Genomic DNA, 115343 nt, shown 5'->3' on the forward strand with positions numbered 1-115343 from the left:
CGTGCATGGCACCTGGACGCTGGCCCGGGCACTGGTGATGAGCGAGCTGTCACAGTTGCCTGCCTACAATCTTCAGGCAAGATTTCGTCGTCCGGTGGAGTTGCCTTCGGCGATCCGTATTCGCGCATTCGCAGACGGCGGGCACCAGCACCGGCTGCAGGTGTTGAGCGATGACGCAAGGCAGAGCTTTATCGAGGCACAGCTGAGCACTGCAGCGGCTGACTGAGCCAGTGCTACGGCCGCCGGTTGTGGCGCTCTGCCAACCGGCAGAAAAGTTACCAGTATTTCTCGAAAGCCATCTGCCCCGGCACTCCCCGGCGGCTGGTAGCGAAACCCAGCGCACTCAGGTAGCGACGCAGCTCGAAAGCCATATCCGGGTTGCCGCAGACCATCACCCGCGAATCGTGCATGCTCAGTGTGGTTCCTGCCTGCTGCTCAAGTTGACCGCTGGCCAGCAGTTGCGGGATACGCTCGGAGAAGTCGCCGGTTCCGGGCTCGCGGGTTACCGAGCTGAAATAGCAAAGCTTTGCCCTGGAAGCGGCAAACGGAGGTTGCTTGGCAATGGCCGCAATTTCTTCGCGATAGGCCAGGTCGGCAGCGTTGCGTACACCATGCACCACGATCAAACGCTCGAAGTGCTGCCACACCGCCGGATCGCGCAGGATCGAGACAAACGGGCCGATCCCGGTGCCGCTGGCCAGCAGCCACAGATCGCGCCCCGGCGCCAGCTGATCGACGGTGAGAAAGCCGAAGCAGGCCTTGTCGACCTTGATCTCGTCGCCGACGCTGAGCTGCTCCAGGAGTGTCGAGAAGGGGCCGCCGGGCACCAGCACGGCGATGAACTCCAGATAGTCATCGTCGGGCGCAGACACCATCGAGTAAGGCCGCCAGACCAGTTCCTCCTCCTTGCCCAGCGCCAGTCGCGCATAGTGGCCCGGGGTAAAACGATAGTCTTGCGCGCGTGACGTGCGGAAGGACAGCAGCTTTGGCGTCCAGTAGCGGATCGACAACACCTGCTCCCGCGTCCACTTTGCCGAGGGGTCGTTGCGCCGGGCGCCATCCTGCAGTTCAGCTATATCCACCATGCTTTTGCCTCCAGGTCTGTTTATCCCACACAACAAGAGTAAAGCATCAGCACTTGCTGGCGACTTGATCCGGATTGGTTCGTTGAAATATCGCAGCTGCAAGCGCGGTCAAGCTCCGGCCTGCGCAAACGATGATGGGCAAATGGCGGAATGATGCCGGGAACCGGCCGCTCCGGACGACGCAGCGAACAGCACCACGGCAGGCACGCAACAGGCCCTGGTTGCAAGCCGGCATGCCGGCTTCACAGATACCAGCGGTATTCGCGGGCACTGATTTCCTGCAGAAAGGCCAGATGATCCTGACGCTTGTTCTCGCAGTAGACCTTGACGAACTCCTCGCCCAAACCCGCACGCAACTGCGGTTGTTGCTGCATGGCGCGCACGGCTTGGAGCATCTCCAGAGGGAAGTCGACACCGCTGTTGCGCTCTTCATTCAGCGGCGCAATGGGTTCGCAAGCGGCAGCAAGGCCGTGCTCCAGGCTGACCAGAATGGCTGCCAGCACCAGATAGGGGTTGGCATCGGCACCTGCCAGGCGATGCTCCAGGCGCAGATTATGAGCATCGGACTCCGGCACCCGCAGACAGGCATCTCGATTCTCGAACCCCCAGCTGGCCCGGGAAGCTACGTTTACCGTACCGGCAAAACGGCGCAAGGCATTCTGGTTCGGGGCAAAAATCGGCATGCAATGGGGTAGCAAATCCAGACAGCCGGCCACCGCGTGGCGCAGTGCCTGCTGCTGGTTGGCCGCGAGCAGGTTGTTGCCTGCCGCGTCATACAGACTGACATGCACATGCATACCACTGCCCGGATGCTGCAGGTACGGCTTGGCCATAAAGCTCGCACGGTAGCCGTGTTTAAGCGCCACGCCACGGGTGCTGCGGCAAAACAGGGCGGCCCAGTCGGCGGCGCGCAGGCCGTCAGCGAGGTGGCCAAAATTGATTTCAAACTGTCCCGGGCCCAGCTCGGCGGTGATTACCGTGGCGTCGATGCCCTGCTCCCGCGCAGTCTCGACCATGTCATCGAGTACCGGAGCGAAGCGTGACAAACGCTCGATATGCATATTCGGCTGGTCATCGGCATCGCCGCTGAGGCGGTCGCGGGGGAACTGCGGCAAGCCATCACGCAACGCTTTATCCAGCAGATAAAACTCCAGTTCAAAGGCCACCACCGGGTGAATACCCTTGGCACGCAGGCGCTCCAGCACTTGCGCCAGCACCTGCCGAGGTTCAAACACAATCGGCGCTGTGGTGCCGTCCGAGGTGATCAGCATTTGCCCCAGTGGTTGTGCCTCCCAGCTCACCGGCTTGAGCGTGCCGGGGACCAGGCGGCGCAGGGCATCCGGGTCACCGTCGTTGAAGCAGTAGTCGCCAATCTCGAACAGCCCGCCCTGCACCCCCATCAATACACAGTTCTGCGGCAATTTGAGGGCACTACCAGCAGCCACCTTTTCGAGCATCTCGATCGGGTAACGCTTTCCATAAAAGTGTCCGGGAATATCCAGGCAAATCAGCTCGACGTAACGTACCTCCGGGTAGCGCTGGCGAAAGCTTTGTACCTCGGCCAGCAGTTCGGTGCAGGCAGCATTCATGGCTGTTTTCCTTTGAATCTTGTGGTTGTCGGTCAGGTGTAAACCCACAGCACGCGCGTCGGCTGTTGCGTACGGTTGCCGTAACGGCAACGGGTGTGGCTGTCCAGCTGGAAGCTGTCGCCAGCATTAAGGCTGACGGGCTCGTCATCGCCCAGCCACAGCGTCAGCTCGCCGTCGAGGACGTAACCGCCTTGTTCTGAGCTGTCGCTCAAATGGCGCTCGCCGCTGGTAGCACCGGGTTCCAGCAGGGTTTCGAGCATGGCAAAAGATGCCGTCATTTTCGGTGATAGCAGAATGTCGGTAATGCCGTTGGCGTAATACAGGGTACGTCGCTCATCGGGCCGGGTGACCCAGGGCAGCTGCCTGGGTTTTGGCTCGTTGTAAAAATAGGTGGTGGGCACCGCGAGGGCTTCACTGATCGCGGTCAGGTCCGCCACGGTCGGGCGCGACAGGCCGCGCTCAACCTGGGAGAGAAAACCCACCGAGCGGCCGATCTGGTCGGCCAACTGCTTGAGTGTGTAGTTCTTGTGTTTGCGCAGGTCCTGAATCAGGCTCGCCAGAGCGGCTGTCTCTTCTTGCTGGTTCATCTCGTTCACTCCAGGGGTGCACTTTCAGATGCTGTCGCGCAGTCGATACCACGCCTTGCCGATGGCCTCCAGGGGGGCCGCCAGGTGCTTGCCGCCGGGGAAATTGGCGTTGTGCAGGCCCTGGTATAACGCCAGTTCATCGGGTTGGCCAAGAATGTCCGCGGACACTGCACGGGCAGCAGCCAGGGTGGGCAATACGCCATGCCCGGAATAGCCCTGCATCCAGTACAGCTGGCCGGAGCGGCCAATATCCGGTGTGCGTTTGAGCGTCAGGTCGATATGCCCACCCCAGGCGAATTCGATCGGTACGTCCTTGAGTTGCGGGAAGACCCGCTGCAAGAACGGCCGGGTGGCGGCCGCAATATCCTTTGGCAGGCCGCCCAGATAGGTATTGCCACCGCCAAACAACAAGCGGTTATCCGGGGTGCGCCGGAAGTAATCGAGAATGAACTGGTTGTCGGTGATGCAGACATTGCCCGGTAGCAGCGCCGTCGCCTGCTCGGCGCTCAGCGGTGCGGTGGCCACCTGATAGCAACCGGCGGACAGCAGCCGGCGCGATAACCTGGGATGCAGATCATCGATATAGGCATTACAGGCCAGCACCACTACATCTGCACGAATACGGCCGTGCTCGGTGGTCACCAGGTACTGGTCGCCCGTTTCGCGATAGCTCAGTGCCTTGCTCTGCTCGTGGATGCAACCACCGGCGCGCTCGATTGCCGCCGCCAGGCCGAAGGCCAGTTTCAGCGGGTGCAAATGGCCTCCTTCCGGATCGTACAAGCCGGCTTGATAACGCTCGCTGGCGACCCACTGGGATAATTCGTCGCGTGGAATAAAGCGCAGGCCATCGTGGCCCCACTTGTGGCTGGCTTCGTGCTGCCACTCGCTCAGCTGGCTCACCCGCCGCGGCAATACCGAAGTCCACAGGTGCCCCGCGCGGTAATCGCAATCGAAACCATGCCGCCCCGGTAACTCGCGCAACTCCCCGGCGGCCCAGCGCATGCTGTCCCACAAACGCCGGGCGCGTTCATAGCCGAGCGCGGCCTCCAGTGGCGGCATATCGCACGACCAGCCGAGAATCGCCTGCCCGCCATTGCGCCCAGAGGCCGCCCAGGCGACGCGACTGGCTTCCAGCAAAGTGACACGCTTGCCAGCCAGAGCCAAACGCAACGCCGTGTGCAAGCCACTGAAGCCGGCACCGATGATCAACACCTCGGTAGTTTGCTCGCCTTCTAGTCGAGGGTACGCCGGTATCTGAGCAGCGCAACTGTGGGCGTAGTAGCTGGCGACATGCTGGCTGGAGTGATGAAACATGCGAGTTCCCTGAAAATATTTCCAGTTAATTTCATGAAAATATATCAAGTAAATTTCATGGCGGCAATGTTCATGCAGTGATGAAACTGAATGCCTGGGCGCAGAATGGACACAGCCTGAAAAACCGCTGAAGACGGTAGATGAGGGCAGTGATCATTGCTGATTGCAGGATATTGCCTCGATGAGGCAAAAGAGAATGACGAGAGCGGCCAAAACCAGGAGCTGGTTTGCAGGCGCGATTTAAAAAGGCTTTTAAATCAAGGAGTTTGGCGCACTCGGCGGGATTCTAACAAACGACTGCCTTCGGAGGGCAATTGCACGCATGGGGAAGGATCGGGTGGTTACTGCTTCATACGGGTTAAATCGTTGTATATCAATACGATGAGATAGATTTTGGCATGACGAGCTACCCCATATAAAACCATTTGTGCTCGAGTCTGTCTTAGAAAATGTCCAATTCTAGGCACATAGAAATGTACAAAAATGACATCTAGCCGCTAGTGGGCCGAGTGCGAATGGCCACGATTTTCAGATTCTTTCAGGCAGAACCTGTCAGATAGCCGGCTAACAGAGATCTCGTTGCGGTTAGGCTTTCAACGTAAAGTCACAACACCAAATTAGTGCTTCTTCCGCGCAACTCTGCATGTCTGGCGCACGAAAAAAGCCCGGAAGAGTCGGCAATAAAAGCTGTTTGGTAATTTACGATTATTAGCAATTATGCGGATTTGAATAATTAGTCAGAATGCAATATTTCCGCATAATCGTGTCGTTCTAAGCGGGCCGATTTCAAGGGAGCCAACAGTGGTAGGTTCGCCAGTACCCAGGCTAAATAGGAAGTTAGAGGGCATTCAGCTCAAACTATGCTCTATCAGCAAAAACCGATCATCTAATCGCGTTTGATTTCGGAGTCGGTGCGACAATCTTGTTTACGCTAGTAATTCGCTCATTCCAGACCATCTCGTAATGCGCTGTCTGGACAATCGAAATGACGGGCTTTGGCGTCATCAACGCCCAGCAACGATTTCCTAGCAAGCGCACCGAGTTGTAGCGGATGCCAGGACTGCCCGTCGCCTTGATTGCCCCGCCAAGCCGCCGCGCTTCGGCGTAATCGTCGGGATCATAAATCGGGTCATTCATCGCCACAGGTGTGGCGTCCACCATCCAGCCTTCGGAAAAGGCGCAAGACAGGCCACGGAAAACAAACCGCTCGTAGTTGAGACTCGGGACGTTTGACCAGTACAGGCTTTGGTGATGCTGAACCTCGGCCAGAGCAGTTTCCATGGTTGCCGCCAAGTACAAGACGCCATAGCTCCCATCACTGAATCGAGAGCCCTCTGGGCTGATGTGAGTGAACGGAGCGACGGCGTAAGAGCAGCCGACAATGCCAAAGGGAATCTCTGCACGCGGTATCAGCTCAATGCGGCCAGCCTCGTTGAGCAGCCTTGGGTTGGTCATGGCCTGTATCTGGTACAGAGCATCGAACTCGGCGGCGTCAGCAACGTCATCGAACAGCGCGATAGGCGGGAACTTGGAGTTGACCAGCCGATAGGCCTGTACCTGATTACCTGCCAGCACCGGCAGCTTGGGCTTCATCACCATTGCGCACCTCGCAGAGCGTCGATCCGGCGATAGACTTCATACAGAGAAATTATGTCGCCCTGAGCCATGATTTCGAGCGGGGAGCGCCCGTTGAAAAAAGCGTTGTTGTTCGCCATAGAAGGGAACCCATAGACGTTTTCTGGGTTGTCGAAGATTTGCCGAAGCACTGCATGGATGTTCAGCACGAAACTCACACGCTGCATCTGATCGGCATCCAGCGAGACAGTCCAGCCTGGGGCGCGCTGCTTTGCGCGGGTATGTGTGCTTCGCGAAATACGCAAGATGTTGCAGGCTTGATCGCTCGAAGCATGCCATTTATCGAGTATGCCCACGCCAGCGCATAGCCCCGCCACGCACTGATCCTTGGTGAATTCCTGATTTGGATAGGTTACCGACATGCCTTCCACCCCATGCTCTACAGACTGGAATAAATGTTATACGCGTCTGTAGATTATATCCAGTATTCATAATTGCTGGCTTTAATCGTTAACTCAGCTGCCGTGCCTGCTGAATCACCCCGGATTTCTTAGGCACTTTCCAAAGTCAGCACTACAGCACTTGCCAGGGAAGCGATTAATTCAGCGTCTCCATCAATGTCACCTGAGTAGCAATGATCTTCGCCCTTCCAGGGTGCCACTTTCCACAGGCAACCCGTTTCTGGACCAGCGCTTTGTAAGCATCAGGCTCAGGGGCTTTTTTTCGTTTGTGCCTGCGCTGATTGCAGGCCCGGCACGCAGCGACAATGTTGTCGCTGCCATCCTTACCGCCATCTTGACGCGCGAGCAGATGTTCAGCGGTGCACTGAAACTGTCGTGCCTGGCCGAGAGTCATGCCGTGAAGTTGGGCAAAGGGTTCGAGGGCGCCTCTCCACATCGGATAATTGCAATAAAAGCAGCGACCGCCTTGGCGGTTAAAGGCAGTAGATCGGGATTTGATGAGTTTTCTTAATTGCGTAGGCACGGCGGCCTCCTAATAAATTAAGGAAGTCCGCTGTGCTCTGAGAGCAACGCACGGTACCAGTCGACTGAATCGAACTGGCCAAACATCGGGCCCTGCGGGTCACGACACTCGAAATCTACCCCATCAATCGGTTACTCAGCAAGCCATCGGACTTAGGCCACTAATATCTGTCCACCTTGCCAACCCCAATCAAAGCCAAACAAGGTACATTTATCCGATCAAGCACCACTGCTAGTGCTGGAATGGAGCGACCATGCCGGCTTGAAAGGGATTTGGGGTTATGGATAAGAAGTCGCTTACCGAGCGGGACATCTGCACCAAGTTCATCACGCCAGCGATCCAGCAGGCTGGCTGGGATATCCAGAGGCAGGTGCTTGAAGAGTTCGGCTTCACAGCTGGGCGCATCGTGGTGCGTGGCAAGCTGCACAGCCGTGGCGAACGCAAGCGTGCTGACTACCTGCTCAGCTACCACAAGAACATGCCGCTGGCGGTGATTGAAGCCAAGGACAACAAGCACTCCCTTGGTGCCGGTATGCAGCAGGCACTCGGCTATGCCGACACCCTGGACGTGCCCTTCGTGTTCTCCAGTAATGGCGATGGCTTTCTCTTCCATGACCGCAGCGGCACCGGCAGCCAGATAGAAACTGAGCTTAACCTCGATCAGTTCCCCAGCCCTGAAGAACTCTGGCAGCGCTACTGCCAATGGAAAGGCTTGCACGGGCAGGCGCAGAAGAACATCGAAGCACCGTATTACGACGACGGCTCCGGCCGCACGCCGCGCTATTACCAGATCAACGCCATCAACCGCACCGTGGAAGCCGTGGCTCATGGGCAGGATCGCATCCTGCTGGTCATGGCCACCGGCACCGGCAAGACCTACACCGCCTTCCAGATCATCTGGCGGCTGTGGAAGTCCAAGCAGAAGAAACGCATCCTGTTTCTCGCTGACCGCAACATTCTGGTCGACCAGACCAAGAACAACGACTTCAAACCGTTCGGTCAGGCGATGACCAAGATCGCCAAACGCCAGATCGATACGTCCTATGAGATCTACCTGTCGCTCTATCAGGCCGTCACCGGCACTGAAGAAGAGATGAACATCTATAAGCAGTTCTCCCCCGACTTCTTTGATCTGATCGTGATCGACGAATGCCATCGTGGCAGCGCTGCCGAAGACTCCGCCTGGCGCGAGATTCTCGACTACTTTTCCAGCGCTACCCATGTCGGCCTCACCGCCACGCCGAAAGAAACCAAAGAGGTTTCCAGCATCACCTACTTTGGTGACCCGGTGTACAGCTACACCCTCAAGCAGGGCATCGAAGACGGCTTTCTCGCGCCCTACAAAGTGGTGCGCATCGACTTCGACAAAGATCTGCAAGGCTGGCGGCCACCCAAGGGAATGCTCGACAAGAATGGCGAGCTGATCGAAGACCGCATCTACAACCTCAAGGACATGGATCGCACTCTGGTCATCGAAGCGCGCACCCAGCTGGTGGCGCAGAAAGTTACCGAGTTTCTCAAGGCCAGCGACCCGTTCCAGAAAACCATTATCTTCTGCGACGACATCAACCATGCCGAGCGTATGCGTCAGGCCCTGGTCAACCTCAACCCGGAGCGCGTGGCCGAGAACCGCAAATACGTCATGCGTATCACCGGCGATGACCAGGAAGGCAAAGCCGAGCTGGATAACTTCATCAACCCCGAAGAGCGCTACCCGGTCATCGCCACCACCAGCAAGCTGATGACCACCGGCGTCGATGCGCAGACCTGCAAACTGATCGTGCTCGACCAGCACATCAAGTCGATGACCGAGTTCAAACAGATCATCGGGCGTGGCACCCGCATCAACGAGGACTTCGGTAAATACTGGTTCACCATCATGGACTTCAAGAAAGCCACCGAGCTGTTTGCCGATCCGGCTTTTGATGGCGAGCCAGTGGTGATCTACGCTCCCGAAGGCGGTGACTCCCCGGTTCCGCCAGATGACGCCATCGAGGGTGATGGTATTACCGCTGGCGTTGGGCCAGAAAACGATCCGCTTGACGATCAAGAGGGTGGCAGCAAGCGCATCAAGTACTTCATCGACAATCTGCCGATCTACGTCATTGCCGAGCGTGTGCAGTATTACGGCCCGGACGGACGACTGATTACCGAATCGCTGCACGACTACACCCGCGCCTGCGTGCACAAGCAGTTCGCCTCGCTGGATGACTTCCTGCGGCGCTGGAGCGATGCCGAGCAGAAGAAAGCCATCATCGACGAACTGGCAGCTCAAGGCGTGATGTGGGAAGCCCTGGCTGAAGAAGTGGAAAAGAAACAGGGCCAGCCGCTCGATCCGTTCGACCTGATCTGCCACGTGGCCTTCGACCAGCCGGCGCTGTCGCGCAAGGAGCGCGCCGAGCAGGTGAAAAAGCGCAACTACTTCGCCAGATATTCCGGTGCTGCCCGCCAGGTGCTGGAAGCACTGCTGGATAAATACGCCGACACCGGCATCGAGCACATTGAAGACATCAAGATTCTCCAGCTCGATCCCTTCAGCCAGATTGGAGCACCCATGGAGCTGGTCAAGGCGTTCGGTGGCAAGGCCGGCTACAACAAGGCCATCCATGAACTGGAAGACCAGCTCTACGCCAGCGAAATCAGCGCATGACGGCGGCAGCATTGACAGCAGCAATATCAGCCGGCCAAACTGTCCTTTGTCCACGGACAGTGGACGGAGAGCTCAAGCCATGATGAAAGGCCAAGACATACTGCTGCTACTCAAGCTGGTAAGCCTGGAACACCAGCAGCAACACGCTGCCGGCCAGGCCGCCGAGCACTTCTCCATGCGTGCGCTGGAGCAGTCCACGGGCATCAGCAAATCCGAAGTGAGCAAAGCACTCAACCGCTGTGTGACTGCCGGGCTGGCCAAGCTGGAACGCAACACGGCTATCCCCCGCGCCAACACCCACGCTCTCAACGAGTTTCTCGGCCACGGCTTGAAGTATGTTTTTCCGGTCAAGCCAGGCCCCATGGCACGCGGTCTGGCCACGGCACACGCCGCGCCGGTACTGGCCGGCAAGTTGTTGTCCGGTGGCGAACACATCCATGTCTGGGAAGATGCCCAGGGCAGCGATATGGGCCAGGCGATTGAGCCGCTGTTCAAAAGCGCTCCCGGCGCTGCCCGCAAAGATGCCGAGCTCTACGCCATGCTCGCCCTGATAGACGCCATTCGTCTGGGCAACGAACGGGAGGCGAGCCTGGCCAGAACACTGCTGACGCAATACCTGCGAGGCGCAGCGGATGGCAGCTGAGTGGCGCATACAGGAACAGATGCTGCAAACCGTGGCCGATGCCCTCGGCCCGGAGCTAGTGCGTCAGGTGGCCTTTGTCGGTGGTTGCACCACCGCGCTGCTGATTACCGATGCCTTCGCCCGCGAATCAGTACGCTTTACCGAAGATGTGGATGTCATCGTCCATGTGCTCGGTTACGGCAAATGGCAAGGCTTGCTCAGCGAGCTGCGTCAGCGCGGTTTTCGGGAGTCCCCCGAGGACGACATCATCTGCCGCATGCGCCTGCCCAACGCGCTGATCGGCCGCGATCTGCTGGTCGATTTCATGCCCGATGACGAGGCCATTCTCAACTTCACCAACCGCTGGTACCGCGATGCCCTGCGCAGCGCAACAGATCATGCACTGCCCTCCAGCACGCTGATCCGCGTGGTCACCCCCGGCTACTTTCTCGCCACCAAGCTGGAAGCCTATCGCGGCCGTGGACGCAACGACCCGCTGGCCAGCCGCGATATTGAAGACATCCTCGCCGTAGTGGACGGTCGCGACAGCCTGCAGAGCGAACTGCGCCAGGCCGAGCCTGCCTTGGGTCACTACATCGCCCAGGGCATCACCGATCTGCTCGCCCACCGCGATTTTCCCTACGCCGTGCAAGCCGCCGCCCGCCAGCAGCAGGCACGCGAAGAACTCATTTTTCAGCGTCTGGAAGCCATCACCACGCTTCCTGCCGCCCACTAACGGAAACCACCATGTCCATCAGCTCAACCATCAAATCCATCCAGGACATCATGCGCAAAGACGTCGGCGTCGATGGCGACGCCCAGCGTATCGGCCAGCTGGTCTGGCTGCTGTTCCTGAAGATATTCGATGACCGCGAGCTGGAATGGGAGCTGCTGGACGATAACTACAAGTCGCCCATCCCCGAGAGCTGCCGCTGGCGCACCTGGGCGGCCGATGCGGAAGGCATGACCGGCGACGAGCTGAAAGAATTTGTCGACGGCATGCTCTTCCCGACCCTGCAAAATCTCGGCGACTACAGCAATACGCCATCCGCCTTCGTGGTGCGCAGCGTGTTTGAAGACGCCTACAACTACATGAAGTCCGGCCAGCTGCTGCGACAGGTGATCAACAAGATTCAGGAAGGCGTGGACTTCAACAAGGCCCAGGAACGCCACGAGTTCGGCAACCTCTACGAGCAACTGCTGCGCGACCTGCAAAACGCCGGCAACGCTGGCGAGTTCTACACCCCGCGCCCGGTTACCGAGTTCATGGTGCGCATGGTCGACCCCAAGCTGGACGAAAAGGTCATGGACCCGGCCTGCGGTACGGGCGGCTTCCTCACCTGCGCCATCGAGCACAAGCGCAAGCACTACGTAAACACCGCCGAGGACGAACGCACCCTGCAGGCCAGCATCTTCGGCGTGGAGAAAAAGCCGCTGCCACACCTGCTGGCCACCACCAACATGATCCTGCATGGCATCGAAGTGCCGAACCAGATACGCCACGACAACACCCTGAGCCGCCCGCTGATCAGCTGGACGCCCAAGGAGCGGGTCGACTGCATCGTCGCCAACCCGCCGTTCGGCGGCATGGAAGAAGACGGCATCGAGACCAACTTCCCGGCCACCTTCCGTACCAGGGAAACCGCCGACCTGTTTCTGGTGCTGATCATGCACCTGCTCAAAGACGGTGGTCGCGCCGCCGTGGTGCTGCCCGACGGCTTCCTGTTTGGCGAAGGCATCAAAAGCCGCATCAAGGAAAAGCTGCTCACCGAGTGCAACCTGCACACCATCGTTCGCCTGCCCAACGGCGTGTTCAACCCCTACACCGGCATCAAGACCAACCTGCTGTTCTTCACCAAGGGCATACCCACCAAGCAGGTGTGGTTCTACGAACACCAGTACCCGGCGGGCGTGAAGAGTTACAACAAAACCAAGCCCATGCGCATCGAAGAGTTCGAGGTCGAGCAAGCCTGGTGGGGCAACGAAGACGATGGCTTTGCCGCAAGGGTGGAGAACGAGTTCGCCTGGAAGGTCAGCGTCGAAGAACTGCAGGCGCGCAACTGGAACCTCGACTGCAAAAACCCGCATATCGGCGAACAGATCAGCCATGACCCGGACGAGTTGCTGCGCGACTACAACCAGATGCAGGCCGATATCACCCAGCTGCGCGACCAGCTCAAGGCGGTGCTGGCCGAAGCCCTGGAGCGGCAGGCATGACTGCGGGCAATAAATCCCCTCTCCCTCCGGGAGAGGGTCAGGGAGAGGGCAGCATTCTCTCGGCCAGCACCTTACTCACCGACAACCTGCCACTGCTGGCCGGTGCGCCGAATGGCATCAAGAAGCTGCGTGAGCTGATTCTGGAACTGGCCGTGCGAGGCAAGTTGGTGGAGCAGGATGTCAGCGATGAGCCGGCCAGTGAGTTGTTGAAGCGGATTGCAGTGGAAAAGGCGCGGTTGGTGGCTGAGGGGAAGATCAAGAAGCAGAAGCCCCTAGCGGATTCTGTAGAGCGCGTTCCTCCCGCTGATTTGCCAGAGAGCTGGGCATGGAGTTCTTTAAATGAGGTGGCTCTGGTCAATCCGAGAAACTCAGCAGAGGACTCCTTACCTGTCTCCTTTGTACCGATGACACTCATTGGTGTTCGATTCGATAGCGCTCATTCGCAAGAGCAACGTTTGTGGTCTGAGGTTAAGCAAGGTTTTACACATTTCGCTGAAGGTGACATTGGCGTAGCCAAAATCACACCCTGTTTTGAAAACAGCAAAGCCTGTGTTTTTTCAAACCTCACCAATGGGCTAGGTGCCGGTACAACCGAGCTCCACATCGTTCGCCCAATAAACGGCACCATTGACCCTCGTTATGTCTTGGCCTACTTGAAATCGCCTCAGTTTTTGACGGTTGGTGAAACCAAGATGACTGGTACTGCTGGACAGAAACGTTTGCCTAAAGATTTTGTCGAGGCCAATCCATTTCCACTTCCACCACTCGCCGAACAACACCGCATCGTCGCCAAAGTCGATGAACTGATGGCCCTGTGCGACCGTCTGGAAGTCCAGCAAACAGACGCCGCCAGCGCCCACGCCCAACTGGTGCAAGCCCTGCTCGGCAGCCTGACCCAAGCCAGCGATGCCACCGAGTTCGCCGCCAACTGGCAACGCCTCGCCGAACACTTCCACACCCTGTTCAACACCGAACCCAGCATCGACGCCCTCAAACAAACCCTCCTGCAACTGGCCGTCATGGGAAAACTCGTCCCCCAAGACCCCAGCGATGAGCCAGCAAGCGAACTGCTCAAGCGCATCCAAACTGAAAAACAGCGGTTACTTGTAGAGGGCAAGTCTCGTAAGCAAAAAGAACTATTATCGGAAAATATTCCTCTTCCACCTTATGGTGTTCCGAGCGGCTGGGAGTGGGAAATCTTAGATTCAATTTTGTACATCACTGGCGGGGTAACCCTTGGGCGTAAGCTCGCTGGGCGCAAGATGGTTTCCAAGCCATATCTGCGTGTGGCCAACGTTCAACGCGGACACTTAGCGCTTGATGTGATGAAAGAGGTCGAGGTGCCAGAGGATGAGGTTTCCAAATACCTTCTTAAAAATAGCGACCTTCTAATAACCGAGGGCGGTGATTGGGACAAAGTGGGCCGCACCGCTGTTTGGCGTGATGAATTGCCTGAATGTCTGCATCAGAACCATGTGTTTCGAGCTCGGGCGCTGACTGACGAATTTGAATCACGCTGGGCAGAGATGTATCTGAACTCGACAACTGCTAGGGATTACTTTGCAGGGTCATCAAAGCAAACGACCAATCTTGCGTCGATCAACATGACTCAGCTCCGTGCGTGCGCATTCCCAGTTCCGCCCCTCGCAGAACAACACCGCATCGTCGCCAAAGCCGATGAGCTGATGGCCCTCTGCGACCAACTCAAAACCCAACTCAGCCAGGCACGCCAACTCAACGAACAGCTGGCCAGCACGCTGGTCGAGCAGGCCGTCGCCTGAAATATTTCCCCAACAAGGACGTACAAGGAGTCCCGATGCAATCCCCTGAACTGTCGCTGACCGGAAAACTGGATACCGGACTGGTACATGGCTTGTGTTTGCTACTGGCGGGCTTGAAAAACCTTGGCTTCTGGTTGTTGGGGCTCTTGGTGTTGGCAGAGTTGCCATTTGACTTTTTTGAATACGATGCAGGGTTATGGGACCTTTCATGGGATGAGGTGAGTGTGACAGCGCTGATGTCCCTGCTGCTTGCGCGCCACCTGCATTATTGTCGCCATTTTGGTGTGGGCTTCTGGGCCGGATTGGCGCGCTTGCTTCTGGCGCTTGGGCGCATGGCTTCTTTCATTCTGATACTTGCCGGTGGCGTGTTAATCGCAACGCTGCAGATGGGCGATGCGAGTGAATGGTTACCCATATCTGCTCACGACGATCTCGTCGGAACACTGTTTTATTACGGCATGGTTCTGTTTGCCATATACCTTGCCGCGCCTGCTTCTCCTGCAAGGCCGGTTTCAGTAAATGAGGCTACGGCAACACGAATTGAACCCACACTGAATACAGCAGTTAAGGACGTCAGCTTGTGAAGACACCATTGATATACACGATTGTGTTGAGCGCCACATTAGCGGCTCCATCAGCATTTTCCGATGAGAGTGCCGCTTATCTGTTCCAGAGCTGTCAGGAAGTAATCAGCATTTTTGCGCAATTCAATGAGCAAGATCCCTTGGCTCCCTTCACCACTTCGCGGGAGGAAGCAATGCGTGCCGGCTACTGCCAGGGTGTAGTCGATGAATACCGGCGCCATCATTACCGGTGCTCAACTAATAATTGGTTCGAGCAAGCGCAAAAAATTGCTGAGGTAACCCCGAATTCGCCCGAGGCTAATGACCTAGAGCTTTTGCTGGAGCTTTCTTGTGCCCGTTGATAAGGCGCACTGGCCAGAATTAGCCAAGGTCTACGAGAACTTATTGTGCAGCGGTATCGGTTTGGCCAAGCCGTTGAAGCAGCATGGCAAGCTGGTAGACAGCTTGAAAACACTGGTTAACGCTTTGAGCCCCTCCACCAAAAAAAAGGATGAGGTGTATCGGTACCCCGATAGAACTAAAACCATCATTATCCAGTTGGATTGGGCTCCTCTGGGCATTGGCCCAGAAAGTCGGAATCGCGTAAGAATCAACCCGGACCATATAACTCTTTTGTGGAATGCCATTCTTTTACAGGGTGTATTTGGTGAGCCCAAGCTCGTTGCTGAATTTCTGAAACCCACTGCCAATCGACAGCCTTTAGTCGACTGGGCCAGACAGTTATTTCTGGAGCGACAGACTGTCGCCGGACTTGGGTTTCTGCGACAGAGACTTCTGGAATTTTTAGATCGCCTGCCAGTAGCCAATCTAAACCAGGAGCGCCTGCCCAACCCTTTCGCCGACACACTTCCACAAATGGGGCTGGGGCATCTTCATGGCAACCTGTTGAGAGCCTTGGCTACGCAAACTGCTGCACTTTCCCTGGGTGACAGCATGATGGCGCACTATCTCAGTGGCGATTTGGAGCAGGCGTATGCGAAAGCTTGTGAACTGGAAACGCAGAACGAGTTGCTTCTGCAATACCGTGACCTGATCAGTAAGGAGTATCAGGAGCGCAAAGGGTTTCACGATTTTCTGCGTGGTCTTCGTAAAATGTAGGCAGCTTGTGGAATCCACAAATCAACACTGGCTTCGTCATCACAACGGAGTCAGTCATGAACACCATCCAGAACATCCTCGCCAACTGCCCCCACCAGGTCAGCCCCTGTCATAAAGCCAAAGTCTGGGAAATTGATCAGTCTTTGCGTGCCGGAACACCCTTTCCCATCTTGGGCGGCAAGCGCGTGCGCTGCCGTGAAGGTTTGCTGCGCTTCAAAATCGGCAGTGCCTGGCGCTTGCTGTATCAGACAACCGCTAACGGTTACGTACCTTGCGCACTGATCAGCCGTCAGTGCCTGGAGCGTGAGTTGAAGCGAAGGCGGGCCATCAAGGTCTACAACCTTCAATCTCAGGAGAAATAACGATGAATGCCATCGTATCGCTGAACCAGCCTCTACTGGCCGCCAATGGCCTTGAACGTAATGTCAGCCAACTGGACTTCGCACGTTTGAAGCACAAATACACCGAATCGTCCGAAGCAGAAATGACGGCCGAAGAATGGGACAAGGCGGAACTGGAGTACCGCCGCTTTCTGACGCTGAAGTGCTTTTATCCGGCCATCGCGCTGGTACCGAGCAAACAGGTCGATGCCTTATGGCATGCCCATATCCTCGATACCCGCGCCTACCGTGAGGACTGTTATCAGGTGTTTGGCCGCTTCATTGACCACTACCCGTACTTCGGCATTTACGGTCAGGACGACTATCAGGAACTGAAGAACAGCTTCGCGCAGACCGTGGCGTTGTACGAGAAACACTTCGGTGCCTATCCGGATGGTGGCAATGAGTCACAAGCCATGCGTTGTGGTGATGACCACGCCTGCCACGTCCCCGGCAGCTGTGGTTGCCGTGTTCCCGGTGCCTGCAAATAAATAACTTCTGGAGAGACTAAAATGAGCAAACAACCACAAAACCCAAGCCGCCCCAACCCTCAACCCGCTCCTCGCCCGGTAGTGCCTAACCTGCCAAGCACCACAGGCAACAAGTCAGGTGGTCGTCGCGGCAACCACCCGCCGAAGAAATCGTAACAGTGTGAATCTGTACGCCAGACTCAAGGGTTGGGGCTGGCGTACTTTCAGACATAAAAGGATTTATCAGGTTAGTGGAATAAGGGCGCACTGAATATTGTGTAAACGACCAGCTGGTAGTTATTGGGGCGAATAGATTGGAGGAAACTCGGGCAACCTGCATCCAAGAAAACAGAACCGATTTATTACCCTCGTTCAGACTTGAGCGAAAGTTCTATTTGGGGTCGAAAATTACCTGACGTGATAGACAACGTTCGATATCAGCCCTCAGGTACTGAGATAAACCCCGATGACGCGCACCTACAAACTGCGAACTAAAAGCCGATAATTTCGACAACTTCAGATTCAAAACCTGCCCACATATCTAGGTAGCGCGAGGTGAAGCCTCATATGACTTCGCCATAGAAACCTCAATGGTTTTCCTGCCACTTTAACCGTGCCCTGCGCATGAAATTTGCCGACACCCCCAAGCGCTTGGCAAGGTTGCTGTCAGAACTTATGCCAAACTCTGCGGCAAGCTCCGCTGTAATCTCGGGGTACGAATGTTGGTAGGGCGCGATTCCAAGTTCCCGACGCTTTTGCTTCACTGGAAAGCGACTGACGCCCAAGCGATCGGCCAGCGCTGGATCGGGCATCGTTCCAAGGAGTGCGAGTGCTTCGTCGGTCCAGATGCCTTCTTCCAGCGGTTTAAACCGAGGCCTCAATACTTTCGGCTCAGGAACCCCAACGTCGGTTCTTAAGATTTCAATATAGTTGATCGGAATTTTGAAATCCTGAGCAAGTTGGTAGTTGCTTCTTGTCCCTAGCTGATCACGCAGAGCTTTTGGGATATCAATGTTTCGGGGGTCGTAGGTAGGAATACCATGCAGTAGTCGGTAACGCCGCACGGTGCTTGCCCCAATGCCAAATCGCTTGGATACCTCACGATCACTTATTTTCCCGGCCTGCAGTGTCCAGTCATTAGGCATGCCTAACTCCATGATTGTTGAGTGTCTGTGCCGATCACTGATAATTCGCTTTTCAGGTGCAGGTAAGTCGTTGGTGGCTAGTACCTGAATCAATATCCCGGTGCGCATTTTGACTGGTGGTATTTCCTCGCTTTGGCGTCCGCGGTCCCGAGAGAAACTACCCTCATGTATTAGTCGCTGACTACGGGTTTTGTTTTTAGCGGCTGCTCCGCCCTGAGCAGAATGGCATACATACATAGAGCGTAATGCAGACCATAGGAGGACTCACGTTCGCCGCTTTTTCGTGGAATTTTGCTTAGTACTTTAAGATAGCCAACTCCCCAATCTGATGATTTTTTCACCAGAGTTTGGTCGCTGCTGAATTGGTTTTTCGACAAGCCCAAAGCAGTTGCCCAGTGCCTGAGTTGCTCTTTTGCGGCACTCGCGTTATCACTCTGCGAGGTCAGCATGATAGTTATTCGATCTTTGCTAACACCAATGACTTTAAGGAAGGCCACATATCGTTTGCCGTCCTCCGGGCTGTTCAGCAACAGGTGTGTATGGGAACTTGTCTTGTTGCGCAGGAAATATTCAATAGCCCAAGTGAGGAGCTCTTCGTTCTGCTGACGTAGCGCACTGAGTTGTTCTACAGCTTCAGTCGCGTCAAAAATGTCGGCTTTGTTCGTCGGACGAGTAGGAAGGAGGCGAGTGGGTGAATCATGTCCGGCTTCAAGCTTACGCGCGCGATGAATAACCCCAACTTTTGAGGTATTAGTATTCGTCAGGCTTTGAGCTGCTTGCATCCAGCGAGTAATAGCTTCTTCGGAACATCCATATAACGATGCAGCCTCGCGGAGATCGACTCCTGCTTCCATTACACTCTCCAGAACTGAATGTACTAGCCTGATTGGCTGCTCTTCCGGAAGCGACAAACGTATTTTCAAATCGGAGTCAGGCCAAGAGATGGGTGTTGTTACCTTGATATGGTTCCCTGTTATCGGGTCCTGAAATAGCTTGGCGTAACGTTTGCGTTGGTGCGCTCGTGCGGCCAGAAGAAAGGAATCCATTGCATCTCGCTTTTTTGCTTTGTAGAGAGCAGCTACGCTGATGCTGGTGAGCCTCGAGGTGAATTCCACACTGCTTTCGGGCAGGTTCTGTGACTGGCAATAATGCAGCATGAGATCGTGCCAATGGCAGTAATGCCCTATGGATACCTCTGGGGCATGGTGCCCCATTGTCAGAGCCAACTCATACAAATGGTTGTGCGCCAGCTGAGCCCGGTCCTTGTTGTTGAGATCGGCTATAAACCTCTGCTCAAAGAACTTTGACAACCCAGCTGTATTGGATCCTTGTAGGCGAATCAATTGACTGCTGGCCATGCTATGACGCAGGTGGTGAAAGCGGACATGAAGATCATTGGTCACTGCCCGCATCACATCATGCAACGGGTCAAACAGCAGCGATTCCTCAGTTAAATCGTCTTCTGAAAGGTCGCTGCAAAACAGGTAGGCATTTGAATGGCTGTCAGGCGCTTTTCCCTGCTCTCGTTTACGCACAACAACCCAATCCAAAAGAATCTTTAATTCATCTGGAGGCATGAGCTCCAGTAAAGACAATCGGCGGCGCGCGCTGGCCGACTTTAGGTTGCCCATAACGAAAAGTTCGGGGCGAACTTTCCCACACACATGAGAGATCTTAACCTTCCAGGCTTCGCTTCGTCTGAGCCCAAGCCGATACCCTAAAATCAGAAGCATCCGGCGCATTTTATAGAGTCTGGGGTGCTCAGGATCTTGCCGCTCTAACTCGTTATATATTTGTTGAAATTCTTGCTCGGTGATGAAGTTTGCATCTACATCAGAGCCAACTGCCGGGCCATCGTAAAGCTCTTTGATATTGATCCGCGGAAGATTTGTTCTCTGGCTGAGAAAACTATGGAACTCATCTAGCCGGCCTGAAAGATACGTTCGCGACTTTGCTGTCGGAGCGTTTTGTAGCAAGGTTTGATATAGATCCAGCAGTTCATCGATGTCATATCCCAGTAGGTTGTTGTTGCCAAGAAGGTCAGGCAGTCGCGCAAGATTACTGGTGTACTGTCTGACCGTTTTTACTTGTAGGTTCTTTTTGTAGCGGCTTCCGTTCTGCAGCAAAGACAACATCCAATGCGCCACCAACTGCACACCGATACTCAGTTTCCCTGCCTGATTCTGTAGAAAATCCTCAACTACCCGCTGAGCTTTTGCTGAGCCGAAATACTCCTTGTTTCGGTCGGGTTTCAAGGCATTGAGAAGCACCTGCAGGCTTCGTTGCTGATCGACAGCACGCACATTAACTGCCTGCAAATGTATCAAGGATGGATCCAGCCCAGTTTCCTGCAGTTCGAGGAGATCTGATGTGGCAATACTGGAGGCACGAACTCCTGTTCGTACTCGATGCCAGGTCTCTGCGGAAAGGGGGGTAGATTTCATTCGCCCGGAGGCATAAGCCCCGAGATAACCTGGCAGTATCAGGTTTGAATGTAGACTGAAGCGGTCGCATAACTTCACTAGTGTCTTGGGTTGGGCTTGAACTATTTTGAAGCCAGTGGCCCGCAAATAGGCATCTACCCAACGGAAGATTCCCGCAGACATTTTTTGGGAGCGTGTGTCAAAGGATGGCCACTGGTGGCCTGACTCATGCCATCGATAGATCAAGAGCTCACTGACTGGGTCAGGAAACCATCTCCGGCAAAGAACGGGCTCCTTTTCTGCGTTGATATCAAATATGTCGACCCAGGCAAACTCTTGCTCAGTGATAAGCGGCTGATCATAGTTCCAGTTCTTTATCAGCTGTCTCAGTATGCGCGAATCTGTAAGACCACCCAGAGCAATGAAACAGAGTACAAGCTCCCCGGCACGTACCTCGTTTCGGGCTGTTTCATTTGCCTGAAGATTAAGACCCTTTAGGTCGGACACATCCTCTCGTTCTAACGACGCCAGTAGATGTGCATGTATCGCTCGGGTATGGGGCAGCCATTCAACGTCAGTCGGCGGAAAAAATACCTTTTCATGCCTGAGCAGATGCATCGCCGGCGGTACCGGCAGATCCCAAATCTGTTCCTTGTTGCCTTTATCGATGCCGAGGATCACAAAGTTGTGTGCCCATCTAAGCTCCCGACCTTCAAAGCCCTCTAGAACTTTTTCCAAGACGGTATCCAAAGCCAGAGGTTCATCGATCTTGCCTTTGGCCAAGCCGGGCGCATATTGCGCTAGCCTCTGGCGAACCTTGGCGTGAACGCTATGTTTTGCTCGAAGGTTTGTTTCTTGTCGCTCTTTTTTTTTGCGATCTGCTGAAGACGTCTTGCCGTTGTCTTTCTTGTTGTCTGTTTTACCTTGTCGAACCTCCCATCCACTCCAGAGTCCCTCAGTCGTCACGACAAATTCCTCTTAGAACGCTCCAGCCATCCCCCTTGAAAATTTCCGTTATCGGCTCCTCGATGACTCGCTTGAATTCCAGTGGGGAAAGACTTGAATTCCTGCTGTAGGGCTCTTGGCCCATGTCCCAGTGCCCCATAAAAAGGCGGACAACTTCACCGTCTACGCCCATGTCACGCAGCCGATTACGCAGGTACGCGCGGTTGACATTTATTGGCACGGGAAAAAACGTCTCGAGACGCTTCTTCAATTCAGCTGGCCTTAAAGTCCCCTGCTGAAACTGCTCATCCAGTAAGAACAAAAAAGGGGTGCTCTCGGACGTTAAAATGCTATCAGCCAAATTCCGATTCAAAATCATGAGACGCTGGGACAGCAGTCGACAGTGCTCCGCATACATTAACAACTGATCGCATACTTGTTTCGGTAGCCAGGCAAGACGACTGTGATACCAATCGTCCGCATCCTTGTCGCTGATCACAACCAGGCCCGTCTTCAAATCGATATGACTAAACGAATAAAGTGGATCCTTGACGGCGCGATAACCAGTCGTGAAGTGCAGCATCAGCATCACGTAAAGCGTGAAGATATTGTGCAATTCAACCAGGTAGTTTTTTGTTCCAACCTGCCGTAGGCGTTCTCTGTAACGAGTCTTGAGGTTCTGCACCAGCTCTCTGACGGAGTCAGGTTTCAGCAGGGTTCTACAGCCAAATCTGAGCTTAGCTTGTACACATTGCTCCATCGGGAGTATTGGCACCGGTAACTCTGGCCAGCTGAGTTCCTCGGATATTGAATTCATTAGCTGATTGCATGTTTTTCCATACGCGTTATAGAGCTTCTCCATTTGAGGTGCTGCATAGTGGATAGCAACATCCGATTGGCCGTGCATTACTCCGGTAATCAGCGACACTTCCACCCAGTCGCGGCAGGTGTGATAGAGGTGATGGGAGAAGTCTGATTCGATACGTTTGAGCGTGAACCTTGCAAGGGTTTGACTGTTTAGTTTGATCAGCAACTGCTGAATCGCTTCCTGATAAATCTCTTCGGTTTGGCTGAATAGTTTTGTTTCTTCAGCAGCTTCACCCTTGTGCTTTGCATCCTTCCAGCGAGCAATCCGGCTAGAGATTTCTGAGTGGATTTGCAGCACCAAAACTGGGCCTGTGGCTACTAGGTGAGCCTTGGACTCATCAGTCAGGCTCGATATGTATTTTGGTTTCAGTGGAGCCAGCAACCATTGTTTGTGTAAAGTAGAAAAGTGACGCTTTCCGGCCCCGATTGTTTTTGGATAGCGAGTTTTTTTCGTGCTTAAACGAATGTCGATGACCGATTTTAATGGGTTAGCAGTCCAGTAAATGGACAGCATTAGAGCTGCAAGCTCAAGGTTGCTGACATCTGGGTGGAAATCATTTGCTGAGTTGCTTTCATTATCTGCAAGGGTGAACAGCTGATTATGGAGGCTTGCCGTTTCCCAGAGAGACAGGCCGCCCCAGCGCATACTCAGCGATTGATTGCGCATACTGATGGCCTTGGCAAGCCCTCGCGTACGCATTGCACCAGCCTGTGGAGTAAAAGCCCGGCGCTGCCGCTTTTCCTGCTCGTCGCGCTCTGTGAATATCAGATGCTCCGTTCCAGATAAAAGCTCGTCCGGACTCAGTCCGTCGTGAATCATTTCTGAAACGATTTTATTGCTTAGCATCGGAGAGCGCATACGCGTTATGTGAGTAATAGCGCCGCTGGAAGAGTCTAAAAACTCATCAATATCCTCTAGGTTAATAATTGTTTTTCTATCTGAAGCAGGCGCCTCGGTTGTTGCTCTGCGCAATCCTCCACTATTCGTAACAGCATGCCGCATTGCTCTAGCTAGAATTCGCCAGTGGTCAGAGTCAGAGCTGTCCGCGCGGGCCTGAACAATGTGGGCGAAATCTAGCTGTGAAACAGCTTCGCTGGGCAGCTCAGTCAAAATATTTTGCCGCTCATCAAAAGCCCTTTTCTGCTGAATGTCAGCCAAGAGTCGCACGAGTCGAGTCGTTTCCATCACGGAGTTGGCATAGTCACGATCCTCTGAAGCCTCCCGTGCACGATAGGCGTGGGCAACTAGCAGAAATTGGGCCGTCAGATGTACATGTTGAGCACGATTCTCGTCATTCGGATGCCTGTAATACAACGCACAATAAAGGGGCCAATCGCCTATTCGTCCATGCAGCGGTTGCGATTTTTCGTGGTCTATATTGTCTGGACCAAGCACCTCCGAAAGCTTCTGCTCGTTCTCCGCTGCCCAAGTTGAAATTTTGATCCAAACACTGAGCTGATCGACCTCTAGTTCGGCATCAGTAGAAAGCGCAACGACCTTTGCGAGAACAAGTAGAGCGTCTTTCAGGTTGCTCATGACCCTGGCGACGGCAAAAACATCGGGGGGAGCATTTATGAAAAGCAGTAACGATGATGGCTCCGTTTTTGAAATTTCTAGCTCGCTAGCTAGAAGCTCAACCAGCAGTTCACTATTAGTCTCAAGCATGAGAGCGTTTTTTAAGTAGTCTGCGATCAAACTGTAAAGCTCGAGCAAAATCCTGACTGGTTTTCAAAGAAGGAGTCATTTCTTTGTGGTTGATTTTGCCATCCAAGATCTGCAGCAGGGCGGCACGCTGCCGACCTGTATCGCCCCCCAGACCGAGAGCTAGAGACGTTAGATATAAGTCGTTGGTCGAGAGTTCTTCAATATATTCAGCTGAACAGCCAAGCAGAGAAATTACTTGGACCCTGCGGCATGGACACAAGGAATTCACAGCGATGCTGAGAGAGCGGAAACCCGCAACGCAGCGATATCTCTGCTGATATTGCGCTACCACGATTGGGTGAGATATCAGGATTTCCTCTACTGCGGACTCGCTAAAAAAGCTGGTGTCGTTCAGTAGATACTCCATATTCGCGGCAATATCTGCACTGCTCATAGCTGCGGGATGGATGTGGATAATTTGTGAAAGCGGGATGCCTATGAGCTCGCGCTTAACCCCGACCCAGAGAGTATCTGGATTGGTTTTTTGCTCATCAAAACTCATGCGTTTCCTCCAAGTTCGGCATCCTGCAATCAGGCCCAGCCGTTGTCAAAAATAGACCTGACCTTCGGGAAAGGCAACTATTTTATCAATAAAATCAATCTGTTACGGTATAATAATATGAAATGATAGGAGGTGCTTGGCCTGCTAGGCCCATCACGTTGGGCTTGGCTTCCAGTACACGCCCGCAAAGCCAGTGGCTTCTGGGTGTGAGGGTTTGTCAGCAAACGCCAATCGCCTGTTGCTTGCCGCGGCGCTCGCGATATCGGCCTGTTTGACTGCAGTTGTCAGTGGTAGCAGCGGCCTTTGGTCCCGCGGTTTCATCAGGCTGCCAAGGATATACCTGATGGCAATAGCGCCATCTGCCCATGCCTGATCAAGATTTATGAATGCGTCGGCAAGAATTTCTACGTTCAATATTTCGGGCGCTATAAGCTGCCCGATTGCTGTTTGGTGACAGTCTTGCGTTAGCGTTCTGACTTTTCCGACGTCATGGAGCAAGCCTGATACAGCGGCGAGCCAACGTTCGTGGTCTTCGAAGCACTGGGTTGCCGCATAAGATATCTCTGCAACTTCCAGGCTGTGCTGTGCAAGTCCGCCAGGCTCACGGTGATGATAGGAAGTGCTCGCGGGTACACTAAAAAATGCGCAACCTACGGTGGGGTCGCCGAGCACCTGGTATACAAAATTCTTGAGAGCAGCATAGGGGCATCTTTCAATCCATTGCTGCGTACGCGTAACCATTTCCGGGGCCGCTATTAAGCGGCTAGGCAGATGATCCAGCGACGTATACTGCTGTATTAGATGCATATCCTTCCCCGAATTGACCAACCTGCCGAACTCATTACTCAATGTCATGGTGACTGCCCTGTGCCCTTGTTTTATGTAGTTACCTGGGTGCTCAGAAGGGCTCAATAGAATGTCGTGACTACCAGTCATGTTCTCTAGTGTGAGGCTAATGGCTGAATGCTCTGAGGACACGGGATAAAGTTGGTGAGCCATGATGCAACCAGAAACATGGTGCTTTTCTGGCTCGCAATTGGTGGTGTCAAAGTGTGCAAGTGTTTTCATCATGCATTACCCCAGCAGGACAAAGTTTGCTCCAGACGATCAATCAGGTAGGGCAGTACAACTTTGCCGTATTCATCATCAAAAGCGGGTAACGTTTCCTTTATCCAGGTTTCCAGCGCATCGAGATTGCTCCGCTCGTTGCCTTTCCCGATTAGAAAGACCAGCGCATCGCCATCGGGAATGTGCATCGCTACCTGCATGGCTTGAGCTAGTCGGCGATGGGTTGTATTGGAGTAATTAAGCATGGTCGATCTCCTTCTCTGGTACTGAAGTTTCACTAAGCTGCTGCATCAAGAGGCGCTCCATAGCGGAGCCATCGCGTCTCGTTAAATTGGGTACGTACCGCGAATAAACCCGGAACAGCATTTCTGTTGTGGTGTGCCCCATCTGTCGGGCAATCCATTCGGGTGCCTCACCGGACGCCAGCCATAGCGTGGCTGCGGTATGCCTTGTTTGATAAGGTCTACGAGCGCGTAAGCCGAGGTGTCGCAACAGTGGGTGCCACACACGCTGAGTGACGTTGCGGTGAGAGAGTGGAGAGCCGTTACGAGAACTGAAAACGAAGTCGAACTTGCTGGTGAACTTGTTTTGTTCTCGTAATGCCTGGTAGACCGGTTCAGACATTTCGATGGTCCGAAAGGAGCCGTCATTCTTGGTATAAACCAGCTCATCCTTCACCAAGGATTGGCGTACCAGAATCTGTCGGCGCTCAAAGTCTACGAACTGCCATTGCAGGCCATCGATCTCGCCGGTCCGCATGCCGGTAAAGAAGCGGACGGTGTAGTACGGCTTGAAGTCTGGCCGCACGCTTTCGAGTATCAGTTTGACCTCCTCAAAAGTGAACGGCTCTACATCGGTCCTGGGCACCTTCAGTGACTTGATGCCTTGATATGGCGAGGTAAAATCAAATCGGTCGGCTGCCTCCGCAAGGATCATGCGCAAAGGCGTAATGATGTGGTTGATTCGCGTCGCTGACAGAGGTTTGTCGTTTCCGTTCCTGACTTTGGTGAGTGCGGAACGGAACGACATGATTTCTGCCTTGGTGATACAGCCGACCTCTTTTTCTCCGAAACTCGGTTTGAGGTAGGTTTTGAGCGTCGAAGCGATGGTGTCGCTGTATGAGCGCCGCCACTGTGACTGCATCTCGGCGAACCAGGTATCTGCAAAGTCTGAGAACAGAGGCGTGGAGTGATATACCGGCGCACTGCGAGTGATGAATTTCAGGGCATTGGAACTGCCTGGGAAATAACGCTCGTACTCGAAAGTGCCAAGCGTGATTTCTGCTTCGATTTTTTTCAGCACCCCTTCCAGTTTGCGACGGTTGGCCGGCGTGTCATCCAGCGCAGTCTGTTCGCGGCAGCGGTGATTCAGATAGCGAAAGTCCAGAAACAGCTTTCCAGTCTTGTCGCGTACTCGAATGCTAGCCATGTAGTACACCTCCATTGGCCATGGGGATGCTGAAGTTGGCTCCGCCTGAGGCCATCGCCATGTCACGCTCGATCGCATCCCAGATATAGAGAATTTTGCGTCCTCCAAAGGGGCGCAGGTAATGCACCCCTTCCAGCAGCACGGAGTCCTTTAGGCGTTCACGGATAGTGCGGGCGTCGTACTTGATGCGAGCGGCAAGTTCGTCGGTGGTAAGGTAGGCTGTACTCATTTTATGATGCTCCTCTACGTCTAATGATGCGTACACGCTACATAATATACATGCAAAAGATGCTGTCAATCGTCTTTTGTAGACTTTGATCGACATTTGATGCGAAGGGGCATGCTGCTTGGTATGATTCCCTCTCACAAAGAGGGGGCGTCATGATTCGATTTCGTTTAAAGGAGCTGATGGCCGACAAAGGCTTTAGAGAGAGTCGGCGTGTCACCCTGGACGAAGTATCCAAGGCAACCGGTATTCACCGCACGACGCTATCTAAAATTGCCAATCAGCGTGGCTACAACACAACGACAGAGATACTCGACAAGCTGTGCGAGTATTTTGAGGTGCCGCTGGAGCAGGTGGCTCAATATCTTGATCAGAGTAAATCTGAAGGCTGACGGGGACAGTAGATGCGGGGGGAAATGCTTCGTGAATACTGCAGTGTGCTGAGTTCTATAAATGAATCGAGCAAGGCCGTGGAATGGACAAACTAAAAACGACACCTCACGCCAGAGTGACTCGCAAAAGCCACCCCATGAAAGACGAGATCGCTTTACTGCCGGCGTTTCAGGGGTTGGTGCTTGAGGAAATCGAACTGCTGGAAACCGAGGTGCAGTATGCTCGAGCACTGGAAGCGATCAAGGGCGCGGGGCTGGTGGGATTCGATACCGAATCAAAGCCATCATTTCAGAGGGGAGACGTCAGTGACGGGCCACATGTTGTCCAGCTTGCGCTCCATGACCGTGCATACATTATCCAGATAGGTACTAACCCGCCTATTGGGTTTCTCCAGGATATTCTTGGGAGCGCCAGCATCACTAAGGTGGGCTTTGGTCTTAAATCAGATCGAGCTCATTTACATCGAAAGTTTGGAATTAAACTGGTGAACGTGATTGATCTCACAGGCCCCCTGAGAGTGCTTGGATACAAGCAGGCATTGGGGGTGAAGGCTGCAGTAGCCGTGCTGCTTGGCCAGAACCTGCCGAAGTCGAAATCTATGAGCACATCGAACTGGGCGCGGAATGATTTAGAACCCAGTCAGCTTTTATATGCGGCGAACGACGCCTTTGCGGCACTCAGGGTTTACCAAACTCTGCAGTTGCGCACGGAGCAGGGCGTGCAAGCCAAAGCCGAACATTGACTTAGGCCACATGCCTGCTCAAACCGATACTTGGTAAAGCAACATTATCAATCGAACTGACGAACACTTGCTTCCGACTTTACTAGTGGATATCAGAGATGCGACCGGCAGATATGTGCCAGAAGCAGACGTTCGCGATAGACCTTTGTGTACTGAACGGAGTACTGTCGAAAGCGAGTTCGCTCACGCATCTGATCGAGAAAATTTGGCTAACAGTCCATGGCGAATATTCCTTATACGCTACCGACCACAACACTCTGCCTTGAAATATCGCTCACCGAGTGGAGTTCATGCGCTTGGAAACAACATAAACTTAACGGGGAGTTGGTGTTCGGTTTTGTAGGGGCAAGTTCGCCCAGCTTAATACTCCGCCAGGCAACGTTCCTTCTGTTCCCGGTCTTTTATGCTGTAACAACGGCTCTGCTCACCACCTACTTGTGCCAAACAGGCATTCTTCATGTCGCTATCCTTGATTGAATAGCACAGCGCTTTCTGGTTCTGCGTGACTGCTAGGCACTGGTTCTTCTGATCTTGGTTTTTGATCGAGTAGCAGAGTGCAGGATTTCCTGCCTGACTCACGGAAGGCAGAAGTGCTGTAATAAGTAACGCGCAGAAAAATTTCTTCACTGAACAACCTCGATGTTGATACGGATAGCAGGTCACCCTTCGGCGGGCCCGTTATTATGACTACAGAGCCCTGTAGCTTAATAATCACTTCATGGCGTAAAAGGATAGCGGCAACAAAAATGGCAAATATCTAAATTAGCAAAAAGCTCAACTGTTTTCACTATCCTTATTTGACCTTCCAGTTTCAGAAATTTCTCCGAGAAGGCCTCGTCAAGAAGGCTGCCACGCTTACGCCATGGATTCCGGTCTGGCTTACCCTGGGCAGAGTATAGTGTTGGCTTGATGTTACTGTTTCCCGCAATTGGCGAAAGACTACCGCTCAATTTCTGCTTGTTCAAATGTGCAGGTGCTATATTGTTGTTCTCCACACGCTGTATTAACTATATCTTTATAATGTTTTATAATATTTAGCTAGTTAATTTTTTAAGGCACATTACTCTAACGCCCGTAGTTGTCTCGTCTTTACTGAAGTTTTCCATTCTGGATTTATGGCCAACCTCTGCATATATTTTAAAAATATCCTTTTGCTGTTGCGCAGCATCCTTCAATGACGCATCGATTAAGTTTTTCATTTGAGATAAATTTAGACCATTATCAGCTTGTTCCCAGCCAAATTTCGCAGCTACTGTCAATCCCTCACAGATTGAATTGATCTGCGCCATTTTATCATCTGCATAGGCGTTGTTGTATAGAGCGACAATAGTCATTATTGCCAAGCATCTTTTGATTAGAAGCATTTCATTTAAGCCTCAAAATTAAATAGATTCTATTGTGTTTCCTGGTTAATTTAAATTACAGATAAACATTCATTTAACCACTTTGTATAGCTGGCCTTGATTAGATCTTTTTGTTTTTCTTTATTTTCTAATACGGGAGCGGTATAGATTCGCTTTACAAGTTCTTCGAAAGCTTCTGGGCCGCCGGCAACTATTTCGTTCGCGGTTTCTATTGGCGCACCGGCTTGTCTTAAAGCCATAATACTTTCTCCAAGCTCTGCGTAGCTTTCGCAAGTTTCACGATCTAGCGCTGCAGCAGGTAAGGTTAAGAAAAGTAGAGTTACCCATAGGATTGATTTGATCATTATGTGCCTTCACTTTTAAATCACTTAAACGTTATCGTATTGCGAAAGCTATGCAAATGATTTATGTTCCTGAGGTGGTGTACTGAGTTAAAATTACAGCTTCTGGTTACTTGCCGTAGTAGAGTTTTTTAACTTAAGGTTCAGGCTTTTCCCCGGAGCATGCTGCTGAACTGGATACTTCCTCGGTAGCCTCCCTCAACATGCTTGAAATCTGTTCTGAGCTTTCAGCGGTGTATATGCGACCACCGGTGTTTTCAGAGATACATTTAGGGTTAGAATTTTTACTGATGTTAACTACGTTAACTCGAAGGCGAGGCTGTTCTCGGGAGATACGCTTGGAAACTTCGCAAACGTCTCTGTTGCAGCCTTCCTCCCCATCGATGAACATCACTATCACTGCATCACGATCTCGCCCATCGACTTGATTAGCGGCCTGTTCCAGGCTTGATGCTAGCGGTGTTCCGCCATATGCCTTAAGGCCATTGATACCACTCACTAGTGCAGGGCGTTGCGCAAGGTCGAAAATTCCGTGATCGACCTGGGCGTTGCAATCACCAAAGGTGATGAACCGAATATCTATTTTCGGATGAAGGTTTCTGATCATATTTGCGAATGACTGCTTTGCTATATCAATCCGTGCTAATCCGCTGAACAAGCGTTTGACCCGTGGATTATTTGCTGGAAGCTTCTGGCCAACCCTCATTAACCAGTCTTCGTCCTCTCTGGATATGTCCGCATTGAATCCCATGGATCCAGAGGTATCTAGCACCACGACAAATTCAGGAGGCAATGCTTTTGGATCTTTCTGGCAGGCGTAGGTGGCAATCTCCTGTCGTGGGGCCAGCCCCATCAGGTAGTCGCCCTTCGGAGACCAATCACATACAACTATGTCAGTCGTTTTTGATCTACAAAATATGCCTGTAATGTACATAAATGTATGAAATTAATGGGATTTAAATTTCAGGCGAATAATGCTCAAAGACCTTTAAAGGCATGCAGAGCAATCAAGATGCTGGCACAGCAAGCTGGTTTTGTCAGAATCTGCAATGTTGGTTTTCGACCACTTTTTAAATCTAGGCACATAAGTTTCCGAACCGAAGCTCCCTTCCATCAGACTGATGCAGAAATGTTTAGTAATTCGCTTATCAGGGGGTGCCAAGTCTACGACCAGCGACAAGAATGAATTCAAGTCGGCGACCCACGTCGAGTGGTAGGTCAGTGCAAGAAATTTGAGCGTCTGCTGTGGTTTCGGCCTTCGCCAGAATGGCATCAAGCGTTCCCATCAGGGAGGTCCGTTCGTAGCGCAAGTTCCATAGGACACATCTTAGGCTGACAGTCTATAGCGTCTGACACGATTTCATCGTGTCGCTCAGGGCGTGTGCTGCAGTAGCTTGATCTTCACGTTTGGCGGATCTATGAGGGTAATAAGTTGCGAGCTATTTAACGCCTTCAGGGTTGAGGTGGCGTAAAAAAGTTGCTGCCGGATACGATTCCGGCAGTAGTCAGAGAGTCACAGTGAGCTGGCTAAGTGATTTTGGACGCCAGTTAAGGTTTCACGATGCCATCCGCTTCATAGCCACTGACAAGTCATTTTCATTCGACTTAAGCCTGGAATGTGCGCTCGTGATCACCCGCTGTATGAAGTTGATGGGGCTTTCAGTTGACTCGCTCGAATGCGTAGCCGCGTGGGTTGGAGTCCAGCTGCCTCAGGGCGATCAATTCGATCTTACGTAGAGGGACTTTCTCACTATTAGTGCTTGAGCAGGAGCCTGCTGGAGGCTATGCAGGCTGCTGAGCAAGGTACCGCGAAGCTAGTAAAGCAGATTGGTCTTGGCCTCATACGGACTTACTTCCTATCACCATTCGCTCCAGACGAACTACAAGCCAGCCTGATGCGGTCAATTTCCAGCTAGGAGCTTGGGAGTCTGCAAGAGGGAAGGCCGTCTTGTGAAAATACATCGTGCCGTATCTATATGATTTATATAGAAAATTATAAATGAGCAAATAAATAGCATTGAGATTGGCTGTTTTTGGGCAGTGGGTCAGCACTATTAGGGTATTAGAGGCCAGTCTGGAGTCACAAAGGATGGACGCTGTGTTGAAAAAGATACCACTCGAAACGATTAATAGGATTCATCCCAAGGTGGCTGCCATTGAGCAAAAACTTAATATTTCTCCGCCGCACCTGCCAGGTGCTGCCCTAATTCCAGAAGAGGTGGTTGACTTAGTAAACCACCTGCATCCGATCGCAGTAGTCAGCGAAAAAGGGGAAATTTATTGTGTAGGACAAATCGGGCTATATCGATGGATGCGAGGGATCTTAGATGGGAAACATCAAGTACAAGTGATCGAAATCAAGAGAAAAATTACAGACGAATTAGCTGAACATTTGATGTTGATTGAGCGGTTTCTTGTGCCCGCTTTGGCTCCGGTAAATTCACTTCAGGCGCGTTTGATGTATGAGGCAATTGCACAGCCATCAACTCGCTGGCCTCACGCTTACAAGAGCATTGCGCACTTCTCAATGTTGGCCGGAGTAAAGCCACACAAGGATGATGGGGCAAGTCAATGAGTCAGATACCTCCTTTGCACCAGAAGTTACTGAAGTTTGTCACTGATCATGGACAAGATGTTGACTCAATAGCACAAATTCTAGAGGCATTGGATGCGCATTCTGATTTGATTGATTTCCCACGTGTGCTGCGTGGATTAACTCGAGTGCTAGATGCCATGCAGCAGCCTGCCGTGCTGGGTCAGGCTAATTGGGATTTGGAGCGCTGGCGTGATGTGAGTGATTGGATCATCAGCCTTAGAAACGATGAAAACTTACTGATAACGTTTGGCGCAAAATTCTATCTCGGAGATGAAAGAAAAAACAAAAATCCGATTATCGGTGCGGGAGTAAAGCGCTACGGATTTCCATACGCAGTGCTTTGGCATGAGCCTTACGATAAAGAGAACGAAGCCGAGTTCTATCGCCTTATTGCGCAATTTATGTTGGCTTTTCAGCTGCTTCCAGAGTCGCATGCATTGGAGGATCAACTCTATGCTGCCAACAGGGAGCTGCGACTCATATCAGGCCTCGATGTCATCATGACTCCGACGGAACTGAATGTCTGGTGTTCATCTGCTGATTTTCTTCGACGCTGCCAAAATTATGACGTGGCAGAGTCGGCAAGCGAGTATGCAGAGCTATTTGCGCCGATTGTGCGTGCAGTTCGATACTGTAATGGCGATACACCACCTGCGCGCTCTGGTGGAGGTAGTGGTACGCGAACGCGCAAACGAAATAAAGCTGGTCTTGGCGTGCAAATGAGTCAAGGAGAAGACAGCTTTTACCTTGACGACCCGGACGACCCCAATCTATTGCCTGGTAAGTATTCAATTTTAGTATCACCTACCGACTTGCCAGAGGACATTGAAGGAGATCAGCTTGCACCGGACGAGTTGACTGAGCCGTTTGATATTTGCCTGCTAGAGGAAGGTGATTCGGAAAGGGCGTACGCAGCTGATTTACTAAAGGCACAGAGCGTACAAAACCATATTATTCGTGCACGACAGTATTTGCCGTTTAGTTACAGCCAGTTCACGTTGACTGAAATTTCGAACTTATTGAGCGGATGCACTGAAGAATTTTTAGAATGCTTATCGTTACTGGCGCTTCATCCAGGTAGGCAGAAATCGTTGCGTGCTCGCATGGAGGCGATCGCTGGCTTGCACCTTATGCTATGGCTAGGGCAGCCACTACTTCGAGTTCGGCAACTGCGTGTTGTCGAGATGGGGGACGTGCGTAGGTCAACACTAGAAATGGTTCGTGGTGTGGATGGCTGTGTGTCGGAGTTTCGGTTTGTACCTCATATGCCGTCATATCTGTCCGAGGAGAATCTTGAAGAAGGAGCTACGAGGAAAAGAGCATCGTGTGTTTCTCTCCCAGATTTAGCAGAATCGGCCTATTTTATTGAAGCATTGCAGCATCACTTTCCTGATAAGGAAGATACGAGCTTCATTTTTAATCAAAAGCCAAAAGCACTCGAAAAAAACATCAGAAAGCTGCTGAAAAAAATCGGGCTAGGCGACTCTCGATATACGATCGAAAAATCACGGACTTTTCTGCACCGGCGAATTATTTCAGAAACTCATGATGTGGTGAGCGCATCGTTTTTGTCTGGTTACCCCTCGCTTTCTGCAAATACACCAGCGTATTACTCACAGCTAAACGTTGCGCGCTTAAGAAGAATTTATATAAATTCTTCAATTTTGCTATTGAAGCATATTTATGCTTGTGGAGGCGTTGTATATGAAGAGCCTATGATATCCGAATATGAGGAATCAGGGGGAATAGGGGCGCGTAACTGCCTCACAACTGAAACGGTCATTAAGAATATTAATGCAATGCTAGCAGTTCTTAGGTCAAAGCCGACAGGCGAGTTAAGTAACCTGGTCGCTTGGCATAACTGCATGACACTCTGGACCACTCAGCTATTTATGATGGTTACAGGCTGTAGGGCTATACGTAACCCTTTGATGAGCGTGCAGCAGTTTGATCCTCGTTTGCGAGTCGGCGCCCTAGGAGATAAGGATGCGGATGATAGGCATATGAGTCGGCTTGTATGTCTCTATAAGATTGTAAGGAATCAACTGGAGGCTTATCAAAAACATTGCAAAGAAATATCGAGGCAATTGAGTGGTTATCTTTCGAATGATATGGAGTTAAGTGAGAGTTATTTCCTTGAGATTAATTCTAAAGGCATTAGGAAGCTCGAAGTTCGGCCTAATACTATTCGTGGCGTTATGGGATCAATTAATGGCTACACTTCACATCCAGTTAATTCTTTTCGAAAATTTATTCGTACTGAGTTAATAGAACGAAATTGTTCTCCTGAGGTCGTTAATGCTTATATGGGGCACTGGCTGTTGGGTGAAGAGCCGCAAAATTCGCTCTCTTCATTTTGTCCCAATGATTATGTGGCAACGCTTGATAAAAATCTTCAGGCGTTGATGAGTGAGTTGCCTTGGGTTGTGATTCATAGCCGCTGGGTTGATAAGAGGCCCGCCAAATGAAGTTACAACAACATGAATTAGATAAAATTTGGGCTCCAAATGAATACGATCCGGCTTGGAAGTCAGATGCTTATGGCGAGTTAAAAGTTATATTAGAAAAGTCAAATAATCTTGTCGCACAATGGTTGACCGGCCTGAGTGAGATAACCCGGTACGATGTAAAAATGCTCAGAACGCTTGAAGGGGATCTAGGCCGGAACTGCGTGATGAGGAACGCTTTGCGATCCATAACTATGAGGGTGCAAAAGTTTGAGGCCCCTTTTCCTCTGGCCAGGATTGCCATTTATATATCCCGGGAGGCATGTAGTTTCAATCCTGACTCATTGACAGTCGACCAGATAAAAAGGAGCTTTGACCTCATTAGTGTCTTGCAAAAAGCATTGCTGCTTGATGTTGATAAATTGGATTTAAAAGCAAGGCTTGGGCTGTTGATACTCAGTGCAGCTTATCATGGGGGGCTTTTAGATATCGAACAACTAAAAGCACTTATGTCGCTTGACATAGGCGAGATAGAATGGAAAGCAGCTATTCCTGAAGTGCGTCTTTTGCTGCCGGTTAATGGCAACGAAGGCGAAGATAATCGACAGTGGTTTCCTGATCCTTGCACATTAGCACTGCTTATGCGGAGTAAGGCTGATCTTGATTCAATTTGCGACCAATTAAAAAAACCTGAGATGTTGAATGGGTTTGTAAACGCGCTGCTTAAGTTTCCAGAAATCAGTGCTGGAGTCAGAACATCTAGTTTAACCGATATGCTGCAGTTATTGCGGATGCAAGTGCAAATGCATATTCCGCCATTACTTGTAAATTTCGCATCACGAGATAAGTTTCTGTCCCACTCTGTCCGTGAAGATGCTTGGGCGCATATCTTTGGCTATGACTGTAGCAAGTCCGAGTCTAACGACCATGACGGAAGTGAGTTGCCTGATCAAGCGCTAGATACTAAAGGACGGATTGATCCTGATTGGCTAGATCAGCTTGTCGCATTCATGCGCAAGAATGAAACAAAACAGGAGACAGCCGCGAGATTGTCCAGTTGGAGTGAGACCAAGCCGGGATTGCCTGCGGTAATGGCATCTTGGCTTAAAACGATGCTTTTGGGAAAGTCAGCATATGGCAACTCAAATATTCGCGAAACAATTCTTAGCTATCTCAGAATCATGGCGAGAAGCCTGTCGGAAAATTTACAGGTTGATACGATATTTGATATTCCCCCAGATGCTCTTGATGAGGTTTATGAAACTCTCCTTGATTTAGAAGACACTCCTCGAAAGCGCAAAGAATTAGCGAAGGCGATCCGTGAGTTTCACTGGTTTCTTCACTCCAAGCATGGGTATCCGCCAATCAGTGAAAACTCCGTGCTGGGTATAAATCGTGGTGTGCAAGCGGTTGACGCCACGATTATCTCGGAAGAGCAATATCAGGAGACACTTAAACAGTTAAGCTTTTGCGGGATTGAGATTCGATCGCCGCGATTGGTAATGGCTGCGAAATTGATGGTTATCTTGGGCTATCGTCTTGGAATTAGACGAAATGAGGGGCTCAAACTTCTGATTCACGACCTACAGTTACCTAGGCTACGGGCATCACGAATCAGCGCGTTTCAGCTACGTCACAAAGGAAAATCACTACTTACCGAACAGCAACGAATTGACCTCAATTTACCCGTACACCTTCACATAAGGCCAAATGCATTCCGGTATCTGAAAACTAGGAATTCCACACGAACACTGCCTCTGCATGAGCTATTGAGCGCTGATGAATTGTCGTTACTTCTTGAGTGGCATGCTTTAAGAGAGCAGGAAGAGCTTCAGGGAGCATTCTCGGACTTTCTTTTTTGTATTCCGGCCGATAAAACGGTTTGGATCAGTGAGGAGTACATTTTCCCAGCCATTCACGCGGTTATGAGAGCTGTTACTGGCAATCAGCATGTTCACTACCACCACTTGCGACACTCGTGCGCTACGTGGCTCATGCTTAAGCTAATGATCCCAGTTCTTCAGGCTGAGGAGAGAATTGAAATAATTTTCCAGGGACTACCGGAGACCAGCGGATGGTTAATGGATAGCGAAAGTTTAAAGCGATACCTTTTTCATTTTTCTGGCGGGCCAACCCGGCGGGTTGCCCACATAGTCAGCGCACTACTTGGTCACGCTAGCCCCAAAACTACCTTGCGGCACTATGTTCATTGCCTTCCTTGGCTATTGGCAATGGCTTGGCAATGGAATCCTGAGCGGTGGTATGCGATTAGCAGCGTTGCAAAACTTGCGGGTGTAAGTGATACAAAACGCAGACAAGAAAATTCGGCCATGTCAGAAACTGCGCAAAAGCAAAGCCAAATTCTGGAGCTGGTTTCGCGGTATATGAGAAAGTTTTCCATGATGCCTGAAGTTGCCCCTGCCCCCCGTGGAATAAAGATCATTTACGATCACAACGTTGTTATTCAACGAATGCGACGAATTGAGTCTTTCCTAGCTTATGCGGGTAACCCGATCTCAGTTGGCGCCGTTGACTTGGATTGGTTTGAGTTTCCAGAGAGTGATCGGCTCTCGATGGTAGATCGAGCAAAGTCAATTCAAGAGTCGTTTAGGAAGAATTCTGGCCACACTACCAAAATATTTCGTGTACATAGGTTTTCCAAAAACGTAGATGGGTTGACCCTTATTCCAAAAACTCTAAGTGATGGTGCTCGACAAAGTTTGAGTAAGCTAGCTCAAGCTATGTATTCATTATTGAGTAGTAAGGATTCCGCTCGCGCTCACAAGGTTGTCGACGATTTCATTGAGCGTGTATGGTCGCAGGATACAGATTTGCGCTTTAATCGGGGTCGAGATATTACGGAATTTAAAGATTATATATGGCTACTTAAAGAAATTGGAGTTGCTCCTGAGTCGATAAGTTTTGTGATTTATAGTCGCAGCAATCCGAGTGGGGAGAAGGATTACTGGCGTCAGTACATTCATTTATCGAAAATTAATGTTGTTCAGAATAATCCTAAAAATCATAAGAGCCGAAATCATCCTATCGCTGTCAGGGTTAGCCTTCCATTTCTTAGTAACGAAGGAAATGGCCGCATGAGTAATTACCATTCTGGTACAGCGCTTCGTTATCTCTTCGTGATGACATCAATTGATTGGCATTTCAGACAGTAACTTTTATTTTTTGCGCCCAATCCTCAATTGTGCTGTCACGCAGTGATGTCTGGCAGCCAGGCAAAGCTAATTTGCGTAATTGCATCTCACGTACGTAATTTCTCCTATCTGACCAGAAAATTGCATCGGTGCTGACCATTGATTGCGCTCGATTTGACCGGTGGCGGCAGAGAAGTGCTCCGCCTGAACGTGCCTAAACAGGCACTTCGCTTCCTCGCGCACCTTTTTTGGCAAGTCGAGATCTATGATCAGCGCCATCAGGCGCGCGTGCGCTCAAGAGGTGTGCTCACTGTGCCACCTTTCGGTTTACCCAGTCGACATGGGTATCTACTGCGGCGCTTTTGATCAGTCGCCAGCCGTGCTGCCGCGGGAGGGGTCAAACATCACGTCCATACGCATCCTCGTAGACCAGCATGAAAGTGGCGAATTCGTCCTAGTCGCTGTCCAAGACGGAGATCTTTATCGATCCTCTCGTGTGTGCCACAGGCGAAGCAGGTAGATCGTGGAGTCCGAAATTTTGTAGCGCATCTCGTAGTGCCCAACCAAAATCCGCCGTACATCACGGGGCGCGAACTCTTCCAGCCGCTCGCCAATCCGCGGGTTGGTCAGCAGCTGGGTTGGGGCTGCCGTGAGCTGCTGAACCGTGCGCGCCGCAGCGGGCTGATTCACGGTCGCCAGGAACTCGTATAGACGGGCCAGATCGGACATTGCCCTGCTCGACCATTTCAATTCCATTAACGCGGTACCGGCAGAGGCTTTTTGGTGCTGAGGCTCTCAGCCCATGCATGCACAGCCTGATGGTCAATTACACGCCCAGCATCCACATCAGCCAGTGCCTCGAGGGTCAGGCGGCTGCGTTCTTCTTCTTGGTCCAGCCAGTCGGACAGTGCCTGTTTGACGATCCAGTTCTTTGAGCGCTCCAATCGTCCGGCAATCTCATCAACACGTTCAGCCAGCTCAATAGGGACGTGAGCGGTGACGGATCTAGTTTTGGTGATGGCAACCATGGTGTGTCCCCTTTTCCAGCGATCGTTCTGCGCCTAGGTGATGAAATTTCAATCATAGTGAATAAAAAATAATCATCAAGCACAATGTCAGTCTTGGGTATGCGCATTCCGGGTCAAGTCGTTTGCACTCGACTTGTCTAAGAGTGCGCGCGCGACCCAGTATTTGCCATTGAGGGGCTGCCAGGTGGTGACATCAGGGAAGCACTTCATCCAAGCGCTGAATGACTGCGCCCGAAGCGGTCATTGTTGAAAATAAATTTGTCCCCTTTTTTTAAGCTGAACGGACTGGTGCCGAAGGCGACAGGTCCGCTGAAGCGCCTTGTTGGGCAACTTCAGTCATCTTGGAGAAGCTCCCAATCTTTTTTCCCGCATTTGGGGCAGTTGTAACCTTTGTCTGTGATCCACTTAACAACCTTGTCTTTGTAAGCGAGCATTCCCACGCCACACACGACCATCGCTATACAGATAGGCAATGCCAGCCCTGTTCCTGCGAAAAAGAATGTAACCCAAGCCCAGAAGCCGCCAATAGGTGCAGCAACCCCGATCAACTTAACCCAAAAATCCTTGTTTGTTGTCTCAGAATGGCCGCACGACTTACACCATATTTTCATTTTCGGTTCCGTTAGTTATGTATCTTCTAATAAATACTGATAAATTATGTATGTTCAAAAGCTTTTATCAAACACAAGTTCTGGATCGAGCAGAGCAAGTTTAATGCGAGTGGCAAGCCTTGGCCGGGTACGAAACAGACTGGACCATATACCCCGCTAGTTCGCGTATGGCAGGTGCGTTATTGCTAGTAGTCCAACATCTTCCAGGTAGTTATTCGAAAGTAATTTAGAAATTATCTTTTCTTTAGAGGATACGCAAAGTGTCAGGTTTTCTTGATAATCAGGCGCCTTCGCCAGAAGCAGAATATGTCCGTTTCTTAGAGGGTGACGTATTTGGAAAGATGCTCCTCAAGAGCTATCTTCTTCGGGTAATCGGACTTAGCGAGAGCGATATTCATATTCCCATCGGCAGGTGGGGGGACATGAACGCGGAGCCCCACGGCGCAGCGGATGCTTTAGTGCTTTTAAACGGTCGCTGGTTAGCTGTTGAGGTGAAGCTCGCTAGGCTAAATATTGCAAACAAGAGCATAGGTCAAACTAAGACCAACTGGGCTTTTAACAACATTCTGCGTACCCCGTCTAAGGCAGCGAAAGCATATGATATCTTATTCGCTGTTGGTGTGAATGTTTTGGGATTCGAAAATCCAGGGTATTGGGAGTTTTTTCGGAGCACTATTTTAGAATTGTCTGTCGCCGATCCAAGCCTTTCAGAGACAGTGCTACCTCACGAGCCGGCCTTCCTCAACTTGTGTGGGGCGTTCATTCTTCCATTTGACAGCATTCCCAACAATCACTTCCGGGTCACACTTAGCGCGTTAAGTTCCAGCCCATTCAACCAGTACTTTTCATGGTTGAACAATACCACACGGTGTAAAGAAATCTGGTCAAGTGCTTTAGCTGTCGGTATTTCAGCTGACCAAGCCTAACTAAGCAAACAAGAAAACCTTACAGGACTAAGTTTCCAGCGCAATCATATGTGTTGGGTTGGGCTAGGCGGTTTTTCGATGTAATGAGCTCTGCGGCTGGTGTCCGTTCGGCAAAATAGCCTATGAATGCCCTTTAAATGTGCGATTCAAACTAAAGGAAACTCATTCCGACATGCGCAAGACAATAAACTACTTAACATTTAACATAGTGATCCAATACTGATTACCACAACACTTCCAGCTAGAGCCTCACTACGACTGTGCGGTCATCGCATGTTGTAGGATAAAGTCATTTATTCTGCCTGACTCTGCCCAGTGTTAGGTGCCATGAGCTCGATACCTGTCGAGCGCAAAGTGCTACCGCAGGAATTTAAATAGTCAGCGTTTAATTAGCTTCCTGTCTGGCACTTATTGCTGATGCGATCATTTGTATAGCCAAGTAGACAGTTCATCTAGATTTGAGACTACGATCTGTTGAGCTGTTGCCTTGGCTTGCACCATGTTCGGGTCAATTTGGTATCGCTGCAGAACGTATTGCACCAAAGCGCCATGGGTGTTTACCACCAGCTGACCATCGACCATGCCGTAGTCGGTTTCGATGATGCTCTTCTGCTCAGGCTTCAGCCGGGCATCGGGCTCAATGATCACTTGCACTTCAGCGTTCCACGCCTCATCCCCGTCCCGTCCAAAATCCGATTCATCCAACAGGTCTGGTACGCCACGGAAACGGCTGAGTACGAAATCCCTGTAAGCACGGTTCTTCTCGCAGTAGGCCCGCACATGCCAGCGCATACCGGTATAGACAAGCGTATGCGGAGCAATCAGCCTGATTTCGGAAGTTGGTGTATTGAATGACACGTACTCGGTTTCAAGGCGCAGGCCTTCGCGACAGGCTTTGAGTAGCGGTCTCAGGATTTCGGCTTTTACTGACCTGTCAGGCACATGCAGCACTTCGGTATGGGCATAGGCTAGTGCTAACCCTTCGATGTGTGGCGCGCGCTCATAGTTCTGGTTGAGTAGATGCAGATACGCACTGGCACTGTCATCGATGAACAGTGGCTCGAAGTGCTTGCTCGGTACATACCCCTTCAAATACTTGTCGTATTGCAGATTCCTGAGCGCATGTTCGTTGATGTAGCTGTTGATGTCCTTGGAGGCCTGCTGCCGACTGATGCCAAAGCTCTGCATCAGGTGGTTGGTGGTCAGGCGGCCTTCCCACCAAGCCACGGTCTCGATCAGTCGATAGCGTAGGGCCAGATCCCAGCGAACCTGTTCAATCGATTGCTGACGTTTCATGTCATCTCCACCTGCCTGAAAAGTTTACCTGTTCATGTAAACACTCTAGATGCGTCATCTAAAGCTACATATTCTTCAGTCATCAAGCAATACTGCGAAATCGAAAAGAAGGATTGATGTGAGTGAATTGGCCGGTGTATGGATCAGCCTTGGCGTTGCACTGGGTTTGTCGCTGATGCTGGGAATTGCATTGCTGGCTTCACTGGAAAAACGCAGCACCCTCGAGCGACAGCTTGCCGAATTGGCAGAACACAATTCGCATCTGTACCGGGTGCAAGAGCTTCAGGCTAAAGATATTGCCCAGCTCAGATCCGCACTGCGGGCAGAAAATGCGCATGTGGCGCAATTGCTCCGCAAGACCGAGCTGATCAAGTTGCTGTTGGACGAGCTGCATACGCATCATCCGAGTAATTAATGACGGGGCAGTTCGGTCGTATATGCGGTTCTCCGTTGGCAGATAGCTTCCTTGCAAGCTATCCAGACAAGCTTGTGTTGCGCACAGTGATTTAGAAGTTGCTGAAGATATTGATCCGGCGCCTGGGAGTGGATCGGGCGGAGATGGTCAGGCTGAAGAGTAGTCAGTGCAACGGTATCCAGACATGAAATAAGGAGTAAACGATGTTCAAGACGTATCTGATTTCGGGCTACAAGGGTGCCGATTTTCACAGCGAGATATTCACCGGATACTCGGAAGGAGATGCTGAAATGAAGGCATTCAATAGCGGCTACACAGCGGTTACATGCATCAAGGAAATGTAAGTCTTCGACAGGCAGCTTTGGGTCAGTTCAGTATCTTTGTGCAAAAGCTGCGAGTTGACCCAGTTGGAAAATCTGTCCATCCAAAGGAGCAAGACAATGGCAAAAGGCATCAATAAGGTCATCTTGGTCGGCAATGTGGGCGGCGATCCTGAAACGCGCTTTCTCCCCAACGGAAACCAGGTCACCACAATAAAGCTGGCGACCACGGATAGCTGGAAGGATAAACAGACCGGCCAGCAGCAGGAACGTACTGAATGGCACCGTGTCGTTTTCTTCGGGAAAATCGCAGAAATTGCGTGCCAGAACCTTAAGAAAGGTTCGCAGTGTTACATCGAGGGCCGCATTCAGACACGAGAGTGGGAGAAAGACGGTATCAAGCGTTACACCACTGAAATCGTTGTCGATATGGGTGGCACCATGCAGCTTCTGGGCAGTCGCGGCGAGGGAGTAAGTGACACGGCGCGCATGGATCGAAAGGAGCCTTACACAGCAAGAAGTGAGTTGAACACTCAGACCAAGACGCGGACTGCCGATGGCTGGCCTGATGATGACACTCCCATTGATCTTGGCGAGGTCCCATTTTGATGTGCGATGTTTATTTGGGGAGAGAGTGAGTGTGTGAGGCAGTGCCTCACGTGTTGAGGCACTGGTAACTGCATGATGTTGCTACATAAAGACATCTACAGGAGTTACACCATGCAGCTTGCTTTTCACTATACCAATCACATGGTTGCCGACGCGGCTAGCTACTCTCCAAGTGCTGCCAAGCCTGCCCAAGTCATGGAATCCTGGGCAATGCTGGGGCTTCCGATGCAAGTCGTTGAGCCGATACCCGTGACGGAAGCGCAGCTCTGTCTGGCCCATGATCCGGAGATGGTTCGTGCTGTTCTATCGGGTGAAAAGGCCAACGGCTTCAGTAACCGGAGCCTGAAGGTCGCTGCTTCACTGCCTTATACCAGTGGGGCCATGCTCTCGGCAGCTCGCTATGCGCTGGAAAATGGTTGCGGTGCGATCGCGCCCTGTTCGGGCTTTCATCATGCCGGTTACGTTTTTGTCGGGGGCTTTTGCACCTTCAACGGTTTGATGGTCACCGCTCGTGTCTTGCTCAACGAAGGCAAGGTAAAGCGGATTGGCATACTGGATTTCGATCAGCACTGGGGCGACGGCACCGCCGATATCATCAAGCGCCTGGGTCTCGGCAGCCAAGTGACGCATTACAGCCCTTGCCGGGAGTATGGCCGTCCGCAACGTGCGGAGGCTTTTGTCGCAGACATACCTAGGTTGCTGGAAGCCTTCGCTGACTGTGATCTGGTGCTATACCAAGCCGGAGCTGACCCTCACATTGAAGACCCGTTGGGTGGATGGCTAACCACTAATCAATTGTTCAATCGCGACAAGCAGGTGTTTGAGGCATTTCGCAAGATGGGCATCCCGGTTGCCTGGAATCTGGCCGGGGGTTATCAGCGTGACGCGTCTGGCGGCATCCGTCCGGTATTGGATATTCATGACAACACGTTGAAGGCCTTTGCCGGCGTTTGGGGCGTTATTGCCCAGCCAGACCAGTTGAACGAAGCCGTCTAGGAGAGAGCTTGGAAAGATCACAGCGAATCAACCGGATCAATGCGCTATTACAACGTCCTCAAGGGGTGAGCATGGCTCAACTCCAGGAGGATCTTGAGGTGTCGCGGCAGACGATCAATCGTGACATCCAGTTGATGCGTGACCAGATGCACGCGCCCATTGTTTGGAGTCGGTATGACCATTGTTATCGACTGGAAAACGGTGGGCATGTAGGCCCCACATACACGCTTCCTGGACTTTGGTTTTCTCCTGCTCAGGCCTATGCGTTCCTGACGCTTAACAACATGGTGGAGAAAATCGCACCAAACCTGCTCGGGCCGTTTCTGAATCCCATGCGGGCTACCCTTAAACGCATGCTGCACGAGGCTGATTTCGGACTATTTGGACTTGATCAAAAGATTCAGATCGATATGCCGGCAATGCCTGAGATAGGAGATTTGGATTTTTCAAACCTGGTAGATGGCCTTCTTAAAGAACAGTCAGTGCGCCTTGATTTCAAACGCGCAGACGGCATTCAGAAGTCGCTACGTGGTAAGCCAGTGAAGCTGCATATTTCACCTGAGGGCTGGTTGCTAGACCTGCAGGTTGACGGAGGTGAAAACCTTCAACAAATAGATGTGGCCCACGTGATCAAAGTAGCCGCAGAGTCCGAGCAAGATTAGTCATCACATTGCCCACTGTGAATGCGTACATGTCAGCTTAAAATTGATCTAAAAGGTAGATTCGGTGAGCAACCAAGACAAAGATAGCCTCGATGAAGATAGCCAATTCATGCCGATTCTAAGCGTGCTTGCCGAAGGCGGGGCCATTCGTTTGGTTGGCCTGTTGCACGATGAAAAATGGGTATTCAGAGTTCGGATTAACGATATGTTCGCATCACCAGCAACGCGGGAGACCGCTTCCATTGATACCTGGCAACAAGCTTTAACTCTGCTGGATAGTTACCCGTGGCATTGCTTATTTCCTAAAGAGGTAAACCCGGGATTTGCTCAGAGGGTCTGGCAGGCTTATGAGCAGCGTTGGGCTCAAGAGGGCGGTGGGGTTGAGCACCATCGGGACGAATGGGAATTGGCTTGCGGGCGAGATAAGAAAACAAAAGTCAGTCGGACGAATATCGATGTGCAGTAATATCTGGAGTGAGCATCATGTCCCGGAAGAAAGAAGTTGAAGTAGACATAGTTGATCTTTGCTACGTAGATGACTCCAAAATCGGGGTGTATGAGACGGAGGAAGAAGAGTTCGAAGATCTTTACACCGTTGGTATTCAACCCGACCAGTTTGCTGACTTAGACGAACGGGCCAAATACAAAGGTTGGATTGAAAAGAACGAAAAATTTCTTCGCGAATTTTACGGTAATTTGAACGACTACTTTAAAAACAACCATGACTAACGAACAGGCACCAAGGTAATGCAATGAGCCGAATTTTTGACATGAGTGACGAAGACCTGAACAGGTTGCGCACTAACGCTCTTAGGTATCTTGATGACCCAAAGCGTTCAGCAGAAGCCCAGCTGAAGCTCGATGAGATTGAGTCTGAGCTTAAGAGGCGCTACTTACCCGGGATGATTCAAACATTTCTTAATGCTTACCCTGAGGGGTTTCATGACAGGCAGCAAATCGTAGTCGAGCGTGACTATAAGCTGGCCGCAAGAAATCTTTGTCTGGAACTTTTGGGTGAAGAGCAATTCTCGGTGTTGTTGAAAAATCAGGACTGGGCTGAATTGTATGCTAGAGCCAAAAGACTGATAAACATGACCAATCTCATGCAGCCTAGCTTTGAAAAACCCAGGTTACTTGACGCTCTCCAGGACCCAGCCAAAGGGCCGAAGTTTTTCACAGCCCTTTACGAGGTGCTTTGGGGAGGTGAAGAATTCAACGAGCGCTTTCAGCATTATTGCGACACATTGGAAGAGTTAGATTTATTCAAGTGGACCTATGCGACCTATTTTGTGTTCTTGGCGGATAGCAAATATGGAATGTTCGTTAAGCCGGAAATGCTGAAGAAGTCGCTAGAAAAATCACGCTACCCGTTAACGTATGAGTCAGCGCCTACTGCAGCTTTGTACAAAGACATTCTTAAATTCTGCCATTGGCTAAAGCTCAACATTGCGGAGCTTGAGCCGCGTGACCTGATTGATGTGCACTCTTTTATGTGGCACATGGCACCGACTGGCAAGTGGGAAGAGTAACCGCGGCACAGTAGTTATTTCTGAATGCGCTGCGACATCATTTAGATCTGGCCCTTGGTCGATCGTCCATCTGGTGAAAACAATTCATAGTTTAGCTGTTATACGGAGATCATTTGATGAGCATGGACTGGTTCGAGCGACTAACTGGTTTCCCGGAGACAAGCTATGAAGATACTCGCAGCAAGTTCGCGGTAGAAGGTAGCCATTTGCGATCCATAGTGAATGGCCAGAGCTATGGAATTGGCGAGCTGATGCTCCCTTCACTTCAGTCCCTTAGAGACAGGGTGACGGCAGGATCAGGACGAATAAAGGTAAGCCTGGAGAGGGGCGACGTGCGGTCCATGCACCAGAAACCAGAGTTTGCTGGTGCATTATTCCAAGTAGCCTCCCAGTTCAACTTGCTTGAAATGGTCTCCCCGCGTGTCACCCCTGAGGATGGGGTTACCCGTTATCAGAGTGACCCAACCCAAGGTCCTGCCTGTGCAATCGCTGCAGGCGCTGCAACTATCTACCGTAACTATTTCGCGCCTGTTGCAGGCCAGCTTGGACAGACCAGCAACAGCCAGCTAGACGGTCTCTCTGGTTTGGGAGCGATGCTGTCGGAGCGGACAGGGCATTCCCTTCCTGAGCTTTGGCAAATGAGAAATGGCTATGCGCTTTGCAGCCAGGAAGGGTTAAGTGCCATCAACTCAGCGCTCCAGACTATGAGCGAGGTTGAACTTGACCTTCTGCGGGGAAGTTTGTGCATCGGTGTGCACCGTGATGTAGAAGTGACTGACGCGGCTCCGGAATGTCGTCAGCTAGTTTCCCAGGCCTATTGCTCCGCTCTACCAGTTGCTTACTCATCGGTGCCGGCGCACCTCTGGAAGGCATTTGCCAATCTAGTGCTTGAAGCTGCGTATGAAGCGACGCTCTGGGCCGTACTAGAAAACGCCAAGCTCGGACGTTCGAACATTGTCCTGCTCACGAGTTTGGGCGGTGGCGCGTTTGGTAATGATGATGAGTGGATTCATTCAGCTATTCGGCGAGCATTGCGACTTGCGATTGATTGCGATCTTGATGTTCGGATAGTCAGTTACAGGCAACCAACAAGCGAATTGGTCAAGTTGGTAGCTGACTTCAGCTAAAGCTGCCGACACTAGTTCAAGTCAAATGTTAGGGATTCGATATAGCCGTATCGCTCAGCGTATGCTCTTGGCGATGACTACATTTTGCATGCTTCACTTCATTCCAAGTGAAGCCAGGTCAGTAGACAAATGGAGAGCTTCGTGGATTTCGATACGCTAAAAGCCCGTCAGAGAGCAGAACGAGATAATCATCAGCCAAATCTGGCGCTTCGCGTACACCGGGCGCTCAGTTGGCTGTGCAAGGCGGAAATGACCAAGGACGATGACGGCCGCTTCATATTCCTGTGGATCGCCTTTAACGCAGCGTACGCGACTGAAATTGACGAGAGTTCCCGCCTATCCGAACAAGAGACCTTCAGGGCGTTTCTGGGAAAACTTTGCGATCTGGATACACCAGGGCGGATCAGGAATATGGTCTGGAAAGAGTTTCCCGGCAGCATTCGCATCCTGCTGGACAACCCGTATGTCTTCCACAGTTTCTGGGAGTTCCAGCGCGGAAAGATCACAGAGGCTGATTGGCAGGACAGATTTGCCAGTGGCAAGAAAGCGGCACAGTTGGCGCTGGCGAGCAATAACTCCCCAGCGGTGCTGGGTATTGTGCTCAATCGGATGTATGTCCTGCGCAATCAGTTGATGCATGGTGGTGCGACCTGGAACAGTACGGTGAACCGCGACCAGTTGCGTGACTGTGTGAATTTTCTGGGAAAGCTGGTGCCATTGGTCATCGAGATCATGCTGGACAACCCGGACACCCTCTGGGGCGACGCCAGCTTTCCGGTAGTCCAGCCGTGAATCGATCGGCTCGCTCTGTCTATTGATCTGCTGAAGCGGGTCATTTTTGTTCATGGCGATTGGCTGCACTTGGCAGCCTTAAACCTGCTCGAAAACTTTACCTGTACGGGTAAACACTCTAGATGCGTCAACTATGACTACATATCATTCAAGCTAACTGGAATTGGCGTTATCGGTTCCGGTTTATTTCTGGCTTGAGTCTGCGCTGCCTGCGCAAGGATAGGTATGTTTCATTTGTTGGGTCTGTTGCTGCTGCTTTGGCTCGGCTGGTTGCTGATTGTCGGGCTTTGGCATGTGTTTGTTTTTTTGCTCTCGCTGCTTGGTATAGGGATTTTCTTCCTGTTTGTCGCCGACCCCGCAACACGTGCCAGCGCGATTCTCTGGATAGTCGGCATTGTCTTTATTGTGGTCATCATGGGGCTGTTTGAGAAACTTGGAAGTCAAAACAAGCGAGGGCAGGATGAATAATCGCAGCCTGTTGGTTTTTCGTGTTCTGTTCGGAGTCTTTATGGCTTCGGTACTGCTGTTGGTGGCCTTGATCCTGGCCCCGGATGAGGAGCCCTCCGAGCTCTCCAGTTCCCTGAAAGCACAAGGTCTTTCCGCAGTCGATACCTATGCGGAAGGCTTCATTTACCAGATGGGCTTGGGCGCGCCCCTGGGTACAGATCCTTCCCGGTTTGGCGCAGCCCGGATCACAGCCTATCAGGATGCGTTGGCCGGGTCGGACGCCTCATCTTTCGGTTATGAGGAAAAGCTCCCGGCTAACGCGCTGGCACTGATGAATCCGGAAGAGTGGGGTAATTGCCCACTGGATACAGCGACATGTATTCAAGCGTTGCTCAAGGATCAACCCAAACTCAATCGCCTGATTTCCCAGAGTGCAGAGATTTTCAAGCGCTACCAACGCAACCTGAGTCTGCAGCACCATCACAATACGTTGATCAATCGGTATGACGCCCCGAGTCCCCCGATGCAGTACGTCACTCAAGGAAACTTGGCTCTTCGCTTCAGAGCGCTTGCGTTGGCTAATGCTGGAGATGCAGTAGGTACGACGAACATGCTGCTGGCTGACATTGCACGCCAGCGAGAGCTGCTGGCCGACGCCAACACCATTATCGATAAAGTGATCTTCAGCAACATAGTGACCAACGACATAACTACGCTAAATACGCTTCAGGCATTGGGACTGGCTGCGCCTTCATCTGAGCTGCCAGCCCTGACCAGGCTGGAGCTGAGCTTCGCTGGGCCATTGGCCTGGGAGTTCGCCATGAATGCACTGCTGTTTGAACAGCTTTCAGAAAACAGAAATGCATTCAGTTATGACTTTGAAGTGCCCGAGTGGGTAGTGCACGCCGCGCTCAAGAAAAACATGTTCCTGAACCAGTTGGCCGTTCGTATGAGCCAGTTCACGGAGAACTCGGAGCAAAGCCTTGAGACCTTCTCCGCTGAACAGGAGCCTTCAGAGATATCCTGGTTCGGTATTGTCCTGAATCCGCTGGGCAGCGTATTCACCACAATGATTGATGAAACCAACTACAACCACTACAGCGCACGCACGCAGGATCTGGGCAAGCAGATTCTGTTATTCAATCATCTCGCGCATGGAAGCGTGAAATCGACTCAGTTGGAATCAAGCCCGCTTGGATTTCATCGGGTTGGCGAGAGCCAGGTTTGCTTTGACAGAGCTTATCGCTCGGACAAGCAAAGTAAGGCTATCTGCTTGCTCACATCGCACGAGGTTACTTCGCCATGAGACTGACTGTTTTAATTGCTTGTCTCGTAATGCTCGGTTTTTCGGCAATCTCTCATGCGCAGGATCGCGATATCGATAATGACGGCGTCTGGGATTTCGACAAGGGTGGCACCGACCGTGACATCGATAACGATGGCGTGTGGGACTACGACAAAGGCGGAGTCGATCGGGATCTGGATAACGACGGTAGCTGGGACAAGGCTGCCGGTGGAGTTGATCGTGATATCGACAATGATGGCACTTGGGACTACGACGCCGGTGGTGTTGACCGGGATCTTGATAATGACGGGGTGTGGGACAGGGATGCGGGAGGCGTTGATCGCGACGTGGATAACGACGGAATCTGGGACCAATAGCCCCGATTCTTGATAGTAACCGGTTCGTTATTGTTGTTATTCAAAGCGTGCCTGCGCCTACGCCACCGCTTTTCAAAAAGGATGTATCAATGCGCATTTTGCACACCTCGGACTGGCACCTTGGTCAGCACTTCATGGGCAAGACCCGTCAGGCCGAACATCAGGCATTTCTTGGCTGGCTGGTCGACCAGGTCAAAGAGCATCAAGTGGATGCCGTGCTGGTGGCCGGGGATATCTTCGACACCGGAACGCCGCCCAGCTATGCCCGTGAGATGTACAGCGAGTTCGTTGTAGCGATGCGACGTAGTGGTGCCGAACTGATCGTGCTGGGTGGCAATCATGATTCAGTTGCCATGCTGGGTGAGAACAAAAGCCTGTTGGCGGAGTTGAATGCCCGTGTCATTCCGGGGGTGGCTGAAACGCTTGGGGATCAGCTGCTGGTGGTCAAACAGCGGGATGGAACGCCGGGTGCCATTCTGTGCGCGATTCCGTTTATTCGCCCCCGGGATGTGACCACCAGCCTGACCGATGCAAGTGCCAAGGATCGGCAGGTGAACCTGCAAAAAGCCATTCAATCGCACTACGCGGCGCTTTATCAGTTGGCTGTCGACAAACGCATGGAGTTGGGGGCTGAGCTGCCCATTGTTGCTACCGGTCATCTGACCACCGTCGGTGCGAGTGCCAGTGAGTCCGTCAGGGAAATCTATGTGGGCTCGCTTGAAGCCTTTCCGACCAGCGCCTTTCCACCGGCTGACTACATCGCGCTGGGGCATATTCATCGTCCGCAGAAGGTTGGCGGACATGAGCACATCCGTTATTCAGGCTCACCGATCCCGTTAAGTTTTGACGAGACCGGCCAGCAGAAAAACGTACTGCTGGTAGATCTGGATGCCGGCGGGTTGCAGCAGGTTGAAGCTTTGGACGTGCCACTTTTCCAGCCGTTGCTTTCACTTCGGGGCTCACTGAAAGAACTGGAAGCTTTGATTGCGGATGCTGCACAGCAAGGGTCAGGGCAAACCCCGGTATGGCTGGAAATCATGGTGACCAGCGACGATTACCTGAGTGACCTGCAATCCCGGTTGCTGCTGCTTACCGATGGCCTGCCAGTCGAAGTCTTGCGCACCCGCAGGCAGCGCGGAGATGTTGAACCCACGTTGCCCACGCAGCGCGAGACTCTTGAGGAGTTGAGTCCAACCGATGTTTTTTCCAAACGACTTGAGGCTGAAACACTGGATCCGCAATTGCAGGAGCAACTTGGTGGTTTATATCAGCAGGTGATCGCCCAGTTGGCAGAGGAGCCGGTATGAAGATCCTCAGTCTGCGCTTGAAAAACCTCAACTCACTAAAAGGCGAGTGGAAGATCGATTTCACTCAGGAGCCGTTCAGGCATAACGGCCTGTTTGCCATCACCGGCCCTACCGGAGCTGGCAAGACCACGCTGCTGGATGCCATTTGCCTGGCGCTCTATCACCGCACACCGCGGATGAGTTCGGTCAATGCCAGTGGCAACGAATTGCTCACCAGGCATACCAGCGACTGCCTGGCTGAAGTCGAGTTTGCCGTAATGGACAGGCGCTACCGTGCTTTCTGGAGCCAGCGTCGAGCGCGTGATCGAATCGATGGTGCACTGCAGGCACCGGTAGTGGAGTTGGCAGCGCTCAAACTGGCCACGGGTGAATGGGAGATTCTGGCCAGCAGAGTTAATGAAAAGTTGCCGCTGACCGAGAAGATTACCGGCCTGGATTTCGAGCGCTTTACCAAATCCATGCTGCTGGCCCAGGGTGGCTTTGCCGCCTTCCTTGAGGCCAAGGCCAATGAACGTGCCGAACTACTGGAAGAGCTGACTGGAACCGAGATCTACGGACAGATTTCTCAGCGGGTATTCGAAAATGCCCGTGAGGTCAAAACCGCGCTGGAGCAATTGAAAGCCCGCGCCGAAGGTGTTGCCTTGCTCAGTGAAGAAGAGCGCGCAGCCCTGGAGTCCGAAGGTCAGGCTCTGGTGGGGCAGTTGACTGTGCTGACCGAGCAATCCCAGCAAGTCCAGATGCAACGGCAATGGCGTATCGAGCTAACCCAGACCGAGCAGAAGCTGACGTTGCTTGCGGCACGTGAGCAGCAGGCGTTACAGCAACTGGACGCAGCGCAGCCGCAACTGCAGCAACTGGCAGCCAGCGAGCCGGCCATGCGTCTGCAACCGCTGCACATGGCCATGCAGGACGCACGCTCGACGCTCGGGCAGGTTGAGACCGCAGTGCAGGACAGCCTGTTGGCCAGCGAACAGGCACAACAGGCGATCATCGAGTCCCTCTGGCAGGGCGTTAGCCTCAGTCGCCACAGTGCGCAGGCGCAACAGGTCGAGAAAGCAGGCTTCACCCTGCAAAAGCAGCAAGTGGATCAGTACCTCCAGAAAAACGCTGCGCATGCCCAGTTGGGCGAACATCTGGGTGTCTGGCGCAGCCAGTTTAGTGGCTTGCAAGAGCAGCTGGAGGCAATAGCGCTCCTGAACGATCAGCAGCTAAAGGCAGGCGAAGTCGAGTCGCAGTTAAATCAGTCTTGTATTGAGAAAGGCTTACAGGTCGAAGCAGCGAGTACTGAGCTAAAGCAAGCTGAACAGCTTTATTCCGCGCAACAGGAAAAACTCAATCAGTTGCTCGGTACTGATGGCCTTACCGAGAATAAATTACGCGAACAGATGCAACGATTGCAGGCTCAGGCGCGTGGCCTTGAGCAGTTGCAGGCACTGGATGTGGCGCAGGGTCGATTGCAGGCCTCGCATCGTGAGCAGCAAACTTCGCTGGCTGACAATACGGATCAACTGGCAATCAAGAACCAAGAGCTTGAAGCCGCCCGCGCTACCTACAGATCTATTGCGGAACAGGTTACTGACAAGCAGAAGTTGCTTGAGCAGGAGCAACGTATTCAGTCGCTGGACGCATACCGTAATCGTTTACAGCCAGACGAGGCTTGCCCGTTGTGTGGCTCCCTGGAGCACCCGGCAGTTTCGGCCTACCAAGCGCTGGATATCTCTGAAACTCAACAGGCGCTGGTGGCCAAAAAGTCAGAGCTCGAGGCGCAGCAAAAAACCGGTGAGTCGCTTGCCGTGGCTCACGCCGCACTGGCAGAGCGTGTGAAGCAACTTGGCCTGTCGATTGTTCAGCTAGAGCAGGATATTCAGAAGAACGCGCAGGAATGGCAGCGCCAGTGCCAGCTACTGGGTTTGACCCTAGCGGATGGCGCGGCAGTTGCAATTGCGCTGCAGAAAAACAGCATGGACCAGAGCGGTCTGAACGCCCGGCTAGGGGAGCTGGAAAGCTGCAGGCAGTCGCTCGAACTTGCCAAGGCCCAGCAGGTGAAGTGTGAGCATGCTGTCACTACGGCCTCCCACGCGTCGACGATGTCGAAAACCAATTTGAGCAATCATCAGGCTCAAATGGCAGAAGCTCGCGAGCGGTTGCAGAAATTGCAGCACCAATATGAAGAGCGGCATAAGGCTCTGCTGGAGGCTTTGAACGTATTGGGCTATGGCATGCCAGAGGTCCCGGTCGATTGGCTGGGTGATCGACAGGCGGAGTGGGGGCTTTGGCAAAGCAGGCTCAAAGAGTTGCAGGATCTGGAAAGAAGGCTTTCAGCTATCGAGCAGAGCCTGCAGTCAGCATTGCAGGCCCAAGCCCTTTGGATGAAGCGCTGGAGGGAAGCAGGGCAGGCCTATAGAGCAGATCTCCCGCAGGATGTTCTGGATAGTCTGAATCTCGAGGATATCGAAGCCGGATACCAGTCGGCACTCAAACAACTCAATGAGTTGAATGGCAAACGCCAGAGCCTGACCCAGCAGCTTCAGCAGTCAAAGGAAACGCTAGCTGCTAAGGAAAGTGCTTGGCTGAAAGGGCTGGAGCAGAGTGCCTTTGCTGATGAGAGTGCCTTTCTTGCTGCGCTTCTGACTGTTGATCAGCAGGCAAGTTTGCGCGCCCTCAAAGAGAAGGTTGAGACTGCATTGACCGAGGCCCGCGCACTCAAAGTTTCGGGTGAGCAGGCGCTCAAAAAACTAAGCATTGAGCCAAAGACATCACTTGCCATTGAACAACTGGACGAGCAGCTCCAGGCCGTGAGCGAGCAGCTTCGAGTTGCTTCTGAGCGCCAAGGGGAGTTGCGCGGCCAGTTACAGGGCGATGACCAGCGCCGCCAAAACCAGCAGGCTCTGTACGCGGCAATTGCCGACAAGCAGGGTGAGTTCGACTTGTGGCAGCAACTCAACAGTCTGATTGGCTCTGCCGACGGCGCCAAATACCGCAAGTTCGCCCAAGGGCTCACGCTGGATCACCTCATCTATCTGGCTAATCAACAGCTGCAGCGTTTGCATGGCCGCTACCAGTTACGCCGGCGCAGTCTGGGCGAGCTTGAGCTGGAGGTCATTGATACCTGGCAGAGCGATGCGGCGCGTGACTGCAAGACGCTATCCGGAGGTGAAAGCTTCCTGGTCAGTCTTGCGCTGGCATTGGCTTTGTCCGATCTGGTCAGCCACAAGACGTCAATTGATTCGCTGTTCCTCGACGAAGGCTTCGGGACCCTTGACCCGGAAACCCTGGAAGTTGCGCTGGACGCACTGGATTCACTGAATGCCAGTGGCAAGATGATTGGCGTGATCAGTCATGTCGAAGCTCTAAAGGAGCGCATACCCGTTCAGTTAAAAGTACAGAAGACCGGGATGGGGGTGAGTGCGCTGGAGGCTATGTATCGCTTCAATACAGCTTCGCTTCAGCAGGTAATCCGATAGCATGACAGCCGAGCTATAGGTGACTGGATGCAGCACTATAAAAACCAACACCTTCACAATGCGCTTGTCATGAAAACACCGGCTGATGCTAACGCATTAGCCGCTTAACCTCTGCTGGTTTTGGTGGGTCAATACAATTATGGATTGAAGGATTAAACGTAGATGAAGATCACTACCGGCTGGCTTAAACCGCCGATGAAGGCGACAGGCCTTGATCATCTGGGAACACAAGCGCCCTGCGTGAAGATATACGGTCAACTGCTACCGGGTATCACCAATGTTACCGATCGGGGACGCTGTTATTCGCTCTATCCGTGGGTTGTTTGGTCCTATGACCAGCGGTTTCCAAAGGATGACTCCAACCGTTTTGTGTTGATGGATCTGGATTGGTCATCCATTTCTTTAAAAGGGGATAAATGATGCCGCAGAGCGTCGACGAGTTAATTGAGAAGGCTAAGGAGCAACGTGGGCGTAAACGCTATGAGGAGGCACTTGTTTCGTCTCTTGCCGCCGTCGAGCAAGACGCAGATAACGGACAAGCTTGGTGGCAAGTAGCATTGTGTCGGCAGGCTCTAGGCGATACTAAAAAGACCATCTTCGCTTTACGAAAGACTGTTGAACTGATACCGGGCGCCGGCAATGCCTGGGCGCGACTTGGGGATCTGCTACTGGAGAACGAGGAGTTCGAAGATGCACGGAGCGCTTTTGAGGAGGCGCTGCTCATAGACCCAGAGCAAACCACAGCGCTGGCAGGAATGTCCTCGATCTATAAAATTGAGGATGACAAGGATCAGGACGTTGAGGAGGTTTCCGTTCTTGAAAGGTTAGAAAGACTGTCGACCCTATCTGAGGTCCAGAGCAATCGCTTGGGAACACTTCACTATCGAAATGATCGTGCTTACGAGGCGATCCGCTGCTGGAAATTAGGAGAAGGGGAGCGATTCAATATCGGTCTCGCGTACAACACTGAAGCAATCTCTCAAGATGCGGATGCTATCGATATGTGGAGACTCTGCCTGAGGGATTCTCCAGACTGGGAGCGGCCAAAAGAGCGCATTTCGACCGTATTGCCGAGGCTTCTCCAACTTGCTTTAAAAGCTCGACAGCTAGGCGATACCATCCTCCCCGAGGAGCAATGGTTCGACCACTATATGAACCCTTTCCAACTGCTGAATGCTTTGGAGGTCGATGATCTTTCTGAGCTCGATCCTAAGGCAATTCAGAAGCTAAAAAAGATTCTGTTGCAGGAAATCGACCTAGAAGACGGTAGGGTTTCGTGGATGCCCGGCACCCTAATCGACAAATCTCGTGCGATTGGGCTTTGCGATGAGTTAAACGATGAAAAGAAAAAGGACTGGCACTGGCAGGTTTTCACTAACAAGCCTCTTTTGGGCTTCTTAACAATCGGAGCGCACGAACATTTTCTTGTAAATGCCAGTTTTTCTGAACTTGAAACCATCGACAGAATCGAGTGGGACGACGATTTTCTTGAATGGATGGGAAGGATTTTTGCTCTGCAACTTGATCGCATCCTGACCAAGGCAATCGAGCAGGGGAATGCAATTCTGGTCGAGTGCCTGCTTGATGGAAGGCGTTGGGTTCCAGACGCGATGGTTGACGAGTGTTTCAGATCGGCGCAGAGGGCTGTCGAGAGACTTGCTAATCCATTGCACGAATATTTGGCTAAAGCGGATTCGGTAAGGCCATCAGTAAGTGGTTTGGAAGCAATCCTAAAACGCGGGAATTTTCTGGTAATTATGAACTTACTACCTGCCTTTTTTGAGAAACAACAGAATGACGCAGTTCATTCTGTTCGAAGGCTTGCAGCGAAGGCGTTCAACGTTCACGAAGATATCGAGCTTTCTCGAGAAATCATTGAGCTAGCTAAGAAATTCAAGTTCCGTTCAGCCGACGCTAACCGGACTATTGAGGCTGACGTCGAGAGTATTGAGGTGTTGATTCGCCAGGAACGCAAGCACGAGGTGAGGCTAACCAAGGGTGGCGAAAGATGGGAAATCACCAAAAAAGGCGTCTTGCAGGGCAGTCGCCATATCGCTGCCGCCGATGTCACCGACACTCGATGGGGTGCTCTTATCACGAATCAGAATGGCGTTAAAGTCTGGGATTTCCTTATAGCATTCAAAGCAGTCGATGGGCGCAGTTTGGTCTTTAATTGGACTGCGAAAGGCAGCGAATCAGAGAAGAGTAATGAATTTTTCGGTCAGTTCATCGATGCCGCCATGCATTACATTTATCCCTCGCTGATTGAGAGAACGCAGGCCAAGCTAGCATCCGATGTTCCAATTAATATCGGTCCCTGCAAAATAGAGCGCCATGGTATCCGTTTCCAAGTCAAGGGATGGATATTTTCTGACGAACACTTCATACCTTGGCACAGGGTTAGCGTCCTAATGGATAACGGAGATCTAACTGTAAGTGACAATAGTTCCCCAAGGAAGCGAGTTTCGTTTTCGCTTAGGGAGACGAACAATGCGTATCTCCTCAAGATTTTAGCAACCATCAAGAACGGGGCAGAAGACTAAATGACACAAAAATATGTAGTAGAGATACCCAGGCTGTATCTCAGTATCTTGAATAATCTTTATGAGATCGAAAAGAAGCTCGCGATACATGGGGATGCTGGTAACGCTGCGAGAAATATCGAAAAAATGAAGGAATCACTCGCGGAAACGGGCATCTTTTATGAGGATCCGATGGGGCAGGAATTTAAGGAGACCCGCACTGATCTTGATGCAACAATCTCAGGCAGCGGCACCGAGCAACTCATCGTGGTTGAGGTAATCAAGCCAATCATCAGAACTGGAGAATCGACCTATTCCAGAGTGGTTCAAAAGGGAATAGTGATAGTCCAATCTAGGGAAGGGAGCAAGCAATGAGCAAAACCATTAACTTTGGGATTGATTTAGGAACGACGAATTCCCTTATTACGAAGTTCGACAAAGGGCATGTTGAGGTGTTTAAGAACCCCAACGGCTTCAAGGAATCTCTTCCTTCCGTTGTGGCGTTCCGCAACGACCGGATATTGGTAGGAGATCAGGCCCGCACATATGCGGAGAAGGATCCCAAGAGCGTGGCCAGTCGCTTCAAGCGGAAAATGGGTACTACCGAGACCTTGAAACTTAACGTGGGTTCCAAAACTCCTATCGAACTATCCGCCTTCGTCCTCAAGGAGCTCAAGAGCTTCGTACACTCGGGCGAGCAGGTCGAGGCGGCCGTTATCACCATCCCTGCCTCGTTCGACACTGTGCAGTCGAACGCAACCAAAGAGGCAGGGCTAGCAGCAGGTTTCAAGCAAGTTGTCCTACTCCAAGAACCTATTGCTGCCAGCCTTGCGTATGCCAACAAGGAGAAAAGCGTTGATCTGCGAAACTCCCAGTGGATGGTTTATGACCTTGGTGGCGGAACATTCGATGTGGCTCTTGTAAAGATCGTAGAAGGAGAGTTAACAGTTGTTGACCATGAGGGCGACAACTATCTTGGCGGCTCAGACTTTGACACCCTCCTGGTCGAAAGCGTGATAGTTCCTGAGATTTGCCGTCGTGGCAAATTTGGTGATTTGCTCTCAGAGATGAAAAGCGAGCGGGGCAAATACAACAAACTTTGGTATCGCCTCCTTTACGCAGCAGAAGCACTCAAAATTGAACTTTCCTCCAAGACATCTGCTGAAATCGATCTAGGGATGGTCAGTCTAGAGGACGATGACGGCAATCCTGTCGATTCGCTGCTAACTGTCACGCGCTCCGAGTTTGAGGAGGTCATCAAGGCGGCCATCGATGGCACCGCTGACATGATGAAAAAAATCCTGACACGGAATTCCCTTCGCTCGGAAGATCTGAAATTCGTCCTGATGGTTGGCGGTGGTGCCTATATTCCTTTCGTTCGCAAGCGAATTGAGGAGTTGCTAAACATTTCTGTCAACACGTCCATCGACCCCACGAATGCTATCGCTGTCGGCGCAGCCTGGTTTGCAGGAACTAAGGAGTTCGGGGCTGCCGGCAAGGCTTCTGATTCGCCAAAGAACTCCCGCAACCTCAAAATCAAGGCATCGTACGTCAAGAATACTCAAGAATCGGAGGAGATTTTCACAGCGAAATTTGATGGCGATATCTCGGGCCTATTCTATCGAATCACAAATGAAGACGGCTCGTTTGATAGCGGTCTCAAAGCCCTCTCTGGACGTATTTCCGAGGATTTACCGCTTCGAGAAGGGGCCTACAATCTTTTCAATTTTGCAGTTATGGATTCGGATAACAATCGGTTAGATATCGGCCTCGATTCTATCCAGATCGCGCAAGGTCGCTACAGTGTCGCTGGCCAGATGCTGCCAGAGGATTTAAGTCTGGTGGTTGACGACATAGCTAACAAGGACACTAGGCTTAAGCGGGTGTTCGCAAGGAACGGAGTTTTGCCAGCTAAGACGAAGAACTGCGTTGAGGTTGCCAAAACCATCATCAAAGGCTCTGATGACGAAATACGAGTCATGATCGTTGAGGGGCCATCTGAACGACACGCCTCAACGAATAAGCCAATTGGCGTCCTTTTGATTACCGGGAAGCAGATCAGTCGCGATTTGATTCGGGGCACGGAAATAGACCTGACGTTCGAAGTTTCCGAATCTAGGGATGTCACTATTTCGGCTTACCTAAACGGAACGGGACAGGAGTTCTCGCAGGTGTTTAAGGGCACGGACAGGCATGTCGACACCAAGATGCTTGCCGTCGATGTTTTGCAATTGGAGACTAAGATCCAGTCGGAAATCGAGGAGGCAGGGGCTAATGGCAATACCGATTCTGTTCAGGGGCTCGAAAAGCTTCTTTCCCAAGTCCAGGGACTTTTCTCCGAATGCGGCTCATTGTCACACGATGACGTTACAGACGACCGTTTTAAGTTGGAGGACAAGAAGCGCAAAATTGCCCAGGACGTTTTCGAGCTGACCTCTTCGAAGCGAGTTGACGCTGCCAAGACCGCCTATTTCGACGCAAAGTCGGAGCTTGCAGAATTAATTTCGGACAACGGGAACGATCGGGAGAAGCATCTTTTTCGTGAAATCGTTGCCCGTGAGCAAACCTTCGTAAATTCGTCTAACCCTGAGCGTATCGAGGCAGCGACTTCGGAGCTCAACACGCTTCAGTATGCCGTGCTGATGAGGATGCCCGACTTCCAGATGAACGTGTTTAAGCACTTAATGCAAAACAGTCACTCGATGAATGATCAGTTGCAGGCCAAGCAACTAATAGAGGCGGGTAAGCATCACATCGGAGAGCAGGACTGGGATGGCCTCGGAAGTGTTAACAGCAGGCTATGGGATCTGATGCCAGACGACGTTCGTGAGTCCGACGAAATGCGCCTCTATACGGGGATTATGTAGCAATCGTAGGGGGGGGCGCATGCCCCTTCTTTTATTCTGCTTCGAGTGTCGATGATAGGAAGGATTTATGGCATTTTTCGGGCTGTTCAAGTCAAAGCAGGAGCGGAGCATGGAGGGCATGTTCCAAAAAATGAACGATATGATTTTCCCAAACGGAGAAGCTGATGTAAGACGGGATTGCCAACGCGTGGATGCTTTAGTTAATGGAAAGATACAGCAGAACAAACTGAAGGGTTTTGTGTCTGGCTGCAAAGCGTTGCTTAAAATTAGCGAACTCGACTCTGACCACCGATTCGTAAGTAGTTTTATAACAAGATCAGAGGGTTGTATTTCCGCATCAGAAGCGTACTCGGTTTTTTCCTACCTTGAAGGAGAGGCAAATTTCTATGACACGATTGCGCTAGTCTCAGGAAAGGGTGTCGACGTTTCGGAGATGCTCGGCAACATGCCCTGGATCTACTCTGAGGGAACAACGGCTGACGAAATACCTGGTGGCTACGGGGCATTCGGTTTAGCTGTTTCGAATCCAATACCGACGATATCTGTTCGGGCGAGTAATTATTATCTGTCTAGACTGCGCCATCGTGGCCGGCCGGTTGAGTCCAAACGACTTGGCTCATTTTCAACAGATGCCACCCCCGGAAATGTTGACGGATATGTTCTGAGCGTTGCAGGTGAGTCCTTAGGGACTGTCTACATCTGCCCATATCACAAACGGATATCGAGAATTGCGCCACAAGGGTTCACGCTATCAGACTGAGTAGCCCTCCGGCCCCCATCATTTGAATTGGCGTTAGCTTTATTCTGATAAAGCTTTGAGACCTTGAATTCTAGGTATCACTACTTCCCAGCAGTCACATTTACAGGTTCTTCGAAACGACTCGTCACTATCTTCTGAAAACCGTGTAATGATAGCTGCCACCTCAATCACTTCTGGTTGAACACTCAGGCAGAACGATTTTGCGGTTCGACCGACAATTCTGCCTTGCCCATCTTTGAGCATATAAAGCTCACCCTCAGGGACTAGCTCCAGCGGATCGCCAGGACGCAACTGTCTGATAGCCTCATGAATTCCTGCTGTTGCAGGCTGGCGACCGGGGTAGCCGATATCTATGTCTTTCATGGAAAGGGTCAGATATTGGATATCGAGTGATGGATCGTATTCGCCTGAAGAGCTCTGGCGCTGGATGAAGCTGGACAGCGACTGGGTAAAGACATTTTGCTCAAACTCGCAAAGAGTCAGTGTTTCCTCAGCGCGCGTCATGCCAACGTAGTAAAGGCGGCGCTCTGCCTCTTGTTGATCTCTTCGCCAACCTCCATCCAGTAAAGTGACATGAGGGAACTCAAGACCTTTAGCGGAATGAACCGTGCCGAGATAAATGCCTTCGCGTACCTGCTGACGTATTTCCCTGGCGTAGTCATACAGCCAATCAATGATCGAGCTACTTGAAAGTTGACACTCGCCGAACTCTCCAATGAGCTGCTCGAAAGCAGTCTGAAAAAACTCATGCCACTCAGCATCTAATGCTAACGATTCAAGGCTCTTAAGGGCGTTGCCAGCATCCAGAGTAAGGCTGTTATGTCTGCGTAAATGATCAATAACCTGGATGTAGGCGCGTTGTCGGGTAATCGGAAGTGCGTTTCCTTTATCCGCGGCGAGAAAGTAAGGCACCGCATTTTGTTCACACCATGCCTGGATTGGCAGCAGGTATCGATGCTCTCGAGAGAGAATCGCGAAGTCACGCCACTCCAGTGCATTGTCCAATTTCTTTAAACGAAGTACTTCGGCCAGCACAGCTTGTGCCTGAATATTCCCCGACTCATTGTTATTGCTGGCTATCTGCAAGCAAAGCACTCGGCCCTTTCGGAATTCATCGATGGCCTGCCATCGCCCGCCAGGATCGTTTTTCGTGCGAGCTTTGTTAATTCTGATCGGGTGCTCAGCTTTGAGTCGCGCACGGTTATTCCCAATCAGTAGATTTGCTGCGGCAATGATCAGCTCCGTGGACCTGAAGTTCTCCACCAGGTAACTGGCATCAGCGCCGTACTCTTCGCGGTACCGCTCGATGTATTGATTGCTGCCACCGCGCCATTGATAGATATTCTGGTCATCATCGCCCACCGCCAAAATGCACAAATCGTCATCATTTTCACTGTGGCGCTTAGCTAGTGCGGACACCAGGTTGTATTGCCGGCTATCGATATCCTGATATTCGTCGACCAGAATATAGCGATACCCGCTAAGCAATTTTTCCCTTAGGTCATCCTCACCTTCTGCCTGAAGATTCCCGTTAAGCAGCTGGGTGGCTTTTTCAAGCAATCCGTCGAGCTCACCTTCCTCAAGCTTTTCGCGCTGCGCGAAGCTCACGCCAGTCAGACGCATCGCCATGGCGTGATAGGTCAAAACCGTGAGTCCGTATGCGTCTGCGCCCACCAGCGTAATCAAGCGTCGCCGAATCTCATTGGCGGCATGGCGGTTGAAGGTCAGAGCAATGATGCTACTGGCGGGCATGCGTTTTACCCGCAACAGATAAGCAATACGGTGAACAATAACCCGTGTCTTACCCGAACCAGGCCCAGCCAGAATCAGCCGATTTCGGTCATCTGGGTCAGTAACGATAAGTTTTTGTGGGGCATTGAGTTCATCAATGATGGATCGCCAAGAAGCTTCGCTGGTTGCCAGTTTTAGTACGTCTTCTTTACCCGCGAAGTACAGCTTTAAAAAGTCTTGTTTGTGATCTGAGAAGTAATGCATCACCAACCGTAAAGCTTCGGCCATTTCCTTAAGAGCAATTTCGGCATATTCACGCATCACGTGAACCTGGATTCTCTTTTCCCGGTAGTGCTCATCCAGTTTAGAAAAGTCTTCTTTGGTGAAGCGCTGACCTGATTTATCAGGGTTTACTTCGATGGCCATGGCACGCCGCATCACCGTCATGCCGTGGTTGAGGGTGACGATTTCTTGCTGATGCAAATAGAGCAGCACGTGCTCTATGGCTTTCTTTCTTTGCTCTGGCTTGATTCTGGTTCGCAGCTCCAGATCAGATTCAATCAGTTTCACCAAACCGCCAAAGGTTGTTTCTACCAGCAGATCTTTTCCTTTGGCACTGTTTGGAAGCTTGGCGATTAAATATGGCACCACCACCGCAGCAACCGCGCGTCGGCTAGCGCCCTGACTCTGTACTTGAGGCCAGGTGTAATTATCGCGAATACGTAGCTTGTAGTTATCGCCTTGGATATGGCGCAGTTCAAAACAGCTACGTTGAGCGCTATCCCCATCACGGTCTTGAGCAAGACTGCGTAACAGGCGACTCAGATGGAACGGAAGTAAGTCTTGCTGGCCGGTCTTGTCTCTAAGCTCAGCACTAATGAGCCTCAAGTTAACGTCTTGCCATCCGCCCTGATCCGCGTCGGGCGACCGCAGGCGCAGTTCACTAAACAGCTCGTCCTCAAGCTGGAGCGAGCGTGCCAGTCGCTCTGTAGTAGAACCGCTGATGGCATGGCGAAGGTAGATCGTCAGTTGTGAGTCGTTTTCCAGCAAGCCAAGCTGTTCAAGTTGCTTGAGTGTGCTGCTGATCTCCTCCTGATTTTGCCCCGTGAGCCGCATGAGCTCATCAGTATTGATGCGCTCATCGGCTTCGGCACTGTAGAGAAAGTGCAAGATTGCGCGAAACTCTTCCAGCCGCCGCTCCGGTAGATTTGCCTTCCTTAGTTTTGCATCGGCATCTTCTTGCTTAAGGCAAAGACGAGCAGGAAAGACCTTGGTATGGTTTTCTTCCCGGCTGAGGTACTCGCCACGCTCAAGCCAGGCAATAGCGGTAACCACTTTAGTTTCTGCGTCACGATCATCCGCTTCAAACGTGGTGTTTACCGACTCATCCTGAAGAATCTCGCCTGCCGTGATTACCAGATCGCCATCTTTGCGCCGGGTAGCCTCAAACCGGATTTTTCGCAGAATTTGCTGCAGATCCTGCAGGCTGAGCTTGGATTTCTCAGTCAAGCCAAACTGCGTTTCGATGTCTTGCGGGTCATACAGCAAGACACATTTTGCTTGATGCTGATCACGACCAGCTCGGCCTGCCTCTTGCAGATAATTCTCAAGCGATCCGGGAATGTTGGCATGCACCACCAGCCTCACGTCCGGCTTGTCCACGCCCATGCCAAAGGCATTGGTAGCCACAATCACGCGCAGTTGGCCGGCCTTGAAGTCATCCTGGATGTCTTTCTTTTCATGCGGCTGGAGCCCTGCATGAAAGAAGCGGCAGGCCCAGCCTTGCTTGATTAGAAACTCTGCAAGTTCTTCAGCGTTCTTGCGGCTGGACACGAAAACAACAGCGCCACCGTCTTGATGATTTAACGCGTTCTCAAGCAGCAGATGGGTGCGCTGCCATTTTTCGTTCGTTTCGGTGGGCAGTACCTCAAAGTGGAGATTGTTGCGCTCGGGTGAGCCAATGAAGGTAATGAAACGTATGCCCAGTACCTGATTGAAATGCTGCTGGATATCTTCGAGAACATCCAGCTTTGCTGTAGCGGTAAAGCAGCCGATTGGGGCTATCGGACCGGCACCACTGAATTCCCGGATGAAGCGTGCTGCGTAGAGATAGTCCGGTCGAAAATCATTACCCCACTTGGATAGGCAGTGCGCCTCATCGAAAATCCATGAGCCTATTTGCCGGTTCTTGATCGCGTTGCGAAAGGCTTTGTTGCGGAACTGTTCAGGAGACACCAGCAGAATTCCGATATCACCCATCTGGATTTTCTCCAGCACTTCGGCGCGTTCGGGCATGGTCAACAGGCCGTTCAAAGCAGCCGCACAATGGACGTTACTTGCGATCATCCCATCCACTTGATCCTTCATCAGGGATTGCAGAGGCGAGATAATGACTGTGAGGCTTCCGTTGCGGTGATAACGATTCAGAGCCGGTAACTGGTAGCAGATTGACTTCCCGCCTCCAGTGGCCAGCACGGCAAGCACTGACTTTCCCTGCATACCTGCCAGCACAATATTGAATTGGGCGCTGTTGCCATCGGCTTCGTAGCGGAAGTCATCGAAATTGAAGTAATGCTTTAGTTCCAGTCGAGGGTCGTGAACGCTTTTGCAGTATTGGCAGTCCGTGTCGCCACACGGGATATCTCGCAGCTCTTTAATCAGCTGGTTTACGGCTGGAAACTGGTAGCGAACCCAAGGTGCCAGCACGGAGTTGCCACCGGAAACTCTTAACCACGCCAGTGCATAAGCAATTGGCCAATGCATGTCTGCAACATCCAGGTCTGTTTGGACTAGTGTGCTCAGGCGTGTACGGCAAACTTTCAAATCGCGTACAAGCGAGGGGTCAGTTTCCTTAACCAGGGTAGGGAGTATTTCCCTGAGCCTCTCTCGGTCCACGGGTGGCTTACCACTCATGGCCAGAAAGAAATTACCAAGCCCTGCACCAACCTGGCTGGTTGCTAGCGCCTGGTAGCAGGTCAGCTCTTCAGGGTGATTTTCAGCCAGGTTTGCAAAAGCATGATGCTGATCTTGAAACAGGGTGAGTGTCGATTTGCAGTCAGAAAGAGGGGAGTTCAGGCTGTCCCGGATCAGCTTGTAGTCTTTTATAAGCCGATGGTACGGGTTCTGGGGAAATGCCAAAGGTGACAGTCGCAAGGTATCTATAACGGGCAAGCTGAGCAGCTTCAGGTGTGGCGCAGCTTCACGCAGCAAAGGCAAATCATGTGCAATCAGGTTGTGCCCGAGCAGAAAACTGGCGCCCTCGGCCATTTCATCCAAGCGCTCTAGCGCTTCGCTTAGCTGATTTTTGACTTTTAACTCTAGCTCTTCGCCTGTGTCAGGCCGCAGAGCACCGATCATGAAAATCTTGGCCGCTCGATTGGGCTCTTCAGGCAACACCTCAAGGTCAATAACTAAACATTTTGGCTGAGGTGCCTGAGCCATTTCCAGGGCGTCCTTGTTCTGTCAATACGATAAGTGCCGACTTTATCCTCGGCAGCGATAAGGTTATATATCAATGGTGCTGATACAGGTCAGCTTCATCAGGAAAAACCCATCAAACCCTATCAAACCATACTAAAACAGCTAAGATCCAAGACAAATTTACGCTGGAAATACTCATGACCGATCGCTGGCTCAGTGTTGACGAAATTACCGAACACCTCGGTGTCAGCAAAGACACTATTTATACCTGGATTGCCAAGCGGCAAATGCCTGCTCACAAAGTTGGGCGTTTGTGGAAATTCCAAAAAGGCGAGGTGGATACCTGGGTTAAAGCGGGTGGCGCCAGTGAGGATTCGCAGCAGGTGCAAGATGACAATTAAGGAATTATTAAAAATGAATCGGAACTTGTGGCTCGCTTGTGCCTGTTTTCTTGGTTGCGCTTGGAGGCTAGCTAGTGACCCGCTCTGAAGAGGCTCTTACCTCGCTGGGCTTTCGCTTTGGCATTAATGGTCCTCACGCTGCTCGGACGATGATGATCGACGATCTCAAACAGCTCCTGGAGCATGTTCCGATAGAGGCAGAGCAGGGGGCATATGCTCAGGCTGTTATCGAGGAAAATATGCTGGGAAAGCCCACTAAAAAGGCACGCGAGCTTTCCTATAGGCATTTGACCGCGCTGTATGGGCTTAATCAGAGCAACCCGCTATTTCGCGCACTCAGGCGGTTGTGGCGCCAAGATACTGCGGCCCAGCCTCTGCTGGCTCTTGCTGTGGCCATGGCACGTGACCCCCTGCTACGAGCAACGCAGAAATTTGTTCTTGATCAGTCACTGGGCATGCATCAACCCCGTGAAGCGGTAGAAGAGTTGTTGGCCGGTCAGAACCCGGACCGTTTCAGCCCGGCGTCGTTGAAGTCATTTGCACAGAACATTGCCGGTACCTGGACCTCGGCGGGTTACTTCTCTGGCCGAAACCGCAAAACACGCATAGCTCCGGATGTGCGTCCCGAGAACGTAGCTATGTGCCTGTTTCTAGGTTACCTCGAGGGACGATCTGGCCAAGCGCTGTTTCATTCAAGCTGGATGCAGCTTTTGGCTTTACCGCTAGAGGAACTTGAGCGGCTAGCTAATGCGGCGGCGCATCGCGGTGAAATCGTCTTCATGAATGCTGGTGGCGTGAAGGAAGTACGTTTTCCTGACTATCTCACCCCGGACGAAGAACAAACTCGCCAGGAGCTAGGGCATGACCTCTAAAGTCACCAAGTTGGTTTCCGGCTACCGGCAGCACCTCACAGTGCCCTGGCAAGCCGGTTTGGCGGCCATCCAGCGCGTGATTTTTGCCGTCTATGACAAGGCCGATGAATTACGCCTGCGAGCCAATATTGAGGAATTTGCCCTGGTTACGCAGCAGGCGGGTAAGCACTGGTATTTGATCGACTTGACCAATGCCTTTCCCGAGTGGATGGCTGCTCAGGAATACCGCGAAGCCTACTTTGAAAGCCCTGAAGACTTGGCCGGTTACCAGTCCGGTGAGCTTGTTGAGTTCACGGCTGCACTCATTGAAAGACTCAAGCAGGAAATTTCAACCCAGGCCAATGACAACACCGTTGTAGCCTTGCTTGGCGTCGGCGCTTTGTTTGGCTTGGCACGGGTTTCCGCCGTGGTTGAAGGTCTCAAGGATGATATTCCCGGTCGCTTGCTGGTGTTCTTTCCCGGTGAGCACCACCCTGAAAATCATACCTACCGCTTATTGGACGCCCGCGACGGCTGGAATTACCTCGCCGTTCCGCTTCTGGCAAATGATTAATTAGAAAAATCGAGAATAAGGATTGCCATGTTAAATCGTGAAATCTACAACAAGGCGCCCCAGGACAATCGCCTGGCCAACAATGGTGTTGCTGAAGTCTCGGAAGATCACTCCGAAGCGGCACAATCGATTCTGCGCTACGAGCTGGAATCCTTTGTTTGCGATGGCCAGTATGAAAAAGGCCTGGAAACCATTTTCGACAAGTTTCTACTCAACCTGGACTCAAAAAACGTGCAGCCGGGTGTGTGGATATCTGGCTTCTATGGCAGCGGTAAATCCCACCTGGCCAAAATGCTGCGCACCCTCTGGACCGACCACACCTTTGCCGATGGTGCCTCTGCGCGCAGCATTGCCAAGCTGCCTACCAGTGTCGTTGAGCATTTGCAGGAGCTCTCTACCCAAGGCAAGCGCCATGGCGGGTTGCATGCCGCTGCAGGCAAGCTCGGTGCAGGCGCAGGCGACAAAGTGCGGTTGGCGCTATTGGGTATCATCTTCAAGTCCAAGGATCTGCCCGAGCAATATAACCAGGCACAGTTTGTCCTGTGGTTAAAGAACGAAGGGCTGCTACCTGCCATTGAAACCGAGCTAAAAACCGCCGGCCGCAGCTTGGCTCAAGAACTTCCGCATATGTACGTCTCCAGCCATCTGGCCAAAGCGCTCCTTAAGGCGAGGCCCGAACTCGCGCATACCGAGCAAGACGTTCGCAAGCTGCTCAAAGAGCAATTTCCGCAAGTCACGGACATCAGCAGCGAGCAGATGGAACACGCTATTGAGTCAGCCCTGTCTAATGGGGGTGAGTTCCCGCTGACGCTGATCGTGCTCGATGAGGTGCAGCAATATATCGGCTCAGACGCCGAAAAAGCCTTTCAGGTTCAGGAAGTGACGGAGACCTTGTCCAACCACTTCAATGGCAAGGTGTTGTTTGTCGCTACCGGCCAATCAGCGCTCTCCAGCATGCCCAACCTGCAACGGTTGCTGGGCCGTTTTCCGGTGCAAGTAATGCTCGGCGACTGGGATGTAGAAAACGTCACCCGACAGATCATTTTGGCGAAGAAGCCTTCTGCGCAGCCTGAGCTGGAAAGCATCTGGCGCGATAATCTTGGAGAGATCTCCCGGCACCTGCGCGGCACTAAACTCGAACACGTGACCGATGACGAGGCGGTCATGACCTCTGACTACCCATTGCTGCCTGTGCGCCGGCGTTTCTGGGAGCGCGTGCTACGGACCATTGATACCACGGGCACCGTGTCCCAGCTGCGAAGCCAGTTACGCGTAGTGCATGAAGCCGTACTGGCAACCGCTAACGATCCCGTCGGGCATGTGGTTTCAGGCGATTTTCTTTACGACCAGATTGCCGCCAGCCTGGTGTCAACGGCGCAGCTACCCAAAGAGGTTTTTGAAAACGTCCAGCGTTTTGCGGCAGGCGATAGTGACGCCAAACTTAAAGCCAGCGTGCTTAAGCTGATCTTCCTGATCAACAAGATGCCTGCCGATGCTGCGTTGGATATTGGCCTTAAGGCTACCGAAGATGCGCTGGCCGATCTGCTGGTCACCGATCTTTCCGCTGGCTCCAGCGAGTTGCGCAAACGCCTCCCGGCCCTGCTGGATGAATTGCAGAGCAAAGACCGCCTGGTCATGGCACTGGCAGGAAGTAGCGGCACTGAGTACCGCCTGCAAACCCGTGAATCCAGCACCTGGTACGACGAGTTTCGCGCACAGGAAGCCCAGCTTAAATCTGCTCCTCAGATTGTTGAGCAAAAGCGTGCGGATCTGCTGAAAAGCCGTTTGGCCGAAGTGATGAGAAAAGTTCGCGTGGTCCAGGGCAAGGACAACGTTGAGCGCCGGCTCACGCCATGCTACGACGACACCTTGCCAAAGGATCATGACAAGAATCTATATCTATGGATTCAAGATGGTTGGCAAACCGAGGAAAAGTCCGTCATTGCCGAGGCTAAGGCAAAAAGTGCCGATAACCCGACGCTGTTTGCCTTTTTGCCGGCCCAGCATAAAAGCGAACTGAACAATGCCATCGTGTCCCTGGAGGCTGCACGTACCACCTTGCAAAACAAAGGCAGCCCATCCACGGAGGAAGGGCGTGACGCCCAGCGCTCTATGGAAAGCCGGCAACGCACCGCCGAGAAAGAGCTGGTAGCTCTGCTCGATAAACTGATTGCCGGTGTGCGGGTTTTCCAGGCCGGTGGGCAGGAGGCGCTTGATGGCAACGACTTGGCTGAACGGATCAACCGTGCGGCTAAATCTTCGGCGATTCGACTCTACAGCCAGTTCGATATTGCTGACCACGCGCAGTGGAGCAAAGTGCTGGAAGAAGCCCGCAAGGGCAACCTTGAAGCCATGAAGGCCGTTGGTCATACCCAAGAGACAGACAAACACCCCGTTTGCCAAAAATTGCTGACCTTTATCGGCTCCTGGAAGAAAGGTTCGGAAATCCGCGATAACTTCGAGGCACCGCCTTTTGGCTGGCCACGTGATGCCATTGACGGGGCCTTGCTGGCACTGCTGGCAGCGGGCCATCTGAAAGCAAGCGACGCGGCGAACAAACCAGTGGATGTAAAAACTCTGGATCGCGCCAAGCTCACCCAGACCCAGTTCCAGCGCGAATCCATAACCATTACGCCGCCGCAGCTGATCAAGATCCGCCAGCTATTCACCACCATAGGCGTTCCTTGTCAGCCTAAAGAAGAACTCCTGAAAGTGCCTGTGCTGGTTGCCAGGCTCCGCGAGCAGGCTGCAAAAGCTGGCGGCAGTGCCCCGGCACCTGCAGCCCCAAACCCGGAGGTGCTGAATGCCATTGAAGGGCAATCGGGTAATGGGCAATTGCTTGAGTTGTTCAACCGCGCGGATGAGTTGGCCGCGCTATCCAGTACTTGGGTCACAACAGCCGAGGCCATTACCAAACGTCAGTCGGCATGGCTCAAGCTGGCAGCTTTGCTCAGGCATGCTAAAAATCTTGGCCCTTATGCCGGCCTTAAGGCCGAAGCAGATTCCATTGAAGCCCAGCGCAGTCTGCTTGCCGAACCGGATCCGGTTCGACCGCTGCTCGATAAGGTAGTTGATCTGTTACGTACCTCGCTCAATGCCAAGGTCAATGCCTATCAACAAACACACGCTACCCAGCAGGCGCAGCTGGAGGCAGATGCTGACTGGAAAAAACTCAGCGAGGCGCAGCGAGCCACCCTGGTTTCAGCCCATAGCCTGACTCCTCAAGCACCGGTCGCAACGGCAACCCTGGATGAAATCCAGGATGCCCTGGATGATTGCGACCTCGACCATTGGGTTTCCAAAGCCCAGGCGTTGCCAAGCCGCTTTGATGCCGCCAGACATGCGGCGGTAGAACTACTCAAACCCAATGTGGTGCGAGTGAACATCCCACGCCGAACGCTCAATGATGCAGCCGAGCTACAAGCCTGGCTGACTGAAGTCGAGCAGCTCCTGACCGAAAAACTCAAACAAGGTCCGGTGGCGCTATGAGTAACCAGCCATTAGGCAAAGCCCAGCGCACCCAACTGGAAAATACGGTCAAAGCCGCCCGCGAAGTGGCAGAGAAGGGTGCTCGCGCTGCGCTGGCCCAGCTGGCTGTGGCGGAAGGCAAGGCTCCGGATTACCTGACCGACGAGCTCAAAGCCCTGCGCCGCCGCTTGCGTGCCCACGGCCGTGCGCTGGGGGACACGAAAGCCAAGGACGATACCCAGGGCGTTCAGCATTTATTGTGGGAAGTCTCCTACGAGCATTGGCACCGCATGTTGTTTGCCCGCTTTCTGGCCGAGAACGGTTTGCTGATGTGGGAGCCCGGCGCGCCGGTGTCGCTGGACGATTGCCGCGATATGGTAGACAACCACCCGGACATGGCGCTGGGTGCCAAGAGTCATTGGGAGCTTGCAGGTAAATTGGCTGCGCGCATGTTGCCGCAGGTATTCAAACCCAATCACCCGGTGTTTGAACTGTCCTTCGCCCCCGAGCATCAGCGCGAGCTGGAACGCCTGCTGGCGGCACTACCGCCTGAAGTGTTCCAGGCCAGCGACAGCCTGGGTTGGGTTTACCAGTTCTGGCAGGCCAAGCGTAAAGACGAGGTCAATGCTTCCGAAGTAAAGATTGGTGCCGACGAGTTGCCCGCGGTCACCCAGCTCTTCACCGAGCCTTACATGGTGGACTTCCTGCTGCATAACTCGCTAGGCGCGTGGTGGGTGACGCGCCACCCCGGCCAGACCTGCCCCGTGCCGCTGACCTACCTGCGCACACTGGACGACGGCACGCCCGCCGCCGGCAAGTTCGAAGGCTGGCCCGACAGCCTGCAGGACTTCAAGTTGCTCGATCCCTGCTGCGGTTCCGGGCACTTCCTGGTGGCAGCCTTCCTGCTGCTGGTGCCGATGCGCATGGCCGACGAAGGGCTGAGCGCAATGGACGCCGTGGACGCCGTGCTCACCGATAACCTGCACGGGCTGGAGCTGGACGCACGCTGTGTGGAAATCGCTGTCTTTGCGCTGGCTTTAGCAGCGTGGCGCTTCCCAAGCGAGAGCGGCGACCCGCTGGGCGTGCGCGCTGAGATGCCTTCACCAAATATTGCCTGTTGCGGCCTGAAGGTGGCGGCCAGCGCTAAAGACTGGGAAACCCTGGTGCCTGATAGCGTGGCCAATGCCGATTATCTGCGCCAGGAGTTGCGCCTGTTGCACAGCACTTTTGCCCAGGCACCGCTGCTCGGTAGCTTGCTCGACCCCGCCAAAAGTCTGAAGAACGACTTGGCGACCTCCAGCTTTGACACGCTGAAAGCGCTGTTAGAACGGGCACTGTCTACAGAGACACCGGCCACGCTGTGGGGCGCGGGAAACGAGTTGAACGACGACGCCTGGGATTTAGCGCTAACGGCACGTGGCTTGCTCGAAGCGGCGCGGTTGCTGGATGGCCGCTATCACCTGGTTATCACTAATGTGCCTTACCTGGCGCGTGGCAAACAGCACGACACGCTCAAGACCTACTGTGAAACGCACTATCCGGAGGCCAAGAACGACTTGGCTAACGTCTTTCTGGAGCGCTGCCTGGAACTCAGTCACGACCAAGGCACAGGCGTGGTGCAAATCGTCATGCCGCAGAACTGGCTGTTCCTCGGTAGCTACAAAAAGCAGCGCGAATCGCTGCTCAAGCGCGTGCAGTGGAATCTGCTGGCGCGGCTTGGCGAAGGCGGCTTCGACAGCCCTCAGGCAGCGGGAGCGTTCATTATCCTGCTCACCCAGACTCACGCCCTGGCGCCCGAGGATTTTCAGCTGTGTGGCATAGATGCCAGCGCACCCAAGGCGGCGCAGGAAAAGGCGGTGCTGCTGCGCGAAGGGGAAGTGGTAACGGTCAGCCAGAAGGGGCAGTTGGGAAACCCGGATGCTCGGATTGCTCTTTCGGATGTTACCGGCGAAGAGCTGCTTTCGGGATACGCAAGTTCCTTTCTCGGGCTTGGTACAGGTGATTTTGAGAGATTCGGACGGGTCTTCTGGGAACTTGGAGAGGCTTTACCTCAGGGATGGAGCCGCCTCCAATGCTCACCTACGGCTGCTGGCGATTACGAAGGCTTGTCGCATTTGGTTGCATGGGATTTTGAAGAGATGCGCGTACGAGGCATGGACTCTCTGCAAAGGGATCGCATTCACAACCAAGACCAAAGTGGGCAGCAGGCGTGGGGCAATGCAGGGGTAGCCGTATCGCTCATGCGTGACCTGAAGGCTTCATTTTTCTCTGGTCAGAGATATGATAAATCTCTAGCTGTTCTTGTGCCGAAGAAGCGTGAGCAACTCGACGCGGTTTGGGCATTTTGTTCAGCACCGGAGTTCAATGAGTCGGTCCGCCAAATTGAACAATCAGTAATTGTTGCCAATGGGGCGCTCGTAAAAGTTCCCTTCGACCTCGCGCACTGGCAACAAGTCGCCGCTGAACGCTACCCCAACGGCCTTCCTAAGCCGTACTCCGACGACCCGACCCAATGGCTGTTTCACGGCCACCCGCAGCCCGCCACCGACACGCTGCAAGTAGCAGTTGCCCGCCTAGCAGGCTACCGCTGGCCGGCTGAAACAGATACAGCGATGGAATTGGCAGACGAGGCCCGTACCTGGATTGCCCGCTGCGACAAGCTGTCTGAGCACACTGATGATGACGGCATCGTTTGTCTGCCTTCGGTGCGGGGCGAGCCTGCCGCACACGACCGTCTGCTCAAGCTGCTGATTGCCGCCTGGGAAACGGTGCAGTCCGGTAGCTGGAAGCCCGCTGTTCTCGACAAATTGCTGGCCGATGCCGATTGCGCTGGCAAGGGACTCGACGTTTGGCTGCGAGAAAAGTTCTTTGAGCAGCACGCCAAGCGTTTCCAGCATCGCCCCTTCATCTGGCATGTGTGGGACGGCCTGAAAGACGGCTTTGCTGCGCTGGTGAACTACCACCAGCTTGACGACAAGAACCTGGAGCGCCTTATCCATACCTATCTGGGTGACTGGATTCGCCAGCAGGAGGCCGGTGTGCGTGATGGCGTCGATGGCGCGCAACCTCGCCTGTCCGCAGCCCAGGATCTCAAGCGCCGCCTGGAACGTATTCTCCAGGGCGAAGCCCCTTACGACATCTTCGTGCGTTGGAAACCACTAGCCGAACAACCCATCGGCTGGAACCCCGACCTCAACGACGGCGTGCGCCTGAACATCCGCCCCTTCATGACCGCCGAGGTGCTGCGCCACAACAAGAAACCCAAGCTAAACATCAAGTGGGACAAAGACCGCGGCAAGGACGTGACAACCGCCCCGTGGTACCCGGTGTTTGAGGGTGAACGTATTAACGACCATCACTTGACCCTGGCCGAAAAACGCCAGGCCAGGCATTCAAATTCCTGACAGCGAGGAAGTCCCTATGTTTGAAAGCGTTACGCAAAGTGAGTTGCGCTCGCAGATGGAACAGCATCTGTTGATGCTGGAAGAGGTGTTGGGCGGTATGGATATTTTCGTCCGCCGCTTGGAGCTGCGCATTACGCGCATTGAAGAGGGGCTTGGCCTGGAACCCGAGGGCATTTGTGCATCTGGCTGGGTGGCCGATCTCCAACGGCTCAAGGCGGACGTTGCCCGGCTGCGGGGCCAATAGATTGAAAGCGTCTCTGGGGTACTTATGAGCCGACTGCATGAGCTGAGCATCAGGTACTCCGGTACCGATTCCGAGCCGGATGGTGAAGCGTTTTATCGGGCCTTTACGCGCTACATAAAAACGAACAGGGAGTCGCTCTTTGACATCGCTTTGACGGCCTCTACTGCGGAGATCTTTCTGGACTCTGATAGCAGCGTCATAAACCCACGTTTGCTGGAAGCCATAACCGCGACCAACCCTTCGTTGACGCAAGACAGACTGTTCGGCCTGGACGCCGATGCGCTGCAGGGTGCGATCAATACCGCTAAAGGCAAATATTTCGAGTACCTGGTTGTTGATCGATTGAATGCGGGCGAACAGGTTGGGCCTGTGGTGCTTCCTGATGGTTATCACGCGGAACTGGCTCAATCGATGACCCAGCCAGGGTGGGATCTTCGCATTGTAGATAGTGACGGTATCGCGGCCGAATTTTTACAACTCAAGGCCACCGACAGCATTGGATACATTCAGCAAGCGTTGTCGCGCTATCCCGACATACAAATCCTGGCTACCGAGGAAGTGGGTAGTAGCGGTTTGGTTCTGGACAGCGGTATAGCCGAGGCGGATTTGCGCGAGCAGGTAGCCGGGGCGGTCGATCAGTTGGATGAGTCGGTACTCGAGCAGTTTCTCGACTATTTCAGCCCTTTGCTGCCTCTGGTAGCGATTGCCAGTTGGGAAGGCTACAAGATCTCGCTGGGGCAGCAGTCACTTGATGAGTTCAAGTTGGCTATTGCCCGGCGTGGACAGCGGATCGTGGCTACAAATTTTGTGGGTGCTGCTGTTTACGCATTGGACGGTGGCGTTCTGACAGTACCGGCAGCGATTATGGGTGGTTTGATCTTTGATCGAACGATCAACCAGACCGCAATCATGGCTTCGTATAAGCAACATGCAGATCGCATGCTGGCCTTTAGGCTAGACCAACAAGGTCGGGAAATTTCGTCGGAGGCAGCATGGGGGTTCTAAGTTGGCTGGCTAATGGATTGAGCACCATTATTGGTGCTGTGATTGAAACGACTGTTGAAGTGATAGGCGCGATACGTGACGGCCTTGATTCGTTTCGGCAACGCGGTGGTTCTGTGGGTTCGGCCATGGAAAAGGAAGTAGTCACACGCAAGGAGCGATTGCGAGAGGTAAATGACGAAATCCTCCATCTGCGCAACAAGAATATGAGTCGGGGCAGCCTGAATGACGAGGATCGTCGTCGCTGGAATGGCCTGCGTGAAGAGCGTGACCACCTGCTGGTTGAGTCTGCTCAGGCTAAAGAGGTAAAGGTTGCTGAGACGATCCTCGCCAACGAGGACAACATCGAGAAAGTTTTGATTGATCGGGAGACGACCCACAAGCTGCAGTACAACGCCTTTGTCGACACACTGGGCAAAAACTGCCCCAAGTGTAAGCGGTCAATGAAATTACAGTGGCGGCGAGACCTCAAGGTTCCCGACCCCCATGATTTCTTTTGGGGCTGCACCGGCTGGTATATATCCGTTGGGGATCATAAAGCCTGCACGTGGACGGAACCTCTGCGGTCGGAAGACTTTGCTTTGATGACGGACGTCTCGGCTCCTGAATTTTCGCTGACCTCGGATGAGTTTGGAATCATCCTTTCTGACCCTTTTACCCAAGGGATTATTGATACCCGCCTAAAGGATTTACAGAGTGATCTGGGTAGCCAACGAAAGGGTGTAGAACTTGTAACTTGCCCAGAGCATGGAGAGCACATGGTTTTGCGGCGCAAGACTAACCCTACGGGATTATTGGATGCCTATTTTCTGGCGTGCCCCTATTGGAAGCCGAATAACCAAGGCTGTGCCTATTTTGAAAAGCTGAAAAGTGCCCCTCAGTTGGCTGCATTGCTCAAGTCTGAAACTGGTCGAGGTGTTCTCTGATGGCTTCTCGAGATCAGGCAAGGGCGTATTTGCAGCAGGCGATGGGCAACACCAGCATTGATTTCCGTGACGGCCAGTGGGAAGCCATTGACCATATTGTGAATCGACACGGCAAGGTGCTTTGCGTCCAGCGCACTGGCTGGGGCAAGAGCATGGTGTATTTCGTTGCATCCAAACTCCTGCGCGCCGGCGGGGGTGGCGTCACACTGATCATTTCGCCGCTGCTGGCCTTGATGCGAAACCAGATTGAGGCGGCCGAGCGCCTGGGTTTGCGGGCGCTGACGGTCAACTCGACCAACAGGGATGACTGGGATAGGGTGCGCAATGAACTGTTGGCTAATCGCGTTGACCTGCTGCTGATTTCTCCAGAACGCTTGGCTAACGACGAGTTTGTCGGTGGCACACTGCAACCCATCGCCTCACGTATTGGCTTATTGGTAATTGACGAAGCGCACTGCATTTCTGACTGGGGTCATGATTTCCGTCCGGACTATCGTCGCATTGGACAGATTCTGACGCGTTTACCAGAAAACATTGCGGTGCTAGCCACTACGGCAACTGCCAATCTCCGCGTTGAGAAGGATGTTTCTGCACAACTGGGTGGCCTCGTGGCTGTTCAGCGAGGGCCGCTGATACGAGCAAGTCTCGCCCTTCAGAGCATGCGCCTGCCAGGGCCTGCCGAGCGACTGGCCTGGTTGGCCGGCCAGATTCCGCATCTGGAAGGTAGCGGCATCATCTATACGTTAACCACACGTGATGCCGACCGGGTGGCGCACTGGCTGCGCATGAATCGAATAGATGCTCACTCCTACCATGCCGGGATCTCGGATGAGGAGCGGCAAGCCCTTGAACAGGCACTGCTGAGTAATCAGATCAAGTGCCTCGTGGCCACCAGCGCCCTGGGCATGGGCTACGACAAGCCGGATTTGTACTTTGTCATTCACTACCAAACCCCGGGCAACGTAGTGGCCTATTACCAGCAGGTAGGCCGAGCGGGACGGGCTATACCTGTCGCCTATGGTGTGCTGCTGTCCGGGGAAGAGGAAGATGACATTAACGAATATTTTCGTGACTCAGCGTTCCCCCCGGAGTCGCAGGTGCAAAGCATTCTGGGTGCATTGGAAGACGCCGATGCTGGTTTGAAGGTCCGTGCTCTTGAACAGGCGATTAACCTTCGGCAGTCGCAAATTGAGAAAGTGTTGAAGTTGTTGGTGGTTGAACCCCTGTCACCGGTGCTGAAAATCGATAGTACTTGGTACCGTACTTCAAACCCCTATCAACTCGATCATCGGCGTATTGCTCATCTCACCCATCAGCGTGAGGAGGAGTGGGCGCAGATGCAGCGCTACCTCGCAAACGAAAGCTGCTTGATGCAGTTTCTAGCCGAAGCGTTGGATGACCCGGAGGCGCGGCCCTGCGGTCGGTGTGCAGTATGCTTGGGGCGTCCGGTACTGCCCGTGGAGATTGATCGGACTTTATTGATACGTGCACAGCAATACGTCAAGCATAGCGAAACGCGCTTGGAATTGAAAAAGCAGTGGGACATCGGTGCCTTACGGCAGTATCAAGCAAGGTTTGGTTGGCAGGGGTCGAATATTCCCCAGCACTTGCGCGGCGAGGAGGGGCGGATACTGTCCCGTTGGGCTGAGCCGGTTTGGGGCGAACTGGTTGCCGATGGCAAGTCGATGGGGTATTTCGATCAGGAACTTGTTGATGCCTCTGTAGAGCTTATCCAGCAACGCTGGCCGGAAGCATCAGCTGCCCGCTGGGTTACCTGCATTCCCTCCAAGCGTAATCCTAGGTTAGTAGCAGACTTTGCAGCTCGATTGGCTGAGGCATTGGGCATTCCTTTTCGACCAGTCATTGAGAAAGTCATTGAAACTGAACCTCAAAAGTTCATGGAAAATCGCTTCCATCAGTGCCACAACCTGGACGGCGCATTTGCCATTCAGAGCGCTGAGGACCTTAGTGCACCTGTCTTGTTGATTGATGATGTAGTCGATTCAGCCTGGACTTTAACCTTGGCGACGGCCTTACTGCGGCAGGCGGGTACAGCCGCAGTTTTCCCATTTGCGCTGGCGACTACGGCCACGAAGTAAAGAGAATCATATGAGCCACCAGGCATTGAGTGCGGATACTGAAGTTGTTCTTTTGTTATGTGGGCGTTTTGGCGGGGAGTCGCAAGAGTCTTTCCAACCGCTTGCGCCCGGCGAATACAGCAAGCTGGCCGTCTGGCTTAACTCCCGTGGATTGCGTCCTGCAGACATGTTGACAGGCGTCGGGCGTGACCAATTGAAGGATCTTCACGAGCCCAAGCTTGAACAAGCTCGTATCGAGTTTCTTCTGCAGCGCGGCACTGCCATGGCCTTGGCTCTGGAGCGCTGGAGTCGGGGTGGTTTGTGGGTGATCTCACGAGGCGATCAGGATTATCCGACCCGCTTGAGACGTCACCTGAAGCAAGCAGCCCCGCCACTCCTGTATGGGGCGGGGCATAAGAGTCTGCTGGATAGCGGGGGCCTGGCCATTATTGGCTCGCGTGATGCCAGCCATGCAGCGCTTGAGTTTACCCGTGACATTGCAGCCAAGTGTGTTCGAGAGGGTATGGCTGTTATTTCCGGTGGTGCTCGCGGCGTTGACTCTGCTGCGATGCAGGGTGCAACTGAGGCGGATGGCGTCACCATAGGGGTGTTGGCTAGCGATTTGTTGAAGTTGAGTCTCAATAAACAAAATCGCACGGGGCTCCAGAGTGGACGTCTAGTGCTGCTGTCTCCGTTCTACCCCGAGGCTAGCTTCAATAAAGGAAATGCCATGGGCCGCAATAGGTATATCTATGCGCTGTCGGATCAGGCGTTGGTAATCGATACGGCGCTTGCCAGCGGAGGTACCTGGGCCGGTGCAATAGAAAATCTGAAGCAGAACTGGGTTCCGCTTTATGTCAGGACCCCAGGCGAGGGCCCGGGTAATGCTGCGCTTGCGAAGAAAGGCGCGATTCCTTTCGAGATATCACCGAGTGATAGCGAGAGCCTCACAGACTTTTTTGCTCGGAATCCCCTTTATTCTAAAGAGTTAGCTGATCTCGGAGATGTGCAGCAGTCATTGCTGAGCTCCATCAATGAAGCCGCGATGGAAGACAGCGCGGCTACCCCGATCAAAGCTGAAGAGGCTCCAGTCATATGTAAAGAGCTGGAGCCTACTGCCGAATTACCAGAGCCAGAAAGCGAAAAGGAAATCCCGTCCTCTGTCGGGGCTCAGGAAGGGTCAGTGATTCATGATCCGTCACAGGACATGTTCGAATATTTCCTCGGAAGGTTGAGCCAGCTATTTGTAGAAGAGAGCTTTACCGAGGAGGATATTTCCGCACAGCTGGGCCTCGAAAAATCTCAAGCAAAAGCCTGGCTTAACAAAGCCGCAGACGCCGGGCGAATTCTCAAGCAGAAGAAGCCGGTGCGTTACTCATTAATGCGTCAGGCTTCGTTGCTTGATTGAGGGTGGGAATTACATGACTACGACCACCATCATTCAAGCATTAGCAGAAGCCCTTATCAGCGCGGCTAAGGTTAATGCTTCGGTACAGGTGAAACCGGCGGCGGTTCTTTGGGCAGATGCAGATTCGCAATGGCTGCCGGTAATAGATCGGCTTCGTGAGATATACCCAGGTTTGCTCGGTTTGGGTGAGTATCAGCCGGATGCGGGTAAAGGGCCGGCTATTTGGTTGAAGTGTGCGGTTGCGGGGCTTATTCCGGAATATCCGGTTGACCAGCTGCCGTGCGTACTCCATTTGCCTGGCGTGAGTCGTTCCGACTTGCGTGCTATTGAGAGCTGTCCGCGCGACCTCCAGCCTCTGGCTGAGTTGCAGTACCGCGGCGTGCTCTGGGGGCAGGCCAATGGCAAAGATTGGACCGTAAACGCTTTTCTGACCTCTAAAAATGGTGGCCTTGGTCTGAATGTTTCGCAGGACCAGGCAACTCAGGATGCATTAAGACAGGTTTTGCTTGCTGGTCTGCTGATGGATATGTCACTGGAGGAACTTCAGGGGCGACGAATCAATGCTGAATGGCTACAGAGCCTATTAGCACCTAACCCCGTTCGTGATCTGCTGCTGTGGCTAAATGATCCAGCTTCCGCTCTGGCGCAATGGGACACTTCGCGTCGTGAGGTTTTTATACAGCGTTGCAAGTCCGATTTTGGATTTCATCCTGTAAATGATGGCCAGCTTGTAGCCGCGGATAATCTAGCCAAGGCCGAAGGAAGGTGGGCTGCAGTGGCAGAGCTGTATCGGGATTCGTTCTCTAGTTATCCCAATATCCTTGGCTTGTTAGCAAAGTTAGAGCCGCCTCAGCTTGGATTATTCGATGACCTCGCGGCTGTCGCTGGTTATCCGCAAGTGAATGAAGGAAAGGAAAGCGCTCTTCGGTATGCGCTTTCAGCCATTGGCAGCATGACGGTAGACCATGCTCGTACGGCAATACTTGCCGCTGATAAGGAACACGCGGTTCGCCGGGAGTGGTTGTGGGCCCAAATGGGGCGCGCACCATTGGCACTAGCACTGGAGCACCTTTCCCAGGTTGCAGTATTGAGCGCGAAATTGCCGGTTGGTGTTATGCCAGACCAGTTGGCAGCTAGTTATCAAGAATCTGGTTGGAAAGTAGATGCAGCTGCTTTGCGATCTTTAGCCGCTGTGCAAAGCAGCTCCGATCTGGCCGCCGTATCAGCTGCATTGCGCGCGGTTTATTGGCCTTGGCTCGAGGAGGCGGCAAGACGGTTGCAGGAGGCTACCAGGACGGCTGGCGGGTTGGCTAAAAAGCCTACGTCTGCAGCACCTATTCAGAGTAACGGCACCTGTACTGTGTTTGTCGATGGTTTGCGATATGACGTCGCAGTTCAACTGATGGAGAAGCTGACAAGTCTTGGTGAGGCCAGCTTGGGTGCTCGCTGGACAAGCATGCCTTCGGTTACAGCATCTGGAAAAGCCTGGTGTTCTCCAGTGGCTCATTTGGTTTCTGGCAATCCTGCAGAGATTGATTTTGAGCCCAGCGTGACCGCAGAGGGCAAGCCACTTTCGGCTCATAATTTCCGTAAGCTGCTGAGCGATAACGGGGTACAGCCTCTCGGGAAACATGAGATTGGCGATGCTGACGGTATTGCTTGGACCGAGGCAGGTGATCTTGATCACTATGGACATCAGCATGGAGTTCGCCTGGCCAGAGACCTTGATATCCAGCTAGCCCAGGTCATAGAGCGCATCACTGAATTAAAGGATGCCGGCTGGCGCTACTTCCAGATTGTTACCGACCACGGTTGGTTGCTGTTACCTGGAGGACTGCCGAAAAGTGAGCTACCGATGCACCAAGCTCAAACCCGCTGGGGTCGTTGTGCTGTTTTGAGGGATTCAGCCCACGGTACGCCGCTGACCTTCGGCTGGGACTGGTGTAAAGATGTTCAGATAGCCTACGCGCCAGGAATTACGAGCTTTATTGCTGGAAATGAGTATGCGCATGGAGGATTGAGCCTTCAGGAGTGCCTGGTTCCTGTAATCACCCTCAAGGCCAGTGGCGCGCCATCATCTGCGGTAACCGTGACAATCAAATCTGTCATTTGGAAGGGGTTGCGCTGTGTGGTTCAAGTTGAGCCAGCCGATTCGGGTTTGACGGTAGATATTCGCACCAAACCAGCGTTGGCAAATAGCAGCATAGCGGCCAGCACTAAAGCACTTGAGAATGGCAAAGCTAATTTGGCGATTGCCGATGATGAGCACTTGGGTACGGCTGCTGTTGTGGTCGTGCTTAACCAGGATGGCGATGTGCTGCAGAAGTCTGCAACCACCATTGGCGGATAAACAAACGGGACAAAATGCATGCAGCTCGATGATCTAGACGGTAAGGCGACAAGCGCTTTCGAGGGCTACGTGGTTCGTAAGGATCTGGTACGTACGTTCAGTCGCCAATTCCCGGTGCCCACCTACGTAGTTGAATTCCTGCTCGGGCGCTATTGCGCAACGATTGACGAGGAGGAGATACAAGAAGGGCTGGAGATCGTCCAGCGGCAGTTAGCATCGCGCACAGTCAAGGCAGGCGAGGAGGAGTTGTTTAAGGCTCGTGCTCGCGAGGCTGGCTCAGTAAAAATTATCGACATCATTACTGCTCGTCTCGACGCAAAAACTGACTCTTATGTAGCCACCTTGCCTAGTTTGCGGTTGAACGATGTTCGTTTAACGCCAGAGATGGTCAGCAATAACGAGCGCATGTTGACCGGCGGCTTTTATGCCGAAGTTACCCTTGCCTATGACGCATCCATTGCACAGGAGAAAGGTGGCCGTCCCTTTGGCATTGAGTCGCTAAGAGCTATTCAGCTGTCAAAGCGTGAAGTACTGGATGTCCTTGCAAAAGGACGTGAAAACTTCTCTACCGCAGAGTGGCGTGATTTGTTGTTGCGCAGCGTCGGATTTGAGCCAGAGACTTTGGGCGATCGGGCTAAAGATGCGCTGCTACTTCGTATGATTCCTTTCGTAGAGCGTAACTACAACCTTGTCGAGCTTGGCCCGAGGGGCACAGGAAAATCACACTTGTTCCAGCAAGTCTCGCCTTACGCTCACCTGATTTCGGGTGGTAAGGCGACGGTCGCGCGAATGTTCGTCAACAACGCATCTGGGCAGAGAGGCCTGGTGTGTCAGTACGATGTTGTGTGTTTCGACGAGGTGTCGGGTGTTTCCTTCGACCAGAAGGATGGCGTAAACATCATGAAGGGATACATGGAGAGCGGCGAGTTTTCACGCGGCAAAGAAAGTATTCGCGCTGATGGTTCCATAGTCCTGGTGGGCAACTTTGACGTGGATGTCGAGCACCAGCAACGCATTGGGCATCTTTTGGGGCCGCTGCCCCCGGAGATGCGAGACGATACAGCCTTCATGGATCGCATCCATTGCTTCTTGCCGGGCTGGGATGTGCCGAAGCTAAGCCCAAACTTGTTCACAGAGCATTTCGGCCTGGTCAGTGATTTTTTATCCGAGTGCTTCACTCAACTGCGAAGTCAAAGTCGTGTTTCGGAGTTGCAGGGCCGCGTTTACTGGGGCGGGGCATTGAGCGGGCGGGACATCAATGGCGTCAACAAGACAGTAAGTGGCCTGCTCAAACTGATTTCGCCTAACCCGGAAACTGATGTAAGCGATGAAGATCTGGAGTGGGCAGTTCGCCTTGCGCTGGAAGTGCGCCGCAGAGTGAAAGAGCAACAAAAACGTATTGGAGCTGCTGAGTTCCGTAACACGCACTTCAGTTACACCTTTGGTACCGAAGGTGTTGAAAAGTTCGTGGCTACCCCTGAGTTGCAAAGCCAAAGTGGAATCGGTGACGAACCTCTGGAGTGCGGTCAGATTTGGACGTTGAGTCCAGGTGGCCAGGATGAGCACCCCGGCCTATTTCGTCTGGAGGTTACTGAGGGACCGGGGAGCGGGGTGCGAGTGTTAAACAACCCTGTTCCACCTGCGTTCCGGGAGTCCATTCGCTGCGCGGAGCAAAATCTCTATGCGCGCGCAGCGCAGTTAGTGGGAGACCGTGATCCTCGCGCACATGAATTCTCGGTACAACTTCGTGGTTTTGATGCGGCTAAATCGGGTGCTAAAACAGGTGTTGGCGCTTTGATCGCCCTTGCTAGCGCATTACTGAAGAAATCAGTACGCGGAGGCTTGGTAGTGGTTGGGGAGGTCACCCTGGGCGGCACTATTGAGCCCGTTCACAATGCCGTTACTCTCGCGGAGTTGTCAGTGGAAAAAGGCGCTAAATCCCTGTTGCTCCCGGTTTCATGCCGCCGCCAGCTTTTCGATCTTTCTGATGATATGGCAACGAAGCTTGATATCGAATTTTATCAGGATGCGCGTGATGCTTTGCTAAAAGCGTTAGCCGAATAATCAATATTTATTAAAAGGGTCACACAATGGCTGGCTTTTTTAAAAGATCGTTGTCTTGGATTGTTGCGCTTGTAGTGCTGCTACTATTAACCGGGCTAACTCATATGTATGCCAGAGTGACTACGCTTGGTTATGTGCAGGGTTATGATTTTCTTATATTTAAGAATGCTTTTGATAGACTTGATGTCAGTAATCATGAAGATGGAAAATTAATTAAATCTACCACAAACGTGCTTGGGAGCAGTGACCGCGCACTTTTTTCTGTCGCAGTGATATCTGGTAATACATGTTTGGAAAATGATGGGAGCAACGGAATTTGTAAGTTATTTCCAGTCCGTTCAGTGTTTGAGTCGGCGCTGTCAAAAAATAAAGTCCACACCATTGCTGGAAAATATCTTGAGTTAAACGTTATGGAAGACAGTGATAGGAGATATTTTGTATTTGATAAACTCCAGGGCGGGGATTTGATTGTTGCTGAAACTTTACCATATCTTATCTATGACGATTCATTTCTTAGTAGGGAAAGTTTATTTTTTAAAGATATTCCAAAATATCTTTCTACCTACGATGGATTTTCCCTTATGTACCGGAAAAGCATTGGGGCTTGGGTTTTTTTAATTATCATAATTGGTATGCTTTTTGTTTCTCAGGAAGTTATTTACAGAAAAAAAAGTTATGAATTCAAACGGCTTAATACAGATAAAGACGCGATTGAAAAGCGGTTGTTAGATGCTAATGAATCGCTTTCTACTATCCTATTTGAAAAGGATGCGCTAGAAAATGAAATATCAGAAATTAAGCTGGAGCTTGAAAAGATTGATAGCCTTTCTCACTCTAAGGCTGATCTTGAAAATACACTGAAAATGAAGATGCATGAGCTTCACAAGAAGGATAACCTTGTCAGTCAAGTCGAAAATCACCACCTGGAGGATCTGAACAAACTTTATAACTTAGAGAAAGAGCTAGAAAATTTACGAAATAAATTATCAAACCAAGATCAAGATGATATTTCTAGGCAGGAAGCTTCTGACCTTAATGAATTAAAAAGCTTATGGTTAAATGGAAAATTAACTTGGGATGATCGGTTGGCTATTGAGGGGAAAGTTTCCTTTGCGGATTTAGATAGAGCGCCCTTTACTGACTATATAGTGTATACGTCATTTGAGCAGTGGATAGTCCGAGCTTGTAATAGACATAAATTGGCTTATCCAGGCGAGAAGCTTGAGCTCTATAAACAGATCGATCTTTTAAAAAATGCCAATATTGTAAGCGATAAAGAGGCGGACCTTCTTCATGAAGCCAGAATTGTTAGGAATAACTGGTTTCACTCAGGTGTTAAGCCTACAGCCGCATTCACATCTAAGGTTGTTAAGTTCCTTAAGATAAAAAACAGTCCAAAAATTGATCCGAGAGTATGATTTCCATGAACGATAATTTTCACGTATTGACTCATTGGTTGATTGCTGTTGCCTGTGATAAATCTACAGCTTCAATTATAAATGTATGACTTTGTAAAAGCATTGGGCTTCCCTGCCCGATTTTCTTCATGTCTGAATTAAGCATTCTATTTTTGTGATCAAGTAATCCAGCGGGCTCCTACCCTCCAGTCGCTTTTGAAAGACCTCATCACGGTGGTAAAACACCCAGGTTTCGAGCGCCTGACGATTACTTTGCTCGTAGCCTGAACCCAGCACGCAAATAAGTTCGCTTCCTTGCGGGTCTTCAAGGTAGTGACTCAGCGCAGAAGCAATGTGTTTCAGATACTTATGTTCGCGCTCCTCCATCGATGTGCCAAGGCTGATGACGTTACCGTTTTTTATCAGTTTCATGGTTGTACTCCTCAGCCCTGTAAGTTGGCTTTGATCAGATTGTCGAAGGCGCTGCCATCGTGGCGAGTCAGGTTCGGCACATAGCGCGAGTAAACGCGAAACAGCATCTCGGTGGTGGTATGGCCCATTTGACGTGCGATCCATTCAGGGTTCTCACCGGCTGCCAGCCAGAGCGTTGCTGCCGTATGCCGGCTCTGATATGGCCGACGTACCCTGAGCCCCAGATGGCGAAGCAGCGGCGCCCACACGCGCTTACTGATATTCCGGTACTCGTGTGGAGTTCCTTCGCGAGTACAGAACACGAACTGACTATTGCCTGTTCGTTTCTTTTGCTCCTGGAGTGCTTCGAAGACAGGCCCCGACATATCGATTTCGCGCTGGGAGCCATCGTTCTTTGTGTAGTCGAGTTTGCCGCCTACCCAGGTTTCACGAATCAGGATCTGCCTGCGCTCGAAGTCGACGTATTTCCACTGCAACCCGTCAACTTCCGCCGTACGCAGCCCAGTAAAGAACCTGACGGTGTAGTACGGGCGGAAATCAGACCTGACAGTGTCCAGAATCTGAATAACCTCCTGCAGAGTGAAAGGCTCGACATCTGTCTTCTGTACTTTCAGTGATTTGATTGCAAGGTAAGGTGACGTAAACTCAAAACGGTCAGCCGCCTCATTAAGGATCATGCGCAATGGCGTCATGATGTGGTTGATTCGCGTCGCTGACAGACTCTGACCTTTCTGCCCGGGCACTTTGCCGAGAGCCGAGCGGAATGCCAGGATGTCTGCCTTGGTGATGGCGCTGACTTCTTTCTTGCCGAAGACCGGCAGCAGATGCTTTTCAAGCGTGCTGCGTACCGTCTTGCTATGGCTATCACGCCATTCGATTTTCTTTTCATCGAACCAGAGCTCTGCGAAGTCTTTCAGCAGAGGTGTATTCATCAGAGCGCAGCCAGCTTTTAACCGGCTGAACTCTTGGACTCTGGCGCTGTGTGGAAAGTAGGTGCCGTAATCAAAGCTTCCCAGGGTGATTTCAGCCTCGATAAGACTGAGTATCTTCTCGGCTTTCTTGCGATTGGCCGGGGTATTGGGAAGGGTGGTCTGCTCTCGGCAACGCTTGCCGAGATAGCGAAAGTCAAAGAAGAGATTCCCTGTCTCCTTCCGGACAACAATATTACCCATGGCAAATTCCCCCATTAGCCATGGGGATGCCGAAACCATTGCTCTGCGAAAACTTCACCATGTCGCGTTCAACGGCATCCCAAATGAAAAGGATCTTTCGGCCTCCAAATGGACGGAAATAATGGATGCCCTCCAGAAGGACAGAATCCTTGAGACGATTACGGATCGTCCTGGCGTCGTATTTGATGCGATGGGATAGCTCTTCAGTAGTCAGATAAATTTCGCTCATTTCTCTCTCCAGATCCATTTGAATCATATATGAGCCTTTTGGCTCGAGAGTGATAATAACGAGTCATTTGAGACTTGCAAGAGTTTTTTGACTCAAATTTGAGTCGAATGCAAAATGGGCGACGTTTCTTCGCCAGGTCACCCGCATGATTCGAGTAATGTTCAAGCAACAGCTGGACGAGAAATCCTTCAGGGAGAAGCGCCGCATCACGTTAAATGAAGTGAGTGATGCAACTGGAATCTCCAGGGCAACGCTTTCGCGTATAGCCAATACACCTGGCCACAACACTTCGACTGATCATATCGATGCGCTTTGCGACTACTTAGGGTGTGAGTTGGATGACTTGCTCAAGCGAGTGGTAGAGAAGTCGGAGTGAGTCTTTTTGCTGAACCGCCAGGTGGCATGATCTTGGCTGGCCGCTGAAGCGAACGGATACCGCTAAATTTAAGGCAGTGGTCAGTATCAGCCGAACCCTATTTGGCCCGTTCAAACCATGGGCACAGAATGGACACATTTTGGACACAGCCTGAAAAACCGCTGAAGACGGTAGATGAGGGCGGTGGTCATTGCTGATTGCAGGATATTGCCTCGGCGAGGCAAAAGAGAATTACCAGATTGGCCAAAACCAGGAACTGGCTTTCAGGCGGGATTTAAAAAAGTCTTTTAAATCAAGGAGTTTGGCGCACCAGGCGGGATTCGAACCCACGACCCCTGCCTTCGGAGGGCAGTACTCTATCCAGCTGAGCTACTGGTGCATATCTGTTGCGGGGGAACTATTTGAACACTAGCTGTGACGGTGTTCAATCTGATGATCACTGCCTTCGGAGGGCAGTACTCTATCCAGCTGAGCTACGAGTGCGTAATTGTTGCGGACTTGCATTTGATCACTAGCTTCCAGGTTGCTCAACCTAATGATCACTGCCTTCGGCGGGCAGTTCTCTATCCGGCTGGGCTACTGGTGCAGCGCGGGCGTCATGATACGCATCTGTAGCGGGGGCGTCCATTCGCTGCTGATTCGTTCGTGATATCGAACAATCGGCTATGTTTAACGTTGAATGATCGGGCAAATAATCCTGGAAAACTGAAAACGTTAAATTTATTGAACAGGCTATTGCCCTTTTTGTTGCGCCCGCCTAGCATTCGTTTGAGATTTCAAACGCCCCCGGTTTGGTTGTTTTTCAGGGGGTGAACTACTGTGTTGGATTCTGGCTGCTTTTCGGGCCACAGCTGTTCGTAACAAGTTTTACCGGCAAATATATGCCGGTACACAGGAGACTGCCATGCAACTCAAAGACGCCACGCTGTTCCGTCAGCAGGCTTTCATCGATGGAACCTGGCTGGACGCGGATGGCGGCCAGACCATCAAGGTCAATAATCCGGCCACCGGCGAGATTATCGGCACTGTGCCGAAGATGGGCGCGGCCGAGACCCGCCGCGCCATCGAGGCGGCGGATCGGGCCTTGCCGGCCTGGCGCGCACTGACTGCCAAGGAGCGTGCGACCAAATTGCGCCGCTGGTTTGATCTGTTGATGGAAAATCAGGATGACCTTGGCCGGCTGATGACACTGGAGCAGGGCAAGCCGCTGGCCGAAGCCAAGGGCGAAATCGCTTATGCGGCCTCGTTCATCGAGTGGTTTGCCGAAGAAGGCAAGCGCGTATATGGCGACACCATTCCGGGTCATCAGGCGGACAAGCGCATTCTGGTGATGAAGCAGCCGATCGGTGTGACCGCCGCCATTACGCCGTGGAACTTCCCGGCCGCGATGATTACCCGCAAGGCCGGCCCGGCATTGGCTGCCGGTTGCACCATGGTGATCAAGCCGGCCAGCCAGACGCCGTTCTCGGCACTGGCGCTGATGGTGCTGGCCGAGCGCGCCGGTATTCCAAGCGGTGTGTTGAGCGTGGTGACCGGCAGTGCCGGCGACATCGGCAGCGAACTGACCGGCAACCCGCTGGTGCGCAAGCTGTCCTTTACCGGCTCGACCGAAATCGGCCGCCAGCTGATGATGGAATGCGCCAAGGACATCAAGAAAGTCTCGCTGGAGCTGGGTGGCAATGCTCCGTTCATCGTGTTTGATGATGCCGATCTGGATGCAGCGGTAGATGGCGCGCTGGCTTCCAAGTACCGCAACGCCGGGCAGACTTGTGTCTGTGCCAACCGCCTGTATGTGCAGGATGGTGTGTACGACGCGTTTGCCGAGAAGCTGCGTGTGGCGGTGGCCAAGTTGAAGATCGGTAACGGTCTGGAAGACGGCATTACTACCGGCCCGCTGATTGATGAAAAAGCCGTGGCCAAGGTCAAGGAACATATCGACGATGCCGTCAGCAAGGGCGCGACCGTACTCTCCGGCGGCAAGGCGCTGGGTGGCAACTTCTTCGAGCCGACCATTCTGCTCAACGTGCCGAAAAGCGCAGCCGTGGCCAAGGAAGAAACCTTCGGTCCGCTGGCGCCGCTGTTCCGCTTCAAGGACGAGGCCGATGTGATCGCCCAGTCCAACGACACCGAGTTCGGTCTGGCTTCGTACTTCTATGCCCGTGATCTGGGCCGGGTGTTCCGTGTAGCCGAGGCGCTGGAGTACGGCATCGTCGGCGTGAATACCGGAATCATCTCCACCGAAGTGGCGCCGTTTGGCGGGATCAAGGCCTCCGGTCTGGGTCGCGAAGGTTCCAAGTACGGTATCGAAGACTATCTGGAAATCAAATACGTCTGTCTGGGCGGTATCTGACGGCTTTTCTCCCCTCTCTCACTAGTGGGAGAGGGGCCAGGGGAGAGGGCTTGCCCGGTTTTGCCCTCTCCCCAGCCCTCTCCCGTGAACGGGAGAGGGGGTGAATTCCCCCGACCCTGCGTCGGAACCTGTAAGGACTTCCAGTCGAGGACAATCATGAGCAAGACAAACGAATCACTGATGCAACGCCGTGTAGCAGCGGTTCCGCGTGGTGTCGGGCAGATCCATCCGATTTTTTGCGAGCGTGCCGAAAACGCTACGGTGTGGGATGTTGAAGGTCGCGAGTACATCGACTTCGCCGGTGGCATCGCGGTACTCAATACCGGCCACCTGCACCCGAAAGTGGTGGCGGCGGTGCAGAAGCAGCTGACCAAGGTTTCCCACACCTGCTTCCAGGTGCTGGCCTACGAGCCCTACGTCGAACTGTGCGAGAAGATCAATGCCATGGTTCCCGGCGACTTCGACAAGAAGACCCTGCTGGTGACTACCGGCTCGGAAGCGGTGGAAAATGCGGTGAAAATCGCCCGCGCCACCACCGGGCGTGCCGGTGTGATCGCCTTCACCGGCGGCTACCATGGCCGCACCATGATGACCCTGGGCCTGACCGGCAAGGTCGTGCCCTACTCTGCCGGCATGGGCATCATGCCGGGCAACACCTTCCGTGCGCAGTACCCGTGCGCGCTGCATGGCGTGAGTACGGATGACGCCATGGCGAGCATCGAGCGCATCTTCAAGAACGACGCCGAGCCGCGCGACATCGCCGCGATCATCCTCGAGCCGGTACAGGGTGAAGGTGGTTTCTATGTGGCGCCGAAAGACTTCATGCAGCGCCTGCGTGCCCTCTGCGACCAGCATGGCATCCTGCTGATCGCCGACGAAGTGCAGACCGGCGCCGGGCGTACCGGCACCTTCTTTGCCATGGAGCAGATGGGTGTTGCGGCTGACCTGACCACCTTCGCCAAGTCGATTGCCGGTGGTTTTCCGCTGGCAGGTGTGTGTGGCAAGGCGGAATACATGGACACCATCGCGCCCGGCGGGCTGGGCGGTACCTATGCCGGCAGTCCGATTGCCTGTGCGGCGGCGCTGGCGGTGATCGAGGTGTTTGAAGAGGAAAAATTGCTGGATCGCTGCAAGGCAGTTGGCGAGCGTGTGGTCAATGGCCTCAAGGCGATCCAGGCCAGGCACAACAGCATTGGCGAAGTGCGCAACCTGGGAGCAATGATCGCGGTCGAGTTGTGTGAGGGCGGCGACATTCACCAGCCGAATCCGACGCTGACCGGACAGGTTGTTGCCAAGGCGCGCGAGAAAGGCCTGATCCTGCTGTCCTGCGGCACCTATGGCAACGTGCTGCGCGTACTGGTGCCGTTGACCGCGCCGGATGCGCAACTGGACAAGGGCGTGGCAATTATTGCCGAGTGCTTCGACGAACTCGCCTAAGGGCTCACCAGCCAGGCGTTTCTTGACCCGCTTATGCGGGTCTTTTTTTGGGCATAGTTCGTGTTGGTTGTGCAATTTGCTTCTGTAGGAGCGAGCTTGCTCGCGATGCTCTGGCGCTGCCTGTTTGCCCGTGGCCGTTCAGTCGCGGCCTTTTGGCAAAGGTAGTTACTCCGCAACTTTGCTCAGGGGGTCGGCCGGTTCCGGGAGATCGTTGCTGCCTTCGGTCAGCGGTAGATCTGCCAGCCGAGACAGTGGCTGCGGACGGCCAATGAAGTAGCCCTGGGCATAATCGATGCCCAGTTGTTGCAGGCAGTCCAGGCTGGCCTGACTTTCGACAAACTCGGCCACGGTTTGCAGGCCGAGCTTGCGCGAGATCTGCACCATCGAGCGGACCATGGCCTGATTGATCGGATCGTTTTCGATATTGCTGATGAAGGAGCCGTCAATCTTCAGAAAATCCAGCGGCAGGCTGCGCAGGTAGGCATAGGAGGCGAAGCCGCTACCGAAGTCATCCAGGGCGATTTTCAGGCCGCGTTCACGCAGTCTGGCGATCCATTGCGAGGATGCACCAAGTTCGCCGAGGGCAACCATCTCGGTTACCTCGATGCATACGCGCCCGGCAGGTAGCCGGCGCTCTTCGATCATGGTGTAGAGCAGGTCGTGATAGCCCTGATCCAGCAGCGAGGGGGCGGCTACGTTGATGTTGACCTGCTTGAGGCGGGCGCAGTGCTCCGGGTTGCTGACCAGCCAGTCGCACAGTCTGCCCAGGGTCCAGCGGTCTATCGCGGGGAGAAATCCGTAACGCTCGGCAGCCACCAGGAACTGCCCGGGGGCCACCCACTCGAGGGTGTCCGGGTCACGATAGCGCAGCAGAATCTCGTAGTGCCAGCCAGATTCATGGCGCTGCATCGGCAGTATGGGCTGGAAAAACAGCTCGAAATGGTTCTGCTCGATAGCTTCACGCAGGCGCGAGATCCACTGCAGCTGGCGCTGGTGTTCAAGCAACATGCTGTCGTCGGGGTTGAAACAGTGCACCCGGTTGCGGCCATGGTGCTTAGCCAGCTGGCTGGCACTGTCGGACCAGCTCAGGGCGGTCTGCCATTCGGTGATGTGCTCATCCAGCTCCAGCAGGCCGATGCTGACAAACAGGCGGAAGGGACGGCCCTCCCAGTTGAAAACAAACTTTTCGACGCTGGTGCGGATGATTTCCGCCTGTTTGAGCGCCGCGCCAAGATCATCCTCGCGCAACAGGATGGCGAACTCGTCGCCACCAATGCGTGCCAGCACAGCGCTGGCCGGCAACTGTGCCTGCATGCTGCCGGAAAGCTGGCGCAACAGCAGGTCGCCGGCGCTATGACCGCAAAGATCATTGACCTGCTTGAACTGATCGAGGTCGAGATACAGCAGATGGCTGTAGCACGTGCCCCGGCCATCAATGCTTTCCTGCAGCAGCCGCTCCAGTTCGCGGCGGTTGAGCAGGCCGGTCAGTGGGTCATGTGCGGCCAGTCTGGACAGCTTGCGCTCCAGCTGCCGGCGCTCGCTCAGGTCGACGACAATGCCTTCGATATCCGCGTGTTCGGCATGGATGTGCAGTGACAGGTGTATCCAGTGCCTTGTACCGTCCAGCCCGTGCAGCTGGAACTCGCCGCTGGCATGCGGCTGGCTGCTGTTCAGGCGCTCAACAAACGCGCGCCATTCGCCGGGCTTGAGCAAGTTGCTAATCGAGTGGCGGCGCAGGGTCTGGATGTCTGTTTGCTGCAGGCCGATCAGGCGCAGCATGCTCGGGTTGGCTTCCAGCAGTTTGCCCGTGGCAGTGCAGCGAAAGATGCCCTCGGAAGCATTTTTGAACAGCGCACGGTATTGCTCGAGATTGTCGATGGCTTCGGTCTGGCTAAGGATCAGCTGCTTGCGCACATTATCCAGTTGGCGGCCATTGAGCAGTCCGAAAAGGAATACCGTAATTAACGGCAGATAACTGCTGAGCATCTGCACCCAGGGGTACTGTGGCAGTACGCCGGTACGTACCAGCGCGAGGGCCATCATCATCAGCAGCACGCTGCACCAGATGGTCACCACCGTGCCGGCATAAGGGCGCCTGAGCTTGAGCGCCAGGAGCGAGGCAGCCATCTGGAACAGGGCGATGACCAGCATCAGCTGATTCATCAGGCGGGGCCAGCGATAGTCGTTGATATCCAGCAAAATCATACTGGCCGTTCCGAACAGGCAGACGAACAGCAGATTGCGCAGGCGGATGATCCAGGTTTGCCGCAAGTCCAGCGTGGCGAGAATGAACAGGGTGCTGAAACACAGGCTCAAGGCGCCGGTCAGGTTGCTTTCTATGGGTTGTGCGCGGGGTACGTCATACCACAGCAAAAGGTTGCTCAGGCCGCTGCTGCTGGCGTAGTACCAGGCGAGAAAAAGTGTGGTGACGGTGTAATAGCCAAGATGCCGGTCACGCAGGGCCAGATACTTGGTCAGGTGAAACAGGCCGATGATCAGCAATGCGCCGAATATCAGGCCGCTTTGCCCCCAGTATCGCGAGATCAGGCTGGTCTTGACCGGCTCTGATACCAGCTTTATCGGCAGCGAAAGATTGGAGCTGCTGTGAATGCGCAGCACGACATCCTGAACGCTACTGCCAAACATGGGCAGGGGCAGCAGAAAGTTTGGATAGGGTTCCTGACGGGCAGAGAAAGGCAGCAAGTCACCGCTACTGCGGTACAGGATCATTTGCCCGCGGACATACACCCAGAGCTCGACCTCGTCGATGAACGGATTGCCCAGCTCGAGGAAGTACTGCTGTCCCTTCGCCCCCTCGAGGCGGAAGCCGGCCCAGAAAGTGCTGGCGCTGTACCCTAGCGATGTACTGCCGTAGTAGGTTGCGCCGCGCTCGTTGAGCAGTGGCAAGGCGCTGCGTATGTTGAGTGACGGGGTGTCGTCTTCGAGTACCCGCAAAGCCTGCAGCGGGGTGGCTTGTGCGGCCTGTTGAGGGTTGAGGATGGTCAGTGGCAGTTCGGCATGCGCCTGCTGCAGTGCCATAAAGCACAGCAGGCCGAACAGCCAGCGAAGGGGTAGCGCCATTGAGTCAATTCCGCCAGAAAGTGCAAACCGGGTGACGAAGATCCAGCCAGAGGTTTGCTTGCCTGCAGTCTAGACCACAAGGGGTTGCGGTTTCTTCGAATAGTAAGGATAACCGCTGAGGTTTTATGCAGAACCGCGTCTTGCCCGCAAATTTTTCGGGCCAGAAGAATTCGCAGAATTGAGCGGCAGCGGTTGTTGCCTGTCAGTAGTCAATTGATACTGCGGTTCACACTTTTTCCACGCGCTGGCTGGTTAAATCCGTGTTGGGACATGGATGCATTTTCCGCCGCTGTGCGGGAGAATGTGTACAAGTGTTCACTTGCTTATGTGTGTAGGGTGGTTTTTTCATGTGGTATTTCGGTTTGCTTGATCTTTCCGCCTGGCAGTTGCTGGCGGTGACCCTGGTGCTGACGCACATCACCATTGTCAGCGTAACGGTCTATCTGCACCGCTTTTCAGCCCATCGCGCGCTGGATCTGCATCCGGCGCTGCAGCACTTCTTCCGCTTCTGGCTGTGGTTGACCACGGCGCAGAACACCCGCGAATGGACGGCCATCCACCGCAAGCACCACGCCAAGTGCGAGACCGTCGACGATCCGCACAGCCCGGTGATCAAGGGCTTGCGCACGGTGCTGCTGACTGGCGCAGAGCTCTATCGGGCCGAGGCCGAGAATCCGGAAACCCTGCGCATCTACGGCAAGAACTGCCCGGATGACTGGCTTGAGCGCAATGTCTATTCACGCTTTCCGGTTGGCGGCATCGTCATCATGGCGGTGATTGATCTGGCCCTGTTTGGCGTACTTGGCATGACCGTGTGGGCGGTGCAGATGATGTGGATTCCGGTCTGGGCTGCAGGTGTCATCAATGGCCTGGGGCATGCCGTGGGCTACCGCAACTTCGAGTGCCGTGATGCCGCCACCAACATTTCTCCCTGGGGCATCCTGATCGGCGGTGAAGAGCTGCACAACAATCACCATACCTACCCCAACTCGGCCAAGCTGTCGGTAAAAAAGTGGGAGTTCGATATGGGTTGGGCCTGGATCCAGCTATTCAGCTTTCTGCGTCTGGCCAAGGTGCAACGTGTTGCGCCGGTCGCCCATCGCGTGGAAGGCAAGCGGCAGCTGGATATGGATACCGCGATTGCGATTCTCAACAACCGTTTCCAGATCATGGCGCAGTACCGCAAGCTGGTTATCGGGCCGCTGGTCAAACAGGAACTGGCCAAGGCCGATGACTCGGTGCACCACCTGTTCCACCGTGCCAAACGCCTGCTGTCACGTGAAACCAGCCTGCTCGATGACAAGCATCAGGCACGAATTGCCGCCATGCTGGCGCAGAGTCAGGCACTCAGGGTGATCTACGAAAAGCGTCTGGCCTTGCAACAGATCTGGGTCAAGACCAGCGCCAATGGTCATGACATGCTTGCCGCCATCAGCGAGTGGGTGCATGAGGCAGAGGCCAGTGGTATCCAGTCGTTGCGTGATTTTGCCGGGCAACTGCAGAGCTATTCGCTGCGTCCGGTCAGTGTTGCCTGAGTCCGGCAGCGCCGGTAGTGGTTAGCTGTCGCCGGCGCGGTCTATAAGAGGCAAAAAAACCCACCAGCCGGTGGGTTTTTGCTTTCTGGAGAATTACTCGAAAATCACCTTGCCCTGCCCCAGGCCACTCTCGATCCAGGGGCGGTAGCGCTCTTCGATCTGCTTGCGGCGCAGTTTCATCGTTGGCGTCAGCAGGCCGTTGGCAATACCCCACTCGTCGGTGGTGACAAATATCTGCGGCATGCGCTCCCATGCCGGCAGCTCGGCGTTGATCTCGTCGAGAACGCGACCAAGCTCCTCCTGCAAGGCTGCCCGCTCCAGTTTCTGGCCGGGTTCGGAGAGACTGACCAGAGCCGCCGGCTGATCCAGGCCATGGCCCAGCACGCAGTACTGCGACAGCAGCGGGCAGCGACCGAAATGGCTTTCCAGGTCGGTAGGACGGACGAATTTTCCCTTGCTGGTCTTGAATACTTCACTGATGCGGCCGGTGATCCACAGGCAGCCGTCTTCATCTATGCGCCCGGAATCGCCGGTGTGGTACCAGCCGTCGATAATGGCTTCGGCGGTTTTCCCCGGCTCCTTGTAATAGCCTTTCATCAGGCCTTTGCTGCGAAACAGCACTTCACCGGCATCGGAAATTTTCAGCTCGACACCCGGCCCGATTGGACGGCCAACGCAACCGGCCTTGGGCTGGTCGTTGTGGGTCCAGATGCAACCGTGGATGAAGTTCTCGGTCATCCCGTAGCCATCGCGCAGCACTACTCCGAGGTCGATGAACCAGTTCTGCACATCGCGCGGGCAGGGTGCTGCGCCGGTAATGATAGTGCGTGCTTCGGCCAGGCCCAGATTGCGTACGATCCCGGCTTTCATTTCTGCGGAAAGATTGGCCTGTGCCGCAGGCGGAACCTTGGCATCGACACCTTCCTTGAATTTGATCCACAGGCGCGGCACCGAGAAGAACAGGTGGGGTTGTACCGAACGCAATTCCTCGGCAAACGTGGCCAGACCTTCATTGAAGGAAATCTGCCCGTTGCAGTAGATCGACGACATCTCAACAATGATCCGTTCGGCCGCATGCGCCATGGGCAGAAAGGAGAAGAAGCGGGTATTGCCGATCTCCGATTTGGTCGCCGCGAGCATCTCCGGGCAGGTATAGCCCGGCGTTATATGCGCGTGCTCGACGCCTTTCGGGTTGCCCGTGGTGCCGGAGGTATAGATGATGGTGAAGGTGTCATCCGGCTGTGGAAGAGGTGACTCCGTGTAGGGTGGGAAAGCTTCCAGGATATCGTCCAGAGCATACTGGCAAGGCACCTTGCAGCCGAGCATGGCAACCCGCGGGATGCTGTCCGGAATGGCCTGATCGGCTTTTTCCCATTGATCGAATCCGCCGAGGAAGATCAGCGCGGATTCGCTGTGTTCAAGAATGTAGCGCGCCGAAGCGATGTCCTGCCCCGGATAGAGCGGCACACTGATGTGGCCGGCCAGCATGATTGCCAGATCGACGATTGGCCAGTCCTTGCTGTTGGAGGACCAAAGCGCAATGCGGCTGCCGGCGGGCAGTTCCAGGCTGCGCATGAATGATGCTGTGCGACGCACGGCATCGCCGACTTGTGACCAGGTGTATTCGGTCCACTGCAGGTTGTGCGGTTGGCGCAGGAATACCTGATGGGGGGTGGTCGATTCCCAGTGGTAGAACATTTGCAAGGGGGTCTTGGGGCTGGTGATTGTTGGCATCACTTCATGTCCATTGTTCTGATTATTAGAAGAAGTCCCTGCTTAACAGGGCAGCTGCAGGTGGAGCAAGACAGGGTAACTTTAGTGGTTAATCAGGCTATTGGGAAATAGCGAGGGTTGCTTGTCCATGCCCTGACAATTGATCCCTCCGCTCGAAGGAGGCCTGCGGAAGGCTGTTGAGCAGTATTCCGGCGCTCTCCAGCCAGGTCTTCGTCAAAGCCGGCGATGCTATGAGTCGGCCGGTTACACAACGATACTGCGTGGATGGCCGCCGGATCGGGAACCCTTGGTCAGAAATGCGAACTCCGCTGCGCCTGCTGTTTGGCGTTATGCTGCCTGGCAGATTAAAATAAACAGAACACGGACGGGGAGCCTCCCCTGAGTAACTCTATCAACGAGTGAAGGATTGATCATGCGCTTTAGTATCGCTCTGGCTGGACTGCTTTCAATTGGGCTGGCTCATACGGCACACGCAGATTACAAGGCAGGTCTGGACGCTTACCAGAAAGGTGATTTCAAGACAGCTCTGGCCGAAGTCAAGCCGTCGGCCGAACAGGGCAACGCAATGGCGCAGTTCGGTATGGGACTGATGTACCGGAACGGTCAGGGCGTACTGCCTGACTATCAGGAAGCCCATAAATGGTTCAGCTTGGCTGCCGATCAGGGTAACGGCGCTGCCCAGTTCAATCTCGCCATGCTGTACCACAACGGTCAGGGCGTGACCAAGAATTTCCAGGAAGCGGCAAGGCTCTATCGTCTGGCTGCGGACAATGGCAACGCCCGTGCCCAGTTCAATCTGGGCACCATGTATCAGATGGGGCAAGGCGTACCACAGGATTACAAGGAAGCTGCACGGCTGATCCGTCAGGCTGCCGAGCAGAAGATGGCAGTCGCGCAATTTGCCATGGGCGGTCTTTATTTTTCCGGCCACGGGGTTGTGCAGGACTACACCGAGGCGGTCAAGTGGTACCGGCTGGCTGCAGACCAGCGCACCCCCATCGCCTTGATTGCCTTGAGCGGTATGTATGCCAACGGGCAGGGAGTTGCCAAGAGCCCGGTGATTGCTTATGCCCTGGCCAATGTGGTTGCCGACAAGAACAAGACCTATGCCGGTTTGCGTGACACTCTGGGTGCCAAGCTGAATGCGGCCCAACTCAAGGATGCACAGAAGCTCACCAGAGATATTGCCCAGCAGGGCACAAATCGGGTCTTTGATCATAATCTGGCTGCCAAGTAACAACGCTGAACTTCAGGAAGCGACCGATTCCGGGTTGCCGGAAGTTGCTACGAGTGGCGGAGAGTTGTATGCGCATCATCATCGCAATCACCGGGCTGCTTCTCGCAGCGGTAATCACTAGCGCTCAGGCAGGCCTCGCCGAAGGTGTCGAGGCTATCGGCAAGGGCGATTTCAAGGCTGCGCTGGTACAGTTGCAGCCGCTGGCGGAACAGGGCAACGCCGATGCCCAATTCAATCTCGGTCTGATGTATTTCAATGGCACTGGCGTCCCGCAGGATGATCAGCTAGCACTCAAATGGTTCCGTCTGTCTGCCGATCAGGGCGATGCCTTTGCCCAGTTTGCGCTTGGCAACATGTACTTTCTGGGGCGCGCCGTAGAGAAGAACTTTGTTGTCAGTTATGCGCTGGGCAACCTGTCGGCAGCCAATGTCCCTTCCTACTTCACGGCGCCGGCGCAGATGCGTGACGCTTCAGCGGCTCAGCTGGATTCCCGGCAGATTGAAGCCGGACAAAAGCTCACTCGTGAAATGCGCCAAATGCGGCCGCTGCCGGCGCTGGATGCCTACTTGCAGAACAACTGAACTGGACTAGCTGGCAACTGCACAGGGTTCTGTTTCATTGCGCCGACGTATTGCTACGAATTACACGATGGGCGACTCAGAGCGCTTTCGGTCGTGCCTGTCGAATGCCAGAAAAAATGGGCAACTTGAGAGGCTGTGACCAAAGCGGTGACCAAATCACATCAAAAACCCGGAAACGAAAAAGGCCAATCTCGCGATTGGCCTAAGTCGTTGTATTTGATGGTGCCGGCACCAAGAGTCGAACTCGGGACCTACTGATTACAAGTCAGTTGCTCTACCAGCTGAGCTATACCGGCTTCGGGGCGCCATTATATCCATTGAGGCGGATGAGTAAACTGCAAAATGCGCAGATTAATCGGTTATGTTCGGCTGGCTTGTTATGCACATTCGAAATCAGCCCGTATTTGTTGTGCATCGATTGTGGGGCGAGAATAAGTCGGTTTTGCAACCCATTGTTTTTATTGGTATTTGTTAAATTCCCCGAGAAGTCTGTATTCTGCTCGAAGCTAGTGTTGGCGCGGCTTTGCAGGTGTTTTCCAGATATTATCAACAGAATTATCCACAGGCGTTCAGGCTGTTGTCAGGCAGTTCGGCCAGCAACATGAGGTTGCGTGGAGTCAGACGGGTTTCGCAGAAGGTGCCAAACCGGACCTGATAGCCGCGCTCCTGCAGAAACAGCGCTCTGTCGATGAGCAGCCAGATTTCCAGAGGCCGGCGAAACAGGCCGCGCACCAGCTCAAGGTTGCGTACCTTGGCGAGCTGCCGCCAGCCTTCAGCCTCCAGACTTGCCCAGTCATGCCGGGAGCCGAGGCTGAGCTGTTTCTGTTCTGCCAATTCTGCGCAGTACTCGGCATACGGGCGCTGCAGCCAGCTAGTGGCAAGCGGTGGTGTGGGCAGGTAGGCATCAATACCGCGAAGTTCGCGTTGCAGCAGGTCAAAGCCGAGCCTCCAGGCCATCGACTGGTCGCGCTGCTTTCTGACGCGCCGTCCAGCGGTGACTGTTTCACATTGCAGCAGACGCAGATCCTGCCTGTCGAGTTGCAGCCGGGATTGCTTGGCCGCGCTTGAGAGCGCCTGATACTGCGTACTCTGGATGCGGTTGTAGCAGCACGGTGCAATCGCCAGTTGCCTGCAGCCTGCTGCACTGGCCAGCTGCAGCAGACGAACATGCAGATCCCCGCAGGCATGCAGGGCAACCGGTGTCTGCGCAGCGGTCAGGGTCTGCCGGGCCTTTTCTTCCATGACATCCAGCGCTATATGGTTTGCCTGAATGCTCAGTTTGTCCGAGAGAGTCTGGCCACTTTTCACCAGCTCCGGATCGCGTTCGATACAGGTCAGTGCCGCCGAGTCCTGGGCCAGATAGCGTCCCAGATGACCTTTCCCCGCGCACCAGTCGAGCCAATGGCGGGGTTTCTCGTGGAAATGCAGGCAACTGCCGAAGGCTTCCAGTTGCTGCCATTTTCTCCCCGGGACGTCCAGCGCCGCACGTGGATTGCAAGCGGGTTGTTCTACTCCGGCCAGCCGGCAGATCTGGCCAAGTTGAGTGGCGCGTTGGGCAATTGTCCGGAATGGCTGCGGTGCTTCGAGTAACTGGGGCTGGTTGTGCGCCGCTTCGGCTTGCTCAAGGCTTCTTGAGCGCAGCCACTGTGCCAGTTCGGTATGTTCGCTTTCCCAGTCGAGCTGGCGCCGGGTAAAGGGCGTGGGTCGCCATAACTGCTGATGGGCAAGCAGAAATTCGTCCAGGGCGGAAAATCTGGCCAGCAGCTGATCCGAAGTGAGCGGCTCTGCAGCAAACGGGTTGCAGCTATCCATCAGGCTGTTCTGCCGATCACTGCGCGTCGCTGGCGAGGGCAGATCAGCGCCCCTGACAGGCATCTACCCGCAGGTATTGTTCCAGTTGCTTGAAGGCGCGGACCAGTACATAGGAAATCAACAGGTAGAACAGCCCGGCAGCGAAGAAAATCTCGACCGGCAGATAGGTTCTGGCAATGATCGTGCGCGCCATCCCGGTGAGTTCCAGTAGTGTGATGGTACTGGCCAGCGAGCTGGCTTTGAGCATCAGGATGACTTCGTTGCTGTAGGCCGGCAGGCCGATGCGGGTTGCCCTCGGCAAGGTGATGTAGAACAGCGTTTGCCATTTGGACATGCCCAGCGCGCGCGCGGCTTCGATCTCGCCCGACGGAATGGCCTGGATGGCGCCGCGGATGATTTCCGCAATGTAGGCTGCCGTGTGCATGGTCATGGTGATAACCGCACACCAGAACGGGCTGCGCAGGTAGGGCCACAAAGGTCCTTCACGGATAATGTCGAATTGGGGCAGGCCGTAGTAAACCAGAAACAGCTGCACCAGCAGCGGTGTGCCGCGAAAGAAGAAGATATAGCCGTAAGGGAATGCACGTACGTACCAGCGCTGCGATGAGCGCGCCACGCCCAGTGGTATGGCCAGAATAAGACCGGCGACGACAGCGATGCCAACCAGTTCGAGCGTAAGCCAGGCGCCTTCGAGCAGCTTGGGCATGTATTTGATGATGACTTCCCAGTTCATGCGGCACTCCTGGAGAAGCCGCGACCTGCGCGTTTTTCAAGAAAATACATGGTGCTCATGGCAATCACGGTCAGGCCCAGATAGATAAAGGCCGCGACCAGGAAAAAGGTGAACGGTTCCTTGCTGGCAGTCACGGCTATCTGCGAGCGGCGCATGATTTCTTCCAGACCGATGACCGATACCAGAGCGGTGTCTTTCATCAGAATCATGAACAGATTGCCCAGACCGGGAAGGGCGATACGCCACATTTGCGGCAGAATGATCCGCCAGAAAATTCTCGTTTTGCCCAGGCCCAGGGCCTGTCCGGCTTCACGGTGACCCTTGGGGATCGCCAGAATGGCGCCGCGAAAGACTTCGGTTGCATAGGCGCCAAAGCACAGCCCGAGAGCGATGGTGCCCGCTGCGAAGGCGTTCAGCTCAAGACCGGGAAGGTTGAGGAGTTCGCCGATATTGCGCATCAGGGTGACACTGCCGAAATAGATCAGCAGCACCCAGAGTAGTTCTGGTACTCCACGGACCAGCGTTGAATAGCCGCCGCCCAGCCATTGCAAAGGCTTGTGCGGTGAGGTTTTGCCCAGTGCGCCGAGCAATCCCAGCACCAGACCCAGCGTAAGCGAACAGAGCGCCAGCTTGATGGTCATCAGGGTGCCGGCTGCCAGAGCCGGGCCGAATCCGTAGAGATCGAAATTCATGTGTGCTCGATGGCCGGCGCTGCCTCAGCAGGCAGCGCCGGTCAGGCAGATCAATAGATGCTGAAAGGGAAGTACTTGTCGTTGATGGTCTTGTAGGTGCCGTTATCAACGATGGCCTTGAGTGCTGCGTTCAGCTTGTTGGTCAGCTCGGTATCGTTCTTGCGCACGGCAATGGCGATCTTGTCGTTGTCGAAAACCGGCTCGCCCTTGAACTCGTAGGCTTTGCCGGCATCGCTCTTGAGCCATTCCCAGTTGACAAACTTGTCAGCCAGAACGCCATCAACGCGGCCGGAACTCAGGTCCAGATAGGCGTTTTCCTGGGTGTCATACAGCTTGATTTCAACCACGTCACCGAGGTTGTCTTCCAGCCAGGTGCCGGCGATGGTGGCACGCTGAGCGCCAATTACCTTGCCCTTCAGGCTGGCCTTGTCGGTCTTCAGGTCAGAGCTTTTCGGCGCAATGAACTGCAGCTTGTTGGTGTAGTAGGGGTTGGTGAAGTCAACTGCCTGCTTGCGCTCGTCGGTGATCGACATCGAGGCAACAATCATGTCGAACTTCTTCGCGTTCAGCGCAGGAATGATGCCGTCCCAGTCGGAAGTGACGATTTCGCATTCGACTTTCATTTGCGCACAGAGAGCGTTGGCGATGTCGATGTCGAAGCCGACGACTTTGCCGCTGGCGTCGATCAGGTTGAAGGGAGGGTATGCGCCCTCGGTACCGACTTTCAGCTTTTCAGCAGCCACAGCACTGGTGCCGAGTGCGAGCGTGGTGACGGCAGCGAACAGAAGTTTTTTGTAGTTTTTCATGCGGTACTTCTCCATTAGTTATTACTGGACATGAACTGTTTACAACGAGCCGATAGCGGGTTGTCAAAAACCTGCTCTGGCGTTCCTTGCTCTTCCACCAGACCCTGATGGAGAAAGACTACTTCGCTGGATACGTTCCGCGCGAACTGCATTTCATGGGTCACCAGCAGCATGGTGCGCCCCTCATCGGCGAGTGCGCGGATTACCGCAAGCACTTCCTGCACCATCTCCGGGTCAAGCGCGGAAGTGGGCTCGTCAAACAGGATGACCTTCGGTTGCATGGCCAGCGTACGGGCAATGGCCGCGCGCTGCTGCTGACCGCCGGAAAGTTGGGCTGGATAAACGTGGCGCTTGTCGGCGATACCGACCTTGTTCAACAGCGCTTCAGCAACTTCGGTAGCTTCGGCCTTGCTCTGGCCGAGAACCCGGCGCGGCGCCTCGATGATATTGTCGAGCACGCTCATGTGTGGCCACAGATTGAAATTCTGGAATACGAAACCGATTTCGCTGCGCATGCGGTTGATCTGCCGGCTGTCGGCGGCAACCAGGTCGCCATTCTTAGACGGCTTCAGCTTGAGCTCTTCGCCGGCAATGATGATCTGGCCCTGATGCGGGTTTTCCAGCAGGTTGATGCAGCGCAAAAAGGTCGACTTGCCGGAGCCGGACGAGCCGAGAATCGAGATGACATCACCATCGCGCGCAGTCAGCGAGATACCTTTGAGGACTTCGAGGTCGCCATAGCGTTTATGCAGGTTGCGAATTTCCAGCGCGGGCGTGGCCTCGGCCATACAGAATCCTCAATTTAGCGTTGCGCTTCCGCGCTGTTATGGCCTTCCTGGCAAGTAATCAACCTAGCATAGCGTCAGGAGCTGAGCCAAGCGCATAAGTGTGGCTTGTACATGCAGGGGTGACAAGTTGTCGCATCGCCGCAGCCAGCTGTCGCATATGCAGAATAGTGCATCTCTGCAGGCACTTGGCGCACAGGCATTGCGTACCTTGCTTGGCAAAGTGTCCGGTCGGCCCGACAACGGCAATCATCTAGTGCATCCGCCTAGGCTCTGCTAAAACACATAGGGTGCCCCGAGGAGATAATGCATGAAACCGGTAGGTGAAGTTCTCAGATACAAGGCCGACAGCGCCCTTGTCAGCGTTACCCCCATGACCACTGTCCTTGAGGCGGTGATGCTGATGGCCGAAAAGGGCATCGGCTCTTTGCTGGTAATGGAAGGCGAAAAGATGGTGGGCATCCTCAGTGAGCGCGACTATGTACGGCGTGTCGCTCTGTTTGAACGCTCTGCTCTGGGCACCACGGTTGGCGAAGTGATGACTGTTGATGTGGTTACCGTTTCGCCAACGGATGGCACGCAATATTGCATGCAGTTGATGACGGACAAGCGCTTGCGCCACTTGCCCGTTGTCGAGAATGGCGAGTTGGTCGGTCTGCTCTCGATTGGCGATCTGGTCAAGCACGTGATCCAGGAACAGGAGAGCCTGATCAAGCATCTGGAAAGTTATATACGAGGCGAATGAATCGGGCGCCTCCGAACCATAGGCAATAAAAAACCCGCACTAGGCGGGCTTCTTAGGGTGTTTCGGGTGGTTTAGGTACCACCTGAAAACGAATGGTGGTGTCAGAGGCAGAATCGAATTAAATAGCTAACTACCTGTATTTTAAATGATTTTGTGGGTTTCTATTTTATAGATGCCATCAAGAATGCCCCAAAAACAAAAGTATTTTGTGTTAGTTGTCAAAACTTTCTTCTGGAGCCCATAGCGGTGCAGAGTCTGGCAAAGTCATTTCACTGAAGTAGTGTTTAAGCGCCATTGCTGCGTCCTTGGGTTGCTTTGACGGCAATCCGCCAACAGACCTGAGAACGTTTCTAACAATTTCATCGTCGGCGATCAGAGTAGGTATAAGGGCATGATGAAAGTACTTGAACCATTTCTCATCTTGCATGTTTGAGCGGTCTCTAAATATCTCCAGTTGAGGGGAGTAAAAGAGCTCTAGATACCGCTCGGAAAGCACCTCATACGGTGAGTAAAGCGGCCAGATGTTAATTTGGCCATCCAATCCGAAGTCCCGTAGCCTGCTGATGGCAGCACTCTGCAACTCTAGAAGTTTTGCGGCGCAGAGAAACTTGCGCCGGCATGTCATTACCAAACTATGCAGGTATGCGTTGGAGCATTCTCTTTGAATGGCTCTAAATTCACTGATACGCATTGCTTGCATCCAAAGGGTCGCGCGCGTGCGCTTTTATATGTATAGGGCGGCTCTGATGGTAATCAGGCTCTAGCTCATCACGCTCAATCGGCGCTAAGCCCGCCTGCAATTAAATATTCTGCTGGCTGACGGCGGAGGAAATCGATGGCTTTGCGGTACTTCTCTACACGGGCCATGTCCTTTTCTGATGGGGAGGAAAGTCGTGACAGATCGCTATTCTCTAGCAAGTCAGCGAGTTTCACTTTGCGCCCAATTGGGTCAAGGGCGGCTCTGGCTACGAAGGCTTCATAATTCTCATTAGCGCGCTTCGTCAGAGCATCAACAGCTCGAACTACAGATTCAGGGAAGCCCTCATTTCTGAGCATATCAAGCGTTATTGGAGAGTCCTCCACTGCATCATGAAGCACGGCCGCCATTCGTTCCTCACTGCCCGTCATCCTGAGCATCACCCGCAACGGGTGAATGATATAGGCCTCGCCCGCCTTGTCTGTTTGGCCTTCGTGCGCCTTGGCGGCAATGGCTATTGCCCTCTCAAGTGTCGCCATGATTGCTCCTTTATTAATTGGTTTGCCTTGCGTTATCTGAGGCGGTAATTATTGCTAGGACAAGCACGTCAAACTTCTCAGCATCAAGCGTAATTGCCTTGCGAAAAGGGCGTTTGGGTGTCGATAACACCCAAGATTGCCCCTAATACTTTGGGCGTTCAAGTGAAGTGATGGGAATTCAGGGCAATAAAAAACCCGCACTAGGCGGGCTTCTTAGGGTGTTTCGGGTGGTTTTGGTACCACCTGAAAACGAATGGTGGTGCCCAGAGACGGAATCGAACCGCCGACACGGGGATTTTCAATCCCCTGCTCTACCGACTGAGCTATCTGGGCAACGGGGCGCCATTAAACGGATTTGCCTTTTAAGTGTCAAGCTGCGCGGCGAAATAAACCTGCCTGCAGGCCGCTGGTCACTCGCTTGGCGGCACGTAACCATCCGCTTTGGCGTATTCCTGGCCGGAGAGGAACTTGTCCATTTCTTCCTGCAGAAATTTGCGGTCCTCAGCATTCATCATGTTTAGCCGACGCTCGTTGATCAGCATGGTCTGGTGTTTCTGCCATTCATCCCAGGCTTTCTGTGAAACGTTGTTGTAGATGTCTTCACCTTTCGGTCCCGGATAAGGCTGACGTGTCAGGCCTGGCAGGATTTCGTTGTATTTACGGCAGCGGACGGTGTGGGTCATGGGGATTCTCCGGCATGCAGGGCGTCGGTAGCGCGCTTGAGCAGTTTCTTTACCGGTGCGGCAAGACCCAGGCGCGGTGGATGGGCGAGGTTATACCAGAGCCAGTCGGACTCGGCCACGGCGCGGCTGTCCTGGGTCACCCGTATCAGCCACGGCTGGATGGTCAGGTGGAAGTGGCTGAAACTGTGGCCCAGTTCGGCCAGTTGCTCGGAATTTCCCACCTTCAGGCGGTGCTGCCCGGTGAGCTGCTCGAGGCCGGCAAGATCCGGTAATTCGGGCAGACTCCAGAGCCCGCCCCACAGTCCGCTTGAGGGTCGTCGATAGAGCAGTACGGCATGCTGCGGGTTGACCAGCATTGGCATCAGGATATTTTTCTGCGGCAGCGCCTTGCGTGGCTTGCTGGCCGGATAGCTTGTTTGCCGGCCCATTTGCCGGGCCTTGCAGGCCTTGTGCAATGGGCAGTCCGCGCAGCCGGGCTGACTGCGGGTACAGAGTGTGGCACCCAGATCCATCATGGCCTGGGTGTAGTGATGGACCCGCTGCTGCGGTGTGTAGCGTTCTGCCGCCGCCCACAGTTCGGCGGCAACCCGGCTTTCGCCGGGATAGCCTGCTGTAGCGAGAAAGCGGGCCAGGACCCGCTTGACGTTGCCATCCAGAATCGGTGCGCGCATACCCATGCTCAGCGCGGCGATGGCGCCGGCGGTGGAGCGACCGATACCCGGCAGTTCGGTTAGCTGCTGCACCGAGCGGGGAAACTCGCCGGCATGTTCGGAAACCAGAATACGTGCGGTTTTCTGCAGATTACGCGCGCGACTGTAATAGCCCAGCCCGGTCCACAGATGCAGCACTTCGTCCTCGCTGGCGGCAGCGAGCGCTTCGAGTGTCGGCAGGGCGGTCATGAAGCGCGGGAAATAGTCGAGGACGCTGCTGACCTGGGTCTGCTGCAGCATGATTTCCGAGACCCAGACCCGATAAGGCGTGGTGTCCTGCTGCCAGGGCAGGTCCTTGCGGCCGCACCGGTCATACCAGTCGAGTACGGCCTCGGAGAACTGCCCGGGTGTCATCGGTTGAACAGGCCCTTGAGGGCATCCTTCAATTCAGGACTTACCTTGTCACCCAGTTTTTCGTCGATCTTGTCGCTGAGCTTCTCCCCGACTATCTTGCCGCCTACCTTGCCCAGGCCGTCCTTGTCCAGCCGGCAGGCTTTGGCGCCGAGTTCCAGTGGGCCACGACACAGCAACGGCCATTCGATACCGACAAACTGTTTGCTGACCTGGCAGGCAGGGTCGGGCATGGCGCTCTTGTCGCCTTCGATGGTGATGCCCAGGCGGTAATCCAGGCCCAGAACACGCAGATCGAGGTCGCCGTTGCCGGTCACTGCTAGCCCGGGGATGCGCACCCGGAGGTCGGGGTTGCTGGCAACCCCGTTATGGATGCTGATGCTGCCATCAAGCTGCTGGAAGGGGGTGTCCTTGCCGCGTGGTGTGCTGCTCAGGGTCTTGCGGTTGAGCGTGGCAATGCCGGTACACAGTTGCTGTTCCAGATTGGCATCCAGCAGGATGCCGTCATTGAGGCGGAAGCTGGCGTTGCCGTTGAGGGCGTCAATCAGTGCCCGTTCACTGTTGCCGGAGCTGCTCAGTTGGCTATCGAGATCGAGCTGACCGTTGACTGGCGGTTTCTTGCCGCTGGCAAGCAGCAACTGCTCAACCGGCAGGTTGTTCAGTTTCAGCTGGCCGCTGATATTCGGGACGGCTGGTCGTGCGTCCAGACGCGCCTGGCTGGTGAAGCTGCCGCCGAGCAGATCGCCATGCAGTTCCTGGATTTCCAGCAGGCCGTCAGTACTGCTGACCTGGATGCGCGCATTGTCCACCGGCAGCTTTTTCAGGGTGAGCTGGCTGAGATTCAGCGTGGCCTGCAGGTCGAGCTTGCGCAAGCGCTCCAGCGGCAACAGTGGCGCATCACTCCAGGCATTCTGCGTCGGGCTTTTTGGCAAGGCGGTGCTGCCCTGTTTGCCGGCGCTGGCCAGTGTGTCTTTCACTTCAGCATCACGCAGGTTGCCGTCCTTGCTGGCGGGCGGTAAGTAACGGTCCAGATCCAGACGGTCAATTTTCAGCTCGGCACGCAGTGCCTGGCGGCTGAAATCGTCGACGCCCAGCTTGCCGCTGATATTGCTGTCATCCAGCTGCAGTTTGAGGTCTTCCAGTGTCAGGCTGGTCGCTGAGCCGCGCAGGTGGCTGACCAGTTCAAAGCTGCCCAGGGTTTTCGGGTCGGCGCTTTGCGGCAAGGTCACACCCAGGCCGTCCAGAAACTCGCGCAGGTTGAGCTGGGCAATGGAGACGCCGCCATCGAGTTTGGGTGTTTTATCCAGGTCATACAGCTTGATTTCGCCGAGTGCGCGCAGCTGGTTGGCCGACAGTTTCAGGCCGTTCCATTCGGCAACGCCGGCGGCCTGATCGAGCAGTAACTGCCCTTGGGTGGCGAAGGTCAGGGTTTTGCCCTTGAACGGTTCGCCGGATACTTCGCCGCTGAGTTGCATGTCCTCCAGTTGATAGCGTTTCAGTGCGCGGTCGAAGCGCAGGCTGGCGCTGAGTTCGGTGCGTGCGCGCAATTGCGGCAGGGTGCTGCCCAGATTGGTCGACAGCTTGAAGGGGATGGAGCTGCTTTCGCGGATTGCGCCGCTGCTCAGTTGCAGGTTTTCCAGGGTGTAACGGATGCCGTTGCGCGCATCGCTATAGTCGATGCGCGCGTTGTTGATGCGCAGGCTGTCAATGTCCAGGCGCATTGGCGTGCGCTCGGGCTTGCCGGCGGCGGCCGGTTCTGCGGGCTTGCTGGCTGTTTGCGGGCCGGCGGGCGACGTGCCGGTTGCACCGGGGCGACCGATGTCTTCCCAGTTGCCGTGGCCTTGCTGGTCACGCTGCAGGGTGAGATTAAGGCCCTCCAGACGCACATCGCTCATCTGTACTTCCTTGCGCAGCAGCGGCAGTACACGCACGGACAGACCGAGCATCTGCAGATCGGCAAACGGCTGTTTGGGCGTGACAGTGCTGGCCAGCGTGGCATCGTGCAGCTCGATACCCAGCCAGGGGAACAGGCTCCAGCCGATCTGGCCATTCAGGGTCAGTTCAAGGTTGGCCTTGTCGCGTACCAGTTGGCGTATCTCGTCCTTGTAATCATTGGGGTCAAACAGGTGCGTCAGGGCAAAGCCGAGGGCAAAGACCAGCAGCATTATTCCGAGAAAGACCAGGCCGAGCAGTCTGCCGAGCGATTTCATTCTTGCTTCCTTGATAGATCGTCTGATTGAGCGTGGTCGAGTATAACGTTCCGCCCGTCTGCGCCTAGGGTCTGTTGCCGGCAACAGATGTCCTACAGTCTGGCGGCAATGTGCTCGGCAATCGCCAGGCTGGCGGTAAGTCCGGGGGACTCGATGCCGAACAGGTTGATCAGCCCGGGCAGGCCGTGACATTTGCTGTCTTGGATGGAAAAGTCGGCAGCCGGTTCCCCGGGGCCGGACAGTTTGGCGCGGATGCCGCTGTAGGCCGGTTGCAGGCGCTGCATGTCGAGGGCCGGGAAGTAGCGGCGGATCGCCATGGCAAAAGGTTCGCGCTGGCTGGCATCAAGGTGGTAGTCCAGCTGTTGCAGATAGTTCACATCCGGGCCGAAGCGCAGTTGCCCGCCAAGGTCGAGGGTGGCGTGGATGCCCAGGCCGGCGGTATTGGCTTCGGGCATCGGGTAGATCAGCCGGTTGAACGGCGAGCGGCCGCTGTAGCTGAAGTAGCGACCCTGGCAGAGGTGCAGCGGCGGTACCAGCGCGCTGCGCAGTCCTTCAGTCTGGCTGGCCAGTTGCTGGGCAAACAGGCCGCCGGCATTGATCACCACGGCGGCTTCCAGCGCGAAATGTTCGCCCAGACTGGTGCCCTCGACACGCCAGCCATGCCGACTGCGCTGCAGTTGCTCAATGCCGGTGTGCAGTACCAGTTGCGCACCTTGTCGTTCGGCGCAGGCCAGCAATGATTGCAGATAGGCGTGACTGTCGATGATGCCACTGGCGGGCGACAACAGGCCGGCGCAGGCGCGCAATTGCGGCTCCAGGCGATGAATCTGGCGCGCATCCAGTGGCTGCAGGCTGGTTACCCCGCAAGCCCGGGCATTGGCCTGAAGCTGCTCAAGGCGTTGCTGCTCGGCGGGCTCGACCGCCACCAGCAGCTTGCCAATTTGCCGTTGCGCTACCTGATAGCGCTCGCACCAGCTCAGCAGACGTTCGCGCCCTTCGATACACAGCCGTGCTTTCAGCGAGCCTGGCGGGTAGTAGATGCCGGCGTGGACGACTTCCGAGTTGCGACTCGAGGCATGACTGCCAATCAGCCCTTCGCGTTCGCAGATCAGCAGGCTGCGGCCCGGCGTGGCCAGGCGGGCGGCGCAGGCCAGCCCGACCGCGCCGGCACCGATGACCAGAATATCGATGTGCTCCATGCCGCTTCCCGTGCAGCACGCCTGGCCGCAGTTGTTTCAATCGTGGCTGGCAGAATAACAACATCGGCGGATTGCCCGGAACGGCAAGGCCGCCGGATTCACGTTCTGGCAGATGATTTGCCGGCTGCTTGCCCCGCAGCTAGCCGCGTGGCGCGGCGCACGCCTATAATGGCGGCCTTTCCCGCAGCAATTTCTGGAGCTGGTGATGGCCGAACGTACGGCATTCGTCGAGCGCAACACCCTGGAGACGCAAATCAAGGTCTCGATCAACCTGGATGGTACCGGCAAGGCCAGATTCGATATTGGCGTGCCCTTCCTCGAGCACATGCTCGACCAGATCGCCCGGCATGGCCTGATCGACCTCGACATCCAGTGCAAGGGCGATCTGCATATCGACGACCACCACACTGTGGAAGACGTCGGCATCACCCTTGGTCAGGCGTTTACCCAGGCCATCGGTGACAAGAAGGGCATGACCCGTTACGGCCACTCCTACGTGCCGCTGGACGAGGCGTTGTCGCGGGTCGTCATCGACTTCTCCGGGCGCCCCGGGCTGCAGATGCATGTGCCTTATACCCGTGCCAGCGTGGGCGGCTTCGACGTGGATCTGTTTCAGGAGTTCTTCCAGGGCTTCGTCAACCATGCCCTGGTAACCCTGCACATCGACAATCTGCGCGGGCACAACAGCCACCACCAGATCGAAACGGTGTTCAAGGCGTTCGGTCGGGCGTTGCGTATGGCGATCGAGCTGGACCCGCGCATGGCCGGCCAGATGCCATCGACCAAGGGCTGCCTGTAAATGCAGACCGTAGCCGTTATCGACTACGGCATGGGTAATCTGCACTCGGTAGCCAAGGCGCTGGAGCACGTCGGTGCCGGCAAGGTGCTGGTGACCAGCGATGCGCAGGTGATTCGCGAAGCTGACCGCGTGGTGTTTCCCGGCGTCGGCGCGATTCGGGATTGCATGGCCGAGATCAGGCGTCTGGGTTTTGATCAGCTGGTGCGCGAAGTCAGTCAGGACCGGCCGTTTCTTGGTATCTGCGTGGGCATGCAGGCCTTGCTGGAACGCAGTGAAGAAAACGGCGGGGTGGATTGCATCGGCCTGTTTCCTGGTCAGGTGCGCTTCTTCGGCAAGGATCTGTACGAGGACGGCGAGCACCTGAAAGTGCCGCACATGGGCTGGAACGAAGTTGAGCAGGCGCTGGATCACCCGCTCTGGCACGAGATTCCGGACCGTGGCCGTTTCTACTTCGTGCACAGCTACTATGGCGCGGCGGCCAACCCGGCGCATGTGGTGGGTCGCGGGCATTACAGCAAGGATTTCGCTGCAGCGCTGGCCGCAGGCTCGTGCTTTGCCGTGCAGTTCCACCCGGAAAAAAGCCATACCCACGGTTTGCAGTTGTTGCAGAACTTTATTTCCTGGGACGGCCGCTGGTAAATGAGCCGGGCCAAGGGCAAACCGCCGATCATGACCTTGAACACCGAGCAGGAGCGTGAAGCCTGCGCAGCGATCAAGTGCTTCATGGCCGAGCGGTTCGAGCTGGAGCTGGGCAGTTTCGAGGCTGCCGAGGTGCTGGAACTGTTTGCCCGTGAAGTTGCGCCGCACTATTACAACCGGGCGATTTTCGATGTGCAGACTCACCTGAAAGAGCGGTTCGAGAGCATCGAAAGTGACCTTTGGGCGCTGGAAAAAAGCTGACCCTTCGATTTAATACGACTTGAGCAGGTTCAACTGATGCTGATTATTCCCGCTATCGATCTTAAAGACGGCGCCTGCGTGCGTTTGCGCCAGGGCCGCATGGACGACTCCACGGTGTTCTCCGATGACCCGGTGAGCATGGCAGCCAAATGGGTCGATGGCGGTTGCCGGCGCCTGCACCTGGTTGATCTGAACGGTGCCTTTGAAGGCCAGCCGGTGAATGGCGAAGTGGTTACGGCGATAGCCCGGCGTTATCCGCAATTGCCGATCCAGATCGGTGGCGGCATCCGCTCGCTGGAAACCATCGAGCATTATGTGCGTGCCGGCGTCAGCTACGTGATCATCGGCACCAAGGCGGTCAAGCAGCCGGAGTTTGTTGCCGAGGCGTGCAAGGCGTTTCCGGGCAAGGTGATAGTCGGGCTGGATGCCAAAGACGGTTTTGTCGCTACCGATGGCTGGGCGGAAGTCAGCAGCGTGCAGGCGGTGGATCTGGCCCGGCGCTTCGAGGCCGATGGTGTCAGCGCCATTGTTTATACCGATATTGCCAAAGACGGCATGATGCAGGGCTGCAACGTCGAGG

General features: G+C 53.6%; 100 protein-coding genes, 3 tRNA genes and 1 pseudogene (1 of these 104 running past the window's edge). 61 read left to right on the forward strand and 43 right to left on the reverse strand.

Annotated features, from left to right (window positions below; all coding sequences use genetic code 11):
* A pseudogene (locus BLT89_RS17775) lies at window positions 1–226 on the forward strand (hypothetical protein); the annotation flags it as partial.
* 49 nt (window positions 227–275) lie between these two features.
* Here BLT89_RS17775 and BLT89_RS00010 read toward each other — a convergent pair.
* From BLT89_RS00010 to BLT89_RS00040, 7 genes are all read right to left on the reverse strand, one after another.
* Complete coding sequence (locus tag BLT89_RS00010; RefSeq protein WP_090192494.1) at window positions 276–1085, reverse strand: ferredoxin--NADP reductase; 810 nt, start codon at window positions 1083–1085, stop codon at window positions 276–278.
* A 242-nt stretch (window positions 1086–1327) separates the two neighbouring features.
* The gene (locus BLT89_RS00015; protein ID WP_090192495.1) at window positions 1328–2674 is read right to left on the reverse strand and encodes a glutamine synthetase family protein; all 1347 of its coding nucleotides are present in this window, start codon (window positions 2672–2674) and stop codon (window positions 1328–1330) included.
* A 32-nt stretch (window positions 2675–2706) separates the two neighbouring features.
* Window positions 2707–3261 (reverse strand): helix-turn-helix domain-containing protein, encoded by a 555-nt coding sequence (locus BLT89_RS00020; RefSeq protein ID WP_090192496.1) that lies wholly within the window; start codon window positions 3259–3261, stop codon window positions 2707–2709.
* 24 nt (window positions 3262–3285) lie between these two features.
* A complete protein-coding gene (locus tag BLT89_RS00025; protein ID WP_090192497.1) occupies window positions 3286–4575 on the reverse strand; it encodes an NAD(P)/FAD-dependent oxidoreductase in 1290 nt (429 codons plus the stop codon).
* Window positions 4576–5457: 882 nt separating this feature from the next.
* Window positions 5458–6174, reverse strand: coding sequence for an RES family NAD+ phosphorylase (locus tag BLT89_RS00030; RefSeq protein WP_090192498.1), 717 nt, complete (start codon window positions 6172–6174; stop codon window positions 5458–5460).
* Window positions 6168–6572 carry an MbcA/ParS/Xre antitoxin family protein gene (locus tag BLT89_RS00035; RefSeq protein WP_090192499.1) on the reverse strand — a complete coding sequence of 135 codons (405 nt, stop codon included), beginning with the start codon at window positions 6570–6572 and terminating at the stop codon, window positions 6168–6170. Before BLT89_RS00035 ends, BLT89_RS00030 begins: the two co-directional genes overlap by 7 nt.
* Before the next feature lie 175 nt (window positions 6573–6747).
* Window positions 6748–7134, reverse strand: coding sequence for an HNH endonuclease (locus tag BLT89_RS00040; RefSeq protein ID WP_231975046.1), 387 nt, complete (start codon window positions 7132–7134; stop codon window positions 6748–6750).
* Between the two features lie 280 nt (window positions 7135–7414).
* On the opposite strand from BLT89_RS00040, the gene hsdR reads away from it, so the two are divergent.
* The 10 genes from hsdR (at window position 7415) to BLT89_RS00085 (ending at window position 16957) form a co-directional block, all read left to right on the forward strand.
* A complete protein-coding gene (gene hsdR / locus BLT89_RS00045) occupies window positions 7415–9784 on the forward strand; it encodes an EcoAI/FtnUII family type I restriction enzme subunit R (protein WP_090192501.1) in 2370 nt (789 codons plus the stop codon).
* A gap of 79 nt (window positions 9785–9863) precedes the next feature.
* Entirely contained in the window at window positions 9864–10427 is a 564-nt protein-coding gene (locus tag BLT89_RS00050) for a MarR family transcriptional regulator (protein WP_331712558.1), read from the forward strand.
* Window positions 10417–11142, forward strand: coding sequence for a nucleotidyl transferase AbiEii/AbiGii toxin family protein (locus BLT89_RS00055; protein WP_090192502.1), 726 nt, complete (start codon window positions 10417–10419; stop codon window positions 11140–11142). The genes BLT89_RS00050 and BLT89_RS00055 overlap by 11 nt, the downstream gene beginning before the upstream one ends.
* An 11-nt stretch (window positions 11143–11153) precedes the next feature.
* A complete protein-coding gene (locus BLT89_RS00060) occupies window positions 11154–12623 on the forward strand; it encodes a type I restriction-modification system subunit M (protein ID WP_090192503.1) in 1470 nt (489 codons plus the stop codon).
* On the forward strand, window positions 12620–14404 hold the full coding sequence (locus tag BLT89_RS00065; protein ID WP_090192504.1) for a restriction endonuclease subunit S: 1785 nt from the start codon (window positions 12620–12622) through the stop codon (window positions 14402–14404). The genes BLT89_RS00060 and BLT89_RS00065 overlap by 4 nt, the downstream gene beginning before the upstream one ends.
* A 35-nt stretch (window positions 14405–14439) precedes the next feature.
* On the forward strand, window positions 14440–14988 hold the full coding sequence (locus BLT89_RS00070; protein WP_090192505.1) for a hypothetical protein: 549 nt from the start codon (window positions 14440–14442) through the stop codon (window positions 14986–14988).
* Window positions 14985–15329: a hypothetical protein gene (locus BLT89_RS17510; protein ID WP_157718750.1), complete on the forward strand. Its 345-nt coding sequence runs from the start codon at window positions 14985–14987 to the stop codon at window positions 15327–15329. The genes BLT89_RS00070 and BLT89_RS17510 overlap by 4 nt, the downstream gene beginning before the upstream one ends.
* Window positions 15319–16086, forward strand: coding sequence for a hypothetical protein (locus tag BLT89_RS00075; protein ID WP_090192506.1), 768 nt, complete (start codon window positions 15319–15321; stop codon window positions 16084–16086). Before BLT89_RS17510 ends, BLT89_RS00075 begins: the two co-directional genes overlap by 11 nt.
* Before the next feature lie 56 nt (window positions 16087–16142).
* Entirely contained in the window at window positions 16143–16448 is a 306-nt protein-coding gene (locus BLT89_RS00080; RefSeq protein ID WP_090192507.1) for a ParE family toxin-like protein, read from the forward strand.
* Window positions 16449–16450: 2 nt separating this feature from the next.
* Window positions 16451–16957, forward strand: a complete 507-nt coding sequence (locus BLT89_RS00085) for a glycine-rich domain-containing protein (RefSeq protein WP_090192508.1) — start codon at window positions 16451–16453, stop codon at window positions 16955–16957.
* A 566-nt stretch (window positions 16958–17523) separates the two neighbouring features.
* Here the strand turns inward: BLT89_RS00085 and BLT89_RS00090 are convergent.
* From BLT89_RS00090 to BLT89_RS00125, 8 genes are all read right to left on the reverse strand, one after another.
* Window positions 17524–18081: a hypothetical protein gene (locus tag BLT89_RS00090; RefSeq protein ID WP_090198521.1), complete on the reverse strand. Its 558-nt coding sequence runs from the start codon at window positions 18079–18081 to the stop codon at window positions 17524–17526.
* Window positions 18082–18251: 170 nt separating this feature from the next.
* Window positions 18252–21470, reverse strand: coding sequence for a site-specific integrase (locus BLT89_RS00095; RefSeq protein WP_090192509.1), 3219 nt, complete (start codon window positions 21468–21470; stop codon window positions 18252–18254).
* Window positions 21460–23982, reverse strand: coding sequence for a hypothetical protein (locus BLT89_RS00100; RefSeq protein ID WP_090192510.1), 2523 nt, complete (start codon window positions 23980–23982; stop codon window positions 21460–21462). The genes BLT89_RS00095 and BLT89_RS00100 overlap by 11 nt, the downstream gene beginning before the upstream one ends.
* A complete protein-coding gene (locus BLT89_RS00105) occupies window positions 23975–24523 on the reverse strand; it encodes a hypothetical protein (RefSeq protein ID WP_090192511.1) in 549 nt (182 codons plus the stop codon). The genes BLT89_RS00100 and BLT89_RS00105 overlap by 8 nt, the downstream gene beginning before the upstream one ends.
* 153 nt (window positions 24524–24676) lie before the next feature.
* Window positions 24677–25594 carry an HD domain-containing protein gene (locus BLT89_RS00110; RefSeq protein ID WP_090192512.1) on the reverse strand — a complete coding sequence of 306 codons (918 nt, stop codon included), beginning with the start codon at window positions 25592–25594 and terminating at the stop codon, window positions 24677–24679.
* Window positions 25591–25836 carry a hypothetical protein gene (locus tag BLT89_RS00115; protein ID WP_157718751.1) on the reverse strand — a complete coding sequence of 82 codons (246 nt, stop codon included), beginning with the start codon at window positions 25834–25836 and terminating at the stop codon, window positions 25591–25593. The genes BLT89_RS00110 and BLT89_RS00115 overlap by 4 nt, the downstream gene beginning before the upstream one ends.
* Window positions 25829–27019, reverse strand: coding sequence for an Arm DNA-binding domain-containing protein (locus tag BLT89_RS00120; protein WP_090192514.1), 1191 nt, complete (start codon window positions 27017–27019; stop codon window positions 25829–25831). The genes BLT89_RS00115 and BLT89_RS00120 overlap by 8 nt, the downstream gene beginning before the upstream one ends.
* Window positions 27012–27248, reverse strand: a complete 237-nt coding sequence (locus BLT89_RS00125; protein WP_090192515.1) for a hypothetical protein — start codon at window positions 27246–27248, stop codon at window positions 27012–27014. Before BLT89_RS00125 ends, BLT89_RS00120 begins: the two co-directional genes overlap by 8 nt.
* A 152-nt stretch (window positions 27249–27400) precedes the next feature.
* Between BLT89_RS00125 and BLT89_RS00130 the strand changes: the two genes are divergently transcribed.
* Both BLT89_RS00130 and BLT89_RS00135 read left to right on the forward strand, forming a co-directional pair.
* Window positions 27401–27637 carry a helix-turn-helix domain-containing protein gene (locus BLT89_RS00130; protein ID WP_090192516.1) on the forward strand — a complete coding sequence of 79 codons (237 nt, stop codon included), beginning with the start codon at window positions 27401–27403 and terminating at the stop codon, window positions 27635–27637.
* 137 nt (window positions 27638–27774) lie between these two features.
* Window positions 27775–28380, forward strand: a complete 606-nt coding sequence (locus tag BLT89_RS00135) for a 3'-5' exonuclease (RefSeq protein ID WP_157718752.1) — start codon at window positions 27775–27777, stop codon at window positions 28378–28380.
* A 360-nt stretch (window positions 28381–28740) separates the two neighbouring features.
* On the opposite strand, the gene BLT89_RS17515 is transcribed toward BLT89_RS00135, so the two are convergent.
* The 4 genes from BLT89_RS17515 to BLT89_RS00145 all read right to left on the reverse strand — a co-directional run bounded on the left by BLT89_RS17515 (window position 28741) and on the right by BLT89_RS00145 (window position 30938).
* Window positions 28741–29007, reverse strand: a complete 267-nt coding sequence (locus BLT89_RS17515) for a hypothetical protein (RefSeq protein WP_157718753.1) — start codon at window positions 29005–29007, stop codon at window positions 28741–28743.
* 407 nt (window positions 29008–29414) lie between these two features.
* Window positions 29415–29714 carry a hypothetical protein gene (locus BLT89_RS00140; RefSeq protein WP_090192518.1) on the reverse strand — a complete coding sequence of 100 codons (300 nt, stop codon included), beginning with the start codon at window positions 29712–29714 and terminating at the stop codon, window positions 29415–29417.
* An 80-nt stretch (window positions 29715–29794) separates the two neighbouring features.
* Window positions 29795–30088 carry a hypothetical protein gene (locus tag BLT89_RS17520; RefSeq protein WP_157718754.1) on the reverse strand — a complete coding sequence of 98 codons (294 nt, stop codon included), beginning with the start codon at window positions 30086–30088 and terminating at the stop codon, window positions 29795–29797.
* A 133-nt stretch (window positions 30089–30221) separates the two neighbouring features.
* A complete protein-coding gene (locus tag BLT89_RS00145) occupies window positions 30222–30938 on the reverse strand; it encodes a vWA domain-containing protein (RefSeq protein ID WP_157718755.1) in 717 nt (238 codons plus the stop codon).
* Window positions 30939–32174: 1236 nt separating this feature from the next.
* On the opposite strand from BLT89_RS00145, the gene BLT89_RS00150 reads away from it, so the two are divergent.
* From BLT89_RS00150 to BLT89_RS00165, 3 genes are read left to right on the forward strand one after another with little or no spacing between them, the layout of a single operon-like run.
* Window positions 32175–32660 carry a hypothetical protein gene (locus tag BLT89_RS00150; protein WP_090192520.1) on the forward strand — a complete coding sequence of 162 codons (486 nt, stop codon included), beginning with the start codon at window positions 32175–32177 and terminating at the stop codon, window positions 32658–32660.
* Window positions 32657–35149: a hypothetical protein gene (locus BLT89_RS17525; protein WP_157718756.1), complete on the forward strand. Its 2493-nt coding sequence runs from the start codon at window positions 32657–32659 to the stop codon at window positions 35147–35149. Before BLT89_RS00150 ends, BLT89_RS17525 begins: the two co-directional genes overlap by 4 nt.
* On the forward strand, window positions 35146–38301 hold the full coding sequence (locus tag BLT89_RS00165; RefSeq protein ID WP_090192523.1) for a site-specific integrase: 3156 nt from the start codon (window positions 35146–35148) through the stop codon (window positions 38299–38301). The genes BLT89_RS17525 and BLT89_RS00165 overlap by 4 nt, the downstream gene beginning before the upstream one ends.
* Before the next feature lie 459 nt (window positions 38302–38760).
* Here BLT89_RS00165 and BLT89_RS00175 read toward each other — a convergent pair whose 3' ends face one another.
* The 3 genes from BLT89_RS00175 to BLT89_RS00185 all read right to left on the reverse strand — a co-directional run bounded on the left by BLT89_RS00175 (window position 38761) and on the right by BLT89_RS00185 (window position 39919).
* Complete coding sequence (locus BLT89_RS00175; RefSeq protein WP_090192525.1) at window positions 38761–39036, reverse strand: type II toxin-antitoxin system RelE/ParE family toxin; 276 nt, start codon at window positions 39034–39036, stop codon at window positions 38761–38763.
* Window positions 39036–39308: a CopG family ribbon-helix-helix protein gene (locus BLT89_RS00180; RefSeq protein WP_090192526.1), complete on the reverse strand. Its 273-nt coding sequence runs from the start codon at window positions 39306–39308 to the stop codon at window positions 39036–39038. Before BLT89_RS00180 ends, BLT89_RS00175 begins: the two co-directional genes overlap by 1 nt.
* Window positions 39309–39640: 332 nt before the next feature.
* The gene (locus BLT89_RS00185; protein WP_090192527.1) at window positions 39641–39919 is read right to left on the reverse strand and encodes a hypothetical protein; all 279 of its coding nucleotides are present in this window, start codon (window positions 39917–39919) and stop codon (window positions 39641–39643) included.
* Between the two features lie 260 nt (window positions 39920–40179).
* On the opposite strand from BLT89_RS00185, the gene BLT89_RS00190 reads away from it, so the two are divergent.
* Complete coding sequence (locus tag BLT89_RS00190) at window positions 40180–40845, forward strand: hypothetical protein (protein ID WP_090192528.1); 666 nt, start codon at window positions 40180–40182, stop codon at window positions 40843–40845.
* Between the two features lie 423 nt (window positions 40846–41268).
* On the opposite strand, the gene BLT89_RS00195 is transcribed toward BLT89_RS00190, so the two are convergent.
* Window positions 41269–42141 carry a helix-turn-helix transcriptional regulator gene (locus tag BLT89_RS00195; protein ID WP_090192529.1) on the reverse strand — a complete coding sequence of 291 codons (873 nt, stop codon included), beginning with the start codon at window positions 42139–42141 and terminating at the stop codon, window positions 41269–41271.
* Window positions 42142–42190: 49 nt separating this feature from the next.
* Here BLT89_RS00195 and BLT89_RS00200 point away from each other — a divergent pair, with 49 nt between their 5' ends.
* The 20 genes from BLT89_RS00200 (at window position 42191) to BLT89_RS00290 (ending at window position 61620) form a co-directional block, all read left to right on the forward strand.
* Window positions 42191–42556 carry a hypothetical protein gene (locus BLT89_RS00200; RefSeq protein WP_157718757.1) on the forward strand — a complete coding sequence of 122 codons (366 nt, stop codon included), beginning with the start codon at window positions 42191–42193 and terminating at the stop codon, window positions 42554–42556.
* A gap of 203 nt (window positions 42557–42759) precedes the next feature.
* The gene (locus BLT89_RS17530) at window positions 42760–42900 is read left to right on the forward strand and encodes a hypothetical protein (RefSeq protein WP_157718758.1); all 141 of its coding nucleotides are present in this window, start codon (window positions 42760–42762) and stop codon (window positions 42898–42900) included.
* 96 nt (window positions 42901–42996) lie between these two features.
* Window positions 42997–43485, forward strand: a complete 489-nt coding sequence (gene ssb / locus BLT89_RS00205; RefSeq protein ID WP_090192531.1) for a single-stranded DNA-binding protein — start codon at window positions 42997–42999, stop codon at window positions 43483–43485.
* Between the two features lie 111 nt (window positions 43486–43596).
* On the forward strand, window positions 43597–44481 hold the full coding sequence (locus BLT89_RS00210) for an arginase family protein (protein WP_157718759.1): 885 nt from the start codon (window positions 43597–43599) through the stop codon (window positions 44479–44481).
* Between the two features lie 8 nt (window positions 44482–44489).
* On the forward strand, window positions 44490–45143 hold the full coding sequence (locus BLT89_RS00215) for a helix-turn-helix transcriptional regulator (RefSeq protein WP_157718760.1): 654 nt from the start codon (window positions 44490–44492) through the stop codon (window positions 45141–45143).
* A gap of 64 nt (window positions 45144–45207) precedes the next feature.
* On the forward strand, window positions 45208–45609 hold the full coding sequence (locus BLT89_RS00220; RefSeq protein WP_090192534.1) for a hypothetical protein: 402 nt from the start codon (window positions 45208–45210) through the stop codon (window positions 45607–45609).
* Window positions 45610–45626: 17 nt separating this feature from the next.
* Entirely contained in the window at window positions 45627–45872 is a 246-nt protein-coding gene (locus tag BLT89_RS00225) for a hypothetical protein (RefSeq protein WP_090192535.1), read from the forward strand.
* Between the two features lie 23 nt (window positions 45873–45895).
* Entirely contained in the window at window positions 45896–46672 is a 777-nt protein-coding gene (locus BLT89_RS00230) for a hypothetical protein (RefSeq protein WP_090192536.1), read from the forward strand.
* A 116-nt stretch (window positions 46673–46788) separates the two neighbouring features.
* Window positions 46789–47799 carry a hypothetical protein gene (locus tag BLT89_RS00235; RefSeq protein ID WP_197673523.1) on the forward strand — a complete coding sequence of 337 codons (1011 nt, stop codon included), beginning with the start codon at window positions 46789–46791 and terminating at the stop codon, window positions 47797–47799.
* 141 nt (window positions 47800–47940) lie between these two features.
* Window positions 47941–48591, forward strand: a complete 651-nt coding sequence (locus BLT89_RS00240; RefSeq protein WP_090198527.1) for a HEPN domain-containing protein — start codon at window positions 47941–47943, stop codon at window positions 48589–48591.
* 225 nt (window positions 48592–48816) lie between these two features.
* The gene (locus BLT89_RS00245) at window positions 48817–49059 is read left to right on the forward strand and encodes a hypothetical protein (protein ID WP_090192537.1); all 243 of its coding nucleotides are present in this window, start codon (window positions 48817–48819) and stop codon (window positions 49057–49059) included.
* Window positions 49052–50344: a hypothetical protein gene (locus BLT89_RS00250; protein WP_090192538.1), complete on the forward strand. Its 1293-nt coding sequence runs from the start codon at window positions 49052–49054 to the stop codon at window positions 50342–50344. Before BLT89_RS00245 ends, BLT89_RS00250 begins: the two co-directional genes overlap by 8 nt.
* The gene (locus BLT89_RS00255; protein WP_231975047.1) at window positions 50341–50700 is read left to right on the forward strand and encodes a hypothetical protein; all 360 of its coding nucleotides are present in this window, start codon (window positions 50341–50343) and stop codon (window positions 50698–50700) included. The genes BLT89_RS00250 and BLT89_RS00255 overlap by 4 nt, the downstream gene beginning before the upstream one ends.
* A gap of 89 nt (window positions 50701–50789) precedes the next feature.
* Complete coding sequence (gene sbcD / locus BLT89_RS00260) at window positions 50790–52007, forward strand: exonuclease subunit SbcD (protein ID WP_090192539.1); 1218 nt, start codon at window positions 50790–50792, stop codon at window positions 52005–52007.
* Window positions 52004–55471, forward strand: a complete 3468-nt coding sequence (locus tag BLT89_RS00265; protein ID WP_090192540.1) for an AAA family ATPase — start codon at window positions 52004–52006, stop codon at window positions 55469–55471. The genes sbcD and BLT89_RS00265 overlap by 4 nt, the downstream gene beginning before the upstream one ends.
* A 162-nt stretch (window positions 55472–55633) precedes the next feature.
* A complete protein-coding gene (locus BLT89_RS00270) occupies window positions 55634–55891 on the forward strand; it encodes a hypothetical protein (RefSeq protein WP_090192541.1) in 258 nt (85 codons plus the stop codon).
* On the forward strand, window positions 55888–58014 hold the full coding sequence (locus BLT89_RS00275) for a tetratricopeptide repeat protein (RefSeq protein ID WP_090192542.1): 2127 nt from the start codon (window positions 55888–55890) through the stop codon (window positions 58012–58014). The genes BLT89_RS00270 and BLT89_RS00275 overlap by 4 nt, the downstream gene beginning before the upstream one ends.
* On the forward strand, window positions 58015–58368 hold the full coding sequence (locus BLT89_RS00280; RefSeq protein WP_090192543.1) for a hypothetical protein: 354 nt from the start codon (window positions 58015–58017) through the stop codon (window positions 58366–58368).
* Complete coding sequence (locus BLT89_RS00285; RefSeq protein ID WP_090192544.1) at window positions 58365–60860, forward strand: Hsp70 family protein; 2496 nt, start codon at window positions 58365–58367, stop codon at window positions 60858–60860. Before BLT89_RS00280 ends, BLT89_RS00285 begins: the two co-directional genes overlap by 4 nt.
* Before the next feature lie 67 nt (window positions 60861–60927).
* Window positions 60928–61620 carry a hypothetical protein gene (locus BLT89_RS00290; RefSeq protein ID WP_090192545.1) on the forward strand — a complete coding sequence of 231 codons (693 nt, stop codon included), beginning with the start codon at window positions 60928–60930 and terminating at the stop codon, window positions 61618–61620.
* 39 nt (window positions 61621–61659) lie between these two features.
* Here the strand turns inward: BLT89_RS00290 and BLT89_RS00295 are convergent, their stop codons facing one another.
* Window positions 61660–66792 carry a RecQ family ATP-dependent DNA helicase gene (locus BLT89_RS00295; protein WP_090192546.1) on the reverse strand — a complete coding sequence of 1711 codons (5133 nt, stop codon included), beginning with the start codon at window positions 66790–66792 and terminating at the stop codon, window positions 61660–61662.
* Between the two features lie 176 nt (window positions 66793–66968).
* Between BLT89_RS00295 and mads1 the strand changes: the two genes are divergently transcribed.
* From mads1 to BLT89_RS00360, 13 genes are all read left to right on the forward strand, one after another.
* Window positions 66969–67172 (forward strand): methylation-associated defense system helix-turn-helix domain-containing protein MAD1, encoded by a 204-nt coding sequence (gene mads1 / locus BLT89_RS00300; protein ID WP_090192547.1) that lies wholly within the window; start codon window positions 66969–66971, stop codon window positions 67170–67172.
* A 74-nt stretch (window positions 67173–67246) separates the two neighbouring features.
* The gene (locus tag BLT89_RS00305; protein WP_197673524.1) at window positions 67247–68044 is read left to right on the forward strand and encodes a hypothetical protein; all 798 of its coding nucleotides are present in this window, start codon (window positions 67247–67249) and stop codon (window positions 68042–68044) included.
* Complete coding sequence (locus BLT89_RS00310) at window positions 68034–68597, forward strand: BREX protein BrxB domain-containing protein (protein WP_090192549.1); 564 nt, start codon at window positions 68034–68036, stop codon at window positions 68595–68597. Before BLT89_RS00305 ends, BLT89_RS00310 begins: the two co-directional genes overlap by 11 nt.
* 27 nt (window positions 68598–68624) lie before the next feature.
* Entirely contained in the window at window positions 68625–72086 is a 3462-nt protein-coding gene (gene brxC / locus BLT89_RS00315) for a BREX system P-loop protein BrxC (protein ID WP_090192550.1), read from the forward strand.
* Window positions 72083–75469, forward strand: coding sequence for an Eco57I restriction-modification methylase domain-containing protein (locus BLT89_RS00320; RefSeq protein ID WP_090192551.1), 3387 nt, complete (start codon window positions 72083–72085; stop codon window positions 75467–75469). Before brxC ends, BLT89_RS00320 begins: the two co-directional genes overlap by 4 nt.
* 16 nt (window positions 75470–75485) lie before the next feature.
* The gene (locus BLT89_RS00325) at window positions 75486–75713 is read left to right on the forward strand and encodes a hypothetical protein (protein WP_090192552.1); all 228 of its coding nucleotides are present in this window, start codon (window positions 75486–75488) and stop codon (window positions 75711–75713) included.
* Window positions 75714–75737: 24 nt separating this feature from the next.
* Window positions 75738–76718 (forward strand): hypothetical protein, encoded by a 981-nt coding sequence (locus BLT89_RS00330; RefSeq protein WP_090192553.1) that lies wholly within the window; start codon window positions 75738–75740, stop codon window positions 76716–76718.
* A 17-nt stretch (window positions 76719–76735) separates the two neighbouring features.
* Window positions 76736–77641, forward strand: coding sequence for a hypothetical protein (locus BLT89_RS00335; RefSeq protein ID WP_157718761.1), 906 nt, complete (start codon window positions 76736–76738; stop codon window positions 77639–77641).
* On the forward strand, window positions 77641–79740 hold the full coding sequence (locus BLT89_RS00340; RefSeq protein ID WP_090192555.1) for a RecQ family ATP-dependent DNA helicase: 2100 nt from the start codon (window positions 77641–77643) through the stop codon (window positions 79738–79740). Before BLT89_RS00335 ends, BLT89_RS00340 begins: the two co-directional genes overlap by 1 nt.
* 10 nt (window positions 79741–79750) lie before the next feature.
* A complete protein-coding gene (locus BLT89_RS00345) occupies window positions 79751–81127 on the forward strand; it encodes a DNA-processing protein DprA (RefSeq protein WP_090192556.1) in 1377 nt (458 codons plus the stop codon).
* 13 nt (window positions 81128–81140) lie between these two features.
* On the forward strand, window positions 81141–83477 hold the full coding sequence (gene pglZ, locus BLT89_RS00350) for a BREX-1 system phosphatase PglZ type B (RefSeq protein ID WP_090198535.1): 2337 nt from the start codon (window positions 81141–81143) through the stop codon (window positions 83475–83477).
* 18 nt (window positions 83478–83495) lie between these two features.
* Window positions 83496–85541, forward strand: a complete 2046-nt coding sequence (gene brxL, locus BLT89_RS00355) for a protease Lon-related BREX system protein BrxL (protein WP_090192557.1) — start codon at window positions 83496–83498, stop codon at window positions 85539–85541.
* 26 nt (window positions 85542–85567) lie between these two features.
* Complete coding sequence (locus tag BLT89_RS00360; RefSeq protein ID WP_157718762.1) at window positions 85568–86959, forward strand: DUF4145 domain-containing protein; 1392 nt, start codon at window positions 85568–85570, stop codon at window positions 86957–86959.
* A 126-nt stretch (window positions 86960–87085) separates the two neighbouring features.
* Here the strand turns inward: BLT89_RS00360 and BLT89_RS00365 are convergent, their stop codons facing one another.
* From BLT89_RS00365 to BLT89_RS00375, 3 genes are read right to left on the reverse strand one after another with little or no spacing between them, the layout of a single operon-like run.
* The gene (locus BLT89_RS00365) at window positions 87086–87370 is read right to left on the reverse strand and encodes a hypothetical protein (protein WP_090192559.1); all 285 of its coding nucleotides are present in this window, start codon (window positions 87368–87370) and stop codon (window positions 87086–87088) included.
* Window positions 87371–87381: 11 nt separating this feature from the next.
* Window positions 87382–88542 (reverse strand): site-specific integrase, encoded by a 1161-nt coding sequence (locus BLT89_RS00370; RefSeq protein WP_090192560.1) that lies wholly within the window; start codon window positions 88540–88542, stop codon window positions 87382–87384.
* The gene (locus BLT89_RS00375; RefSeq protein ID WP_090198538.1) at window positions 88535–88771 is read right to left on the reverse strand and encodes a hypothetical protein; all 237 of its coding nucleotides are present in this window, start codon (window positions 88769–88771) and stop codon (window positions 88535–88537) included. The genes BLT89_RS00370 and BLT89_RS00375 overlap by 8 nt, the downstream gene beginning before the upstream one ends.
* 157 nt (window positions 88772–88928) lie before the next feature.
* Between BLT89_RS00375 and BLT89_RS00380 the strand changes: the two genes are divergently transcribed.
* Window positions 88929–89147, forward strand: coding sequence for a helix-turn-helix domain-containing protein (locus BLT89_RS00380; protein WP_197673525.1), 219 nt, complete (start codon window positions 88929–88931; stop codon window positions 89145–89147).
* 302 nt (window positions 89148–89449) lie between these two features.
* On the opposite strand, the gene BLT89_RS00385 is transcribed toward BLT89_RS00380, so the two are convergent.
* A tRNA-Arg gene (locus BLT89_RS00385) sits at window positions 89450–89526 on the reverse strand.
* Between the two features lie 525 nt (window positions 89527–90051).
* Here BLT89_RS00385 and gabD point away from each other — a divergent pair.
* Both gabD and gabT read left to right on the forward strand, forming a co-directional pair.
* On the forward strand, window positions 90052–91497 hold the full coding sequence (gene gabD / locus BLT89_RS00390; protein ID WP_090192562.1) for an NADP-dependent succinate-semialdehyde dehydrogenase: 1446 nt from the start codon (window positions 90052–90054) through the stop codon (window positions 91495–91497).
* A gap of 156 nt (window positions 91498–91653) precedes the next feature.
* Window positions 91654–92934: a 4-aminobutyrate--2-oxoglutarate transaminase gene (gabT, locus tag BLT89_RS00395; protein WP_090192563.1), complete on the forward strand. Its 1281-nt coding sequence runs from the start codon at window positions 91654–91656 to the stop codon at window positions 92932–92934.
* 165 nt (window positions 92935–93099) lie between these two features.
* Here gabT and BLT89_RS00400 read toward each other — a convergent pair whose 3' ends face one another.
* Window positions 93100–96015: an EAL domain-containing protein gene (locus BLT89_RS00400; RefSeq protein ID WP_090192564.1), complete on the reverse strand. Its 2916-nt coding sequence runs from the start codon at window positions 96013–96015 to the stop codon at window positions 93100–93102.
* A 347-nt stretch (window positions 96016–96362) separates the two neighbouring features.
* Here BLT89_RS00400 and desA point away from each other — a divergent pair, with 347 nt between their 5' ends.
* Window positions 96363–97550, forward strand: a complete 1188-nt coding sequence (desA, locus tag BLT89_RS00405) for a delta-9 fatty acid desaturase DesA (protein ID WP_090192565.1) — start codon at window positions 96363–96365, stop codon at window positions 97548–97550.
* A gap of 93 nt (window positions 97551–97643) precedes the next feature.
* Here the strand turns inward: desA and BLT89_RS00410 are convergent, their stop codons facing one another.
* A complete protein-coding gene (locus tag BLT89_RS00410; protein ID WP_090192566.1) occupies window positions 97644–99284 on the reverse strand; it encodes an AMP-binding protein in 1641 nt (546 codons plus the stop codon).
* Window positions 99285–99696: 412 nt separating this feature from the next.
* Here BLT89_RS00410 and BLT89_RS00415 point away from each other — a divergent pair, with 412 nt between their 5' ends.
* Together BLT89_RS00415 and BLT89_RS00420 are read left to right on the forward strand one after the other, a co-directional pair.
* On the forward strand, window positions 99697–100521 hold the full coding sequence (locus BLT89_RS00415; protein WP_090192567.1) for a tetratricopeptide repeat protein: 825 nt from the start codon (window positions 99697–99699) through the stop codon (window positions 100519–100521).
* Window positions 100522–100589: 68 nt separating this feature from the next.
* Window positions 100590–101102, forward strand: a complete 513-nt coding sequence (locus BLT89_RS00420; RefSeq protein WP_090192568.1) for a tetratricopeptide repeat protein — start codon at window positions 100590–100592, stop codon at window positions 101100–101102.
* 220 nt (window positions 101103–101322) lie between these two features.
* On the opposite strand, the gene BLT89_RS00425 is transcribed toward BLT89_RS00420, so the two are convergent.
* From BLT89_RS00425 to BLT89_RS00450, 6 genes are all read right to left on the reverse strand, one after another.
* Window positions 101323–101398, reverse strand: a tRNA-Thr gene (locus tag BLT89_RS00425).
* Between the two features lie 259 nt (window positions 101399–101657).
* Window positions 101658–102914: a methyltransferase gene (locus BLT89_RS00430; protein ID WP_090198541.1), complete on the reverse strand. Its 1257-nt coding sequence runs from the start codon at window positions 102912–102914 to the stop codon at window positions 101658–101660.
* Window positions 102915–102957: 43 nt separating this feature from the next.
* The gene (locus BLT89_RS00435) at window positions 102958–103647 is read right to left on the reverse strand and encodes an ABC transporter permease (protein WP_090192569.1); all 690 of its coding nucleotides are present in this window, start codon (window positions 103645–103647) and stop codon (window positions 102958–102960) included.
* Window positions 103644–104339, reverse strand: coding sequence for an ABC transporter permease (locus BLT89_RS00440; protein WP_090192570.1), 696 nt, complete (start codon window positions 104337–104339; stop codon window positions 103644–103646). The genes BLT89_RS00435 and BLT89_RS00440 overlap by 4 nt, the downstream gene beginning before the upstream one ends.
* Window positions 104340–104389: 50 nt before the next feature.
* Window positions 104390–105145 (reverse strand): ABC transporter substrate-binding protein, encoded by a 756-nt coding sequence (locus tag BLT89_RS00445; protein ID WP_090192571.1) that lies wholly within the window; start codon window positions 105143–105145, stop codon window positions 104390–104392.
* Between the two features lie 14 nt (window positions 105146–105159).
* Entirely contained in the window at window positions 105160–105933 is a 774-nt protein-coding gene (locus BLT89_RS00450; RefSeq protein ID WP_090192572.1) for an ABC transporter ATP-binding protein, read from the reverse strand.
* Window positions 105934–106240: 307 nt separating this feature from the next.
* Here BLT89_RS00450 and BLT89_RS00455 point away from each other — a divergent pair, with 307 nt between their 5' ends.
* A complete protein-coding gene (locus BLT89_RS00455; protein ID WP_090192573.1) occupies window positions 106241–106675 on the forward strand; it encodes a CBS domain-containing protein in 435 nt (144 codons plus the stop codon).
* A 211-nt stretch (window positions 106676–106886) separates the two neighbouring features.
* On the opposite strand, the gene BLT89_RS00460 is transcribed toward BLT89_RS00455, so the two are convergent.
* The 7 genes from BLT89_RS00460 to BLT89_RS00490 form a co-directional block, all read right to left on the reverse strand.
* A complete protein-coding gene (locus tag BLT89_RS00460) occupies window positions 106887–107366 on the reverse strand; it encodes a hypothetical protein (RefSeq protein WP_157718763.1) in 480 nt (159 codons plus the stop codon).
* Window positions 107367–107449: 83 nt separating this feature from the next.
* Window positions 107450–107914: an HD domain-containing protein gene (locus tag BLT89_RS00465; protein ID WP_090192575.1), complete on the reverse strand. Its 465-nt coding sequence runs from the start codon at window positions 107912–107914 to the stop codon at window positions 107450–107452.
* A 254-nt stretch (window positions 107915–108168) separates the two neighbouring features.
* Window positions 108169–108244: transfer RNA gene (locus tag BLT89_RS00470), tRNA-Phe, on the reverse strand.
* A 77-nt stretch (window positions 108245–108321) separates the two neighbouring features.
* Entirely contained in the window at window positions 108322–108594 is a 273-nt protein-coding gene (locus BLT89_RS00475; protein ID WP_090192576.1) for an oxidative damage protection protein, read from the reverse strand.
* Window positions 108591–109658: an A/G-specific adenine glycosylase gene (mutY, locus tag BLT89_RS00480; protein ID WP_090192577.1), complete on the reverse strand. Its 1068-nt coding sequence runs from the start codon at window positions 109656–109658 to the stop codon at window positions 108591–108593. Before mutY ends, BLT89_RS00475 begins: the two co-directional genes overlap by 4 nt.
* Window positions 109655–111865, reverse strand: a complete 2211-nt coding sequence (locus BLT89_RS00485; protein WP_090192578.1) for an AsmA family protein — start codon at window positions 111863–111865, stop codon at window positions 109655–109657. Before BLT89_RS00485 ends, mutY begins: the two co-directional genes overlap by 4 nt.
* A gap of 92 nt (window positions 111866–111957) precedes the next feature.
* Window positions 111958–113064: an NAD(P)/FAD-dependent oxidoreductase gene (locus BLT89_RS00490; RefSeq protein ID WP_090192579.1), complete on the reverse strand. Its 1107-nt coding sequence runs from the start codon at window positions 113062–113064 to the stop codon at window positions 111958–111960.
* A gap of 205 nt (window positions 113065–113269) precedes the next feature.
* Here BLT89_RS00490 and hisB point away from each other — a divergent pair, with 205 nt between their 5' ends.
* The 4 genes in view from hisB to hisA are tightly spaced (at most 36 nt apart) and all read left to right on the forward strand, a layout consistent with a single transcriptional unit that may run on beyond the window.
* Window positions 113270–113863, forward strand: a complete 594-nt coding sequence (gene hisB, locus BLT89_RS00495) for an imidazoleglycerol-phosphate dehydratase HisB (protein WP_090192580.1) — start codon at window positions 113270–113272, stop codon at window positions 113861–113863.
* Window positions 113864–114502: an imidazole glycerol phosphate synthase subunit HisH gene (gene hisH / locus BLT89_RS00500; protein ID WP_090192581.1), complete on the forward strand. Its 639-nt coding sequence runs from the start codon at window positions 113864–113866 to the stop codon at window positions 114500–114502. It abuts the gene before it with no gap.
* Window positions 114503–114763: a DUF2164 domain-containing protein gene (locus tag BLT89_RS00505; RefSeq protein WP_090192582.1), complete on the forward strand. Its 261-nt coding sequence runs from the start codon at window positions 114503–114505 to the stop codon at window positions 114761–114763.
* A 36-nt stretch (window positions 114764–114799) separates the two neighbouring features.
* A protein-coding gene (gene hisA / locus BLT89_RS00510) for a 1-(5-phosphoribosyl)-5-[(5-phosphoribosylamino)methylideneamino]imidazole-4-carboxamide isomerase (RefSeq protein WP_090192583.1) crosses the window boundary here: on the forward strand, window positions 114800–115343 show its 5' portion. 194 nt of this gene lie beyond the right edge of the window; 544 of the gene's 738 nt are visible here — the first part of the coding sequence; its start codon is at window positions 114800–114802; its stop codon lies off the right edge, out of view.

Origin of the sequence: Pseudomonas pohangensis, from assembly GCF_900105995.1 — a bacterium.
Lineage (GTDB): Bacteria > Pseudomonadota > Gammaproteobacteria > Pseudomonadales > Pseudomonadaceae > Aquipseudomonas > Aquipseudomonas pohangensis.

Excerpts from the sequence above, each read along its gene's own strand:
- BLT89_RS00245 (WP_090192537.1), top strand. The coding sequence starts at position 48,817 with ATGTTTCATTTGTTGGGTCTGTTGCTGCTGCTTTGGCTCGGCTGGTTG.
- BLT89_RS00455 (WP_090192573.1), top strand. The coding sequence starts at position 106,241 with ATGAAACCGGTAGGTGAAGTTCTCAGATACAAGGCCGACAGCGCCCTT.
- BLT89_RS00085 (WP_090192508.1), top strand. The coding sequence starts at position 16,451 with ATGAATGCCATCGTATCGCTGAACCAGCCTCTACTGGCCGCCAATGGC.
- gabD (WP_090192562.1), top strand. The coding sequence starts at position 90,052 with ATGCAACTCAAAGACGCCACGCTGTTCCGTCAGCAGGCTTTCATCGAT.
- BLT89_RS00110 (WP_090192512.1), bottom strand. The coding sequence starts at position 25,594 with ATGATGAAAACACTTGCACACTTTGACACCACCAATTGCGAGCCAGAA.
- hisH (WP_090192581.1), top strand. The coding sequence starts at position 113,864 with ATGCAGACCGTAGCCGTTATCGACTACGGCATGGGTAATCTGCACTCG.
- BLT89_RS00200 (WP_157718757.1), top strand. The coding sequence starts at position 42,191 with ATGCGTCATCTAAAGCTACATATTCTTCAGTCATCAAGCAATACTGCG.
- BLT89_RS00185 (WP_090192527.1), bottom strand. The coding sequence starts at position 39,919 with ATGAAAATATGGTGTAAGTCGTGCGGCCATTCTGAGACAACAAACAAG.
- BLT89_RS00125 (WP_090192515.1), bottom strand. The coding sequence starts at position 27,248 with ATGAGTACAGCCTACCTTACCACCGACGAACTTGCCGCTCGCATCAAG.
- BLT89_RS00310 (WP_090192549.1), top strand. The coding sequence starts at position 68,034 with ATGACCTCTAAAGTCACCAAGTTGGTTTCCGGCTACCGGCAGCACCTC.
- BLT89_RS00030 (WP_090192498.1), bottom strand. The coding sequence starts at position 6,174 with ATGGTGATGAAGCCCAAGCTGCCGGTGCTGGCAGGTAATCAGGTACAG.
- BLT89_RS00115 (WP_157718751.1), bottom strand. The coding sequence starts at position 25,836 with ATGCTTAATTACTCCAATACAACCCATCGCCGACTAGCTCAAGCCATG.
- BLT89_RS00380 (WP_197673525.1), top strand. The coding sequence starts at position 88,929 with ATGTTCAAGCAACAGCTGGACGAGAAATCCTTCAGGGAGAAGCGCCGC.
- BLT89_RS00275 (WP_090192542.1), top strand. The coding sequence starts at position 55,888 with ATGATGCCGCAGAGCGTCGACGAGTTAATTGAGAAGGCTAAGGAGCAA.
- BLT89_RS00135 (WP_157718752.1), top strand. The coding sequence starts at position 27,775 with ATGAAAGACGAGATCGCTTTACTGCCGGCGTTTCAGGGGTTGGTGCTT.
- BLT89_RS00130 (WP_090192516.1), top strand. The coding sequence starts at position 27,401 with ATGATTCGATTTCGTTTAAAGGAGCTGATGGCCGACAAAGGCTTTAGA.
- BLT89_RS00295 (WP_090192546.1), bottom strand. The coding sequence starts at position 66,792 with ATGGCTCAGGCACCTCAGCCAAAATGTTTAGTTATTGACCTTGAGGTG.
- BLT89_RS00415 (WP_090192567.1), top strand. The coding sequence starts at position 99,697 with ATGCGCTTTAGTATCGCTCTGGCTGGACTGCTTTCAATTGGGCTGGCT.
- BLT89_RS00505 (WP_090192582.1), top strand. The coding sequence starts at position 114,503 with ATGAGCCGGGCCAAGGGCAAACCGCCGATCATGACCTTGAACACCGAG.
- BLT89_RS00150 (WP_090192520.1), top strand. The coding sequence starts at position 32,175 with ATGGACGCTGTGTTGAAAAAGATACCACTCGAAACGATTAATAGGATT.
- hsdR (WP_090192501.1), top strand. The coding sequence starts at position 7,415 with ATGGATAAGAAGTCGCTTACCGAGCGGGACATCTGCACCAAGTTCATC.
- BLT89_RS00290 (WP_090192545.1), top strand. The coding sequence starts at position 60,928 with ATGGCATTTTTCGGGCTGTTCAAGTCAAAGCAGGAGCGGAGCATGGAG.
- BLT89_RS00035 (WP_090192499.1), bottom strand. The coding sequence starts at position 6,572 with ATGTCGGTAACCTATCCAAATCAGGAATTCACCAAGGATCAGTGCGTG.
- mads1 (WP_090192547.1), top strand. The coding sequence starts at position 66,969 with ATGACCGATCGCTGGCTCAGTGTTGACGAAATTACCGAACACCTCGGT.
- BLT89_RS00180 (WP_090192526.1), bottom strand. The coding sequence starts at position 39,308 with ATGGTTGCCATCACCAAAACTAGATCCGTCACCGCTCACGTCCCTATT.
- BLT89_RS00195 (WP_090192529.1), bottom strand. The coding sequence starts at position 42,141 with ATGAAACGTCAGCAATCGATTGAACAGGTTCGCTGGGATCTGGCCCTA.
- ssb (WP_090192531.1), top strand. The coding sequence starts at position 42,997 with ATGGCAAAAGGCATCAATAAGGTCATCTTGGTCGGCAATGTGGGCGGC.
- BLT89_RS00360 (WP_157718762.1), top strand. The coding sequence starts at position 85,568 with ATGGCTGGCTTTTTTAAAAGATCGTTGTCTTGGATTGTTGCGCTTGTA.
- desA (WP_090192565.1), top strand. The coding sequence starts at position 96,363 with ATGTGGTATTTCGGTTTGCTTGATCTTTCCGCCTGGCAGTTGCTGGCG.
- BLT89_RS00445 (WP_090192571.1), bottom strand. The coding sequence starts at position 105,145 with ATGAAAAACTACAAAAAACTTCTGTTCGCTGCCGTCACCACGCTCGCA.
- BLT89_RS00225 (WP_090192535.1), top strand. The coding sequence starts at position 45,627 with ATGTCCCGGAAGAAAGAAGTTGAAGTAGACATAGTTGATCTTTGCTAC.
- BLT89_RS00210 (WP_157718759.1), top strand. The coding sequence starts at position 43,597 with ATGCAGCTTGCTTTTCACTATACCAATCACATGGTTGCCGACGCGGCT.
- brxC (WP_090192550.1), top strand. The coding sequence starts at position 68,625 with ATGTTAAATCGTGAAATCTACAACAAGGCGCCCCAGGACAATCGCCTG.
- BLT89_RS00165 (WP_090192523.1), top strand. The coding sequence starts at position 35,146 with ATGAAGTTACAACAACATGAATTAGATAAAATTTGGGCTCCAAATGAA.
- BLT89_RS00060 (WP_090192503.1), top strand. The coding sequence starts at position 11,154 with ATGTCCATCAGCTCAACCATCAAATCCATCCAGGACATCATGCGCAAA.
- BLT89_RS00020 (WP_090192496.1), bottom strand. The coding sequence starts at position 3,261 with ATGAACCAGCAAGAAGAGACAGCCGCTCTGGCGAGCCTGATTCAGGAC.
- BLT89_RS00435 (WP_090192569.1), bottom strand. The coding sequence starts at position 103,647 with ATGAACTGGGAAGTCATCATCAAATACATGCCCAAGCTGCTCGAAGGC.
- BLT89_RS00010 (WP_090192494.1), bottom strand. The coding sequence starts at position 1,085 with ATGGTGGATATAGCTGAACTGCAGGATGGCGCCCGGCGCAACGACCCC.
- BLT89_RS00320 (WP_090192551.1), top strand. The coding sequence starts at position 72,083 with ATGAGTAACCAGCCATTAGGCAAAGCCCAGCGCACCCAACTGGAAAAT.
- pglZ (WP_090198535.1), top strand. The coding sequence starts at position 81,141 with ATGACTACGACCACCATCATTCAAGCATTAGCAGAAGCCCTTATCAGC.
- gabT (WP_090192563.1), top strand. The coding sequence starts at position 91,654 with ATGAGCAAGACAAACGAATCACTGATGCAACGCCGTGTAGCAGCGGTT.
- BLT89_RS00325 (WP_090192552.1), top strand. The coding sequence starts at position 75,486 with ATGTTTGAAAGCGTTACGCAAAGTGAGTTGCGCTCGCAGATGGAACAG.
- BLT89_RS00440 (WP_090192570.1), bottom strand. The coding sequence starts at position 104,339 with ATGAATTTCGATCTCTACGGATTCGGCCCGGCTCTGGCAGCCGGCACC.
- BLT89_RS00280 (WP_090192543.1), top strand. The coding sequence starts at position 58,015 with ATGACACAAAAATATGTAGTAGAGATACCCAGGCTGTATCTCAGTATC.
- BLT89_RS17520 (WP_157718754.1), bottom strand. The coding sequence starts at position 30,088 with ATGATCAAATCAATCCTATGGGTAACTCTACTTTTCTTAACCTTACCT.
- BLT89_RS17530 (WP_157718758.1), top strand. The coding sequence starts at position 42,760 with ATGTTCAAGACGTATCTGATTTCGGGCTACAAGGGTGCCGATTTTCAC.
- BLT89_RS17525 (WP_157718756.1), top strand. The coding sequence starts at position 32,657 with ATGAGTCAGATACCTCCTTTGCACCAGAAGTTACTGAAGTTTGTCACT.
- BLT89_RS00090 (WP_090198521.1), bottom strand. The coding sequence starts at position 18,081 with ATGCCTAATGACTGGACACTGCAGGCCGGGAAAATAAGTGATCGTGAG.
- BLT89_RS00345 (WP_090192556.1), top strand. The coding sequence starts at position 79,751 with ATGAGCCACCAGGCATTGAGTGCGGATACTGAAGTTGTTCTTTTGTTA.
- BLT89_RS00080 (WP_090192507.1), top strand. The coding sequence starts at position 16,143 with ATGAACACCATCCAGAACATCCTCGCCAACTGCCCCCACCAGGTCAGC.
- BLT89_RS00330 (WP_090192553.1), top strand. The coding sequence starts at position 75,738 with ATGAGCCGACTGCATGAGCTGAGCATCAGGTACTCCGGTACCGATTCC.
- BLT89_RS00070 (WP_090192505.1), top strand. The coding sequence starts at position 14,440 with ATGCAATCCCCTGAACTGTCGCTGACCGGAAAACTGGATACCGGACTG.
- BLT89_RS00420 (WP_090192568.1), top strand. The coding sequence starts at position 100,590 with ATGCGCATCATCATCGCAATCACCGGGCTGCTTCTCGCAGCGGTAATC.
- BLT89_RS00450 (WP_090192572.1), bottom strand. The coding sequence starts at position 105,933 with ATGGCCGAGGCCACGCCCGCGCTGGAAATTCGCAACCTGCATAAACGC.
- BLT89_RS00175 (WP_090192525.1), bottom strand. The coding sequence starts at position 39,036 with ATGGAATTGAAATGGTCGAGCAGGGCAATGTCCGATCTGGCCCGTCTA.
- BLT89_RS00490 (WP_090192579.1), bottom strand. The coding sequence starts at position 113,064 with ATGGAGCACATCGATATTCTGGTCATCGGTGCCGGCGCGGTCGGGCTG.
- mutY (WP_090192577.1), bottom strand. The coding sequence starts at position 109,658 with ATGACACCCGGGCAGTTCTCCGAGGCCGTACTCGACTGGTATGACCGG.
- BLT89_RS00485 (WP_090192578.1), bottom strand. The coding sequence starts at position 111,865 with ATGAAATCGCTCGGCAGACTGCTCGGCCTGGTCTTTCTCGGAATAATG.
- BLT89_RS00430 (WP_090198541.1), bottom strand. The coding sequence starts at position 102,914 with ATGGATAGCTGCAACCCGTTTGCTGCAGAGCCGCTCACTTCGGATCAG.
- BLT89_RS00140 (WP_090192518.1), bottom strand. The coding sequence starts at position 29,714 with ATGACTATTGTCGCTCTATACAACAACGCCTATGCAGATGATAAAATG.
- BLT89_RS00285 (WP_090192544.1), top strand. The coding sequence starts at position 58,365 with ATGAGCAAAACCATTAACTTTGGGATTGATTTAGGAACGACGAATTCC.
- BLT89_RS00400 (WP_090192564.1), bottom strand. The coding sequence starts at position 96,015 with ATGGCGCTACCCCTTCGCTGGCTGTTCGGCCTGCTGTGCTTTATGGCA.
- BLT89_RS00050 (WP_331712558.1), top strand. The coding sequence starts at position 9,864 with ATGATGAAAGGCCAAGACATACTGCTGCTACTCAAGCTGGTAAGCCTG.
- hisB (WP_090192580.1), top strand. The coding sequence starts at position 113,270 with ATGGCCGAACGTACGGCATTCGTCGAGCGCAACACCCTGGAGACGCAA.
- BLT89_RS00015 (WP_090192495.1), bottom strand. The coding sequence starts at position 2,674 with ATGAATGCTGCCTGCACCGAACTGCTGGCCGAGGTACAAAGCTTTCGC.
- sbcD (WP_090192539.1), top strand. The coding sequence starts at position 50,790 with ATGCGCATTTTGCACACCTCGGACTGGCACCTTGGTCAGCACTTCATG.
- BLT89_RS00025 (WP_090192497.1), bottom strand. The coding sequence starts at position 4,575 with ATGTTTCATCACTCCAGCCAGCATGTCGCCAGCTACTACGCCCACAGT.
- BLT89_RS00365 (WP_090192559.1), bottom strand. The coding sequence starts at position 87,370 with ATGAAACTGATAAAAAACGGTAACGTCATCAGCCTTGGCACATCGATG.
- BLT89_RS00250 (WP_090192538.1), top strand. The coding sequence starts at position 49,052 with ATGAATAATCGCAGCCTGTTGGTTTTTCGTGTTCTGTTCGGAGTCTTT.
- BLT89_RS00145 (WP_157718755.1), bottom strand. The coding sequence starts at position 30,938 with ATGGGGCTGGCCCCACGACAGGAGATTGCCACCTACGCCTGCCAGAAA.
- BLT89_RS00475 (WP_090192576.1), bottom strand. The coding sequence starts at position 108,594 with ATGACCCACACCGTCCGCTGCCGTAAATACAACGAAATCCTGCCAGGC.
- BLT89_RS00105 (WP_090192511.1), bottom strand. The coding sequence starts at position 24,523 with ATGAGTTTTGATGAGCAAAAAACCAATCCAGATACTCTCTGGGTCGGG.
- BLT89_RS00120 (WP_090192514.1), bottom strand. The coding sequence starts at position 27,019 with ATGGCTAGCATTCGAGTACGCGACAAGACTGGAAAGCTGTTTCTGGAC.
- BLT89_RS00100 (WP_090192510.1), bottom strand. The coding sequence starts at position 23,982 with ATGCTTGAGACTAATAGTGAACTGCTGGTTGAGCTTCTAGCTAGCGAG.
- BLT89_RS00410 (WP_090192566.1), bottom strand. The coding sequence starts at position 99,284 with ATGCCAACAATCACCAGCCCCAAGACCCCCTTGCAAATGTTCTACCAC.
- BLT89_RS00265 (WP_090192540.1), top strand. The coding sequence starts at position 52,004 with ATGAAGATCCTCAGTCTGCGCTTGAAAAACCTCAACTCACTAAAAGGC.
- BLT89_RS00255 (WP_231975047.1), top strand. The coding sequence starts at position 50,341 with ATGAGACTGACTGTTTTAATTGCTTGTCTCGTAATGCTCGGTTTTTCG.
- BLT89_RS00270 (WP_090192541.1), top strand. The coding sequence starts at position 55,634 with ATGAAGATCACTACCGGCTGGCTTAAACCGCCGATGAAGGCGACAGGC.
- BLT89_RS00230 (WP_090192536.1), top strand. The coding sequence starts at position 45,896 with ATGAGCCGAATTTTTGACATGAGTGACGAAGACCTGAACAGGTTGCGC.
- BLT89_RS00370 (WP_090192560.1), bottom strand. The coding sequence starts at position 88,542 with ATGGGTAATATTGTTGTCCGGAAGGAGACAGGGAATCTCTTCTTTGAC.
- BLT89_RS00460 (WP_157718763.1), bottom strand. The coding sequence starts at position 107,366 with ATGCGTATCAGTGAATTTAGAGCCATTCAAAGAGAATGCTCCAACGCA.
- BLT89_RS00235 (WP_197673523.1), top strand. The coding sequence starts at position 46,789 with ATGAGCATGGACTGGTTCGAGCGACTAACTGGTTTCCCGGAGACAAGC.
- BLT89_RS00340 (WP_090192555.1), top strand. The coding sequence starts at position 77,641 with ATGGCTTCTCGAGATCAGGCAAGGGCGTATTTGCAGCAGGCGATGGGC.
- BLT89_RS00375 (WP_090198538.1), bottom strand. The coding sequence starts at position 88,771 with ATGAGCGAAATTTATCTGACTACTGAAGAGCTATCCCATCGCATCAAA.
- BLT89_RS00065 (WP_090192504.1), top strand. The coding sequence starts at position 12,620 with ATGACTGCGGGCAATAAATCCCCTCTCCCTCCGGGAGAGGGTCAGGGA.
- brxL (WP_090192557.1), top strand. The coding sequence starts at position 83,496 with ATGCAGCTCGATGATCTAGACGGTAAGGCGACAAGCGCTTTCGAGGGC.
- BLT89_RS00055 (WP_090192502.1), top strand. The coding sequence starts at position 10,417 with ATGGCAGCTGAGTGGCGCATACAGGAACAGATGCTGCAAACCGTGGCC.